Genomic DNA, 111,320 nt, shown 5'->3' with positions numbered 1-111,320 from the left:
ATCACCGTGCGTCGGCCGAGCGGCTCCGGGAAGAGCCAGTCCTGTTCCGAAGCCTTGTCGTCGTGGTACCGCAGCGCGCCGTCCGTGAACCGCACCCGACGGCCCGCCCGGCGCTCGTGGGACACCTGCCCGGCCGTCCGGGTGCCCGCGGTGGGGTGCCAGCCGCTCAGTCCGTACGCGACCTGCACCTCGTCCGCCGCGGTCCACCCGCCCATCGCCGCGGTCACCAGCAGGTCGCCCAGCCCACCGTAGAAGGCCATGGCCGGCACCACGGGCGTGCCCGCCCTCCGGGCCGCTTCCGCGTAGTCGGCGAACATCGCCGCATTGGCCTCGATCTCCGCCGCGACATCGACGTACGGGACCCCCGCGCGCAGGGCCGCCTCGACGACCGGGCCGCCCGTCACCGCGAACGGTCCGGCGCAGTTGACGACAGCCGCCGCACCGGCGAGGGCCCGGTCCAGGGAGCTCGCGTCGTCCACGGTCGCGGGCCGCACGTCCACGCCCGCCCACTCGGCCGCCAGCACCTCCAACCGGGCCGCGTCACGGCCGGAGATGATGACGGCGAAGCCGCGCCTTCGCAGTTCGGCGACGATGAACCGACCCGTGTGCCCCGTCGCCCCGTAGACCACCACTGCCGCTGTCGTACGCATCGTTCCCCCGTCTCGATGTGCTGATGGGGTCAGTCTTGCCGCAGGCGGTACCCAGCGGTGATGGTCGGGAACGACATCATGCGTACACTTTCGGACATGCCAACTGTCGCACTGCTGACCGCCGGTCACCTGCTGCACTTCGAACTGGCAGTGGCCTACGAGATCTTCGGCAATCCCCCGCGTGAGGCCACGGACGGCTGGTACGACGTACTGCTCTGCGGGCCCGGACCGGTGCGGGTCGGCCCGTTCATGGTCGAGCCCGACCACGGGCTGGAACGTCTGGCAGGTGCCGACACCGTGATCGTGCCCGCGTGCGCCGACATCGACGAGCCGCCGCCGGCGGAGCTGATCGAGGCCGTGCGGGCGGCCCACGACGGGGGTGCCCGGGTCGCCTCGCTCTGCACCGGGGCGTTCGTGCTCGGCGCCGCGGGTCTGCTGGACGGCCGACGGGCCACCACCCACTGGGCTCATGCCGCGGAGCTGAGCGCACGTCATCCGCGGGCGGTGGTCGACCCGGACGTGCTGTACACGGACAACGGCAGCGTGCTCACGGCCGCGGGCAAGGCCGCCGCCGTGGATCTCTGCCTCCACCTGATCCACCTCGACCACGGCGCCGCCATCGCCAACTCCGTGGCCCGCCGCTTGGTCATGCCGCCGCATCGGCCCGGCGGTCAGGCCCAGTTCGTGTCCACGCCCGTGCAGGTGACCGGCGACCACGTACTCGCCCAGCTGCTGGCCTGGGTCCAGCAGCGGCTGGACCAGCCGCTGACGGTGACCGACATGGCGCGACGGGCGAACACGAGCCCGCGTCATCTCGGTCGGCAGTTCCGGTCGGTGACCGGGCAGACGCCGCTCCAGTGGCTCCTGACCCAGCGGGTACGCCGCGCCCAGGAACTGCTGGAGGCCACCGACGAGAGCGTCGAGGCGGTTGCCCTCGCCACCGGCATGGGTACGGCCACGACACTCCGGCGCCAGTTCAAACGGATCGTCGGGGTCCCGCCCGACAGCTACCGGCGCGCGTTCCGCAGCGCGAACCCTGCCTGACCGTCACGGGTGTCCGCTCCCCCCGGGAGACGGACCGGCTTCGGCGATCGGGCCTCCACAGCGGTCCGGGACCACTGCCGGGAGGACACGGCGGGGTCCGGGACGAGCGTGGAGCCGAGTGGGCGGGCCGATCTGTGCGGCGCGGAGGCGTCAGACGTTGTACGGGACGGTCTCGTTGCGCTTGGTGGACCAGTTGGTGACGATGGGCTTGTCCACGGTGGCCATGTCGGGGAGTTCGAGCTCGGCGGGGTTGGGGTCGTCCTCGGTGGTGGAGACGATGACGAAGCCGAACTCCTTGCCGCCTTCGCCGTCCGTGGTCTTGGGGTTGATACCGGCGTACGCGACGGCGGAGCCGGAGAGCTTGATGGGGTCTTCGCCGCCCTGCCCGACGGGGGAGGCGACGCCGTCGGCGTCGGAGCCGAAGGAGACGCTGGGGGTGTTGACGTCCAGGTAGCAGGTGATGCCGGACTTGGCCTTGGCGGTGACGAGGTAGTAGCTGATCGGCTGGGCTTCCCATGTGACCGTGAAGTCCAGGTCGTTGGTGCCGCAGGACTGCCCGTAACCGCTCTTCTCGCCGCTGTCGGAGGCACTGACCTGCTCGGTGGAACCGCCGGTGGTGGAACCGCTGGAACCGGAGCCGCCGGACCCGGAGGCGTGGGAACCGGAGCCGCCGGTGGTGGAGGGGCTGTCGCCGGATGAGCTGTTGTTCCCGCCGCTGCCGGCGGACGCGGCGGCGGGGGCGGGCGCCGCGGAGCTACCGGCGTTCGTGATGTCCTCGGGGTTGCAGGCGGTGGTGGTGGCGGCGAGGGCTGTCACGGCCGCGGCGGCCAGGACGAGGCGGGCGGAACGGGCGGCGAGACGCGAGCGCATCATGATCTCCAGCGGCTGTCGTGTGCGGTGTTTCCTGCTGACACCGATGACATTAGGGCCGGGTCGATCCTCAAATGATCCTGTGCATGTCCGGGTTCTGTCTCAGCAACTTCCGTTCCAAAAAGCGGCGTTGGATCGGACCTGCCCCAGCTCAAGGGGCCTGCCCGGGGCGTTGGGACACGTGCCTGTTCCTGATTGCGGGCACGGTGGCCCGAGGTCTTCGGACGTCGAAAGGCTCGGTCAAATGATCCAGACCGAACGGCTCTTGCTGCGTCCCCTGCGGGTCGAGGACGTCCACGCATTCGCATTCGTCGCGCTTCACGCAGACGTACGTGTGAACCGATTCGTCGGCGCCTGCTCCCACGAGCAGGCGTCGGAACGGCTGGCATCGATCGAGCGCCAGTGGGCCGATCGTGGTCATGGTCTGTGCGCTGTCGACTTGAAGTCCAGCGGTGAGTTCATCGGGCGCTGCGGGCTGAACTACTGGGAAGCCTTCGACGAGGTCGAACTCGGCTGGACACTGAGGGCCGGATCATGGGGCCACTGCTATGCGACCGAGGCCGCTCAGGCCTGCCTGCAATGGGGGTTCGCAACCCTGGACGTGGACTGCTTCACCGCCATGATCCGTCCCGGAAACACGCCCTCGGTGCGCGTCGCCGACAGGCTCGGGTTCTCCCCCCTCCGCGAGGACATCCTGGCCAGGGCGGTCCAGGCGCCTCCGCCTTGCCGGTGGCGAGCAACACTTTTGCAAGCGCCTGCTTGCAATAGTTAGCAAAGGTGTTGCACTATCGAGTCATGGCATCACTCAACGTCGGCAATCTCGGTGAGTACCTGCGCGAGCAGCGACGCGCCGCGCAGCTCTCGCTGCGGCAGCTCGCCGACGCCGCCGGGGTGTCCAATCCCTACCTCAGCCAGATCGAGCGCGGCCTGCGCAAGCCCAGTGCGGAGGTTCTGCAGCAGGTCGCCAAGGCATTGAGGATCTCGGCCGAGACGCTGTACGTGCGGGCCGGGATTCTCGACGAGCGGGAGCGGGAGGAGCTGGAGACGCGGGCGGTCATCCTGGCCGATCCGTCGATCAACGAGCGGCAGAAGAACGTGCTGCTCCAGATCTACGACTCCTTCCGCAAGGAGAACGGGTTCGAGCCCGGGCCCGAGCCCGATGCCGGTTCCGACGCAGTCACACACCCTCACAGCTAGTTCTGATGATCCGGGAGGACCACAAGTCATGGCCATCACCGATGACCTGCGCAAGACCCTCACCGACCCCACCCCCCTCTACTTCGCCGCGGGTACGGCCGACCTGGCCGTGCAGCAGGCGCGCAAGGTCCCGGCGCTGATCGAGCAGCTGCGGGCCGAGGCGCCCGAGCGGATCGAGGCCGTACGCAACACCGACCCCAAGGCCGTGCAGGAGAAGGTGACCACGCAGGCCAAGGAGGCCCAGGCCACCGTGCAGGCGAAGGTCACCGAGGTGTTCGGGTCGTTCGACACCGATCTGAAGAAGCTGGGCGAGAACGCTCAGGACCTGGCTCTGCGCAGCCTGGGCGTGGCCGCCGAGTACGCGGTCAGGGCCCGTGAGACGTACGAGAAGGTCGCCGAGCGCGGCGAGCAGAGCGTGCGGACCTGGCGGGGCGGGACGGCCGACGAGATCGTCGAGATCGCCGCCGTGGTGGAGGCCGAGCCCAAGGCGAAGCCCGCACCCGCCGCGAAGAGCGAGCCGAGGGCCGCCCGTGCCGGGACCGCCGCTCCGGCGAAGCCCGCCGCGGCTGAGGCCAAGCCCGCTCCTGCCAAGCCCGCTCCCGCGAAGCCCGCAGCGGCTCAGCCCAAGCCCGCTCCCGCCGAGCCCGCAGCGGCTGAGGCCAAGGCCGCGCCCGTCAGGAAGACGCCTGCCCCGCGCAAGCCCGCGGCGAAGAAGACCACCCCGCCCGCCGGAAAGTGAACCCGGGCGGTTCCGGCGCTGTCGGCCGAGTGGCCGGGGCGCGGGCCGGGCACCTTTACCGGTGGCCGGTTCGTTCTCCCGGTAGCTTGGCCGCAGGGCGCCCATCCACTCACTAGGCGGTAGACACCATGTTGCTCACAGGTTTCGGCACACTCATCGGGCTGCTCTATCTGGCCATGCTGGTGCTGGCCGTGATCGCCCTGTTCTTCGCGGTGACGGCCCGCGAGGACGCCTACCGTGCGGCGGACAAGCAGAAGAAGTCGTTCTGGCTGATCATTCTCGGCATCACCGTGGCCGTGAACCTCTTCGTGCCCATGCTGTTCCTCCAGCTCGCGGGCGCGGTCGCGTCGATCGTCTTCATGGTGGACGTACGGCCCGCGATCAAGGCGGTCTCGGGCGGTGGCGGTGGCCGTCGCGGCGGCGGGTCCAGCAGCGACGGGCCGTACGGGCCCTACAACGGCGGGCGCTGAGCGTTCGCCGTCCGGGTCGGCGCCGGTACGGGGCGGGAGCGCGGTGCGCTCCCGCCCCGTCGGCGTATCCGCTCCTGGTCGCGGTCGAGCAGCAGGACCGCCACGTCGTCGGTCAACTCCCCGCCGTTCAGCTCCCGCACGTGGGTGACCGCCGCCTCCAGCAGCTCCTCGCCGCCGAGTCCCCGGTCCAGCTGGGCGTTGATCATCGCGACCATGCCGTCCTGGCCGAGCCGCTGGGTGCCCGTCGGCCCGATCCGGCCCTCGATCAGCCCGTCCGTGTACATCATCAGGCTCCAGGAGCCGCCCAGTTCGACCTGGCGGCGCGGCCACCGGGCGCGCGGCAGCAGACCCAGGGCCGGTCCGCCGTCCTCGTACGGGAGCAGCTGCGCCGGCTGTCCTCGGCGGGCGATCAGCGGTGCGGGGTGGCCCGCCAGGCAGAGTCCGGCGCGGCGGCCGTCGGGGGCGATGTCGACCGTGCAGAGCGTCGCGAAGATCTCCTCGCTCTCCCGTTCGTGCTCCAGGACCTGCTGAAGCGTGGAGAGCAGTTGGTCCCCGCACAGCCCGGCCAGCGTCAACGCCCGCCAGGCGATGCGCAGTTCGACGCCGAGCGCCGCCTCGTCCGGGCCGTGCCCGCAGACGTCGCCGATCATCGCGTGGACCGTGCCGTCGGGGGTGCGGACCGTGTCGTAGAAGTCCCCGCCGAGCAGGGCGCGGCTGCGGCCGGGGCGGTAACGGGCGGCGAAGGTCAGGTCGGAGCCGTCCAGGAGGGGGGTGGGCAGCAGCCCGCGTTCCAGCCGGGCGTTCTCCTGGGCGCGGAGCCGGGACTCGGTCAGCTGGTGCTGGGCGATGTCCGCGCGCTTGCGTTCCACGGCGTACCGGATGGCGCGGCTCAGCAGCCGTGCGTCGAGCTCGCCCCGGAAGAGGTAGTCCTGGGCCCCGACCCGTACCGCCTCGGCGGCCAGCTCCGCGTCGTCCTCCGCCGTGAGCACGAGGACGGCGTGCCGGGGCGCGATCCGCAGGACATGGGTGAGGGCGGCCAGCTCGTCCGCGCGCCCGGAGAGGGTTTCCGGTGGTGTCCCGGTGGTCGCGGGCCGCGTTTCGGCGCCCGGCGGCAGGGCCAGGTCCAGCAGGATGCAGTCGACGTCGTCGGTGAGGAGCCGGCCCGCCTCGGTGAGATTGCGGGCGGTACGGATACGGACCCGGGTCCCGGCGGCGGCCGACAGTTCGGGTACGGCGATGGTGCCCGTCGGGTCGTCCTCGATCACCAGGAGGGTGAGGTCGGCGCCGTGGGTGGTCTCCGCAGCGGGAACGGCACGTTGCTGCGGTACGGGTACGGGCATCGGTTCGGGTTTCCTTCCCTCCCCCGAGGGCACGGCGGGACGACGATCGACGACCCGCCAGACGGGGACCATAGCGGTCCGTGGCAGGCGAACGGAATGGCGCACGGGGATCGGCCGCTGTCATATGCGCAGCCATAAGCCGCGTCCCGTCACGGATCCGGCGAGATGCACCGCCCGGAGCCGGGGCGGAGGCCATGACAAACATCACGCGCCGCCGTCACGGCGGCGTGGCCCCGCTCATGTGACCCGGTTCACCCGGTTCACGCGGTCCCGGCGGGCCGGTCCGCCAGGGGATGCCGCCCCGGCCGGTGCGGGGCGGGGGTGCCGGCCGGGGCCTGCCGACCGGCGGTGTCCGCCTGCCGGTCGGCGAGTGCCGCTGGCGGGACCGGTGCCACCCGGCTGCCGGTGCCCGCTCTCCTTATTGCTGTTGCCTGCGTTCTCGCCTGCGCGCCTGCGCGCCTACTTGTCCGGGCGGACCACTCCGAGGATCTGCATCGACCCCGCGCCCGCCAGCGTCACGTTCCGGCCGGGGCGCGGCGCGTGCACGATGGCGCCGTCGCCGACGTACATCCCGACGTGGCTGGCGTCGCTGTGGTAGATGATCAGGTCGCCGGGGCGCATGTCCTTGATGTCGATGCGCGGCAGTTGGCGCCACTGCTCCTGCGAGGTGCGCGGGATCGGACGCTTCGCCGCCGCCCACGCCTGCGAGGTCAGCCCCGAGCAGTCGTACGAATCAGGGCCCTCGGCGCCCCAGACGTACGGCTTGCCGATCTTCCCCGTCGCGAAGGCCACCGCCTTCTTGCCGCTCGCGGTCGCCTCGCGGTTGATGTCCTCGAGCGCACCGGAGGAGAGCCACGCGGTCTGCGCCGTGTACGCGGCCTCCTGCTCCAGCTTGAGGAGCCGGGCCCGTTCCTTCTTCTCCAGCTGCGATTCGAGCTTCTTCGCCGCCGCGATCCGGGAGTTGATCGTCTTCTTGGCCTTGGCCTGCTTGAGACGGTTGGATTCGAGCTTCTGCCAGTTGAGGCTCGCGTCCTGGGTGTACGTCTCCAGGTCCTCCTGGGTCCTGTTCAGTTCCGCCAGGACCGCTTTGGACGCCTGCTGGCCCTGACGGACCTGGTTCACCCCGTCCAGGAAGAGCTGGGGGTCGTCGCTGAGGACCAGCTGCGCGCCCGGCGGCAGCCCGCCGTTGCGGTACTGCTCGCGGGCCTGGGCGCCCGCCTGGTTCTTCAGCTCGGCGATCCTCGCCTGGCCGTCGACGATCGCCTTGGCCAGCTTCACGATCTCGCCGGACTGCTTCTCGGTCTGTTCCTCGGCGAGGTTGTACGCGTCCGTCGCCGCCCCGGCCTTGCGGTAGAGGCTGTCGATCTCCTGACGCACCTCTTCGAGACTCTTCTTCCCCGGAGCCGCGGGAGCGGTGGGGGAGGGCTGTATCGGTGCGGCCATGGCCTGGACCGGCGCGGCCAGTACGGCCAGCGCGCAGACCAGAGTGATCGCCGCAGCTGCACAGTGGCGTCGGTTCACGAGCTCCCCCTCCGGGCAAATGCAACAAAAGCCAGATATCGCGTATATGACTTACCGTCAGTAACTTCTCGGCAACGTCGCGATCGTGCCATGCCGCCCCGTAAAGCAACAGAGGCCAACCGCACCTGCCGTGTCACACGCGAGGCGCGACGGGCCACCGTACCCCCGGTACGACGCGGACCACCGTCCCCGCACGACGCGGACCACCGTCCCGCCCGAACGGCAGACCGCCGTCCCCCGTACGGCAGAGCGCGATCCCCTCTACGTACGGGACGAATGATGCCCGTACGGCGTTCCCCGGGGCGGCGACTTCTGGGCGCGCGGCGCGTTGTTCAGCCGCTGTTGGGCCGCAGGGCGGACCACGGCACGGTGACTTCGCCCTGCCGCCACCGCCGTACCCCGTCCGCCGTCGGCCAGTCGGCGGACAGCGCGCGCACGGCGGCGATCCAGCGCTGCCGTGCGCCCAGCGAGGCGTACGGGGCGGCAGCCGCCCAGGCGCGGTCGAAGTCGCGGAGGAAGGCGTGGACCGGTTCGCCGGGCACGTTGCGGTGGATCAGCGCCTTGGGCAGGCGTTCTGCGAGATCGGAGGGGCGCTCCAGCGATCCGAGCCGGGTCGCGAACGTGACCGTGCGCGGACCCTCCGGGCCCAGGGCCACCCACACATGCCGGCGCCCGATCTCGTCGCAGGTGCCCTCGACGAGCAGTCCGTCGGGGGCGAGCCGTGCGCACAGCCGCTCCCAGACCTCGGCGACCCGGTCCTCTTCGTACTGGCGCAGCACGTTCGCCGCCCGGATCAGGTGCGGGCGCCGCGCGAGCGGGATCTCGAAGCCGCCGTGGAGGAAGGTGAGCCCCTCCCGCTCGTACGGCTTCGCCGCGGCGACCCGGTCCGGGTCGATCTCGATACCGGCCACCGCGGTGCGCGGCTCGACGGTGCGCAGGCGCGTCAGCAGCTCCACGGCGGTCCAGGGGGCGGCTCCGTACCCGAGGTCGACGGCGACGGGGGCGTCGGCGCGGCGCAGGACCGGGCCGTGCACTGCGGCGATCCAGCGGTCCATGCGGCGCAGCCGGTTGGGGTTGGTGGTCCCGCGGGTCGCGGTGCCGATGGGGCGCTGGCGCATGCGGCGAGCGTATGCGACGGACGGAGCGCGGGCTGAAGGGGTGAAGGGGAGGGGGCGAAGTAGGGGAGGGGCTCAGCGCGAAAGGGGAGGGAGCCTCCGCGGCGGCGGGCTCCGGGCGTGACACCCCCGATCGCTTCCGGCCATACATACGTAATGATTTGGCAAAGCGGAAATGAAAGCCAAGATTCCGCTGTTCTCGCCCTTCGGAGGGCCCCTGTGCCCCTTCGAAGGCATGCCCTGATCGAGGAGGACCGGACGACGTGAGTCAGTACGTCTCTCGGCTCGGCTCCGCACGTGTGGCGCCGCGCATCAGGTTTCCCGGCGGCTTCAACGGATCACCTCGCAAGCCGCGCCGTATCGCGATGCTCTCCGTGCACACGTCCCCCCTCCACCAGCCCGGCACCGGCGACGCGGGCGGTATGAACGTCTACATCGTGGAGCTGGCCAAACGCCTCGCCGCGATCAATATCGACGTCGAGATCTTCACCCGGGCCACCACCGGCTCGCTGCCCCCCGCCGTCGAGCTGGCGCCCGGTGTCCTGGTCCGGCATGTCGACGCGGGGCCGTACGAGGGTCTGGCCAAGGAGGACCTGCCCGCCCAGCTCTGCGCCTTCACGCACGGCGTGATGCAGGCGTGGGCCGGTCAGCGCCCCGGCTACTACGACCTCGTCCACTCCCACTACTGGCTTTCGGGCCAGGTCGGCTGGCTCGCGGCGCAGCGCTGGGGCGTCCCGCTCGTCCACGCCATGCACACCATGGCGAAGGTCAAGAACGCCGCGCTCGCCGAGGGCGACACCCCCGAGCCCCCCGCCCGGGTCATCGGCGAGACCCAGATCGTCCACGCCTCGGACCGGCTGATCGCGAACACCGCGGAGGAGGCCGACGAGCTCGTCCGCTTCTACGAGGCCGACCCGGCGGCCGTCGCCGTTGTGCACCCCGGGGTCAACCTGGAGCGCTTCCGCCCCGCGGACGGCCGCGCCGCCGCCCGCGCCCGCCTCGGACTGCCGCAGGACGCCCTGATCCCGCTCTTCGCGGGCCGCATCCAGCCGCTCAAGGCCCCCGATGTGCTGCTGCGTGCGGTGGCCGAGCTCCTGGACCGCGAGCCCTCGCTGCGCACCCGGATGGTGGTGCCCGTCGTCGGCGGTCCCAGCGGCAGCGGGCTCGCCAAGCCGGAGGGCCTGCAGAAGCTGGCCGCGCGCCTGGGCATCGCGGATGTCGTACGGTTCCACCCGCCGGTCGGGCAGGACCAGCTCGCCGACTGGTTCCGGGCCGCGTCCGTACTGGTCATGCCCTCGTACAGCGAGTCCTTCGGCCTGGTCGCCATAGAGGCCCAGGCGGCCGGTACGCCGGTCGTCGCGGCGGCCGTGGGCGGCCTCCCGGTGGCGGTGCGGGACGAGGTCAGCGGCTTTCTGATCGCGGGGCACGACCCGAAGGCGTACGCACGGGCGATCGGCCGGTTCGCGGAGGCGCCCGAGCTGGTGGAGCGGATGGGCGCGGCGGCCGCCACGCACGCGCAGTCGTTCGGCTGGGACACGGCGGCGGCGGCGACCGCGGATGTGTACACGGCGGCGATGTGTGATCACCGGCGCCGCGCCCGCACCCACCACGGCTGAGCGCGCCCGCGAGGAGCCCGGCGCGTGGACGCGGCGCCGCTGTCCGTCCGATGGGCGAGGCGGGAGCCCGGTGCCGCTGTCGTACGGCGCCTGATGGCCTGATGCGGGGGCCCTGCGTGGCTGTCGTACGGCGGGCGACGTGGGGCCCGGCGTGGCGGTCGTACAGCGCCCGGCGTCGCTGCTGCCCGGCGGCCGATGCGTGGGGGCGGCGCCCCTGTCGTACGCTCGGCCCATGGCTGACGTACCCGACGAAACCGCAGCGGCGCAGGTCATCGAGGCGACCCTGAGCGAGGCCGGGCTCGAATGGGAGAGCCCGGAGCCCGGCGCCTACGTGGTGACGCTGCCCGGCACCCGCAAGCTGTCCACCACCTGTTCCCTGATCGTCGGGAAGCACTCCCTCTCCCTCAACGCGTTCGTCGTCCGGCACCCGGACGAGAACGACGCCGCGGTCCACCGCTGGCTGCTGGAGCGCAATCTGCGCCTCTTCGGCGTGAGTTACGCGATCGACTCGCTGGGCGACATCTATCTGGTCGGCAAGCTTCCGCTCTCCGTGATCACGCCGGACGAGCTGGACCGGCTGCTGGGTACCGTCCTCGAAGCGGCGGACGGTTCGTTCAACACGCTTCTGGAACTGGGCTTCGCCCGTGCGATCCGCAAGGAGCACGCGTGGCGGGTGTCGCGCGGCGAGTCCACGCGGAACCTCGACGCGTTCAGTCATCTGATTCAACGCCCGGCCGACAGCTGACACTTCCGGCGCTCCGGCCCGGGGGAATCCCCGAATTCCGGCGGTGCAGCGGTCTTTCGCCGTGCCGTCGCGCCATGCCATGCTCGCCGCCGACGCAGACATGAACGTCATTCACATGTATGAAAGGCGGTCGGGATCGTGGCGAGCATGGGGAACATCGGCAGACGCGGACTGCTCGGCAGCGCGGTGGCGGTCGCGGCCGCCGCGATGACCGGAGCGCTCGGCACCGGAAGGGCGCGGGCGGCGACCACCACCGCACCGGCAACGACCACCACCGCACCGGCAACGACCATCACCGGCCGCGCAACGACCACCACCGCACCGGCGGGAAGCGCCCCCGCCTCCGCGGCGGCGACCGAGCGTCCCGGAGGCCCGGTCCTCTGGCGGGAGTTCACCGCGGCCCCCTTCACCCACCCCCAGATCCCGTTCATCGGCCGGGCCGGCTACCGCGCGGGCTCGGACCTCCCCCGCCGCACCGCCCACGGCTTCGTCGCCGATGTCCGCCACTACGGAGCCCGGCCGGACGGCTCGGCCGACGCCGCACCCGCGATCAACCGTGCCATCGCCGCTGCCGGAGAGCGTGGCGGTGGCACGGTGCTCATCCCCGCCGGGACGTACCGCATCGACGACCTCATCCGTATCGGCCACAGCAATGTGGTGGTGCGCGGCGCGGGCAGTGGCCGCACCACGCTGCACGCCACCAGGAACCTCACCGAACTGATCGGTGTCTACGGCAGCCGCTACGGCGGCGACAAGTCCAGCTGGTCCTGGGCGGGCGGCCTCATCTGGCTCTGCCCCGAGGACCGTTGGACCGCGCTCACCGACGCGATCAGGGCCGCGGACTGGCCGTTCGAGGGCTGGACCGGCAACCGGCGGGACGAGTGGCGCACCCTGGCCACGGTCGCCCCCGCCCGCCGCGGCGACCGGATGATCACCGTCCACGACGCCCGCGGGCTCGGGCGCGGCGCGCTGGTCCTGCTCCGCCTCGCCGACGACCCCGCGCACACGCTGCTGGAACACATGGCGGGCGACGGCGCGGGCCCGGCGGCGTACCACTGGGACGACAAGACCAAGCTGACGTCGTACGTCCCCTACGAGTGGCCGGTCCGCGTCACCGCCGTACGCGGCCGCGAGATCACGCTGGAGCGCCCGCTCCCGCTCGATGTGCGCCCCGAGTGGGACCCCCGGCTGACCACCCTCGTCACCCCGCTCACCGGATCGGGCGTCGAGGGGCTCACGCTCGAAGCCGTGGAGACCGCGCAGTCGCCGCACCTGCTCGACAAGGGGTACAACGGCGTCGCCTTCCAGTGCGCGTACGACTGCTGGGCCGACGACATCACCGTCCGCCACGTCGACAACGGCTTCGGGCTGATCGGCGCGTCCGCCTGCACCCTGCGCCGTACGAGGGTGGAGGGCCGCGGCGCCCACCACCCCTACTACTGCCGCGAGGGCTCGCACGACAACCTGATCGAGGACTTCGCCATCGAGCGGCGCACGGTCCCCGCACCCGCGGGCACCCAACTGCACGGCATCAACGTCGAGGGCCTGTCCAGCTACAACGTCTGGTCCCGCGGGCGGATGGCGATGGGCACGTTCGACTCCCACCGGGGGATGCCGTTCGCCAATGTCCGTACGGACATCACCGTGAACAACAACGGGCGGCACGGCGGCGACGCCAGTGCCGGACCGCTCTTCGGCGCCAGGTTCACCCACTGGAACATCCGGGTGACCAACGGCAGGGCCGGGCTGGTGCGGATCGACGGCCTCGCCCCGTACAGCGCGACGGTCGGCATCAGCGAGGTGTCGGAGTTCGACCAGATCGACGTCCCCGACTTCACGGGCGACCTGCACACGCGGCTGGAGGGTTACGGGGGGCCGGAGTCGGTGCGCCCGCGCAATCTGTACGAGGCGCAGCGGCACCTGACGGGCTGAACCCGGAACGTACCGTGGTGCGGCCCTCACGGCGTCTGCACATGTTGATCACAGCAAAATTACGATCACGGCCGGTGGGCGGCCGATCCGCGATTCGGACAGGTGTCCGATCGTAGGCTGTGGCGTACTGCGGCGGTCTGTCCCGGTGCGCGTCGAACTGCCGCATCGGGCAGGGTCCGCTGCTCCATGAGACGGAGAGATGAACCCATGCGCGCCACTGCCGTACGCCGTACCGCCCTCGCCGCTTCCGTGGCGTCCCTGACGCTGCTGGCCACGGCGTGCGGCGGCTCGTCCGACTCCGACGGCAAGGGCGGCGCGAGCGGGGCCGGGTCCGGGTCCGGGTCCGGGGACAAGGGCAGTGCCGCGCCGAAGCCCGCCGTGAAGACGCTGACCGCCGCCGAGCTGGAGAAGGCATCGCTGGTCCAGGGCGATGTCAAGGGCAACAAGATCGCCAAGGCCGGCCCGGACGACCAGGTGAAGGCGGAAGGCGTCAAGGTCGACAAGAAGGAGTGCGAGCCCTTCGCCCATGCCTACCTCGGCGTGGAGCAGGGCGAGCCGGTCGCGCGCACCCAGCGCACCGCCGTCAGCGAGCCCAGGAAGACCGACAAGGGCACGTCGCTCGAAGACCTCGCGGAGATGCCGGAGGGCGATGCCGAGGACGCGTTCGCCGCGGCCTTCGACCTGACGTCCACGCTGGTCTCGCTCTCCTCCTACGAGGCTCAGGGCGCGCCCGAAACCCTGGCGGGCGTACGGGAGTCCGCGGCCGAGTGCGCCGGTGGATTCACCATCACGATGGACGGGGACACGCAGAAGATCGCCAAGCTCGTCGAGGAGAAGGTGACCGGCGGCGACGAGGCCATCGGCTGGACGGTGGTGAGCGAGAGCGACGGCAAGCAGGTCCCGTTCAAGCTGGTGGCGCTGCGGCAGTCGGGAACGTTCGCGACGTTCGTCTCCTTCAACCTCGCCGCGACCGGCGGCAGGGCCGAGGGCTTCGGGCTGCCGACCGCGATCGTGGCCGCGCAGGCGACGAAACTCTCCTGACCCGTGGCGCGTTCCCCTGCCCGGCTCCGGTTCAGGGCAGGGGGACGAGGCGGACGACGGTGACGGTCAGGACGGAACCGGACACGTAGTAGAGGACGATGGCGCCGAAGACCGTGGCCTCGCGCCGGTCGTGCTCGCGCTTGACGGCGGACGACCCGTGTCCGTACGGATCACTTCCCAGGGTGCGGGCCATCTCGTCCCGGAAGGACTCGCCGTCCCGCATCTTGGCCAGGGAGTCGTCGGCGGGCGGTGCGTAGGAGATGCGGAAGCTCAAGCGACGCTCCGCCTCTCGGCCTCGTCCTGCGCCAGCCGGTCCAGGATCTGTTCGGCCTCGGGATCGGGGACGGCCTCCAGCATCCAGTGCCGCATCACGGCCTGGATCTCGTGCACACCCGCCTCGTTGATGGCGCGGTCGAACTCCTCGCGTCTCTCCTCGGGCAGCGTGGCCCGGATGGCCGGAATGCTGTTGGGCACCTCGACTTCGGTGCCACCGACGAAGGTCTTCAGAGACTCGCCCATGATCGCTCTCCCCGATCTCCTTGCCCTTGACGCCTGGTTGGCCGCTCCCGCGCTGCGCGAACGTGAGGTGGGACACGCTATCGGTTGGGTGCGACATCCGGCCGAACGGCGGGGAAGCGTGTATGGCCGAGTGCTGCCTGCCGTTCGCCGACGGGCCCGACTGTCAGTGCCGGCCCGTAGGTTCGCCCCATGGCTGAGAAACCTAGTGACCTCTGGCGCCGACGTCTGGCCGAGGAGGCGACCGGAATCGCGACCGGCACCCTGGCTCCGGAACACGCGTACACGACGCAGCTCTTCCCCGAATCCCTCGTGACCGCCACGGGCACGACGCTGGACTCCTTCGAGACCGGCATACGCACCCTCAGCGCCCCCTCGGACGACGAGATCCTCGCAGCGGTCGAACGCGTGGTGCTCGCGCTGAACGCGGTCAACGAGGCTCATGGCGGCGCGGGTTACGAGACGGTGGAGCGCGAAATGCTCTGCGAGTACATCGACCTGACCCTCACCGAGAACGGCGTGGACGTCGCGGCCCTGGCCGAACGGAACGGGCTGGAACGGTACGAGATCACGGACGAGTGGCGCGACTGGTAGGCGACTCCTGACAGCACCTCACCCGCGTGGTCGCACCGCTACAGCGACACGGTGGCCCTGGCGCGCCGGTGGGGCAACCCGCGCCAGACCACCCAGAGGCTGACCAGTACCAGGACGGCTCCGCCCATGGGCCAGCCCAGGGAAGCACCGTCGCGGTAGTCCCTGATACCGATCGCCAGAAGAGCGAGGGACAGGGGCAGCCCCGCCCAGTCGAGTGCTCTGCTCAACCTCGTAGAAATCGAAGGCTCGTTCACGGCTTGATCCTGACAGGTGCTCACGCTCTCCACCACGGCCGGGGGCAGTGTCTGTCCGGGTCGGCCGTCAGCCGAACTCGACATCGGGCGCACCGGTCGAGGACGCGAGGGGAGGGTCACCACTCATCCCCACATGGCCATGCACGGAACGGTGTCCGGCAAACGCAACGAGCCCCCCACCCACGGATTCACGCGGGTGGGGGGCTCGTGAGCTGAAGGAGGTGCTGCGGGCTACTTCTTCTTGCCCTGGTTCTTCACGGCCTCGATGGCGGCCTTCGCCGCGTCCGGGTCGAGGTAGGTGCCGCCCGGGTTCAGCGGGCGGAAGTCGGCGTCGAGCTCGTAGGAGAGCGGGATGCCGGTCGGGATGTTGAGGCCCGAGATGTCCTCGTCGGAAATGCCGTCCAGGTGCTTGACCAGAGCGCGGAGGCTGTTGCCGTGGGCGGCGACCAGGACGGTCTTGCCGTCGAGGAGGTCCGGGACGATGCCGTCGTACCAGTACGGCAGCATGCGGACGACGACGTCCTTGAGGCACTCGGTGCGCGGGCGCAGCTCCGGCGGGATCGTCGCGTAGCGCGGGTCGTCGCTCTGCGAGAACTCGGTGCCGTCCTCAAGGGCGGGCGGCGGGGTGTCGTACGAGCGGCGCCAGAGCATGAACTGCTCCTCGCCGAACTCGGCGAGCGTCTGCGCCTTGTCCTTGCCCTGGAGGGCGCCGTAGTGGCGCTCGTTCAGCCGCCAGGAGCGGTGGACCGGGATCCAGAGGCGGTCCGCGGAGTCCAGGGCGAGCTGGGCGGTGCGGATCGCGCGGCGCTGGAGGGAGGTGTGCAGGACATCGGGGAGCAGACCGGCGTCCTTGAGCAGCTCACCGCCGCGGACTGCCTCCTTCTCGCCCTTTTCGGTGAGGTTGACGTCCACCCAACCGGTGAACAGGTTCTTCGCGTTCCATTCGCTCTCGCCGTGGCGGAGGAGGATCAGCTTGTACGGTGCGTCGGCCATGAGTCCGAGCGTAATCGAACCCTCCCGGCCTCCGCGCGCCCGGCCACAGGACGGACACGGGGGCGGAAACGGGGCCGGTCGCGGGTTGGAAACCGGGGCGGAACCGAGGCGGCGGCGGGGTGGTCGCGGCTGTCGGCCGAGGCGGCCTGAGCGGCCGGGCGCTGTGACGTTTGACGGTCGGCGTCAATCGAGTGGCGGCCCGGAACCCGCTCTTCGTAATGTTTGGATCGCCGCCGGGACTCTTACCGGTGACGCCCGTTCCGTACGTCCCCGGGGGGAACCCGCATGTCTGTCGCCGGTCTCAGAAGAGCCGCACACGAGAGCGTGTCCGGGCTGCCCAGGGAGTTCTGGTGGCTGTGGGTCAGCACGCTGGTCAACCGGCTAGGGGCGTTCGTCGCCACGTTCATGGCGCTGTACCTGACGCTGGACCGGGGCTACTCGGCCTCGTACGCCGGGCTCGTCGCCGCGCTGCACGGGCTCGGCGGGGTCGTCTCCTCGCTCGGTGCCGGGGTGATGACGGACCGGCTCGGGCGGCGGCCCACGATGCTGATCGCGCAGACCTCGACCGCCGTGTCCGTGGCGGTGCTCGGGTTCATGGAGCACCCGTTCGCCATCGCCGGTGTCGCCTTCCTGGTCGGTATGGCGAGCAACGCCTCGCGCCCGGCCGTTCAGGCGATGATGGCCGACATCGTCCGGCCCGAGGACCGGGTGCGGGCCTTCTCGCTCAACTACTGGGCCATCAACCTGGGCTTCGCGGTCTCCTCCGCCGGGGCCGGGTTCATCGCCGAGTACAGCTATCTGGCGGGCTTCGTCGGCGAGGCCGCGATGACCCTGTTCTGCGCCGTCGTGGTGTTCCTGAAGGTGCCGGAATCCCGGCCGGAGCGGGCACCCGCGACGAGCGGGGGAAAGCCGGGGACGGACGACGGCGTGCGGCTGGGGACCGTCCTGCGCGACGGGCGGTTCATGGGCGTCGTCGGGCTGTCGTTCCTGGTGTCGCTGATCTTCCAGCAGGGGTACGTGGGCCTGCCGGTGGCGATGGGCACGGACGGGCTCTCCAGCTCCGACTTCGGCACGGCCATCGCCGTCAACGGTGTGCTGATCGTGGTGCTCCAGATCCCCGTCACGCGCTTCATCGAGCACCGTGACCCGCGTCGCCTGCTGATCATCTCCTCGCTTCTCGCGGGGTACGGATTCGGGCTGACCGCGTTCGCCGGATCGGTCGCGGTGTACGCGCTGACGGTCTGCGTCTGGACCCTCGCGGAGATCGTCAACGCCCCGATCCAGACCGGCCTGGTCGTGCAGCTGTCGCCGGCTCAGGGGCGCGGTCGCTACCAGGGCATGTACACGATGTCGTGGTCGGTGGCCGCCCTCATCGCCCCGCTGATGTCCGGCATCGTGATCGACCACTACGGCGCCGCCTGGCTGTGGGGGACCTGCGCGGTGCTGGGCACGGTGGCGGCGCTCGGCTACTGGCTGCTGATGCGGAACCTGCCGCAGTCAGGAGCGGGGGAGGTCCCCACGGGCTCCGCCGCGCCGGTGCCGACGCCTGTGCCCGTGGCGGAGGCGGCCGTCCCGCCGGTGCCGGTGGGGGAGGCCGCCGCCGGGGGAGCGGCGAAGGATCTGGCCGCCGAGCAGACCGCCTGACGGCTTCGAGGCCCTCCGCCGGGCCTCCCGGACCTGCCCGCCCGGACCTGCCCGACCGGCCCGGACGCCCCGCCGCGGATGCCTCCGCCGCGGGGCGCCGTCCGTGTCCGGGACTCAGCCGGAGCAGCCACCGCACTGGCACGGGCCGCCGGACTGGCAGCCGCACCCGCAGCCCGAGCCGCAGCCGCAGGCGCCGAGCACGGTCAGGCGCACCACTTCGGTCGGTGTCTCCTGCTGGGGTTCGGTCGTGGGGGAATCGGCCATGGTCCCTCCTCAGGTCGTACGGCTGGGCGGCGTACGACAGGTACGCCGCCGCCGGTGACGTACGACAGGTGCGCACGCCGGGGACGTACGACATGGCGTGGCGCCCCCACCCCATTGCATGCCCACCCCGGCGGGCGCATCAACGGCGCACGCGCGCAGGACAAACGTGCGACGACCGCACTCCGGAGGCGCCCCGCACGCCCCGTCTCCGTATGGGACGGTCCGACAGGCCCCGTCCGTACGGGATGCTCCGACAGGCCCCATCCGTACGGGACGGTCCTACACGCCCTCCACCGGGGCCGCCGCCTGGATCTCGTCCGCGTGCTCACCCGTCACCAGGTAGACCACGCGCTTGGCGACCGACACCGCGTGGTCGGCGAAGCGCTCGTAGTAGCGGCCGAGCAGCGTCACGTCGACGGCCGTCTCGATGCCGTGCTTCCAGCGGTCGTCCATCAGGTGCTGGAACAGGGTGCGGTGCAGCAGGTCCATCTCGTCGTCGTCCTGCTCCAGTTGCATCGCCAGATCGACGTCCTTGGTGATGATGACCTCGGCGGCCTTGGCCATCAGCCGCTGGGCGAGCTGGCCCATCTCCAGGATCGTGGCGTGCAGGTCGTGCGGTACCGCGGAGTGCGGGAAGCGCAGCCGGGCCAGCTTGGCGACGTGCTGGGCGAGGTCGCCCGAACGCTCCAGGTCGGCGCTCATCCGCAGCGACGTGACCACGATCCGCAGATCGGTCGCCACGGGCTGCTGGCGGGCGAGCAGCGCGATGGCACGTGCCTCCAGGTCGTGCTGGAGGTCGTCGACCTTCTGGTCGGCGGCGATCACGGTCTCCGCGAGCTTGAGGTCGGCGTCGAGCATGGACGTGGTGGCGCGTCCGATCGCCGACCCGACGAGCCGGGCCATCTCGACCAGGCCCTCGCCGATCGAATCGAGTTCCTCGTGGTAAGCGTCGCGCATGAGAAATGTCTCCAGTTTCTTGGACCGTCCTGGGGCCGGGCTCTGGGCCGGCCCCCACGCTCCCACGGTGCGTGCGCAACGCGTCCTGATCCGGCCCCCGAAGTGAACCGGTCCTTGCTCCTCGGTGAACTCTGGGCGACGAGTGTTCGAGATGGCACCCGGATGGCTGGGAGAGTGTCGTCGCGCCCGCATAACCTTGAAGCATGGACGTGAACGCGGCGGTCGCCGCAGCTGCAGCGATCGCCGGGCTGTGTACCGGTGTGATCGCCATGCTGGCGTTCCGCTGGAGCGAGCGCGACCTGAAACGGCCCACGCGAACGTCCCTGCGGCCCGACGGCAATGCCGCACTGCCCCCGGGAGTGGACACGGTCCTCTCCGTGCTCAGTTCCTCCGCCGTCGTGCTCGACGAGAGCGACAGCGTCGTCAAGGCCAGCTCCGCCGCGTATGCGCTGGGCCTGGTAAGGGGCGGGCGCCTCGCCGTCGAGCCGATGCTCCACATGGCCAGGGACGCCCGGCGCGACGGCGAGATACGGCAGGTCGAGCTGGACCTGCCCCGGCGCGGGACGGGCCGGGGCGAGGCGCTCGCCGTCTCCGCCCGGGTCGCCCCGCTGGGCTCCCGGCTGGTGCTGCTGCTGGTGGAGGACCTCACCGAGGCCCGCCGCATAGAGGCGGTACGGCGCGACTTCGTCGCCAACGTCAGCCATGAGCTCAAGACGCCGACCGGGGCGCTCTCGCTGCTCTCCGAGGCCGTCATGGACGCCTCGGACGACCCGGAGGCGGTCGAGCGGTTCGCCGGGCGGATGCAGATCGAGGCGACCCGGCTGACCAACCTCGTCCAGGAACTGATCGACCTCTCCCGGGTGCAGAACGACGACCCGCTGGAGGACGCCGAACCGGTCCGGGTGGACGAGCTCGTCGCCGAGGCCATCGACCGCTGCCGCCAGCAGGCGGGCTCGAAGCAGATCACCATGGCCTCGGGCGGCACCGCGGACCTGTTCATATGGGGGAACCGCGGCCAGCTCGCGGCGGCGCTCGGCAACCTCGTCGAGAACGCCGTCAACTACAGTCCCGCCCGCACCCGCGTCGGTATCGCCGCCCGCCGCATCGCCGCACCCGGCGGGGATCTGATCGAGATAGCCGTGACCGACCAGGGCATCGGCATCTCCGAGAAGGACCGCGAGCGGGTCTTCGAGCGGTTCTACCGCGTCGACCCGGCCCGCTCCCGGGCCACCGGTGGCACCGGTCTCGGCCTCGCCATCGTCAAGCACGTGGCCGCCTCGCACGGCGGGGAGGTCACCGTCTGGAGCTCCGAGGGACAGGGCTCCACCTTCACCCTGCGGCTGCCCGAATCGGGCGTCGTACGGGAGCGCACCACCGGCGGACCGCTTATCGTCAATGGTGACGACGAGGGCCCGTACGAGACCGACACCTTTGAACCATTCCCCGCCCCGGAGGCTCTTCCGTGACCCGAGTGCTTGTCGTCGAGGATGAGGAATCCTTCAGCGACGCCCTGTCCTACATGCTGCGCAAGGAAGGCTTCGAGGTGGCCGTGGCGGCCACCGGCCCCGACGGTCTCGACGAGTTCGAGCGCAACGGCGCCGACCTCGTCCTGCTCGACCTGATGCTGCCGGGTCTGCCCGGCACCGAGGTGTGCCGCCAGCTGCGCGGTCGCTCCAACGTCCCGGTGATCATGGTCACCGCCAAGGACAGCGAGATCGACAAGGTCGTCGGGCTGGAAATAGGAGCCGACGACTATGTGACCAAGCCCTTCTCCTCGCGGGAGCTGGTCGCCCGCATCCGCGCCGTCCTGCGTCGCCGCGGCGAGCCGGAGGAGGTCGCCCCGGCCGCTCTGGAGGCCGGCCCGGTCCGGATGGACGTGGACCGCCACGTCGTCACGGTCTCCGGCGGCAAGGTCGACCTCCCGCTCAAGGAGTTCGACCTCCTGGAGATGCTGCTGCGCAACGCGGGCCGCGTACTGACCCGCATGCAGCTGATCGACCGCGTCTGGGGCGCGGACTACGTGGGCGACACCAAGACCCTCGACGTCCATGTGAAGCGCCTCCGCGCCAAGATCGAGCCCGACCCGGGTGCGCCGCGCTACCTGGTGACGGTGCGGGGCCTGGGGTACAAGTTCGAGCCGTAAACCGGCACCTGACACGTGTGATGTGTGAAGGGGCGCCTCCCGGCCGGGAGGCGCCCCTTCACGTGTACGCGGCTGCGTGGGTCAGTGACCCGTGGTCTGCGAGGTGGAGGCGGTGTCGCCGGGGGTGCCCGCACCGGTCGCGCCGTCCGACGGCGTGCCGGAGGTCGCGGAGCCCGTCGGCTCTCCCGGGGCCCGGGAGGTCCCGTCGGAGGCCGTCCGCGTCGGCTTCGGCGACGGCGTCGCGGGCAGCGAGCTCGGGCCGAATCCCTCGAAGAAGGTGGTCGCCGGGACGACGCTGGCGCCGAGCCCGATGTCGCCGGTCCGGCTGAGCTTGAAGACGACCTGCTGGACGTCGCCGTTCCGGGCGGCCTCGCGGCCGTTCTCGATCACGGCGGCGGCGTTGCCCTGGCCACCGATGACGACCCGGCCGCCGGCCGGGACCACGATCGGGCCCTTGCCCTCGGCGGCGTGCAGCTTCACCTCGGCGTTGGAGCCCGGCAGCGTGATGGTCTCCAGGACCTCGCGCTTGGTGGAGTCGTTGAAGAGTGTCGCCGCGACCACGGCCGGACCCTCGGCGTTGTGCTCGGGCTGCGTGATGACGTTGACGTTCTGGATCTTGATGGTGCCGACCGAGGTGGCCGCGTTGTCGGGCCTGATCTGGAGCGTCTGCGCGTCGTTGCCCGCGCTGCAGGCGGACATCGAGGCGATCGAGAACACGAGGGCAGTGGCGGCGAGAGCGCCGTGTCGAAGGCTGCGGCTCACGGCGGCGGCAACTCCTTGAACGTTCGGTCTGCGGGCTTCGGACTCTGCGGACGGCAAGGACGGGCGACGTAAAGCCGCCCTAAGTGTGTGTCAGCGAGGTCAGGCTACCGAGCCGCCGCTCCCGCCCCGCACCCGACCCGCCCCCTGGGGCTCACTGCCTCATGCCGCGACCCGTCCGGCACCGCTCCGACCTGCCCGCGCACCCCCGCGACCCGCCGACGCGGATTCGTAGTTCGTTCACATTACGGGGGTGATCAATTTCCCGGACCTTGGCGTATTCCTTACGCATAATCCGTGAGCGGGAGGGGTCGTTGATCGAATTCATTGGCCCTCGGCTCTTACCTCCGTACGGGTGATCGATCTCCGAACGGAGTACGGAAAGTTCACCATCTGGAATCCGGCAAAACGGGACGTTCGGCCCCTTCTGGAGGGGTTGCGGCGTGTGTAACGCGCGCGTTTCACCGTGGCCGCACAGTGGCTCCGACCTGCGAATACCGGCTTCCGGAAGCCTTCCGCAGCACGTTCGTGTTGCTGTTGTCAAGCCCCGAGATATGCCCTGACCTGCGAAAACGCCATTCAGGAGATGCTGTTCTCGTGTTACTCTGGATAGCCACGGAAGGGGTACCTGTCACATGACGTTCAAGGTTGGCGACACCGTGGTCTATCCCCATCACGGGGCCGCGCTGATCGAGGCTATCGAAACTCGCCAGATCAAAGGCGTGGACAAGACCTACTTGGTGCTCAAGGTCGCCCAGGGCGACTTGACGGTTCGTGTGCCGGCGGACAATGCGGAGTTCGTGGGCGTGCGCGACGTGGTCGGGCAGGACGGGCTGGACCGGGTCTTCGAGGTGCTGCGCGCACCGTATGCCGAAGAGCCGACGAACTGGTCCCGTCGCTACAAGGCAAATCTCGAGAAGCTCGCCTCCGGCGATGTCATCAAGGTCGCCGAAGTGGTGCGTGACCTGTGGCGCCGTGAGCGTGAGCGCGGTCTCTCCGCAGGTGAAAAGCGCATGCTCGCCAAGGCCCGCCAGATTCTGGTGAGCGAGCTCGCACTCGCGGAGAACACGAACGAGGACAAGGCCGAGGCCCTTCTCGACGAGGTCCTCGCGTCCTGAATCGGCTCGGGCCGGAACGGCTCGGATCGAAACGGTCGGACCGGATCGTCCCGGACTGAACCGGATCGGGTCATACCGATCGTAAGAATGTGTCGCGGTGCCCGTTGACCAGCCGTATATACGCTGTGTCGTCGGGCCCTGCGGCATGTTCGGACGCGGTTACCCGGAGGGGTGTGGCGACCGGACGGACGCGGTTACCGGTGCGTATTCCGGAACGAGCCGTTCACGGGGCCGACGGTCTGCGCGGAACACCTGATGCCGCCCGTGCCGGACGGTCATGAAGGTGCGCGACTTCCCTTTTCGGCCAAACCGCTACCACTCAATTCGGCCATGTCATGGGCAAAGCCTGCGCTGGTCCGCCCCCGCCGGTTGTTCCCGGCTACCGTCCCCCAGTAGCCGACCCCGAGCCGTACGGCGACCGACTCGACCGGGTGTCACGGAAGGGGCCCGGATCAAGTCAGGTCGTCACGCCCGGCTCGCTGGGGCCATACCCATGTCGGCCGTGGAAACAAACCTGCCGAAGCTTCGGAGTGCAACCGATGTCACCGATGTCACCGCTGCCTGATGAATCGCGTCCGCACCGCACCGCCGCGGTGATTCCCGCGGCCGGCCGGGGCGTGCGGCTCGGCCCGGGGGCGCCCAAGGCGCTCCGCGCGCTCAGCGGTACACCCATGCTGATCCACGCGGTCCGGGCGATGGCCGCCTCCCGTGCCGTCTCCCTGGTCGTCGTCGTCGCGCCGCCCGACGGCGCGCCCGAGGTCAAGAACCTGCTCGACGAACACGCCCTGCCCGAGCGCACCGACTACCTGGTGGTGCCGGGCGGCGACACCCGGCAGCAGTCCGTGGGGCTCGGCCTCGCCGCGCTGCCCGAGGACATCTCCGTCGTCCTGGTCCATGACGCGGCCCGGCCGCTGGTCCCGGTCGACACGGTCGACACGGTCATCGAGGCCGTACGCGACGGGGCGCCCGCCGTCGTCCCCGCGCTGCCGCTCGCCGACACCGTGAAGGAGGTCGAGCCCGGAGCGCCGGGGGAGCCGGAGCCGGTGCTCTCGACCCCCGTACGCGCCAGGCTGCGTGCCGTGCAGACGCCGCAGGGCTTCGACCGGGACACGCTGGTGCGGGCGCACGCGACGGTCGCCGTCGACGGCGAGGGCGCGACCGACGACGCGGGCATGGTGGAACAGCTCGGGGCGCCGGTCGTCGTCGTCCCCGGGCACGAAGAGGCGTTCAAGGTGACCCGGCCGCTCGATCTGCTGCTGGCCGAGGCGGTACTCGCACGCCGGAGGGCGAACGATGGCTTCTGAGAACCCCGCGGGTGCGCCCGCGGCCCCCGTGATCCCGCGCGTCGGGATCGGGACCGACATCCACGCCTTCGAAGAGGGCCGCGAGCTGTGGTGCGCGGGCCTGAAGTGGGAGGGCGAGGGCCCCGGCCTCGCCGGGCACTCCGACGCCGACGTCGTCGCGCACGCCGCCTGCAACGCGCTCTTCTCGGCCGCCGGCCTCGGTGACCTCGGGCAGCACTTCGGCACCGGTCGCCCCGAGTGGTCCGGCGCCTCCGGTGTCACGCTGCTCACCGAGGCGGCCCGGATCGTCCGGTCCGAGGGCTTCGAGATCGGCAATGTGGCCGTCCAGGTCGTCGGCGTACGGCCGAAGATCGGCAAACGGCGCGACGAGGCGCAGAAGGTGCTGTCCGCCGCCGCGGGCGCCCCCGTCTCGCTCTCCGCCGCGACCTCCGACGGGCTCGGGTTCACCGGGCGCGGCGAAGGCATCGCCGGGATCGCCACCGCCCTGGTCTACCGGGTGGGATGACCCGTCCGCCCGGCCGGGACCCGTGCACGCGCCGCTCACCACCCGCCTGACCTGCCGGTCCTCCCGGGCCCGCCCCTTGTTGCACATCGCTTGCACGTACGCTGGTACGGCAAGCGATGTGTACGGCGGCGATGTGCCGTACGAGGTGAGAGTGAGGGCCCGGTGGTGAGCACGACCACGGTGACGGCCGGTACGCCGACGACCGACGTGGACGGCTATGTCCTGCGGACCGCGCTGGTCCGCGCACCGGATCGCCCCGCGCACCGCGCTCGTCGCCGGGCTGGGGACCGTCGCCGCGGGATTCGCCGCCGTGCCGCTGACGCCGGGCGGGCCCGCCGGACTGCTGCCCGGTGCCGTACTGGTCGTCCTGCTCACCCTCGGGCCAGATGCTGCTGGTGCCCGCCGCCCGCGGGCTGGTCCCCGATCTCGTCGACGACCGGCGGCTCGGCCTCGCCACCGGGGCGCTGTCCTCCGTCTCCGGGCTCGCGGTCCTCGGCGGCAGCGCGGCCACGGGGGCGCTCCTCGGCGCCCCCGGCCCCGTCCTGTGGACGGTCCTCGCCGCCGTCCCGCTGATCGGTGCCGCACTGGCATTCACCCTTCCGGCGGGCCGGATCGGGAAGCAGCGGGGCTGACGCGTGGTTGGCGGGTAGGAGCGAATCCGACAGCCCGCCGGTACACAGGAGGACGTACGTCATGACCGCCGCACTCTCCGAGAACCTCAAGAACGTGCTCGACACGCCCGTTTTCGTCACCATCGCCACGATCCAGCCCGACGGCAGCCCGCAGGTTTCTCCCGTCTGGGTGAAGCGGGACGGCGACGACGTGCTGATCTCGACCACCGTGGACCGCCGCAAGGAGCAGAACCTGCGCCGCGACCCGCGCGTCACCGTGGTCGTGCAGCCCGCCGACAACCCGTACGCGTACGCGGAGATCCGCGGCACCGCGACCCTGACCACCGAGGGCGGCCAGGAACTGATCGACGAGCTGGCGTTGAAGTACAGCGGCAAGAAGTACGCGGAGTTCAACCCGAGCTCGGCCGACGACGCCGCCCGCGTGGTCGTGCGGATCACCCCGCGCAAGGTCGTCGGGCGCCTCTGAGACAGGGGCCGACGGCCTCCGCGACCCCGGTCCGGTCGCCTCCGGGCCCCGCTCGGGCCGGCTCCGGGACCCGGCCCGACGGCCTCCGCGGCACCGTTCCGACGGCCTCCGCGGCCCCGGTCCCGTACCTCGCGCGACCCGGAACCGCACATCCCAATATCAGAAAGTTGTCCCCGCGATCCCCAAGGGGTCGCGGGGCACTGGTGTTGGCCTACTACCCTTGAGGCGTGACTATTCGCCTGTATGACACCAGCGCCCGGCAGATCCGTGACTTCGTCCCGCTCACAGCGGGCTGTGTCTCGATCTACCTCTGTGGCGCCACTGTCCAGGCCGCCCCGCACATCGGGCACATCCGGTCCGGTCTGAACTTCGACATCATGCGCCGCTGGTTCGCCTACCGCGGCTACGACGTCACGTTCATCCGGAACGTCACCGACATCGACGACAAGATCATCAACAAGTCGGCCGAACAGGGCCGCCCCTGGTGGTCGATCGGCTACGAGAACGAGCGCGCGTTCAACGACGGCTACGACGCGCTCGGCTGCCTGCCGCCCACGTACGAACCGCGCGCCACCGGCCACATCACCGAAATGGTCGAGATGATGCGCGGCCTCATCGAGCGCGGCCACGCCTACGCGGCGGACGGCAACGTCTACTTCGACGTGCGGTCCTTCCCCGGCTATCTGGAGCTGTCCAACCAGGAGCTGGACGACCTGCGCCAGCCCACCGGCGACGGGGAGACCGGCAAGCGCGACCAGCGCGACTTCGCCATGTGGAAGGCCGTCAAGCCGGGCGAGCCCAGCTGGCCGACCCCGTGGGGCCGCGGCCGTCCCGGCTGGCACCTGGAGTGCTCCGCCATGGCGCACAAGTACCTCGGCACCGCCTTCGACATCCACGGCGGCGGCATCGACCTGATCTTCCCGCACCACGAGAACGAGATCGCCCAGGCCAAGGCCTTCGGCGACGAGTTCGCGAAGTACTGGGTGCACAACGGCTGGGTCACCATGTCCGGCGAGAAGATGTCGAAGTCGCTCGGCAACTCCGTGCTGGTCAGCGAGATGGTCAAGGCATGGCGCCCCATCGTGCTGCGCTACTACCTCGGCACCCCGCACTACCGGTCGATGATCGAGTACAGCGAGGAGGCACTGCGCGAGGCGGAGTCCGCGTTCGCGCGGATCGAGGGCTTCGCGCAGCGCGTCACCGAGAAGGCGGGGGAGACCGTACCCGCCGCCGCCGAGGTGCCGCCCGCCTTCGCCGAGGCGATGGACGACGACCTGGGCGTCCCGCAGGCCCTCGCGATCGTCCACACCACGGTCCGGCAGGGCAATTCCGCCCTCGCCGCCGACGACAAGGAAGCCGCCGTCGCCCGTCTGGCCGAGGTCCGGGCCATGCTCGGCGTCCTCGGCCTCGACCCGCTCGACCCGCACTGGGCGGGCGAGACCGACCGCGGCGAGGACCTGCACGGTGTCGTCGACACGCTCGTACGCCTCGTCCTCGACCAGCGCCAGTCGGCGCGCGCCCGCAAGGACTGGGCCGCCGCCGACGCCATCCGCGACCAGCTCAACCAGTCCGGCCTCGTCATCGAGGACAGCCCCAGCGGCCCCCGATGGACGCTCGGACCGCGCTGAACACCACCTCTTGGCACCGGCCTGACCGGCGCAAATGTGCCGCCCGGCCGTCCGGGCGGCACACTTTCATTACGTACGTACTTCTGAAGCAACGAAACAGGTAGGTCATGGCCGGGAACAGCCAGCGCAGGAACCGCCGCACGTCCAACAAGAAGGGCATGCAGGTCGGCAGCGGTGGCCAGCGACGCCGTGGTCTCGAAGGCAAGGGACCCACGCCGCCCGCCTCCGTCCGCAAGGGACACAAGAAGAACCGGGTCGCCAACGCCCAGGCCAAGCACGCCGCGGCCCGCCGCCCCGCGCCCCGGCGCGGTGGCGCCAAGGGCACCTCGGAGATGGTGGTCGGCCGTAACCCGGTCTACGAGGCCCTGCGCGACGGTGTGCCCGCGGTCACCCTGTACGTCCAGCAGTACATCGACAACGACGAGCGGGTCCGCGACTGCCTCAAGCTCGCGGGCGAGCGCGGCAACATCAACCTGATGGAGGCCCCGCGCCCCGAGCTCGACCGGATGACGAACGGCCTGAACCACCAGGGCATCGTCCTCCAGGTCCCGCCGTACGAGTACGCGCACCCGGAGGACCTCACCGCGGCCGCGTACGACAACAACGAGGACCCGCTGATCGTCGCCCTCGACGGCGTCACCGACCCGCGCAACCTCGGTGCGATCGTCCGCTCCGTCTCCGCGTTCGGCGGCCACGGTGTGGTCGTCCCCGAGCGCCGTGCGGCCGGGATGACCGCCGGTGCGTGGAAGTCCTCGGCCGGCACGGCCGCCCGTACGCCGGTCTCCCGCGTCACCAACCTGACCCGTGCCCTGGAGGGCTACCAGAAGGCCGGCCTCACCGTCGTGGGCCTGGCGGCGGACGGCGAGCACACGGTCGAGGACCTGGAGCAGCTGGCCGGTCCGGTCGTCATCGTCATCGGCAGCGAGGGCAAGGGCCTGGGCCGTCTCGTCGGCGAGACCTGCGACTACCGGGTCCGGATCTCGATGCCGGGCGGCGCCGAGTCGCTGAACGCCGGTGTCGCGGCCGGCATCGTGTTGTACGAGGTGGCGCGCCGCCGCGCGTAAGCCTCGGGTGCGCCGCCCGCGCTCTCCATGCGCCTCGTGCGCCCCGCTCGTTCCGTGCGCCCCGCGCTCCCCCCTCGCCGGAGGAGCGCGGGGCGCACGGAACGAGCGTGCGGCAGGGGCGAGCGGCGTTCGCGCGGGTGGTAACGGCTGTGACCTCCGGGTCAGTTGACGTGCGAGCGCCGAACACAGTTCCTAGATGCCCGAGTTTGGCCGGATCTTGACGGGTCTCGGACACATCGGGCCCGTCAAAGCAGTGTCCTATCCACACGTCACTCGGTTAGATGAGTGTGGACACCAGAACGCCTCGGTTCGACGAGCAACCCGCCCTGAGCATGACCAAGGTGGACAGCGACCCCGCGCAGGTCATCGTCAACCACGCCAGCTTCCGGGTGCAGCTCGCCCCGGGCCAGCGCGCACGGCTGCGCGGTGCCCCCGCGGGCACGGCCCGCGTCCCCGCCATGAGCGGCTCCGGCGGCCGCAGGCGGGCGCCCGTCGTCTGGAGCGGCAGATCGGCCCCCGGTGACCCGGGCGCGACCGGCCTCCTCCAGGCCGTACGCAACTCCACCGCCGGACAGCTCGACGTCGGCCCCGGCGGGCACGGCGGCCTCGGTGGGGAGTACGAGGACGGCCGCGGAGCCGTCGGGACGCAGGTCATCCCGCGCCTCGACGAGACCCAGCCCAACCCCGTACTGACCGCACCGCACCAGCCCGGACGCGGCAACGGGCCGCTGCTCCCGCCCATGCGGCAGGCCGTCGGGGCGTACGACCCGGTCGACATCGGGCCCGACGGGCCCGGAGGCGACGACGAGGAGTACGACGAGAGCCCCGCCGCCCGGGACCGCCGCCACGGCAACGACCCGGTCAAGCACGCCTATTACCCCGGCCGCCGGATGAACCTGGGGGTCGTGCTGCTCCCCATGCGCGTCCTGCTCGGCTTCATCTCCATCTACGCCGGCATGGGCAAGCTGTGCGACCCCGTCTACTTCGACGGCGGCGAGCGCGGCTCCATGGTCAAGTGGCTGACCTCGCTGCACCCCTGGGCGCTGGCCGAGCCCCTGCGCGACTTCGCCCTCTCCCACCCCGTCGGCGCCGGTCTGACCGTCGCCTTCCTCCAGGTCGTCGTCGGCGTCCTCACCGTCCTCGGCCTCTGGCAGCGCGTCGCCGCCTCCGTGGGCGCGCTGCTCTCCGCGGCTCTCCTGGTCACGGTCAGCTGGCGCACCGTCGCCGTCTACGACGCACCCGACATCATCATGCTGGCCACCTGGAGCCCCCTGATCATCGCGGGCGCGCCCGTCTACTCCGTGGACGCGCGCCTCGCCGGAGAGGCCTGGCGCCGGCTCGGCCCGCGCTCCGAGATCTGGGACCTGCGCCGCCGTGTGCTGCGGCGCGGCACCGTGGTCGCCACCGTGGTCGTCGGTCTCACGCTGCTGATCGGCTCCATGCTCGGCGGCGCCGTCCGCTCCACCGAGGTCGTCACGGTCCCGGGCCCGCACGACAACCCGACCAACCAGCTCCCCGGCATGCCGCTCCCCGGCGAATCCACCGGCGAGCGAAAGGCGTCCCGCACCCCGGACGGCCGGCGCCCCGAGCCCTCCAGTTCCGGCGCCGCCACGACCCCGTCCAGCAAGGAGTCCACGCCCGGCACGGACACCGTCCGCGAATCCGGGAGCGCCTCGGGGGCGGGCACCCAGCCCAGCCAGACCCAGGGCACGGGCCAGCGGCCCCCGCAGCAGACGACCCCGCAGCAGCCCCCGTCCACCAGCGCGGGTCCGACGTCCTCCGGCGGCACCGGCGGCGGCGGCTCCACGGGCGGCGGCTCGGACAGCGGCGGCGGCGGTTCGACCGGCGGCGACACCGGCGGCGGCTCCGGCGGGGCCGGCCGGAACCCGATCGGCGGCCTGCTCGGCTGAGCCGACCGGGAGAACGGACCGTACGTACGTCGGAGGGGCGGGCACCGATTCCGGTGCCCGCCCCTCCGAGGTGCTGCCTCCGCTTCCGGGGGCCTCGGTCCGCGCGGGCTCCTCGGGTCCGCGCCGTCCGCGTGCACCCGGACCGGGGCCGGTCCGCTCCCCGCTCCCTCTCAGCGGCTCCCTCAGCGGCTCCCTCAGCCCGCCTGAGCGCCCAGTTCCTTCGCCGCCTCGGTGAGGTCCTTCGCCGTGTCGATCGCCCGCCAGTAGGCCCCGTGCGGCAGGGGGTACCCGGCGAGGCTGCGCTCCCGGGCCAGCCGCGGGAACGTCGTCCGCTCATGGTCGCCCCGGTCGGGCAGCAGCCGCGTGAACGCGGGCGAGAACACGTACACACCGGCGTTGATCAGATACGGCGAGGGCGGCGACTCGATGAAGTCGGTGATGTGCCCGAACGCGTCCGTCTCCACGGCGCCCCAGGGAATCCGGGGCCGGGCCAGCGCCAGGGTCGCGGTGGCGTCGCGCTCGGCATGGAACGCGGCCATCTCGCGCAGGGAGAAGCGCGTCCAGATGTCGCCGTTGGTGGCGTACCAGGGCTGCTCCGGATCGGGCAGCCGGGCCGCCGCGTACTTCAGGCCACCGCCGCGGCCGAGCGGCTCCGTCTCGACGACGGTCGTGACGCGCAACGGCAGATCGGCCGAGGCCAGCCACTCCTGGAGCACCTCGGCGAGGTGGCCGCACGAGACCACGGCGTCGGTGACGCCCTCGGCGGCCAGCCAGGAAAGCTGATGGCCGATGATCGGGGTCCCGGTTCCCGGGATCTCGACCATCGGCTTGGGGCGGTCATCGGTGTACGGGCGCAGCCGCGAGCCCTGGCCACCCGCCAGGATCACCGCCTGCGTCGGATACGTATGCATGGCAGGCACGATATGCGGTGCCTGCCATGTCCCGCTCAGCTGAACTGTGCGACGCCGGACGCGAACGAGGTGTCGCAGACCGGGCGGGAGAAGCGGTGGGCGCGCGTCGGGCCGTACTGTTCGACGGCTGCCTTCCCGAGCGCCTTGGCGATCGACATGCAGTGCTGGGCGAGCGAGGGGCGCGCTTCGACGGCGCGCTGGAGGTCCGTGAGGGCCGCCGCAGGGTCCTTCTCCTGGAGTTCCACGAGCAGCTTGTCGCGCAGTACGTCCTGCGCGGCGCGCGGCTTGGCGCGCTTGGAGACGGTCTCCGATGCGGCGGCCAGCAACGGGGATTCGTTGTTCTGCGCCGCCCAGGGAACGCGGGTCACCGCGAGGGTTCCGGAGAGAACCATGACGACGGGCAGGACGAGAGCGAGAGTTCGGCCGATTCGGCGCGCGGTGTGGGTCACGCAGGCGAGCGTAGCGGGCGGTGATGAATTGACGACATTCCGTCACCCTCGCGGGGGATGGTTCGACGTGGTCATTCGAATCACCGGTTGACGGGAAGGGTTGAAATGTCCTGTCTGGCGCGGTATTCGGTGACGTCCATGATCGAAACGCAAAACATGTGCCGCGCCATGCAAACGGCCCCGCACCCTCGAAGGATGCGGGGCCGTGCGTACGGCGGGGCGATCAGCCGGTGAGGCGCTCACCGGTCGAGGTCGCGAAGACGTGCAGCTCGTCCGGGCGCGGGACGACGTGCAGCTTGGTGCCCTTCTCCGGGACGGCGCGGCCACCGACGCGGACGACCAGGTCCTTGTGCTCGCCACCGACCTGGGCGGCACCGTAGACGAAGCCGTCGGCGCCGAGCTCCTCGACGACGTTGACCGAGACGGCCAGGCCGGCCGGGGCGTCCGAGGAGTCCTTGGTGAGGGTCTTCGCGGCGGCGCCACCGTGCTCGACGATGTCGAAGTGCTCGGGGCGGATACCGACCGTGACGGTCGTGTCGCCGCGGTCCGCGGCGGCGGTGAGCGCCTCACGGGAGACCGGGACGACGCTGTTGCCGAACTTCACGCCACCGTCGGTGATCGGGACCTCGATCAGGTTCATGGCGGGGGAGCCGATGAAGCCGGCCACGAAGAGGTTCGCCGGGCGGTCGTACATGTTGCGCGGCGAGTCGACCTGCTGGAGCAGCCCGTCCTTGAGGACCGCGACCCGGTCGCCCATGGTGAGGGCCTCGACCTGGTCGTGGGTGACGTACACGGTGGTGATGCCGAGGCGGCGCTGGAGCGACGCGATCTGCGTACGGGTCGAGACACGGAGCTTGGCGTCGAGGTTCGACAGCGGCTCGTCCATGAGGAAGACCTGCGGCTCACGCACGATGGCGCGGCCCATCGCGACACGCTGACGCTGACCACCGGAGAGCGCCTTCGGCTTGCGGTCCAGGTAGTCGGTGAGGTCCAGCATCTTGGCGGCCTCTTCGACCTTCGCCCGGATGTCGGTCTTGTTCACACCGGCGATCTTGAGCGCGAAGCCCATGTTGTCCGCGACGGACATGTGCGGGTACAGCGCGTAGTTCTGGAACACCATGGCGATGTCCCGGTCCTTCGGCGGCAGGTGTGTGACGTCGCGGTCACCGATGCGGATCGCACCGCCGTTGACGTCCTCAAGACCCGCGAGCATGCGCAGGGAGGTCGACTTGCCACAACCGGAGGGACCGACGAGGACGAGGAACTCACCGTCCGCGATGTCGATCTCAAGCTGGTCCACGGCCGGCTTCGTGGAGCCGGGGTAGACGCGGGACGCCTTGTCGAACGTGACACTGGCCATGCTGGATCTTCTCCTCCACCGGCAGGAACGTGCCGGACGGTCCGAGTAAGGGAGTGGTTTGGTCCACTTGAGTGAACCTGATGTGACGCTACCTGGCGTTTTCGGATCTGTCAGTAGTCCAAGGCGCCGGGAATATCTCGTCCGGTCACCACGCCGGGTTGGTTACACTGCTCCGGCACGCCTCCTTAGCTCAGTTGGCCAGAGCAACGCACTTGTAATGCGTAGGTCGTCGGTTCGAATCCGACAGGGGGCTCACGGGAAGCCCAGGTCAGACAGTGTCTGACCTGGGCTTTTGTGTTTTTCAAGATCAATTCACGACGGTGAGGCACCCTTTTCGAGGCACCATGATCGCCCCCGGTGGACAACCGGTGGACAGGCGTGCAGCGAGCGTGCGGAGCGGTGGACGAGCTGGTGGTTGCCGACAGGCGATGAAAGGTCGGTAGCCGGGGCACGTCCGCGCTTCACCGAGGGCACGTGGCCCGGGAGCGCTCTTGGGGGGGTTTCATAAACCGGGCGACCTCTGGCGGCGGCTGATGGAGAATCGGCAGGCCGGACATCGCTATGGAGGAACCAGTCGTGAACGTGATGCGCTTCGACGCGGAGGCTGGGGAGTTCGCCCTCGGAGTCCGGGAGGAGAGCGTGCAGCTTCTCAGGGGCATGGGAACGATCTGCCTCCAGATGGGTCTGGAGGTGAAGGCTCCAGTGGCCTCGAAGGCCGGCAGGTTCCTGGCGCTGCAGGCCGACCTCTACGCCATCCGGAACCCGTACGAGCGGACACTGGTCGGGCGGGTGACGGAGATGCTCCCGTTCACCCCCGAGACCGGCGTCGAGCGCCCGGTCCTGAAGTTCCTCATCACCTCGGCCCAGCTCCATGCCATAAACGAGGCGCGCGACGGAGACCTCCGGATGGAGCTGGAGGCCACCGGCACGCTTCCCCAGGCCCCCGGCTACCCCGGTAGCACGACGGAGGTGCTGCACTTCAGCGTCGCCAAGAGCCGCTGGATCGACCAGGTCAACGCACTCGGCCCCTCCGTCGTCTTCGAGATGCAGGTCCCGTTCCCGCTGGAGGACGACCCCCGCGCCGAACCCGCCCAGCACTTGCGCTCCGCGCAACGTCGGCTCCTCGACAACGACATCGACGGCGCGATCCTGGAAGCCCGCCGAGCCCTGGAGTGGGTCAAGCTCCACAGCGGGTGGACCTGGCCCCTCAACAAGGATCCCCGCCGGCGCGGGCAGGACGAGCGATGGGCGGCGATTCGCACGGCCGTGGAGGATCAGGCCAGCGGATCGGTGCATGCGGACGCGGTCACATCGACGTTCACGTACAGCCGGGACGAGGCCAATGCGCTGATCGCCATCGCCGCAGCGCTGCTGACGGTCGTGGGCCCGCCCATCTGAGCCCTGCGGCCCAGGGCGACACCAGGATCGGTCCCAGTACAGCCGGAACCCCGGTCAGCTTCCCTCTGACCGGGGCTCCTTCCCGCCTGCCGTCAGGCGGAACGTTTTTGCTTCGTCGCGTCATCCTTGCGTGGCGGCACCATCCTCGGCCGCCGACGAGTCGTGTTCGACTTCGGCTCGTCGTGGACAGCTGCCAGCGGCTTGCGGGCGTGCGGTACGAGCTGCACGACCTTCTCGGCGGCGTCGCGAGCGAGGTCGTCGAGGACGGACTGGTAGGTGTCCCGCGTGATCCGGGTGTCGGAGTGGCCAAGGGTCTCGGAGACGACTTTGATATCGACCCCGGCCGCGAGCATCAGCGTTGCGGCGACGTGGCGAAGGTCATGGAGACGGATGGGCGGCAGGCCAGCAGCCTCGGTGAGGCGTTCGAAGAGGTCGCTGACCTTGCCGGGGTGGAGAAGGGAGCCGTCCTCCTGGGTAAAGATGCGCCCGGTGTCCTGCCAGCCCGCGCCCCACGCCTCGCGCTCCCGCTGCTGGCTGGCCTTGTGGGTGAGGAAGCCGTCGTTGGTGTCGTCGTCGAGGGCGATCAGGCGGATGCCGCTGTCGGTCTTGGGGGCACCCTCGTGGACGTCCCAGCCGTCTTGGACGAGCTGGGTGGCGATGGACAGGGAGCGAGCTTTCCCCGAGTGGTCCTCCCAGCGGACACCGCAGGCTTCCCCTCGGCGGGTACCTCGGAAGGCGATGAGCCGCCAGAGCATGTACAGCCGGTCCGCCGCGACGAAGTCGAGGAATTCGGCGGTCTGCTCCGGGGTCCAGACCATGACCGGAGAGGGCCTCTCGCCGGTCTCCTGCCATCGGGCGATGCGCTCGTCGGTCCAGATCAGCGCCTTCGGCTTCGTTCCCGGCAGTAGCTCAACGTGGGCGGCAGGGTTGAAGGCGGGCATCACCTGCTGGGCTATGGCGACGTTCAACGCAGCCCGGAGCGTGTCGCGAATATGGGGCTGGGTGTTCAGACCGGTGATCCGGCGGAACAGCGGCATCGCGTCGAGCTGAGCGCGGAGCCACCTCCGCCGCGCTCGATTCTCGGCCCCCTTGTTGGGGGTCGCTTTCAGCTCGGCGGCGACCGCCCGCCGCTGAGCATTCTGCTCCTGGATCTCAATGTTCCGCTCGTTGATGGCGTCGAACATCGTGTCGATGTGGTGGACCCGGAGCTTGTCGAGGCGAAGGTGCCCGAGGTGGGGCTTGAGGTGGATGCGGATATCGCACTCGTAGCGCGCCGTTCCGCCCCTGCGCAGTCGCTTACGTCCGGCCAGCCAGGTGTCCAACCACTCCCCGACGGTGACCTTGGAGTTCAGCGCCTGCCCGGTCTGGAACCGGCGGCGGGTCTCGTCGTAGTCCGGTAGCGGGGACTTTTCCTTGACGCAGTTCTCCAGCAGGTCGCCGATCTGCGTCTTGCCCCAGGCGTCGTCCTCCTCTGGGATGGCCATGAGGGCACGGACCTTGTCCAGCTCCTCCTTGGCCTTGGTGGAGGTCTCGAAGCCGCCGCGACGGAACCGTCGCCGACGGCCGTCCTGAGCGGGGTCCAGCTCCTGGAAGACCCCGTAGGTCCCATGCCGTCGCGACTGGAGTTTCGGACACGACGCTCCGAGGTCCTTTCCGGTCTCGGGGTCAGTGCACCGACACCGCCGGGTTACGGTGCCGCTCTTCACTCGATCTCCCCTCCTGCGTCGTCGGGTGTGTCGGGCTGGTCGACAAAGGCGAGTCCGTCGGGAAGGGACGGAGGAGCGAGCCCGCGCCGGCGCATCCGCTCCCGGTGCGTGCGCAGCTCCTGGGCGTCTTCGAAGGCGTGCTCCTCGTAGCCCTCGGCGCGCTGTAGAAGGGTGGCTCTGCGGGTCCGGTCCAGGGTGGTGCTGGCTGCCCGTCGCCTTTCCCTGGCCAGGGCGTAGGAGGACATCGCGGCGGCCACGAGGTCACCGTGCTGACGGAAGACATCGAGGACGTCCCGGGCGGAGCCTTCGGGGGCGGGCTCGTCCAATGGCGACTCGCCGGTGAACCACGCGACCGCGTCCCAGGCGGACACCTCGCGGCCCGGGAGGACCTCGACCGTGGGCGAGGACCCGAGCGGGAAGAGGAGAGTCACTGGCGGGACGCCTAGGACGGCAGCCAGCACGACGAAGTCCGCGACGTTGATGCTCGTCTTGCGCCCGGACTCCAGATTCTTCATGGAGTGCTCGGTGAACTCCGACAGGCCGAGGCCAGCACAGCCCTGGGCGACTTCGGCCATGGTGAGGTCGGCGGCTTTGCGCGAGTCTCGCACGCGCTGGGCGATCCGACCGGTGAACGCTGTCGACCATCGATCAGGTGTCATGGTGGCACTTTAAGCACCTAAAAGGTGCTGCCGCAATGTCGTGGTACATCTAATTCGTCACTGCAACGCTAGATATCTCACGGAGGGCACCATGGTGGCATCCAATTCGTCTCGTGAGGTGCGAGGGCTGACGGGCGAGGAGCTGCTTGCACTCCCTGCTGTGATCGACCTCGACACCTCGAACCGAGCGTTGATGATCGGACGGTCCACGGGATATGGACTCGCCAAGCAGGGGGAGTACCCGGTCAAAGTGCTGCGCCTCGGTAACGCCTATCGGGTGGTGACGGCTGACCTGCTGAAGTTGCTGGGGCTGGAGCGTCAGCAGGCAGACCGAGACGAGGGCGACGGCAGATGCGAGCGGCACAGCCTCGCCGCCTAGGGTCCGCCTCTCCGGTCATGAGCGGAGAGATATGAGGAGTGCGGCGGCGGTAACGGTGCCGGGGAAGCGGGGCGCCGGTTGAGGGCGTCCGGGCGGGTTGCCTGAATGAGGCGGCACGTTGGCGACCGGGCCTCGCCCTGCGGTCCGGGGCGCTGCACCCAGAACACCGCACCGCCCGAACCTGTGGTGATCCACTGTCCTGTGACACAAGGTCTTTGCACGTCGTGCAAACCCTCTGTGCGGCTCCGCCGGCTGCCCGTACGGTGAGAGCCCGGTCGTGCGGCGTGGGAGGGGGCCTGTGCCCGGAGACCCATGGAACAGTGCCCAGGTGCGCGGGTTAGTCGCGCAGCGGCGCCCCGGCGCACTCATTCGTCTCGGCCGCGAACACCGCGCTTGGACACTCGCCGCCCTCGGTGACCGGCTTGGGTGTTCACCGGCCACGGTGTCCCGGCTGGAGCGCCGCAACAGAGTGGTGGACTTGGTCCTGGTGCACCGCGCCGCGCTCGAAGTCGGCGTCCCACGACACATCTTGGTGCATTCCCTGGCGCCACCCGCCCCGACCGTGTCGGCGGCCACTAGAGTAACGGCCAGTCCGCACGCCGAGGAGGACCTGATGCGCCGCCGTACGCTGCTCGCCGCCACGGCGGTCGCCGGACCGGCCGCCTTGCTGATGGGGTTGGACGAGGCACTGGCCGACACCCCCAACCCGACCGGCGGCGGGTCGCTGGACGCCCGGCTGGCCACCGCACGCGAGTTGTACGACAAAGGTGCGCACGGCCGTCTGCTCGCCGCGCTGCCCGGCCTCATCGGTGATGGGCACGCTGCCGCGTCGTCGCGCCGGGAACTCGATCAGGCTCGGCTTTCCGCCGTCTACAGCCTGGCTGCCACGGTGCTGAGCAAGCTCGGGTCCTACGATCAGGCCCGGCTCACCGCGGACCGCGCCCGCACCTGGGCCGAGGTGTCCGGCTCGCCCCTCGCGTCCGCAGCCGCCGCCCGTGAGCTGGCGATCGTGCTGCGCCACCAGGACCGCACCGAAGAAGCCCAACGCCTCATGACGGCAGCAGCTTCCAGGGTGGAGGCTACGGGCCTGCGCACCGACGCTTCGGCGTCCGCGTACGCGCAGATGCTGTGCACCCTGGCCTACACCGCCGCCCGCGGCGGCCACCGCACGGATGCCTTGGCGATGACCGAGGAAGCCCGCCGCGCCGCCCGCCGACTGCCGCCGAGTGCCCCGGCCGGGCGCCTGTTCCCCATCACCTCGGCCGCCGTCGACCTGTACGCCGTCGGCGTGCACTGGGCGCTCGGCGACGCGGGGGCCGCACTGGAAGCCGGGAAGGACCTGCGGCCCGAGCAGTTCCCGACTGCCGAGCGGAAGGCGCGGTTGGGCACCGACATGGCGAGGGCCTGGTGGGCATGGCAGCGTCCTGAGCAGACCGCCCAGGCGTTGCTGTCCGCGTACCGCTCCAGTCCGGGGGAAGTCCGGGACCGACCCGCCATCCGGCACATCGTTGCCGAGTTGGCGGAGCGGCACCCCCGCACCGTCGGCGTCCAGGAGTTGCGGTCCGCTGTTCGCCTGCGGTCGCTTTAGTCAGCGTTGCATGGGTGTATCGGCGGTGCTCGTGTACGTCCCGGAGCGCGTGATTACGGAGTCTTCCTGCTGACGATCACGTGGGGGTACGCTCCACTAACCCATGGGTACTGCTGTATGAGAGTGGCCCGTCTCCCCCCGTTATGGGCGGGGGGAGACGGGCCACTCTCATACCGGGTGTCAGGTCAGAGCAGGTCGAACTCGTTCCTGCTCACAGCCGCGATGAAGCCGCTGAACGCCTCGGGGGCGAACAGTAGCGCGGGCCCGTCAGGGTTCTTCGAGTCGCGAACGGCGATGCCGGAGTGGGGCCGGGTTACGTCAGCGCACTCAACGCACTGTCCTTCGCTGCCTCCGCTGCGGGAAGACTTCTTCCAGACGGCGCCCTCAAACTCTGGGGCCATGCAGGCACGTCCGTGCTTCGTGGTCACTGGTGCAGTCCTTCCAGGTACTCGTTGAGTAGATCCCGTGACTTGTCGACGGGAAGTGCGATCCCAGCAATGGCCTCGAACTCCTTCTCCAAGAAGCTGACCTGTTGGGTGTCGTCGGTGTGGTTGCCGCCCATGGGGTTGTCGACGCTGGCCACCTTCGCCCACGGGTGCTTGTGGGAAAGCAAGGTGATGGCGCCGTTCGAGCCGTACGTCGGATGCGTAGTGAGTGGGATGAGCTGAAATTCGACGTTCGGCATTTCCGAGACGTCAAGGAGCCTGCGGATCTGGTCCCGCATGATCGCAGGGCCCGACTCGAACTTGGCGTGCAGGGCCGACTCGGGGACAAGGGCATGGAGTTTGGCAGCCTTGCTCAGGACGGCCTGCCGAGCCAGCCGGATCGACACCAGCATCTCGGCATGCGCCGGCGACACTGCGGTTGGCGCACGAGTGATCATCTCGCGCACGTATCCCGGCGACTGGAGCAGACCAGGGATGATCACCGGGTGCTGGATCTGGAGTGACTCGGCGTCGCCCTCCAACTCGATGAAGTCGAGGTAGTTCTGGCCGATGCGACCTGCGTAAGCCGCCCACCACCCCTCGCCCAACGGTTCCTCGGCAACCCGCGCCACCTCTTCGACGCCGGCCAGGTCGTCCACGCCCAACCTGTCAGAGAGTGATCGCACCTCGTCGCCTGAGATTCGGTACGTGCCCCTCTCGATCCGGCTGAGACGAGTGGTGTCCCAGCCCATGAGCTTGGCAGCATCGCCGGACTTCATGGAGCCGCGCCAGCGACGCAACTGACCGCCAACTCTGCGCCGCTTGATAGTCGGCGTCGCTCGCTTCTGCGTCATGGACGCAGTCTGACACGTCGTCGACTCGCGCAGCTATGGGCACATCCATGCGGTCTTTTTGGCAATCCGGGTGACACTATTGCGCACCGACCGCCAAAAGGAGCATGCTGAAATCCCAACGGGACGTGACTGTGCGTCAGTCCATGGCTGTTTTGCCACGCACAGTTACCCCCCGCTGGTTGTACGGATCGAAGCCTCCCCGCCCGAATGGACGGCTGCTCGCATCCCCGTCGCAGGCAGCCGTCTATCTCCCCCAATCGACGAAGCCGAGGCCAGCAATGCGCCAGAGCACCGCCCGCAGCACTCAGAACTGGATGGACAGGGAACGCGCCGACCGGGCGCGGCTGTACCCCGATGAGGTCCGTGTCGCCGCCGACCTGTACGGGTCGATAGCGGCTGGACGGCGCGAGAACCTTGAGCGGGTTGTCGCGCAGGCCCGTGCCAGAGGCAGGGAGCCGCAGGTGTGCCTGTACGCGCTCTCCATCGACGGGCAGGTGCCTCGGGCCTCGCTGGACGCGGCGGCGAACTACGCGGAGCGCCAGTCCTGGCATGTGGGGCCGAAGCAGTCCTACACGGACCCCAACGGTGCGACCGCACCCAAGGGCCGGCCGGGCTGGGGCCTGCTACGGGAGCAGATCCGTGCCGGCTTCGCGGAGGGCGTCGTGGTGATCACCGCCGCTGTCGTCAGCTGCCGGATCGACGATTACCGGCGAGAGCTGGGCTGGTTCGAGGAGCACCGCAGGTTCGTTGCCTTGGTGGCTTCCGAGATCATCAGGGGGCGGGCATGAGTGCCGCGGCGCCCGGCGCGGGGCGTGCACCGATGAGTCCTGCCCCCATCCTCGAACGGTCCTCCGGGGCGGTACGGCCACAGACGGATTTCGTCTTCGAGGTGGCCATCGCTCCGGAGCCGGTCCGCGTCGCCCAGTTACGGCGGATCACCAAGGCGCTCATGCGGTTGCGGGCCGTGCCTGCCCCGCTGGCGCAGGACGTGGTGACGGTCGTCTCAGAGCTGGTCACCAACGCGATCGAGCACGGCCGTGGAACGGTCAGCCTGCGGTTGCGGCACACAGGCAGGGACCTCTTCGTCGAGGCCACCGACTGCAACCCCGCTCCTGCCCGGTTACGCCCCCCTACGGCCGATGGCGAGCGGGGCCGCGGACTGCTCCTCGTCGAATCCTTCTCGCGGGACTGGGGCGTCAGCGACGACGGCCGGACAACCTGGGCCTCCTTCCGCACCCCGGCGGGGAGGTCGTGATGCGGGTGGATGAAGTGGCCGTTGCCGGGCCGCCGGCCGTGCCGGTCACCCCCGATGACGAGATGAAGCGCAGGGTCGCCTTCCTCCTGACCCGCTCGCTCGTCGCCGAGGGGATCAGTTACGACCTGATCGTCACCCTCGAAGAAGTCTTGGGCGACCGGCCGGACCCCGCGCCTCGCACCCCGCGACTCGACAAGCTGTTCGTCCGCTGCGGCTTACCTCTGCGCCCACAGCGGGTCCCCGGAGTCGCACTGCTGAGCGAGCGGGATGCGGCGCGGATCACCGACCGTTTCCGCCGGGCCACCCAACTGCTCATGCAGGTCGCCCCGTACCGCGTCGCGATGTACCCCACCGAGGAGCTGTCCCTCCTGGTCGCCCTGCGCGCCGCAGAGGCGCCCCACGGCGAGGCGCTGCCATACCTGCGCCGGTACGCACTGGCGATTCTCGCCGTCCTCGAACTGATGGGAGACGACGCATGACGCGCGCTCCCCTCACAGTCGTCGGGTCACCTCCCCCCGGGGCCCGACTACCCGCCCGGCGCTGGGCAAACGTGGCTTCTCTCCTCCTCCCCGAGGAACTGAAGCTCCCCAGCGCCGGGCGGAACCCCCGACGAGGAGTTGAACAGTGACAACCACCATCACGATCAGTACCACCCCCGGAATCCAGAGCAGCGAACCCGGGGACGAGCCGACCTTCAGTCAACTGCTGCTGATCCTGGCGGAGTTCGAGACGGCGACTGCGGCTTTCAACGTGTTCACCGATCAGGCGGACGACCGCGAGACCATCTGGCGGCTCGTCCTGCCGTGGCTGCCGCTGGCCGAGAAACGGCTCAGCGAAGCAGGCGGTTCACTGGCTGACCAGGCGCGTTGGCAGGAGATTGTCACGGGCGTTCAGCGGCCGGACGTCGATGCGGAGATCATCCCGGACGTCGGAACGCTGATCCATGCCGCATGGCGGTTGCTGTGCGCCCTGTTGGCGGCCTCGCGGCAAGGCCCGGGTGTCCGGGAGATCGCGGAGCGGATTCGAGAGTCGGTTGCCAACGGTTCGTACCCCCCGGGCAGCCTGCTGGCCGTCGGGCGGATCGCTGCCGAGGTGGGATGTCCGCTGGTATCCGTCGGACGCGTACGCCTCGCGGTCCGTGACCTGGAGGCCGAGGGGTTGATCACCTTCTCCTCCGCCGACCGTATCCATGTCGGCTACCGGAGTGAAGCCGTCGATCAGCCCGACCAGATTGCTGCCTGGCTGTGCGTGCTGATCCAGGCGGGTGTCTACCCGCCGGGCTCGAAGCTGCCGACGCGGCTGGCGCTCGGCCGCGCGCTGGTGTCCTCGCAGTCGTTCGTCGCCGACGGGCTGCAGTTGCTGCACGGACAGAATGTCGTCACCAACCGCAACGGGGTACGAACCGTCGTACGGCCCACGCTGCCCTTCCCCGTCGTTCCCCCTCCCGACGTGGACAGCCTGCTGCCCCGGCTGCGGGACATGGCGCTGCCTGGCATGGACCTCAGCCCCACCGGCATCCGGGCAGTGTGTCACCGGGCCCACACCTGGTGGCGGAGCCGCCTCACCCCGCACCCCGAGACCCTGCACCACACGCTCCGGACTCTGGCTGCCGCTGCCGAGCACCTGCTTCCGTTGGCCGTCGGCCAGCACCCGAACAACCCGGACGTGCACGCCACCCTGCGACGCACCGCGGTCACCGCGCTCGCCGCCGGCCCGTCGAACTCCGACGGGCAGATATGGCGTGCCGCGTGTCTGGGCGCGGCCGTCCGCGAAGTCCTCGACCTCGCAGGTGATGCCGCGTGAGCCCCGACCGCCGAACGCCCGGCACGAAGCGGAGCATCGTGGTCTCCGAAACGCACCGCCCGGACCTCGCACAGGAGCTGATCAACCGTGCGGCGAAGGCCAGCGAGCACTGGCGGTACCTGACGTGCGGGCAGCTCTCCGCCGAGGACATCGACCGGGGCTGCCTTGCCGATCAGGCCAACGCCGTCGTCGTGCAACGGATCATCGCTGACCACGGCTGGCCCGGGTGGAGCCGCGTCGGTAAGGAAGGAGCGACCGCTGCGTGGCTGGTCGCCCTCCGCGCGGATCACGACCTCCCGTTCCAGCGGCACGCCGCACGCCTGATGCACCAGGCCGTGCGCTCGGGCGAGGCGTCCCAGCTCCAGTGGGTGTCCCTGCACGACCGGTGCCTCATCACCTCCGGGGACAGGCAGCAGTACGGCACCCAGTACCGCCTCGGACCCAACGGCCCGGAGCGGCTGGCCGTGCGCGACCCGCTGACGCTCGACGAGCGCCGCGCGACGGTAGGGCTCCCCCCGGCCACCGTGTCCCTGGAAGCCCTGCGCCGTCGAAGGGCGAGCGAGCCCCGACCTGACGCAGCCGCCGAGATACCCGACGACAAGTCGACGGCCGAACTGGTGAGCACGGCGTGATCGCGGCAACGATCGACAGGGTGCTCGCCTGGGACCTGGCGGGCGCAGACCTACCACCCGCCGATGTCGCACTGGGCCTGCTCAGCCAGCTCACCCATCACGGCCAGACCGTCGCCACAGACCTCAGCACCCTGTGCCTGTCTCTCCCCCCGGACTCGCAGGCCGGGCACACCGCGAAGGCCACTCTCGGGGAAGCGTCCCGCCGGCTCAGCCTCTCAGCCCCGGCCGGCACACCGCAGGCAGCCGCACACCGGACACAGAACACCGCCCGCCTCCTCCGAGCCCTGCTCCGCGCAGTCGAAGCGGTCGCAGAAGAGGCGCAGATCCCACGCCGGTAACCGCAGCACACCACACCGAAAGGCACCGCCCGATGAAGACCTCGCACGCGCTCCTTGCCATCGCGGCCGTCGGAACCGCCCACCTCGTGGCAAGGGAACGGCAGCACCGGCAGCAGAAGGTTGTGGCCGTCGCCCGCATGCACGACCAGTGGCTGACCCTCCTGACCACCAACCTCGACCTCGCGGAGCAGTGGGCGCCCGAGGGCATGGACGTCAAGGAGTACGTGACCCTGCTGAACGCCAACCAGCAGCTCTGTGCCCTCGCCTTGCGATACCGGCTGGGCCTCATCAGCAAGGACCGGCTGCGCTTCGTCGTCCAGGCGGTCATGGAGCGGGAATCCGTCCGCCAGTACTGGGAGAAGTTCGGGGCCTTCCGTGCGGAGGAGTCGCTCGACAACAAGGCCGACGCGGACTTCAACGACATCGTGGGGGACGTGTACGACGCCCGCCGGGCGATGCAGACCGCAGGCGCCTGACCCGTACACCTGCCCGCGCGCCGGTCGTGGCGCGCGGTGCTGAGACCTGGGGCTTCCTCTCGGCTTCGTCGATCTGCACGCCCGTGCGCGGTGGTCCATAGCCAGCCCGGGGGAGGAAGTGGCGCCTGACCGCGCCCCGGCCCGCACACCGTGGGGGTGTCGTAGCCGGCCCGCTCAAACGCCCACCGACCGGTGCATGTGAGGGTCCCGGACGGTGGGCGGGTGCACCACCCGGTGCCGGGCCTGGAACAAGGCCCGGCACCGGACGACACGCGTCCCGACCTATCTGACAAGGACGACCCGATGACGTACCCCATGGCCACAGCCGGCAAAGCCGCAGCGCTCGCTGTGGTGGAGGCCACCCGCGCCCTGGAGCTGGCCCTGCATTACGCTGGCAGTTCCTGCGACCTGGAGCAGAGCATCGAGCCCGGCGGCTGCCGCCTGCGACTGACGCCCGCCCCCGCCCTCCCCTGGTTGCTCGGAGACGTGCAGGGCAACCTGCTCTCCGACAGGATCATCGCCGCGGTGACGAGGATCGAGCAGCCGCTGCCCTGCCCCGGCCCGGATCTCGTCATCGAGCCAGCATCGACGCAGGACATCCGGGCCCTCGGGCGCCTGGTCGAGTCCAGTCTCACCGAGGTACAGAAAGCCGCGTTGCAACTGCACCGTGCTTTCGCTCGTAGCGGGTTCGAGCGGCGCGTCGGGGTACAGAACGACGTGATCGAGGCCGGCGTGATCGAGGCCAGCACGTTCGACACGGAAGACGCCACCCACCTGTACCGCATCCTCGGCGGAGACGAACTGGCCCTGTGTGACCTGGACCTGAGCGACTGGCGCGACCATGAGCGGTTCGCCACCCACCTGCAGAAGACGATGCACACCGCGACCGGCAGGCCGCTGCTCGTGGAGTCCCGGCCGACATGTGGGCACTGCCGGGACCAGCACGGCGGGAACCGGATTCGGATCGACTTCCTGGACACCGATGACGCCCTCGCGCTGGCTGCCGCACTGAAAGCGCCGAACGCGCCGGTGGGCCCGATCCTGACCCAGGGAGTCTGATCAGCATGCTCAAGGGTGACTGGCGTGCGGAGCACAACCGGAACATTGTGCAGTACGGCACGGCCTGGGCCCCGGCGACCCCCGTCCGACGCCATCGGGAGGACTGGGCAACGGTTCACGCTGGCGCGAGGCTGTACGAGGCGCTGCTAGGCGGCTCGGACCACTACGCCGCCGACAGGGACGTGCTCTCAGGAATGGACGGCAAGGACTTCATCCGGCTCCGCTTGGCCGCACGGATCAATCTGCAGCACAACGCTCTGGTCGCCCGCTACCTGGCCCAGCAGGGCTTCGACCAATTCCTCGACCTCGGGTGCGGCCTCCCCTCGCCTATGCAGCACTCCCGCAACTCGCGGGTCATTCCCGACGTGCACACCGCGGTCTTCGGCGTGCAGCCGGACGCCCGGGTGATCTACGTGGACGTCGACCACGTGGTCATTGGCCGCCGAAGGATGGCGACTGAGGAGACAGGCGCCGCCCTCGTCCAGGGCGACCTGCGCGACATGGGCACGCTGCTGGCCTCCGACCAGGTGTGCGGACGGCTGGACCTCACACGGCCCGTCGCCGTCCTCATGCACGACGTCCTGCCCTGGGTCGCCGACCCGGATGCCACGGAGGCGGTACGTGTCCTGCGTGACTGGGCACCTTCCGGCAGCGCCTTGTCGATCACTCATGCCGCCGATCTCGGGTCCACCGTGCCGTCCAAGCTCACGCCGCTCCTGGGCGAAGTAGCAGACCTCACGTACAGCCCCCGCGAAGCACACCGTATCGAGGAGTTCTTCGGTGCCTGGCGGCTGCTGGACCCCGGCCTCGTGCCCACACACCAGTGGCACCCCAAACACTCGCGCCGTGCGGAGGAACCGCAGCTGGCCGGCGCGTACGCGGGCGTCGGCATCAAAGAGGACCGGGCCGCCGCGTGAACGGCCTGGCACCGCCGCACGCTTCCAGCCGATCTCCGAAGAGCGCCTCCCACCGCCCCAACCAGAACAGGGCGCACGTCATGCGTCCTTCCGTTCCCACCGGCGGCTGAACGCTTTCGCTCGCCTGACTGCAGATGGCAGCCGTACTCGCAACCTCATGTGCAGACCCTGCAAACCGAGTGCACGACCTGACTGCCGATCACCACCGGCAACGGCCAGGTGGTGCCCTCGTACAAGTCGACCAGAACAAGGTGGACCTGATGTCCCACTCATCATCCGCTGACGTGGGTGCCGTATCGGGACAGCCGTAGCAGCACTCGACCACGGACTCCGGGTTTCCCCTCAGATGCGGGCGCCCGATGACCGCTCTCTCACCGCTGCCGGGCCCGCGTGCCAAAGGGGGCGTTCCAGCTCTTCCAGCGGGCAAGCCCGGTGCACCACCGACCTGTGTATCTCAGCCGTCGCTGTTCGTCACGAGCACCACCCGACCTGTTCTGGAGGAATCGTGCACAACCGCTCCGTCTTCGCTGAATTGAACGGTGCCACGGTCTTGGTGACCGGTGGCGCAGGGCTCATTGGTTCCCGGATCGCGTCACGGCTGAAGCAGCTGGGCGCCCGCCCGATCGCGTTGTGCACCATGAGCGCCTACCCCGAGTACGTCTACTCCGGCCTCTTCGGTGTCGACATCTCCGACCCGGACATGGTGGTCGGCGACATCCGGGACACCGCTTTGGTGCGGAAGCTCGTCGCGGAATCCGACTACGTCATCCACGCCGCAGCGCTCGCGGATGTCGCCGCGTGCACTCGGGAACCGTCGGCCGCGATCGACGTCAACATCGCTGGCACGCAGACCGTCCTTGACGCCGTGGCAGCGAGCGACCGGGTACGCCGCATGGTGTTTGTGTCCTCCGCCAGCGTCTACGGGGACGGTGAGCCGCCGCAGGTCCGCGACCCGGAACTGGTCGTCCTAAGAAATCTCCTGGAGTCCGTGCACGGCCGCATCCCCCGCCAGTTCCACGAGACCGACCCGCTGCTGCCGGTCTCGGTCTACGGCACCACGAAGGTGTGGGGCGAACAGCAGACCGGTGTCGTGCTCGGCCAGGTCGGCACCTCCTATGCGATCGTCCGCTACTTCTCCGTTTACGGGGAACCCCAGACGATCAAGCCCAACAGCCACTCCTGGGTGGTGGCCTGGTTCGCCGCCCGAGCCTCGCTCGGCCTGCCCCTGCACCTGAACGGCGGAGGCCAGCAGGTCCGCGACCTCACCCACGTCGATGACATCGCCGAAGGAACCCTGCACGCGCTGACCAGTCCGAGGGCTCACAACGAGACGATCAACATCGGCACCGGCGTGGCCACCAGCATCCGGGACGTCGCCGAGGCCGTCCGGGACCACTTCCCCAACACTGACTTCCTGGCGATGCCCCTCCCGGCAGGCGATCCGCTCGGAGGGTACGCCTCGATCCGCCGCATGGAAGCTGTTCTGGGCTGGACGCCGACAGTGACCGTCACGGACGGGGTGGAGCGCTACGTGCAATGGCTCCGCCGCACGCCGCAGGCCGCCCCGACCTGGCTGGCCCAGACCACACCCCTGTGAACCCGATCGGCACCTCCGCCGCCCCGGCGCGACCGGGGCGGCGCCCCTCGACGGCCAGTTCATCCACGAAAGGCCCGGACGCGATGCAACCTCTCCTGCTCGGCACCTACATCACCGCGCCCACCGACGAACAGCTCGCCGCCACCCCGTACGGACGCCTGCACACCTACGACCTGGCCGACTTCCTCGCCCAGTGGCCGGACCTCCACCGAGAAGCACTCAGCCTGCTCGGCGACAGCCGTATCCACCCAACCGCGTTCATTCACCCGCAGGCCATCATCGGGGAAGACGTCATCATCGGCCCGCACGCCAAAATCTACGAGTTCTCCACGGTACGCAAGGGCAGTGTGGTGTGCGCCGGGGCCTCGGTCGGTTTCAACTGCGAGGTGACCGCGGCATTCGTCGGCGAAGGTGCGGTGCTCGGCCACCGGATCGGCATCAACCGCACGATCGTCGGCACCGGAGCCCACCTGTCGGCCGCAGTGACGGTGGCTGCCATCACGATGAGCCCTCACATGGCCTCACCACAGCGCGAGATCGTCATGCGAACCGAGGCTGGCGCCGCTTACCGATGCGGCACCACGCAGTTCGGAGCGGTCATCGGCGACGGGACGCAGACCGGCAACATGATCAGTCTCGGCCCCGGTGTCGTCGTCGGTCGCGACAGCCAGATCAACAGCGGTGTCACCCTCGCAATCCGGGCGGTCCCCGCCCGTTCGGTCATCTCGGCTCCCCACACCGCACAGACCCAGGTCCGCAGCCAGCGTCCGGCCGCCACGGCAGGGACCCGTCCGTGAACGGTCCCGGCCGCTTGGCCCCCTTGCGTCTGGCCATCGGTTCCGACCGCGCCGGCCAGGACTACAAAGACGCACTGGCCGACCATCTTCACGCACACGGCCTCGTCGCGTCCGTGCTCGACGTCGGTGTCCATGCTCACACCGAAGGCGCGTACCCGCAGATCGCCGAGGCGGCAGCCCGATGCGTGACCCAGTCCCAGGCGGACCGGGCGCTCCTCATCTGCCACACCGGCCTCGGAGTCGCCATCGCTGCGAACAAGGTGCCCGGCATCCGGGCCGTCACCGCACACGACTCCCTGTCGGTACGGGCCTCCGTCCTCTCCAACAATGCGCAGGTTCTGACGTTCGGTTCCGGAGTCATCGGCCTCGACCTCGCCAAGGACCTCGCCGCGCAATGGCTGACTCACCGCTTCGACCCCGACAGTTCGGCCGCCCGCAAGGTTCGCATGATCACGGACCTCGAACGCACCGGCCGGAGCATCCCCCCGCCCACTCATTGACCGGAAGGTGGCCCATGCCGACCAACCCAAGCACCGTCCCCCGCGTCACGGCAGATCTGAAGGTCCCGAACGAACCTGCCCAAGGGGGCTGGTACACCGGAGCAGAGCACGACGCGATCCGCATGACCCTGTCCGGATCGGAAAGCTGGCGTACCGGATGGAGGGGTTCCGAGTACGTCACCAGCTTCGAACGCGCCTTCGCCAGCTACACCGGGGCGGCTCAGGCGGTGGCTTTCAACTCGGGCGGCACCGCACTGGAGATGGTGCTCCGCGCACTGAAACTGCACCGCGGTGACGAGGTGATCTCGTGCGCGATCAACTTCGTCGGACCGCACCTCGCCGTTATCGGCCAAGGCGGACGGTTGGTCTTGGCCGAACCGGACCCGGTCACGCTCAACCTCGACCTGGAGGACGCCGAGCGCCGCATCGGCCCCCGAACCCGGGCGATCCTGATCACCCACTGGAATGGCGCCACCGCCGACATCGGCCGCTTCGTTGAGCTGGCGGAGCAGCACCCTCACCCCGTATACGGGCCGCCGGTTGTGATCGTGGACGCGGCACGCGCCTGCGGTGCCCGGACCCCGGACGGAGCCCGCGTCGGGTCCGAGGGCTGGGCCACGGTGTTCTCGTTCGAGTCGAAGAAGCTCATGACGACGTGCGGGCAGGGCGGCATGGTCACCACCGACGACAGTTACCTGGCCGACAAGCTGTACGGGCTGCGGACCTACGGCGGACTCACGAGCTGGGGCACCAACCAGCTGCTCACCAAGATCCAGGCCGCCGTCGGCCTCATCCAGCTCGCACGACTGGACGAAATGAACGCCGCCCGCGTCACCCGCGCCCGCGAGCGGTCCGCCGCCCTCTCCGACATCCCCGAGCTGACCCTCCCGCCCACGGCCGACCAGGACCAGCACGTGTACTACCGGCACAACCTCTTGGTCCCCAAAGAGTGGGCAGGCCTCGTCCGCGACGAGCTGATGAACATGCTCGCCGCCGAATACGGCATCGGCAGCATCATCTCCGACCCCGTCACCTACCTCGGTCACGACGTCATCCGCGCCCACACCGCCGGCCAGCGCTGCCCCCGCGCCGAACAGCTCGCCGCACGCCTCCTCTGCCCCTGCCTCCACCCGCAGATGAGCCCCGCCGAAGAGGACCTGGTTCGCGACGCCGTCCGCCGGGCCACCGCCGACGTTGCCCGGCTCCACCCCGCCATCGCAAAGGAGAACCACTGATGTCGCAGCTCCAGCACGAAATCGGCGCCATCCGGTCCCGGGAGATCCACCTGGTCGACCCGTACGGACCGAAAGACACCGACGGGCTCCTGCGGATGGTTTTCATGATCCCCTACGGGCACGCCTTCAGCCTGATGGGCAACGGCCCGATGAGTCTCCACGACCTCATCAACCGTTCGCAGGACATCCCCGCCGTGGCCGAGCGCGCCCTGCACTACGACTGCCTGATCCGCGACGGAAACCGGCTGAGCACGCCGGACGGCGAGCCCTACCGCAGCATCGAATCGGCGTTACCGGTCGCCACCGCCGACGTGATCGGCGTGTCCGTCATCAACTCCGGAAGCCTGCACTCCGTCTTTCAGCAGCTCGATCTCGCCGGAGTACCGAGACGCAGCGCCGACCGGATCCCCGGTCACCACCCGATCATCGTCGGCGGCAACTCGGGCCTGGCCGACCCCGAACCGATGGCTGACTACCTCGACATCATCGCCCTGGGAGAAGCCGAGGAATCCCTTCCGGAGCTACTGCGCGTCGTCCACGCCCACCACAGTCAGCCCGACGCCGGAGTCTCCCTGCACGAGAAGCTGGCGCGCATCCCTGGCCTGTACGTGCCGTCGCTGTACACCTGCGAGTACCTGCCCGGAGGCGGAGTCAGCACGGTGACCCCGAAGAAGCTCACCGTCCCCGCCAAAGCCCACACCGCCTACATCCCCGTCAAAGACCTTCCCCCCGCCCACTGGGTCTACCCGAAGAGCGACGGGACGGCCGCGGGCATCCACCCCACCATCGGCTGCCGGCATGCCTGCGACTTTTGCAACCTGGGGGTCCCTCCATTCCGGCACGCGCCCCTCGACATGCTCACGGACTACATCGACCGTCTCGAAACCCACAAGATCCGCCGGATCATCATCAGCTCGCCCACGTTCACCCAGTACCGCTACCGCAGCGAGCTGCTCGACCACATCAGCGCCTACGCCCGCCGCGCCTCCGCCATCGGGGAGACGGTCACCACGATCATCGGGTCTATCCGGGCCGACGAACTCACTCAGGACTACCTGGAGTCCGTCACCGAACTCGGGGAGTTCGGGCACCTCTTCACCGAACTGCAACTGGACCAGGCCCGGGGCATCATCACCATCGCACCCGAATGGGCGTCCCCCGACCTCGTGGCCATGTGGGGCAAGACCCAGCGCCGCGAGCGCGTGGACAACGCGATTGACCTGTGCCGCCGGAGCAACGACATCAACACGGTCATGCTGTATTTCATCGTGGGTGCCCCCGGCGAACGGGAGTCAGACCGGCTCGCCATCGCCGACTATGCGCGCGACGTACTGGACCGGCTCGGTCATCCGGACGGCACGGTGATCGTGAAGCTGACCCAGTTCATGCCCAAACCCGGCACTGCGAGCCAACGGATGCGCATGGCCGACCCGGACCTCGTCCACACCTACACCTCGGCGATCGAGGCCCGTCTGCGCCACCTCGTCGGCGACGAGGAGTTCCAACAGCACTTCCGCATCCTCGACCTCGGCGCCAGCCACATGCACCTCGAAGTCATCTCCTTACGGGGGGACCGCCGCATCGGCCTGGTCCTGGAAGAGCTCTACGACGCGGGCATCGACCTGCACGATGTCACCAAGGACCAGCTCGTTGCCTCTCTCGCCCGGCACGGGCTGGACTACGACCGTCATCTGCGGCACATGGATGAGCCCGTCCTGCCCTGGCACACGCTCAACCACGTGAACCCCGCCGCCGAACAGCAACTCGCTGTCGCCCTCTACGAGCGCGAAAGCACGCCCAGGTGAACGACTACCCCCTCCACCCGGGGAAGCACGCTCTGCTGGCCGTCCCTGACCCCGCCGAACACGCCGCCTATGTCCGCCTCGGCGATCCGGAGGCGGACCTCTCCACCATTGACGGCGCTGTACTCCTCTACCAGGGGTGGCTGCTGGAGCACGCCCACCGGAACTACCGGACCTGCCCCCGCCCGGGGTGGGTGCGCGGCGGCCTGCACCTGGCCTACCACCAGGGCCGCAGCTTTGCCCTGTGCGCTGGCTTCGGCCTCGGCGCCCCGGCTGCCGCACTCGTGGTTGAGCAACTGGTTGCCCTCGGCGTCCGGCGCATCATCACGGTCGGGACCGCCGCGTCTCTCCAGCACAATCTCCAGCCCGGTGCCCTCATCGTGTGCACGAGCGCGCTGCGCGACGAAGGGCTCTCCCACCACTACCTGCCCCCCGGCCACACGGTCTGTCCCTCGCCCGCACTCACCTGGCACCTGAGCGAAGCACTCACCGCGACCGGCGCACCGGTGACCCGGGGGCCGGTCTGGACCACGGATGCCCCCTACCGGGAAACGACAGCAGAAGTCGCCCGGTACCAGAAAGACGGCATTCTCGCCGCCGACATGGAGTCCGCCGCCGTCTTCGCCGTCGGTGGATACCGGTCTGTCGCCACCGCTACCGTCGTGGCCGTCGCGGACTCGCTCGTTGACCGGCGCCCACGCCAACGTTCACGCGACACCGAGCATGCTCTCCACGCCTCGCTGACGGCAGCGGCACAGGCCCTCAGCAGCTCCGCCACGTCACAGAAGGCCACGGACGAACACTAGGGTTGAACTCCCTGCGAACAGACGGCGAAAGGCACCTTTGTGAGTAGCGGCGCGGCGCGTCCCACGGTCGGCGCGGTCGTCCTGACCATGAACGACCGGCCCGACGAGTTCCCCCGGGCCATGGCCTCGCTCCTCGCGCAGGAAGGCATCGACCTCGATGTCATCGTGGTGGGCAACGGATGCAAGCCCGAGCAGGTCCCCGACGACGTCCGGACCGTCGAACTGCCTGCGAACGTCGGCATCCCCGAAGGCCGCAACGTCGGAGCCGCGGCCGTCGAGGGGGACTATCTGTTCTTCTTCGACAACGACGCTCACCTGCCCGACACCGGCACGCTCGCCCGCCTCGTGGCCGAACTCCGCCGCGACCCGCACCTCGCTTATGTACAGCCCCGGATCAGCGACCCCGTAACCGGGGCGACCCTGCGCCGTTGGGTGCCGCGCCTTCGCGCCTCGGACCCCACCCGCCCCGGGGTCGTGACGGTCATGGCCGAAGGCGTTGTGATGATCCGCCGAGACGCCTATGACCGGGCCGGAGGCTGGCCCGGCCACTTCTTCCTCTTCCACGAGGGCGTCGAGCTGGCATGGCGCCTGTGGAACCTGGGGTGCACCGGCCGGTACGTCCCCGACATCGTCGTCCACCACCCCGCCACCGACCCGGCGCGGCACGACACTTTCTATCGGCTCAACGCCCGCAACCGCGTCTGGGTCGCCCGCCGCAACCTCCCACTCCCGCTCATCCCGCTCAACCTGGCCACCTGGTGCCTGATCACCCTGTGGCGCATCCGGGATCGCCAGGCCCTCCGCGTCACGCTCGCCGGGTTCCGAGAAGGGCTGGCCGGCGGGCACGGACTGAGAAGTCCCATGTCGTGGCGGACGGTCATCCGCCTCACAAAGTCGGGAAGGCCGCCCATCTTCTGACAGGTGAGCGACCATCTGGAACTCTCCCTGTCGCCGCCTCATGAGGTCGAACAGGGCCGGATATTCGTACGTGGGTCGCCGCGGCCGATGGCTGGTTGTTTACCGATCGGCTACGTCAGGATGGGAAGCGATGCCAGACCACGAACGAGGCGGGTGGGCCGCCAGTCCAGCTGATCAGGCGGCGTGGCAAGACGGATTTCGGGGAACCGCATCAGTACCGCTCGTAGCGCGATGGACGCCTCGGCTTTGGCCAGGGGGGCGCCGACACAGCGGTGGATGCCGTGGCCGAAGCTGAGATGAGCAGCGGCGTCCCGGTCCAGGTCGAGTAGGTCGGGCGACGGGAACCGCGCCGGGTCGCGGTTGGCGGCGCCGAGGGCGACCAATACCGGGACACCGGCCGGGATTTCATTACCGCCGAGCGCAACGGCCTCCGTCGTGAACCGGAAGGTGGCCGTACTGACAGGGGAATCGAACCGAAGCAGCTCGTCCAGCACGGCTGGAACGTCGTCCGGATTCCTCCGAAGGCGGTCCAGCTCGGCAGGGCGCTGGAGTAGCGCCAGGGTGGCGTTGCCGAGGAAGTGGGTGGTGGTCTCGTGCCCGGCCACGAGAAGAAGCACTGCCAGAGAGACCAGCTCCTGTTCGCTCAAGCGGTCGTCTCCGTCGCGAGCCGAGATGAGCCGGTCAAGAAGAGAGCCACCGGGGCACAGGCGCTTGGCTGCGATGAGGCCCGTCATGTAATCGGCCATAGAATGCGAAGCGGCGTCGATGACGTCGGGCTTCCCCGCCGCGAACAGTTCTTCGGACCAGCACTGGACGTCGGGCCGGTCGCCCTCCGGGACTCCGAGCAGCTCGCAGATCACGATGACCGGCAGAGGTACCGCCAGACCGGCCATGAAGTCGAACCGCTCGCCGACGGGCCACTGCTCCAGCAGCTCGTCGGTGACCCGGGCAATGAACGGACGCAGCTCGGTGACGGCCCCCGTCGTGAACGCGTTGGTTACCAGCTTGCGCAGCCGGGTGTGCTGGGGTGGGTTGCTCGCCAGCATGTTGTGCGCCACCGCAGGGTGAAGGTGGCGACGCGACCCCTTGCCCTCGAAGAAGGCGGCTGTGTCCTTCGAGAGCCGAGCGTCGCCGAGAGCTTCCCTGGCTTCCGCGTAACCGGTGACCACGTAGTTGGTGTGCCCACTGGACCCGGTGGGCACGGACTGAACCGGGCACCTGGACCGCATGGCCGCATAAGTGGGGTACGGGTCCTGCAGGAAGCGGCGGTCCTGAGTCGGGTCGGTCATGCCTTCAGGCTCCAACCAGCTCCGGCCGGCCGTCGTCGGCGACACGCCCAACACGGAGTGCGTAGGCGTCGGCCACCAGGAGAAGCCACTCCGTGTCCGCACGGAGATCCTTGCGGGAGGCGGCCTCTGTCGACGGCGGGGCAACCTCATCGGCGAACCGGCCGGCCTTCGAAGCGGCCAGCGCTGCCTTCACGACAGCCGCCTCGACCGCTGCGGCTCCTCCCTCCGTTCCAGCGCCGAAAGCGCCCTGGGCCATCTCCTGCACTCGGCGGGACCTGTACGGCCGAAGGGCGAGGATGCCGTCGCTGATCTCGATGACTCGCCGTTGGAGCAAGAAGTCCGAGTTGTTCGAGGCGTCCTCGGCGAAGTCCGCAGATGGCAGGACGATCTCTGGCATCGCGGCTGACAGGTCCTGCCAGAGGGAACCGAGTGCTTCGAAGGACTGCGTCTCCCAGCGGTGTCGGCGGGCCTGGCTGATCGGGTAGACCACGGCAGGCAACGTGAGGCCGAGACAGATCAGCAGGACGGCGAGCGCCGGAGACGTCACGCTGAAGACGCACGGCGCGGCAACGAGCGACGAGCACTGTGAGTGGTCGGGTATGAGGTGGAAGCCCAAGCCCAGGGAGATAAGCACCGTCAGCTTGTACAGGGTGTAGACCAGCGCGAAGACACAGCCTGCTGCCGCCATCCGCAGACCTATCCGGACGCTGCTGCGACGAGTCGACTTCGACTGACGCATTGCCTGCAGCAGGAAGTCGACGATGGCGAAGCCGAGATAGGAAACGAAGAGGAGCAGGTAGAGCGCGTACACCTGCGGAGAGCGGTGCGTCATCTGTTCGACGGTGAACAGTGCGGCCATTCCGAAGACGGCGGTGGTGAAGAGGACAAGGCGCAGGCGGATTCGACGCTCTGCTTCTGCGGGCTCCAGGTTGAGCTGGAACGAGACGGCCAGGACCGCAGTCGCAGCGGCCAGCGAAGCGCAGTTGCTCAGCAGCCGGGCCACATGCGGCACGACTGCTTCGACCGCGTCCTCGAACAGCGGCGCGTAGGAGGCGAAGGACAGGGCGAACGAGCCAAGGAGCGCGCCCATGGCCCACGTCCCCGTCGGACGGGGCGTCCCTCGACCGAGAACCCAGTAGCTGGCTGCCGCTGCGAGCAGGCATGCCATGCCAAGAAAAACGGCATTCATCGTGAGCGGAACCGACCTTTCTTAATCGGCTGAGCGAAGAGCGCGTCCCAGCTGTCCGACCCTTTTTCCGGCTGACGGGAAGGGGATTCACGTTCGCGATAGATGCGCTGGCGGATAACCGTTGCCATCATCTCCGCTTCGCGTTCGTCGGCCGTCGAGTAGCTCGTGCGTCCCGACATGCGCATCACCAGCGTGGGATTCACCCCGAGGGATTGGGCCGTATCTGCGTCGACCTCCAGACTGCCGGAGTGGTCGCAGTACACATGGCAAAGCTCATGGGCCAGAATGTGCCGCTGGTGATGGACAGAGGTGCCCTCCTCGTAGTAGAGAAGTTCGGCTTCCGGTGTCTCCAGGCGTATGCCGCACGGCGCATCAATCGCACCCAGTGTCCCTAGAGGTTTCAGAAGGATGGGCTTCCCGCGACGTGCGGATATCGCCTCGCGCAATTCGCGCGTATTGAAGCGGTGCGGCAAGCGCAGGAGATCCACCTGCTTCTCGCACGATTTACGCAAGCGTCTCTCATCGTTATCGGGCAAGGACACGGAAATCCCCCCTCGGCCTGGGCCGTGCATCAAATCGCTAGTGCGTGCGGGCAAGAGGATGCCAAGAAGTAGGAGGAAGCCACGCTTCCTGGAACTGAGAGTTCCGATTACGGATGGTGACCCGATCCGAGAGAGGTGCGCGACGGTGGTGCGGAGTGACCTCTTTTTCGATCTTGGCCAACAGGGTGTGGCGCCAGCGATCCCAAGGCTGCCTCGTGGGTGACGTGAATGGTTGAGCGATCGACTACCCGTTATGTCTGACTACGCTGAATGACTGTTCCATGATCCTCTGATGGTGATTCAGGGTGTGTTGTGTCGCACCTCACCTGATCATGGGATCTAATCTCAGGCCCATGGACTCCCGGGGTGGGCAGGTCGAGGGCGCTGAACCCGGCGACGAGTCCTTACCTGAGCTGCTGCGATCGTGGCGGAGCCGCACGAACCCCCGAGTGGTCCCGGGCCTGGCGGCCTCGGGCCGCCGGAGTGCAGGGCTGACGCAGCGTGATGTGGCTCGCATGACTGGGGTGAGTGAGCGTTGGTACGGCGCACTGGAGCGCGGCCAGAAAGCTGGATACTCCGCTGACTTCCTCGATCGGCTCTCGTCAGCGTTAGGGCTGAGCCGTGCGGAGCGTCACGCGCTGTACTTGAGGGCGCTCGGCCGTCCGCCGGCACTTGCCGCCGTTCCGGAAGCCGACGCGGCAGCGGAGAAGGACGAGGTGCTCCAGCAGTTCCTGGACGACCAGGCACCCAACCCCGCCTTCGCGACGGACCTTGCGTGGAATGTGATCGGCTACAACGGTCCGCTGCTGGACTGGTTCCCGTGGGCCGCCTACCAGGCCAACCAGATGCGATGGGCATTTCTGAGCCCGGAGGCACGCGAGCAACTCGTGAACTGGGAGCAAGACTGGGCTCGCCCCTATTTAGGGCAGATCCGGTATGAGCGGGCCCACCATCCGAAGAACGAGGCCCTGCGGCAACTGGAGCGCGACATCCTCGTGGCATCCCCGGCCGCTCGGAAGATGTGGGATCGCCGAGAGGTGGTCGAGCACGCCGACGGTGACCTGCGTCGGCTCAGGCTCCCGTATCACCAGGGCCGGGAGGTCGCTGTTCGCATCGTCGCCTTGCGGCCCATGCGCAGCGACCGCCTCCGAGTGATCGTGTTAATGGAAGATCACCAAGAGGCTGGCGGCGTCTGATCGAGCCAAGAGGCTGGTGTGTGCGCGCCCGCGGTTCCGCCGGGAACGAACTCATTCGTCGTCGAGCAGCCCGGAGTCGTCCGACTCGTCTGGCATCCCCTCCAGTCGACGAGCCTGGTCGATCACGGTGTTCAGCATGTGCAGGCTCGACGTGCTGAGCCCGTTGGCGCGCAAGGCGACTCGGCGCACGCCCTGGTCGCGCATGGCAGCAACAACCTGAATCTCCGCACGCTGCCGTTCGGCCTCCGCCTCGTCGAAGAAGTAGCCCGGGTTCACGCCGAAGAACCCGGCCAGTGCGCGGATGGTCTGCATCTTAGGGTTCGTGTTGGTCCCGGTGCGGAGCTGCTGGATGGCGCTTGCGGAGATGGCCACGCCGGACGTGTCGCGGATGCCCTGTGAGACCTCCGCGTACGTGTACGGGCCGCGCCCCTTCGGGCGCACCTCCCGGAACAGATAGTCGAGCAGCTCCGCAAAGGTGCGCTCGTTCTTCTCGGTCATCTCCAGCCCTTCGCCATGACCGCCATTCTATCCACTCCAGTGGTGATAACGCCCGCCATTGCCCCGAGTGTCGACATTGCAGTTGACGCGAGAGCGTAACTGCGGTGTACGTTGACCATCAATTCCGTCCAGTGCAGTGTTCCGCGCCTGGTCGGAGTGGGTGCGAAGAGGCTGGACTTGCCCCCGGGGTCGCCATATGGTTCTGGTCCCCACACAAACGGACCATCGGCCGGGGCAGGCCAGGAGGGGAGGGGCGATGTACACACGCGGGCCATGACGCCCGCAGGGGCAAAGGAGACCGGCGCCCGGGAGCTACCAACTCCCAAGCGCCGGGCCGGCACCCCTGAGGGGCGCCGATTCACATCTCGCGAGCGGCGGGGCTTTTGCACGAGAACCGCCGCACCGCACTCCTACGAACAACGGAGTATCGCATGCTCGCCATGCCGAGCGGCACCCCGGCCTGCCCGGACACTGACCGCCAGCACCGCCTCGCCTCCCAGCTTGCCGACATGATTCCGGGCGCGGCCACCATCCGGGTCAGCCTCAACGACCCGAGGCAGGCGTGGCCCCACCCGCACGCCATCGTCAAGGACGAGGCTGGGGAGACGATGGAGCTGGGCCGGACGACCGCAAGGGTCGCAGCCCGCTGGATCCTGCGGGTCTGGCCGGAGGCGGACTGGACACGACCGCACACCTTCGACCTTGCCCACGCCACCCTCACCCGCAGCGACCTGATCGCCGCCGGTCGGGGCTGCTGACGTGGCGCGGATACGAACGATCAAACCGGAGGCGTTCGTCTCCGAGTCGCTCGCCGAAGTGAGCGTCGAGGCCGAGCGCACCTTCTTCGGCCTGCTCACCCAGGCCGACGACCACGGCCGCCACCGCGACAACGCGGCAATCATCGCCGGGCTCCTCTGGCCCCTGCGCGCTGAGCGCACCTCGGTCCACGTCGAAGACGACCTCCACCAGCTCGCGAACGCTGACCTGATCTGCCGGTACACCGGCTGCGACGGCCGCCGCTACCTCCACATCGTGACCTGGTCCGACCACCAGAAGATCGACAAGCCGAGCCAGTCCCGACTGCCCTCCTGCCCGCAGCACCAGATGGCCGACCGCTGCGCCCCCTGCAAGGGGACCTGCACGAAGCGGGCCGAGGAGTCGCCCGCCCCTCCCCGAGGGCTCGCCGAGACTTCGCCGAACGCTCCCCGAGCCCTCGATCTGCCCACGCGGCCCGCCGCGACGCCTCATGACCACACAGGCCAGGCCCCAGTCACCCAGCAGGACGCCTTCGACGGCATGGCCGACACCCCTAGCCACGCGGACACGAAAAGCGCAGGTAAGGACGCATTCGCCAAGGGCTCCCCGAACCTTCCCCGAAGCCTCGGAGAGGGCTCGGCGCCTGGATCTAGGACCTTGGATCCTGGATCTTCTTTCCCTACGGGGCGCACAGCGCCCGCAGCCACCGTCTCGGCCAACCAGCTCGTCGGCGAGTACATCGCTGCCTGCGACGAGCGCCCGCCCAGTGACGTGATCGGCCACCTCGGGCGGATCGTCAAGAAACTCCTGGGCGAGGGCATCGCCCAGGAGCACATCCGGGGCGGGCTGCAGAACTTCGCCGCCAACCCCAAGCACCCGAGCGTGCTGACCAGCATGGTCAACGAGGCCATGAACGCACGCTCCGGCGGTTTGGCGCGGCCGGGAATCCGGCCTAACGTGCCCGCCCACCAGGCGTGGACCAACCCCGCCAACGCTGCCGCCGCCTACGCCGAGGAGCTGTGATGCGCACCCGTAACCGCGAACCGCAGACCCTCGGCGAGGGCACCCTGGACCGGATGGCCCGGATCCTGGCCGCTCGCAACATCGCCCCGGCCGCCGTCGCCGCACTGGTCGACGAGCCCGAGCCGTTCTCCCCGCTGGCCGCCCTGTCGGCAGGGATGCCCCCGCGCTACCAGGCTGCCGTAGCCGACCACCCCCAGGTCCTGGCCTGGGCCCGGGAGGTCGTCGAGGCGGCCGTCGCCCCCAGCCGGGGAGCCCGGCGACAGGTCACGACAGGGCCGAGCCTGCTGATGGCCGGGGTCGTCGGCGCGGGCAAGACGCACCAGGCGTACGGCGCGGTCAGGCAACTGGTGCAGAGCGGAGTCGGCGTGCGCTGGCGCGCGACCACCGCCGCCGACCTGTACGCCGGCCTGCGCCCCCGGCCCGGGGGCGACAGTGAGCGGGAGCTGGCGGCCGTCAGCCGCTGCCCACTGCTGATCATCGACGACCTCGGCGCGGCCAAAGCGTCCGAGTGGGTCGAGGAAGTGACGTACCGGCTGATCAACCGCCGGTACAACCACATGCTCCCGACCCTGATCACCACCAACCTGGCGATCAAGGACCTCCGGGCCTACCTCGGCGACCGCGTGACCTCCCGTCTCGCGCAGATGACCACTCGGGTCGAGTTCGAGCCGGTCGACCGCAGACGCCACCGCGCCGCAGCCTGACCCACCGCAGGCCGCCACACCGGGCCGTGCGCCACGCGCCGCCCGTGCACCTCACCGACCCAGCGCACCTCTCCGCCGACGCCCCTGCGCGCGGAGAGCGATCGGAGCAACCCGCATGACCACCACGACGATCAGCCCTGCCCGCCATCGGTCGCTCGGCGACCAGACCTGGCAGGACCAGGCCGTCTGCCAGAGCACCGAATACAACCCGGTGGACCCCGACATCTTCTTCCCGGAGCCCGACGAGACCAGCAAGATCGCCGCCGCGAAGGCGCTGTGTGGCCAGTGCCCGGTCCGCCGCACCTGCCTGGACGCCGCGCTGGAAGGCGGCACCACCGACGGCATCCGGGGCGGGCTGACCGAGGAGGAGCGCGGTCCCCTGCACGAGAAGCTCGCCCACCGCCTCGACTACAGCCGTGTCAACGACACGATCGCGGGGCGCGATGTCCACCTCACCAAGGCGGAGCGCCGCGCGGTCGTCTACGCCGCCTTCCGCCACGGGTTGACCGAGCAGCGTCTGGCCTGGCTCCTGAAGATCTCCGAGGAGCATGCCCAGAAGTTGTACCGCGAGACCCGCCGTGCCCTCGTGCACCGTGACCTGGAGCCGGCCACGAAGACCACCGCGCCTCCCGAGGCCGACGGTGAGCGCCTGGGCCGCGACGACTTTGGGACGGCGGCGTGAGTACCGCGAGCATGCCGAAGGCGGCGCACATCACCGGCTGGGACCGCGCGGTCGTCATCGCCCTGGGCGGCGCGGGGTGCGCGCTGTCGTACGACGCCCTCCAGCAGATGGCCGTCGCCGTCCACGTCCGCGGTTTCCTCACTTACCTCTTCCCCCTGGTGATCGACGGGTTCATCGCCTACGGCATCCGGGCACTCCTGGTTCTCCGCGACGCGCCCCTGCGTGCCCGGCTCTACGTCTGGACCCTCTTCGGCACGGCCACCGCTGCCAGCATCTGGGCCAACGCCCTTCACGCGGTCCGGCTCAACGTGGATGCGGCTGCCGACACCGGCCTCCGCCTCGGGGACATGGTGGTCGCGGTGCTGTCCACCATCGCTCCGCTCGCGCTGGCCGGAGCGGTCCACCTCTACATCCTCATAGCCCGGGGCCCGGTCAAGGGCAGCGACCGCGATGTCCTCGATCGGGCCGGTCACCTCGGTCAGGCGGACCGCGGTGAGGGCATCCCGGTCACCCGGACTGACCGGGGCGGTCAGCAGCAGCCGCAGGTCGGTCAGGTCAGCGCCGTGCCACCGGTCACTGCCCTGACTGACCGCCCGGGACTGTCCCTGGACAAGCAGACCCCGAGCCCTCGGCCACTGACCGGGGACAGTGCCCCGGCGGACAGCAGCGACCAGGTCACCGGTTACCACGATCAGCCGTACGAGGCCGCTGACCGGCCCGGACAGCCAGACACCGCGCCGCCGGACACCGGCCGTCAGGACAGCCTCGCACCGGTAACTTACAGGCCGGTCACTTCGCAGCCGGTCACTGACCGGGACACCCGGACAACCAGTGACCGGCGGTCGGACCCGGACACCGAGGAACTGCTGAAGATCGCCCGGTCGGCGGTCAGGGCCGAGGACAAGCTGACCCGCAAGGTGGTCGCCCAGGCGATCCGAGGTCAGCAGATCCCGCTGTCCAGCGACACACTGACCGCCCTGATGGCCCAGCTCCGCGAGCAGCACGGACAGCCGGTCACCTCTGCCCAGAACTGACCGGGCACCACGGAGCGGGTGGCCGAGCCGGACACCCGGCTGGTCACCCGCTCCCGAACACGCGCCCCACTTCCTTCCGAAGCGATCCGGAGAGCACGTCATGCGCACCCACCCGGCCACACCTGTCGAGGTCCATTCCTGGCTGACCGTCCTGCACCAGCGCGGCCACCTTCACCGTGTGCAATCCGGCTCTGACAACACCTGGACCGTGCAACGAGAACGGCACAGTCGCCCCTGGACCCTGCACCACCCGGTCCTGGCCATGGACTGGATCGAGGAACTCGTCCGCGAAATCCAGCAGCAGAATCCGGAGACGAGCCGGTGACCGCCAACGACCCGGCGGTCACCACGGCCGGACAGCAGCGTGCCCCCACGACGGCTCCTGGCGGAGCAAGTTGTCGCATACGACGGTCCTACGGCCCGTCGCACGCACTTGCCCCCGCCCAGGAGGGCGGGGAAAGTCCGGCTGGTCCCCGAGCGAGGGCGCTCGGGAACCAACCGGACGCCCGGCACCAGGGGGTGCCGGACGCGGGGGGAGAAGCAGACCGCCACAGCGACCGCGAGCAACCGAGCCCGAGCGCGTCCCCCTTCCCCGACCGCAAGCCGCGCCGCCGCACCCGCAACCCGACCGAGCGCACCCGCAAGACGACCACCCGCCTCTCCGACACAGAGAAAGCCGAGATCGTCGCCGCCGCCGCGCAGCGCAGCGTCACCGTCGCGCGCTTCCTCGCCGCCGCCGGCCTCGCCGCCGCCCGCGGTTCCACCACCCTGCACACCAACGAACAGCTCGACGACGCCATCGACGAGCTGGCCGCCTTGCGCACCGCCCTCTCCCGGGTCGGCAACAACATCAACCAGATCGCCTACGTCCACAACGCCGGGGGGCAGCCCAGGCCCGGCGAACTCGAACACGCCCTCACCACCCTGACCCGACTCTTGGCCCGTATTGACGACGTGGCCGACACCCTGGTGAAGAAGCGACTCTGATGGTCCCCAAGATCCGACGCGGCTCACGAACCCACGGCCTTCTCGTCTACCTGTACGGCCCCGGCAAACGCGACGAACACACTGACGCGCACCTCGTCGGGAGCTGGGACGGCTTCGCCCCCGACCCCGGACGAGACACCAGCCCCGACCCCGACCCCAAGGTCACCCTCGCCCGCCTGTCCGCAGCGCTGGACCTGCGGGTCAAGCAGGCCGGCACCACGGCACCGGCCCAGCACGTCTGGCACTGCTCGGTCCGCACCGACCCCGGCGACCGACGCCTGACCGACGCCGAATGGAACACCGTCGCCCGCCGCTTGGTCCACGCCGTCAACCTCGCCCCTGAAGGCGATCCGGACGGCTGCCGTTGGGTCGCCGTACGGCACGCCGACGACCACATCCACATCTTGGCCACCATGGTCCGAGGCGACCTGCGCCGTCCGAGGATGAACTACGACTTCAAGAAGGCCCAGGCCGAGTGCCGTCGCATTGAGAAGGAGATGGGTCTGCGCCAGCTCAGGCCCGGCGACGGCACTGGAGCAAAGTCCCCCACCAGCGCAGAGCGTTTCAAGGCCGAGCGAACCGGGCGGCCCGAGGCTCCTCGCGAGACTCTCCGCGAAGCCGTGCGCCAAGCCCTTGCGGGGACGGCCACCGAAAAGGAGTTCTTCAGCAGGCTCCGCGAGGCGGGCCTCCGTGTGAAGATCCGAAACGCCCCGTCCGGCGACGCCATCGGCTACAACGTCGCGCTTCCCGGCGACCGCAACTGCGAGGGCAAACCGATCTGGTACCCCGGATCCAAGCTGGCCCCTGACCTCTCACTCCCCAAGATCCGCCGTCGCCTGGCCGACGGAACTGCTGACCAGACGACGCAGCCGGCGGCCACCAGCGGCCGACCGGGCTGGTCCCCGCCCGCCCGGGAACGACGCAACGCCACCGGCATCGTCGAGCGCGCTGCCGTCCTGCTCGACAGCGACGACGACGAAGCCGCAGCTCAACTGGTAGGGCTCGGTGAACTCCTGGATGCGGTGACACAGACCTCCCCAGCCGCCACCCGCGCCGAGCTGGGTGCCGCCGCCCGTGCCTTCGAGCGTGCCACCCGCAGCCACGTCCGAGCGGAGTATGCCGACACCCGGGCGATCCGCTCGGCGGCCCGGGGCATCATCCAGGCCGGCGGCGCCCTCGGCCGTGGCGAGGACGGGGGCACCACCGCCATGCTCCTCTCCACCCTGGTCCTGGTGGCTCTAGCCGCCGCACGCTGGCACTCCGCCCGTGGCCATGCCCAGCAGGCCCACGCCTCCCGACAGACCGCCGAACATCTACGAGCCGCCTACCGACAGACTGCCGCCACTGCCATGCAGGCACTGAGTGACCTAGGTCGCGCGCTACCCGAAGCCACTCGCCGAACCCACGAGGCCAACATCCGTGCTGCCCTGCAGGAAGAGGGGCTGCGAACAGACAGCTCGGCAACGAAGACCGACGCCCTGGCCGCCACCCTTGCCCAGACCGAGCAAGCAGGCCGTGATCCGAAGGCCCTTCTGCAGGAAGCCATCGGCATGCGCGAACTCGACACCGCCGAGGATGTGAACGACGTCCTGGTCTGGCGGCTGCGCCGTCTCGCCCAGCTTCCCGCCTCCCCGGGGGAAGCGACCCATCGTCAGCAGGCGGGTGTCAGCCAGCCCAAGTCCTCGGCCAACCACACCAGCAACCGGACGGCGCCGGCGGTCGAAGTTCGCCCCGCTGCCTCCGACCCGCGCAACCGCCCACCGCGCCGCTGACGAGCGTCCGGCGGGCCGGTTACCGGCCCGCCGGACTCCGAGAAACCCCTGGACAACCGGTTGCACCGGCTGTTACGGATGGAAATAGAAGGACCTTGAACGGGAGATGACGCTCGTGCTCAGAACCACCGACCGACCCGCAGAGCCGACACTCGTGCCGCCCGTCCTCCCCGCCAGCACCGATCCCCTGCTGCAACTCGAGTACGAGACGCAGCCGCCCAGCGGCCCCGGCGCGACGCGCTGCCTCAGCCACCCCCGTGAACTGGTCCTTCGCGGAATTCCGGTCATGTGCACGGCCTGCCGTGCCCGGCGCGACTGGCTGCTCATCAACCATGGACGAAACGTCTGGGTCTGCTGCCGCTGCAGCAACCAGTGGCTCGAACCCGAGATCAGCCGGGCCGACTTCGACGGCCTGATCGCCATCCCGGACGGGACGACCTACCCGAGTGTTGAGCAGGGGCTCGCCGCGCTCGGCTTCGATGGGGCCTTCACCGGAACCTACCTGGACTAGGCACCACAGAAACAAGCTCCAGCGGGCGATATCCGCTCACGCATGGGGCGGCTGGCGGATGACGCTCCCACACCCGCTGGTCGGTGGGCGACTGCCGTGCTCGTGTGAAGCCTGCTATCCGTTGGAGTCTGTCTGACGCACCAGGCCGGAGTTCTTGTTCTCAGGTGCACTTGCACGCCCGGCGGAAAGATGAACTAACTTCTTCACTCTTCTGGGTGATCGGTGTCGCGGAGTTGAAGGGTTCATCGCTGGCCGCCAGGGCTTCCAGTTCGGCTTTCATTTCGCTTTCCGTTCCGGATTGACCGGAATGTGATCGAAAATTTGGCGAATCCGCCTTGTTGATCGTCGGGCTGCCGTCCTGAACGATGCAAGATCATTCCGCTTTCACGGACTTTCTCGGAGTGGTGCCGACTATCCCTGGCTGACTACGTTGTGGTTCAGGGAAACGTTAAAGGGCTTCGAGGCAGGCGGTGAACCCCTCGAAGCCCTTACGCGTCCGCCCGGTCCCGACAAGAGAAAGAGAACAGAGTGATCGAACGCGCCGGCCAGAAGCCTGTCAGCGGCTTTCTGGTGTGTCCCGAGATTACCATTCCGGCTTTTAGTGCCGGCCAAACCCCGCTGGTGAGCGTTTTCGGCTTCACATTGCGGTGGAGTTCCGTACTGCTCGGCGCTCTGGTGACCGCCGTCGTCCTGAAGGGAGAACCGCCGTCGTACGAGGCCCTGGCAGTCCTTGGCCCCGTGGTGTGGGCGGACCGGACTGCTCTCTCCTGTTTCCGGATCCGGCGCCACTAGTCGACGGAGGGGCGGGCCTCTCTGGGGCCCGCCCCGGGCGGTACTTGCCGCTGGAAGGGAGTTGCGGGGTGACCGAGCGGGCGGGAGAAGCAGTGATGGACAGCAGGGGTGAGAAACGACGCACCGGTCGGGCGGTCTACAAAGACTGCGCATTCCAGGGGTGCGGGCGGCGGTTTCGTCAGCGGCAGGGTGTGGGCAGGCCGCCGATCTACTGCCATGTGGCCTGCCGGCGACGCGCGCAGTACCAGCGCGACCTCGCCGCTGCGGGGGACGGCCCCCGTCGTCCCGGCCCGAAGCGCCCGCGAGGCGTCCGCGGAGGCATGAGGGCGCAGGACGGTCGACGGCTGTTCGGGCGGACGCTGCGGAATCTGTTGTGGTTCAGCGGGCTGACCGTCCGAGAGGTCGCCGACCTCGCCTGGATCGCTCCTGTCCGAGTGAAGGCAATTCTCGAAGGGGACGTGGTGCCGACCTGGCCGACGACCTTCATGATCGTCAGTGTGATGCGCGGCTCACCCGATGACGTTCGCTGGCTGTGGGAATGGGCCCGGGGGCAGCGACCGCGGTACCCGGCATCCCACCCCGGGGCGACGGACCGATTCCAGGCTGCGCTCAGAGGACTTCGGCTCGCCTCGACGCCCGGCACCGCAGCCCGGGGTGAAACCGAGGCGTGCCTCCTCCTGGACCAGCAGGGCCTGCCCGGCGTCCTGGAGGACTGGGAACAGGCACGGGGTCTGATCGAAGGCTTCGGCGCCAGTGCTGAACGGTTTCAGCCATTGTGGGAGCAGGCCCGCCGTGCCGCTTTGAGCACCCCTGAATTCCTCTCCCGTGATGAGGACGGCGATGGCGCAGAAGTGGAGTGAAATCCGGGGTGCGGTGTGCGCCTGGCGCACCCAGCCCGCGTACGGCGTACCGGGGTGGTGCGGTGAGGAAGTCCGCCTGCGCGGTCTGCCGTTCGTGGCCCCGCCTCACGGGGCGGCGCTGGAGCTTCGGATGCCCGTCACGTTCACCGCGTTCTGCACGCTCCGGCTGGCCGCCTACGTACGGTTCGCCACAGCCTGTACCGGGTGCCCGCGTACGGGCAGAGAGCTGGCGCAGGATGCCCTTGGGGATCTCGCGACCGTCTGGGAGAGGGCTTTGCGCAGCGCGTCGCCAGCGGCACTGTCCTGGGACCTGATCAGCGAGAGGGGCAGCGCCCGCGCCCGGTTGCGGCCCGGCGGCTCGGTGTACTGCGTTCTGCCACGCCTGTGTGCCGACGCCGTCGTGCTGCGCTACCGCCTGGGCATCGGACTGGCGGAAACCGCAGATCTCATGGGCATTGACGAGCTGGAGGTCAGGGGAATGCTGCGGTATGCGACCAGGAAGGCCGCCGAGTGTGGCATATGCGCACAGCATAAATAGGACTGTGGCGCGGCCTCTCCAGGGCCGGCAAAGGCGTTGACTCGGTGACTTAAAGTAGCGCGTTCGAGTCGTTTCGTCCCTCGGAGTAGTGAAGCGGCTGGCCCTGGTGGAGAGAAACTCCTAACATGGACCCCTACCCGAAAGGGATCTGACGCCGCACGGGGTGCTGCGGCGCGGACGGGCTGCGGGGAGGCAGTGCCATCCAACCTGACTTTAGTATGCCCAGCTTTGCGAGGATGTACGACTATTTAATCGGCGGCCGTGACAATTATCCGGCCGACCGGGAAGCCTGTGCGGAGCTCTTGCGGATAGCTCCCAGCACGCGTGATTTGGCACTGGTGAATCGCGCTTTTCTCATCCGTGCGGTCCGGTACTTGGCTGAAGAGTGCGGCATCACGCAGTATATCGATCATGGCTCCGGTCTTCCCGCGCCGCCGAATGTTCACCAAGTCGTCCAAGGAATTCATCCTGACGCACGCGTGGTGTACGTCGACAATGATCCGATCGTTCTCGGTCACGGGAAGATGATGCTGGAGGAGGACACGGCGACCACCGCGGTGATACTCCAGGATCTGCGGCGGACCGACGCCATCTTCGAGAGCGACGAAGTCCGTCGGCTGATCGACCAGAACAAGCCGATCGCGTGCCTCTTCGTCTCGGTCCTGCACTGCGTACGCGAAGAGGACGACCCGTGGACCCTGGTCCGGGACGTTGCTCGCCGGCTGCCGTCGGGAAGCTACCTGGTGATCTCCCACCTCGCGAGCGACGACGCGCAACTGCGCGCCGACATCACGCGGTTCATGCGTGCCGCCACGGGAGGGAACTGGGGTGAGGTCCGCTCCCTGGCCGAAGTGAAACGGTTCTTCGACGGGTTGGAACTGGTGCAGGCGCAGGCGCCGTGCGAGGTGTCGCTCTGGCGGCCGGACGGTGAACTCGGACCCCGGCAGGCGACGAAGGAATGGGTCGAGTTCGGAGGTGTGGCCCGCGTTCCCTAGCGCTTGCCGACGAGCCGCTGGATGTGCTCGTCGATGATGGCCATCGTCGCCTCCTTGCGGGCGGCACCCATGAACAGAGTGGTGAGCCGCTGACGGTGCAGCTCGACGTCCTTCGCGTCGCTCAGGTACGTCCCGCCCACATTGCTGGACTCGAGGTAGACGAGGTCGTCGCCGTGTCCTGGCCGCATCGTCAGCAGCGTGACAGAGCTGTGCGTGGGCACCAGGTCCGCGGACGCGTCGAACGGCAGAACCCGGATGCTGATCCGCCGGCTGTTCTCCGCGACGCTCAGCAGGTGGCGGAGCTGAGCACGCATGACGGGAATGCTGCACTTCGTGCGCCGCAGTACGTTCTCGTCCAGCACAGCGTAGAAGTCCGGTGCGCCCGGCAGGGACAGGTGCATCTGGCGTTCCAGGCGGAAGGCCATGCGGCGGCGGAGCGCTGCGATATCCGGCTCGTGGAGCACACCATTGGGGTCCGCCGCAGCCTCCGTCATGATTGCCTGCGCGTACTCCGGCGTTTGCAGCAGGCCCGGCACGTGGCGGGCCTCGAATGCACGGATCTCGCGGGCGTCGCGCTCCTGGCTGAACAACCGGTTGCCGTGGTCGGGGATGACGTCCCGGTACTCGGCGAACCATTCTTTAGCGCTTGCTTCCCTGGCCATGGCGACGCAGGCTTCCAGGTCGCCCGGGTCGCCATGGGTGTACAGGTGTACGAGGCGGCGGACTTGGCCCTCCTGGACAGAGACCTTGCCCCCCTCGTACTTGCTGAGCATCGACGTCGAGCCGATCGCCCCGGCTGCTACCACATCCTTCTGCAGCATCCGGGCCTCCTCGCGAAGCCGTCGCAGATGCCTTCCCAGAAGGTCAGCTGCGACGGCCGGCGACCTGCCGCCACCACCGTCCGGAACGGCACTCAAATCCCCGTCGGACATCATCACTCCTCAACTCACACCGGCCAGGCGGCCAGTATTCCAGAGTAAGGAGTCAACGATGACGGGGCGGTGGACGGCTATCCCCTTTTCAGACAGTCATGCCGTCGAACTCGCCGTCCTTCGCGCTCTGCAGGAAAGCATTCCACTCCCCGGAGGTGTACACCAGTGCGGGTCCACTGGTGTCTCGGGAGTTGCGAAGCGCGACGTGGCCTTCCGTGAGCCGCGCAATTTCAACGCAGTTGCCGCCGATGCCGTCGCTCAACGAGGACTTTACCCACGTAACGCCCGTGATTGCATCCGCTGAAACGCCGTTGTTGTACATGCGTGTCACCTGCTCTTTCGGTCCTGACCTGCCGAGATGGAGAGGGGGCGGGCTATGCTCGCGCGGCGAGCACATCCGACCGATACCCGCTTTCATGCGCCCTTGAAAGTTCATGGGCGGTGGGGGGCGATGGTGATCCTATCCCTGCAATAGGGGCTCGCGGCGTCCCTCGAAAGAGTGTTCCTGCGGGGTGACAATATGCACTGGTGGGCAAACTCGGGATCTGCTCATGCCAAGAAGTTGGTGGACAGGAAAGATTGGCCGACTTGAGTGCCGTGGCGAACACTGGCTAAGCATGGCGGATTCTGGCAGATGGCTATTTGCGAATTCAATCACTCAGGTAGTTGGGAGTGGGGATCGGCTATGACTTTGCCTTGGGTGGCGCTCGCTCAAGTGAGGTGGCTGACGCCTGCGCATGCGGTGAGCGAGATGCGCTCGGCTGCAGGGGTCTGGGTGCCGCGGGTGGGCAGCGCTGTGAACCGGCGTGCTGGGACCGTCAGCTGACGGCAGCAGCCGGCCTTGTTGCACAGCGTGTGCGCCGGGGAATTCTGTACGGAGCGGGAGCCAGACCCGCCCCTCTCCGTAATTGCCCCTGCGTGCCCAAACGGGGCCAGGGGCGACAGCCGACCGCTTCTAGGCGAGCGAAGCGCCGAACGCAGAGGAGCGCCACCGACGTGCAGGTGGCGCTCCTCGGCGTTGCGGGATAGTCAACCGCGGTTGCCGTTCTTCGGCAGCCCACCCCGGAAGTCGCAGCCGGGGCACTCGTCCTCGCCCTGGATGTGGCCCTCGTACCACCCGTGGACAGCCGCGTGCAAGATCGCTTCCTCCACTGAGGCTTCGTCGTTGCGGACTGACGCGACGGCGTTGCCGACGATCACTCGGAGCACGGCGCTGTCTGGCGAGGGAAACGGTGGCGACGGCATCCGCGACTCGGTCATGGCTTGAGTCTAGGGACCAACGAGCCGTCATCTCAGTGGAATCGTCGGGGCAAGCTCGCCGGAACTAGTCAGGCGGTGGATGCAGCGCTGGGCTGCGGCATGGCGAAGCCCAAGTTCGTGTGCGAGGCATCGACAGGCTGTTGGGGCGATTCTCGTAGCCAGTGAAGGACCGCGCGGTCCTTCGCGGCATCCTGAGATCGACGGGTCAGCTAGGCGTGTGTCGTCGGGATCCGGCAGAGTGCCTCGGCTCTTGCGGTTACGGGCAGCTCCGACGCTGATGCCCAAGTGGGCGGCGACCTCCGGATACCCCCAGAGTTTCTGGTCATCGGCCATCGGGTCCTTCTGTTTCGTCGGTGATGAGCGTACGCAACACGCGGCTGGGCGTACGGCAAGGCCGCCCCTGGTTGATCGGAGCGGGGCGGCCTTCTGCGGTTTTGGTCAGACCTGGGCGAGGCGATTCGAGAGGTCGAGGGCGGCGGTCGCGACCGCGAGGGCGGCGCAGAGGCCGAGCACCTCGTGGATGGTCGGGTGGACCAGGCGCGGCCAGTCGTCAGGGGCGGCAGGCCAAGAGGCGAGATGTACCTCGCTGGTGGCAAGGCCCAGGTGGGCGGTGACGTCCCAGCCTGAGAGGGAGGCGGGCTCCCAGTGCAGGCGAATTCGGCCAAGAGGGAGTCTCGGGGTTTCGGCGGAGAGCCAGGTGATGTCGAGCGGTCCGTCGGGCAGGGCGGAGACGCGCTGGACCAGCGCGCCGCGTACGTCGCTCGGCATGGGGCGCATGGCGAGGCCGTGCAGCGGAAGGGCGTGCGAAGGGTGGGATCGCGACGAAATAGGAGCCTCCGGGGTGTGTCGGTGGTACTGGTCAGGCCCAGGCGAGGGCGTCGCTGACCGCCGCCGGGAGGTAGCCCTCCTGGCCGTCTTCGGCGATGAACGCCTTGCCGTCCCGGAGGACGACCTTGACTCCCAAGTAGTGGGTGAACGGGAAGTCGGGGTTGATGGCGAGGCGGATCGGCAGGTTGGGGTCAAGGTCCTGGAGCTGGCGGAGCAGGTGGCCGACGGTCAGGTAGTGGGGCACGGGAACCTCCGAGATCGGTACGGGATGGCAGACCGGGATGGGCGGTGGAGCGTCAGGAGCCATCGACTCGAAGCTGGTCGGGAAGGACCTTCGGCCCCTGGGCGTGACTGGCGAGGTGCCGCTTACGGCTCTCGTTGACGTAGCCCTTGCCGGATTCCTTCATCCCCCAGCCGCCACAGGCGCAGATGGCCTCCGTGAACGCGCGGCCGGGGCAGCCGGGGTGGAGCGGCTTACCGGAGCTGGTGTGCTTGTGGTCCGTCAGGCAGAGAGTGTCGTCGGCGTGGTAGTTCGTCAGTGGGGCGCGGAAAGGCACGGTGGATTCCTCGCGAGCAGGGGCGGCAACCGGTCGGTCCGTTCGGCGGATATCAGGGTGAGCGGGGTCATTCGGCGAGGTCTCGCTGCCACCGGCGTTGTTCGGCACGACGGGCGGTGCGGCGGCGGACGGTCTTGGTGCGGCGGCCGTACTGACCGGGTAGGTAGAAGCAGGTGCAGCGTCGGGCGTAGGCGCACTTACGGCGGTAGCCGGGGCGGGTGGCCAGGAGCATGCGCACGGTCGGAATCTCCTGTTGGTTGGTGCCGTTTGGAACAGGTGTTGTGGAGGCGCGGTCAGCGGTGGGCGACGAGCGCGGTGAGGAAACCGGCAACGCTCTCGGAGGGGGTGTAGTGGCCGAACTCCTGGACCCACGGGTCACCCTCGGTGGGCTGTACCCGGACCTGCCAGACGATGCCGCGCTTCCAGGCGGCGGGGTCTTCGGGGAGCCAGCCGACGTAGACACGGCCGTCCGGGCTTGTCGCGTGGACGTTGGCCTCCGGGGTGTCGACGACTGACCAGCCAAGGGCGTCGAGGAGGTCGAGCACCGGGCCTGCGCAGTGGTCGGAGGAGAGCCAGCAGCGGTCTTCCATGGCGGGGCGGACGACGGCGGGCAGGAGGGCGGCGGAGGCGTTCACGGTTGGACGATCCCTTCGTTGACCTGCGGTTTTTCCCAACACCCGTACGTTGACATGCAGTGTGCCGAAGTACGTAGTCCCTTCCCGGGAAGCGGCGTCTGCCGTGGGCGAACTGGCTGCCGTCAGCAGATGGCTGGTGGCCCGGGAATGGATCGGCGGACACGGTTGTCTTAACTGGGTTGCGGCATCGGGCTGCACGGGACCGAAGGGGGAGCAGGGGTGACAGAGCCGAGCAGACACGGGGACGGAGCGGGGCTGGAGCGCAAGATCCGCGCTGCTGGGCGGCCGTGGACGGTGGGCGACATCGCGATGGTCGCCGACGGCCAGTGGGCTGTCGGTGCGCAGCCCGACGGACGGCGAGACGAGGGCGCGGTGGTGGAGGACCGGATCGCGGATGGGCGTCGCGTCGAGTTGACGTTGGAGGAGCTGGCCGTCGCGGTTGGCTCCCCCATCGGGGATGCCGACCGCGACGAGGACCTCGCCTGACGATCAGCGACGTGGCCCCGGGCCGGACACCGACGGGCCGACAGCGGCCGAAGGAGCGGGCTGATCGGGCGCCTGGCTCCGGGCGGGTGGAGCGTGCCCGGAGCGGGCGACAGCGGCCTGGGCCAGCCGGGCCGTTGGGGCCCGGTCCGCGGTCGCGGCGGCTTCACGCGCTTCGACCACGCGCCTGATCGCCTGCAGGTACGTACGGCTCTCCGCCTGGGCGACGCGAAGGTCGGTCGCCGAGCTGGTGATTCGTTCCAGGTCGTAGAAGGCCGGCACGTGGCCGGGCTGCGTAAGGGCGTGCAGACGGTCCTGGTGCACGGCCACGGCGCTGTCGGTGATGACCAGGGCCGATCGGATGTGCATGGCCGCGCGCAGGAGCGGGTCGTCGCTCGCACGGCGGACCGCGAGGGACTCCAGAGCTTCGATGGGGCGGCTCCAGGCTTTCTCGATCATGGCTGTGGCCTGGTCGAGTGCGGTGGCGTCGGGCATGTCGGAACTCCCGGCATTCGGAGGTGCTGCTTCTGTCAGAGCTGATGCCCCGGAAGGCCCGGAGCCGGGCGGTCAGCGGCTCCGGCGCGGGGCCGTCGGGCTGGCCAGCGGCCGGGCCCCGAGATCGCGCGCGGGATTGCTCGATCGGTTCTGTACCGAAGTCGCCGTGCGACTACGGGCGGCCATGACCCGGAGGCCGGCGGCTGTCTGCGGGAAACGCTCGGCGCGGTGGACGGCCTGGGTGACAGCAGTGCGGCGCACGTCGAGTGGGGTCGGAGCCCGAGGAACCCGGGGGGCGGTCGGGCCGATGGGAGTGAGCGTGACCAGGTTCTCCATGGTGCGATCGAGCTGGTGCCGCTCACGCACCACCGGGGCTGGATCGGTCATGACGGCTGCCGTCGCCGCGATCAAGTGGGACGGGGTGCGGGCTGTGAAGACCGCCTCCGCGCGAGTTCCCCAGCCCGGTGGACCGGCCCACAACGTGACGGCTTCGTCGTCCCAGTCGGAGAGACGTTTGTCGATCAGGACGCCTGCTTGTCCGTCAGGAGCGATGATCTCGACGGTGCCGCGCTCGGCGGCCTCACGACGCCAGCCGGCATCGATCAGTGGCCGGACGGCGTCGGCCCAGTACAACGACGGGCTCGCTAGAAAGTGCCCGTTGCCGTCGTAGGCATCGGCTTCGGCGTAGTCATGAGCCAGAGCGGTGGTGAGACCGGCGACCATCTCGGCCGGGGTGACATGGTTGAAGGTTGCCATCCAGCGGGGTGCGGAGACGGCCTCCTCGGCTGCGGTGATCTTCCACAGCTCGAAGTCGTCGCCGAACCAGCCGATACGAATCCTCTGGTCGGGCGAGGTAACAAGGAGCTGGCAGGGGCCCTCGTCGAGGTAGTGGTGCGGCCAGTGAGCGACGGGGGCGAAGCCAGCCTCCCCGGTCCCGTTGGAGCCGGCCAGGTACATGGGGCTGATTAGTACCTCTTGGTAGGGATCCTGGTCGTAGGGCTGCTGGGTGCTCATCGTCGAGGCTCCGGGGCGTAGGAGGGGAACGCGCCCGCGTGTGCAGCGGAACGGGCTGCTCGACTGCACGCGGGCGCCGTGGCAACGGGGTGACGCGGCTGGCTCTCAGCGGCACCCGGATCACCGACCCCGACCCGCGACCGACTGAGCGGTCACGGCCGCTGGCACCTGCGGTTGCGGCTGTGGTGCATGGCTGAAGAGGGTGTTCGGCGCGGTGGTGCTCCGGCGCAGGGCCGCCGCGGTTCGGACGCTGTCCGCCCCCAGCGGGATGCCGGTGTGGGTCCGCGTGGCCACCGCGACGTGGACCGGAGGTGAGGAGTCCCTCCGTGTGGTGACGGGGTTACTCCAGTGCTCGATGGCCGCATAGACGGCGCCCAGCGCCCGACCGGTATCGGTCAGGACGTAGGGGTCACCGTGGCGCGGGCCTGTGCGGGCGACCAGGCCGTCGGCCTGAAGTCGGTTGAGTCGATGCCGGGTGTAGCCATTGTCCAGACCGGCCTCCTCGGCGATGTGGCCGAACCGCATGGGGCCGCCCGCGTCAAGGACCTGGATCACGGCAGTCGAATGCCGAAGGTGCAGACGCCGCGCGGCGTCCTCGACGCGTTCGGCTCCGGCCACCTTGCCGAGTGACAGGGTGGCCTGGGACCAGTCCGACAAGGCACGGTGCACCGGGGACAGCGATTCGCCGAATGCGCTGAGCTGGTACGGAGCCCCGTGACGGTCGTCGGCACGGGTCACCAGCCCGTCAGCGTGCATCGTGGCCAGCCGCTTGCCGACGAGTTGCTCGCTGATGAAGGGCAGCCTGGCGGCGACGTCGCGCACACGCATGGGGTGACCCTGCTGTGCCAGGGTCTGCGCCGACCAGGTGGTCCACCTCGGTGCTATCAGGGAAAGTGCGTCCTCGACACGCTGGGCATCGACCGTGCCGATGGACAAGGCGGGGGGTTGTACGGGGATGGACATGGAACAACTCCGTTGGGGGAAGGCCGGTTCCGAGCCGTGGGGCGCGGCCGACAAGCAGGTGGCAGGCGCGTTCGGCACGGAGGCTCTGGAGCTCTCGACCAGGCGACGGGTATAGATCGCGGTGGACACGGAAGGCTTCCTCCTGCGGATACTCAGCGGACGCGAGATGGCTTGACCGCCGTGCCGGAGAGAGATTGCGGAGGGGCGCCCGCGTCGGCACACCCTGGGAGAGGAATGGTCCGGCTGCGCTGGAGGGCGGCGGTAACCCGTGATGTCGCGTCTTGGCCGTCCCGGAGAGCGGCTTCGCCCTCGGGCGCGGGCGAAGATTCAGACGCCGTGAGCTGCTGACGGCCACCAGCGATGGCCAAGTCGGTTTGCTGTGCCTCCCGTCCAGCCTTCGTGCCCTGGTTCAGTTCTGGCTCCATACCAAGATCGGGGGCCTCTGACGGCTGCACAGCTTCGGTGTCGTGCAGGATGCGGCGGTACGACGACATAGCCCGGGTGAGTTGCTCATAGGCGGCTGTCCGGCGCGCAATGAGCAACTCGATCCGGTTGGCCGAGGAGCCGAGGAGCCCGTTCGGGCTGCGCAGGCTGGCGTGATCGCCCTGGCCAACGGGTTCAAGGATCTGGATCGCGGCTTGGGCAGCACGGGTTAGTTCGCGGTGGAGCGAATCGACGTCGCGGGCGGTTGCGGCGACTAGCCGACCGACGATATCGAGCGGGTGATGGCGCGGCAGGTTGTCGGCCAGGGCCCAAGGGTCATCGACCCCGAACTCCACAGCGACCCAGTGGGCGCCGGGCCGCTTGGCCGGGTCGTGCGGATTCACTGGGCCACATCCATCCGAGCCAACAGCGAGCGGACGATGGTGGGCAGGCTGTCCGGGCCGTCGCCGGTCCAGACATGGTCGGTCGCTTCGCCGAGGACGTACGCGGCGTCTTCGAGGAGGCCGTTGGAGATCTCCATACAGGCGTCAGTGATCCGGGAGGCGGCGAGCAGGGACTGGGAGAGGACCTCGACGTAGTCACCGGGCGGAAGGCCGGCGGCCTCGGCGGCGGTGCGGATCGCCGCCAGCTCCAGGGCACTGAAAGCGAAGTCGAACTCGCTGTCCTGCTCTGCGATGGCGGGTGTGGTGAGAGCCGGGTCCGGTGGCTCCGCGGGGATGCCTACGCGTGTGCAGATCCGGTCGACCGATGTGGTCAGCTCCGCGAGTGACTCGGTGAGCCATCCCAGCGCGGAGGCGTAGGAGGCCAGCGTGAACAGACCTGCTGGCGTGGCGGGAAGTGGTTCGTCGACCAAGAACCGTTCGAGCTGGTCGTTCAACTCGCAGACCACCCCGGGTCCGGCTGACAGCGCCCCCAGCACTGGGTGCAGGTAGGAGCGGCTGGCGGGCGTCGGGTACTCGGCGGTGAGGATCGCGGAGACGTTCTGCGCGGCATCGGTGAGGAGGCCCGCCAGTTCGGTACGGGCCAGGGGGGTGCGGTTGGCGGTCATCGCTGGGGAGCCTTTCGGGAGGCGAGGGCAGCGGGCTGGGCAGGTGCTGGAGCGGTTGCCGGGACAGCCGTCGGATAGTCGACCGCGTGGGGTGAGCGGGACTGAGCGGCATGCACGCGCGCCTCGGCGGCGGAGGCTGTCTCGACGTCCTGGTGCGCGCCGGTGCGGAGGTGGGCCGTGCGGTAGACCGCGTAGTCCTTCCGGCTACCGGCGGCGACGAGATAGATCTCGCGCTTGTGGTTCGAGGTGGGCGGTGCTGGGCGGAACTGGATGACCATGCGGTAGGAGACGGACGGGTCGACGTAGACCTTGTGGAAGCCCGCGAGGCGGCCTTTCAGCGGCAGGCAGTCGTCGCTTCCGTGGACCAGGTTCTGAAGCTCCAGCAGCGCCAAGGCGCGTATTTCGTCGGGAAGTTCCCGCAGATCCGCGATGGCGTCCGGGTGCGCGGCGAAGGCGAAGCGGGCGCGGCTCACGTCGACCTCCCAGCGCTCGGTCGCTGGGCCGGTCCTGCCGACGGCGCGCTGTGGCCATCGAGGCCGGCCTTCGGTATCGCGGAGGCACCGGACGACCGGGTGAGGGCAGCGTGGGTCCGGAGTGCGGTGGTGTCACCGCAGTATTCCGGTGGCTGCGGCAACGGGCTGCTGCGGTCGTCCAGCCAGTGCCGGGCGGCGTCCTCGTCGGTGAAGGCGCCCTCGCGCATCGTGTAGGTGTGGGCGCCGAAGTCCCCTTCTTCGAGGAAGACACGAATTGGCGCCTGAGCAGCGCTGGAGTCGCGGGTCAACGTCCACGTCTCACACGGGTCGTAGTCCGAGGTCTGGCTGTCGAGGACTTCGTACCGAGTGCCTGCCTCGCGGATCTGCTGTTCGATCCGGGCAGTGAGATCGTCGGCGGGCTTCATGAGGTCCCCGCCGGTCTGGGTGATCCGCTCGGGTGGGCAGCCGTGTTCGATCAACCAGTTCTGGGCGAAGGCCATGTTGGCGTGATACGTCAACTCGAAGGTGAACGTGTTCAGGCTGAGGTCTCGCGCGACCTTGATCGCGGCTACCTGCGGTTGGCCTGGAACTCCCCAGGTCACCGAGCCGTCGTGGGCGACGACATAGCTGTGGGATCCGTTGGGAGTCGCGTTGTGTTCAGCCAGGATCGTCAGGTCACCGGCCCAGAACTGCCGCTCTGCGTATTCGGAGTCCGCATTGGCAGGACCGAGATCGTCAAGGTGGAAGTCGAGTACGTCACTCATGCCGCCAGCTCCATCTGCTCGGGCGCAGGGGTGGCCAGCACGCGATGGTTGGGCCGGGTCGGGCTTGTCGTACACGCGGCGAAGGGGCCGTCAGGAGCACGGAGGTGAACAAGTGCCTGGTCCATGTGGTCGCGGTGCCACGTCGAAGGACCGGACAGGCCGGCCTCGGCATCGGTGAGCTGCTGCCACGCGAGCCAGAGGGCGTGCAGCCGGGCGACGGCCTCGGGGTGTTCGTGCCACTGCGGGCACCACGGGCGAGTCGTACTGATCTCTCGGCCGTACACCGGGAGGAAGAGGTAGTTCACCCAGTTGCTGAGGGCGGCGAGTTCGACGGCGTACGCCTCACCGCCCAAGGCGAGGATGAACACCGAGGTGGGGCCATCCTCCTGCCCGGAGTCGGCCCCCTCTGGGGCTGGAACGTCGTCAGTCGGCTGGAGTGCGGCGGAGGCGGGAGCGGGCTCGGAGCCCAGGCGGTCGAGGATCACTCCGTGCTGCCTTACCTCGGCCATGGTCTTGGCGAGGGTGCTGGCGAGGTCGTCAAGGTCCCCGTCGGGGACGCGGAACGGCTCGGGGCCGGGGGCGGTCGTGCTGGTGTCGGACATGGGGGCGTGCTCCATCTGTGGGACGGCGACATGGGCAAGAGGATCCGGAGGAACCGCGATTTGGCCCGGCCGGAGAATCCCGGTAGTGAGGCGCTATGCCGCCGTGCAGCGAGGGCAACGGGGGAAGGGCGGAGTCAACAACTGCAGTGCTCGAGTCGCTTGTTGTGGAACGACGCCGTTGCCGAGCGCGGTGAGCTGCGCCGGTCGTCCGAGCCCCGGAGTGGCAGTGACCCAGCCGGGCTCCAGGCCCTGCATCCACTCCACAAAGTCGGCACGGAGCCGTCCGGCCGCATCGGTGGGCGGCGGCGCGGGGCGGGTGAGCATCTCCCATCGGGTGATGGCGGCCGTGTATGCGCCCCATCGCCGGCCTGCTCCCCGGCTTCCGGAGTCGATTCCGTCCAGAGCGGCAGAACCACTGCTGACGAGGGAGGACGCCATCCCTTGCCCGGTCGGCGTCCCGGGGTGCCCGTGTCGCTGGCCCGCGGTGTGGGCAGCAGCGAGGCCGCCGCACTCGGCAGGGTCATGTCCCCATTGCCGTGACGCTGGTTGGGCGAGCCCTTGGTCCCGTCCGACGCCTTCGGGGTCGGCAGGAGGAGCCACTCCACCTCGTCGGCCAGGTTCGGGCCGTGGCCCCCGCTCTTCCTCTTGGCGGGGTGCTGCGAGCCGCCATTCTTCGCGATGTTGCTGGTCGGCGTCTTGAGCAGGGTGTTCAGCGGGCCAGGCGGCGAGGAAGGTCCGCTCGCGGCGGTGCGGTGCTCCGATATCGGAGGCGCGAAGCACGAGCCACCTTGCGTCGTACCGGAGGTCGGCCAAGGATCCGAGTACGGCACCGAGTGCCCGCAGAGGAGGCTGGCCTGGGGCGTCTCCCAGACACCACGGGCAGAATTCCACGTCGCCAGGGGAACCGGCGGGTGAGGTGAGAAGTCCGCGCACATTCTCGATCACAACCAGGCAGGGTCGGAGGGCCTCGACTGCACGGGCCACGTGCAGCCACAGCCCGGAGCGGGTCTGGGAGTTGAGTCCGGCCCGTCGGCCGGCGACCGAGACGTCTTTGACAGGGGAAGCCCGCCGTCAGGACGCACACCGAGGGGACGGTGGACCAGTCGACGGTCGTGATGTCACCGAGGTTGGGCACCCCGGGCCAGTGCCGGGCCAGGATGCGCGAGGCGTCCGGATTGACCTCTGCGTGCCAGGCCAGCGTGCCGCCGAGGGCAGACCGCACTCCGAGGTCCAGCCCGCCGTACCCCGAGCAGAGCGAGCCGATCAGCGGAGGACGCGCGATGGTGGTCTGCATGTCACCGAACCCGCGCGATCCGGGTCGGGGGAGCTGCTGCTGTCGGGGCGGTAGCGAGAGGTGGAGCGGGAGAGGAAGCTGCGGTCGTGGACCGGCTGCGGGCGGCCTGGAGCCGGACGGGCGGAGGCGAAACCGTCGCCGACGCGGCGTGAAGGGAGTCGGCGGCTTCACGCAGCGCCGTGTCCGCCATATCGAGCGTGTCGATTACTACCAGGGTGGCCGCTTCTCGCACATCCAGGGCGTCGGGCTGGTCACGGAGGTGATCGGTCTGGTCCAGGAAGGAGAGCTGGTGGGCCACCGATCCGAGGGCGGATGCCGCCTCGCCGGCGGGTCCTACAGCGGCGGCGAAGCTGGTGATGACCCTGGCCGTGTGGGCATCCCGGTCCTGAGCGGCGGTACGGAAGAGAACCTCGTCCCCCAGGGCAGTGATCATTTTGCCGAGTTCGGAGATCTGCCTGGCGACGGTGACGCTGTCAGGTGCGCGGTGAGGGTCTCCGGGGACCGGGAGTTTGCCGCGCTGGGCATCGAAGGCTGAGGCCGTGGCACGCAGAGCCAGGGCGTTGGAGATCGGGGTGTTGTTCACGGTGAATCCCAACGGAGAGGACGAGCGACGGGCAGGGGAAGGGTTCAGCCATGTCCGCGAGAGGGCGGTCGCGCGGCGGCCGGGATGGGCGCAGAGCCGGGCCGGGCCGGGGGCGGCGGCGAGGTTGGGCGCGGCGTGCTGCGGGCGAGGGCGGCGTGCACCTGCGCGGGGGGAGGCCCGTTCGGCGAAGGGGCTGGGGCTGTCGGTGTCGGAGCGGGGCGGCCGTTCGCGGACTGCCAGCGGGTACGTACGTCGTCGAGTGGGCCGAGCGCGTGCAGGGCGTGATTGATGAGCTGCCCGGGGGCCAGAGTCTCGTCCTCCGCCAGGGCTCGGATGGCACGCGCAGAGGTTGCCGCTGTGCGGGTGACCGAGGAGCGCATCACCAGCTCGCCGAGCCATTCGGCGCTGCCTGGACCCACGCCGTCGCAGATGGCGGTGAGCTGGTCGCTAGACAGCGTGCCGTCGGCCAGCAGGCCGCGCCGCTGGGCTTCCCAGAGCAGGGTGATCCGATCGATGGGCTCGCCCCGGTGGTGCAACGCGCCGAGGCACCGGTAGAGCTGTCCGTGGGCTGGGTCGGCGAAATCGCCCGGCCGCAGCCAGCCCACCACCTCAGCCATGGCCCTCGGCCGCTCGCCAAGGACGGCAAGAAGGAACCGCTCGTCCTCGGCGACCTGGTCGGCCCGAACCGGTGGCGGGGCGGCCGGGGCGGTGGCCGGTGGAGTAGCAGGCGCGACCGGGCGCGGTTCGGTTCCCCAACGCTGTGCGAGATCGCTGAGTACCCCGGTCAGAACATCCGCGTAGTGCAGGGCCTCCGCGACCTCGCCTTGCAAGGCGTCGGCGCGGGCAACTTGGTGAAGACGGATCGCGTGTGCAGTGATGCTGCGATGGATCGCGCCTTCCAGCACCATGCGGCCGTACACCGGAGCGTGCGCGGGACGCGGGCAGGACTGGATCAGGGTGTGGGCGTACACTGCGATCAGCCCCCGTACGTGGAGGCTGGCCTCGTCGACCGCATCGGTCACCCATGACAGCGGTACGGACTTCTCGGCCAACGCGGGGTGGCCGTCGTTTCCGAGCTTGCGCAGCGCGGCGAACAGCGCCTGGTGGACCGGTCGGTAGAAGTGGTCCGGCGAGAGCCAGTCAAGATGCCGGAGCTGGCCCGGATCGAGCAGCACGGAGCCGAGCACCGCCTGCTCGGCAGCCAGCAGCGGGTTCACCGCTCACCTCCTGCATCGGGAGTGGGCGGCTCGCTCTGCCGGGCACGGAGGTCGGCGACCGCCTGGTCGGCGGCGGCCATCGCCTGGGCGAAGCCGTCCAGCATGCTGGTGAACGTGGGATCAGTGGCGAGAATCGGGCCTGCCCCGCTGACCAGCCACCACTGGCCGTCGAGCAGAACGACCGGCGAGCGTACGGACCGCCCGAGACGCGGCGTGGGCGCGCTCATGCCGACAGCCCGAAGTCGTTGCGGCCGTGGGTCTTCGCGCGGGCCCGCTCGGTGATGGCCTTCGTCGCGCGGGCGGAGGCCGGGCCGACCACCTTGGCGGAGGGCTCCTCGTACCAGGGGCGGAGGTCGAGCATGGCGACCCGGATGCCGGTGGCCAGGAGCAGTGCCTTGCCCTTGGGCAGGGCGCGGATCGCATCGGGCGGCAGGATCCGCTCGGTACGCATGCTCACCGAGGTGGACTTGCCGCTGTCGCTGGTTGAGACCGAGGTGGTCTGGACGTCGTGGTCACCGACCTGCCTGCTGAGGCGGTCGGCGAAGTCGGCGTCATCGATGCCGCTTCCGATGATTTTGACGGTGGCGGCGGACCAGAGGGCGTCCATTCCAGCCTCGCCCCAGCACCGCTGGCCCTGCCGGTAGGACTGCAGGATCGTCATCGGGATGACGCCCCGGCTGCCCAAGTGGCTGTACAGGTCGGGGAGATCCGAGATTTTGCAGACGTTCGCGGCTTCGTCGAGGACGCACAGGGCGGGCGGGTCGAGCCGTCCGCCGGAGCGCTCGGCGACGACCACGGCCGCGCGCATCACGGCGTCGGCCGCTGCGGCGATGATCGCGGACGCGCTGCCGCCGCCGTCCTTGCTGAGGAGGTACAAGGTGTCGCGGGAGGTGGCGAAGGCGAAGGGCTTGAACTCGGGGAGGTCCTTGGCGGGAGTGACCCAGGCCGCGATGTCGGGGTCGAGCAGACAGCTCGCGTACTGCCTCGCCGTTTCAAAAATGCCATCGCGGGTCTCGGTCGCACCGGAGACGGTGCCCTGGAGCTGGGCGGCGACCGCGTCGTGACCGGCATCGGTGAGCAGGTCGACCGGCGTCCGGTCGGCGGGGGAGGCGAGCCAGGCCAGGACATCAGTGATCGGCCGTCGACGGCTGGCAGCAGCGAGGAACAGCGCGCCGAGCGTGTTACTCGCGGCGGTGGACCAGAAATCGGAGCCGTTCGACTCGTCCACGCTGGCGGCGACGAAGTGTCCGGCCAGACGTTTCGCCCCGGCGAGGTCGCGGGCATCGGCCAGGATGTCCCACCACATCTCGCGCGGGTGGTGGGCGATCTGCTGAGGGTCGAGGGCCCAGATCGTGCCGACCTCGGCGCGAGCGTCCACCGTCGCGGTGAAGGCATCGTTCGCGGCCTTGTTGCTGGTGAGCAGAACCGGGCCGGGTGCCGCGAGAATCGCGGGGATCGCGAGTCCCGAGGTCTTACCGCTTCGCGGAGCCATGATCGCGACGATCACGTCCTCCCAGGACGCGCGGACACTGGCCCGCCCCGGGGAGAAAGTGCCGAGCAGGATGCCGCGGTCAGCAGGGGCGACCTCTTTACACTCCCGGCCGCCGCTCAGGGACGGCCGCAAGCTCCTGGCCTTGGCGGTGATCTCCTTGTCCAGCAGCGGAGCGAGGTCGGCCTTCCGGGCGAGGCCGTTCTGCGCGCCGCCGCGCAGGCGCATCCATAGCACCAGGCCGAGGACGGCGAGGCAGACGGACAGCAGGCCAGGGATGATCCGCGCACCGACCAGCAGGGCCGTGGGGCTCAGATGCGGCCACAGCACATCAGGGTGAAGAAGCGCGTCGGTGGCACTGAACGGAGACCAAGGCCCGCTGCCGAAGAGGGAATTGGTGAGATTGCCGTTCAGCCAGGCCAACGAACCGAAGGCGAGCGTGATGCCGAGTATGCCGAAGTGGAGGTAGAGGAGCGCGTCCGAGCCGGTGGTGGTCGACGGCGCGCTGGTACGCGGTGCGGGCATGGTGGTCCTGGGAGTGAGCGCAGGCGAGTGATGGGCGGGGCGCGCGGTGCTCTTCTGCTGGTCATCGAGGCAGCTCCTGTTCGGGAAGGGAGTTGGCGGTCGGGACTATCGGGTGTGGGAGGGGCGGGGCAACGGAGAGCTCGCCCTGCTGGATTTCGGGGCTGGGTGGGGCCTGCGGCAGACGTGCTCCCCACCCGGGATGGACGGACTTCGGGTCCGGAGGCCGGTCTTGTGGCGGAAGAAGGCACCGGCAGGTTCACGGTGTGACTGACAGGGTCAGACGGTCGGCGAGGGACGAGAGCCAGTCCCGAGTTGCATCGGGACTATCGGCGGAGACGATGAGGAAGCCGACTCGGCTGGTGTCGAGGTCGCCCGTAGGCGGCAGTACGACGCGCTCTCCGACATCGCGGAGCCAGGTCACCTCGTACAGCCACGGGTACTCCGGACCAGGGACGATCGCCAGGTTCCGAGTGGAGAGGATGCCGGTGGCCGGGGGATAGAGGATCTTGATCGCAGCGGTGGTGTGCGCCGTGGGCGTCAGGTCGGGAATCTGCCCGCAGGCGATGTCGGCAGCGATCCGGGGCAGGTCGAGGCCGGTGGCAAGGCGGACGAGCTTGCCGATCAGGTCGCCGCCGATCCGGGAGTTGACCTCGATGATCCGCGGACCGGACGCGGTGAGGCGCATCTCCACGTGCTGGACGCCGTCGGTGACGCCCAGCGCCCGGACGGCCTGGAGGGCGACGGGGGTGACCTCGGGCAGGAGCGGGTCGTCGGCATCGACGGTGTGGCCGACCTCTTCGAAGTACGGAGGGAAGGCGACCTCCTTGCGGGTGACGGCCAGCGCGGTGGTGACGCCGTTCTGGGTGACGCACTCCACCGATATCTCCGGGCCGGACAGGTACTCCTCGACCAGCACACCGCTGCCTTCCGGGCCCTGCTCACCGGCTCCAGCGGCAGCGAACTCCCAGGCGGTGGGCAGTCCCTCGGGCGTATCGACGCGGACCACGCCGATGCTGGCCGCGTGGGAGGAAGGCTTGAGAACGACCGGGAAGCCGGTGCGGAGCGCGGCGTCGGTCGCCTCGGCCAGAGTATCGACGCGGGTGGACGTGGCCGAGGGCACGCTGTGCTCGGCGAACAGGCGGCGACTGGTCGCCTTGTCCCGGCAGGCGGTCATCGCCGCCGCGCTGTTGCCGGGCACGCCGAGCCGGGCAGCGAGTTCAGCGGTCGGCACGAGCGTGTACTCGTCCCAGGTGACGACTCCGGCGATGGGATGCCGAGCGGCCAGGGCCAAGCCGGCAGCGACCACGGCCTCCGGGTCGTGGGTGTCGGCGACCTCGTGGTCGACCATCAGGTGCTGCTGCCAGGACGGCTGCTTGGTGTCGATCAGCGCGATCGGGTACGCGGCGGCGGCCCGCTCGACGCAGTAGCCGCGATAGACGGGATCGGTTCCGCCGACGACGATCAGCAGCGGGCGAGTGGATCGGGACATGGGAAAGCCTCCGTGGGGCGGTGGTGGGCAGGGGAGGAGAAGAGGCAGGGTGCACCGGGCCGTCCAACGCCCCTTCACAGGGCATCCGCTGCTGGGGCGGGCTCCTTGTGATGTGCAGGAACTTGCGGATGGGGCAGTTCGCAGGCAGTCCGGTGACGCCGCAGACCGGCGAAGCAGGCACTCAGCACCAGGCCCTGGACAACGGCGCACGCCAGCAGCAGTCGCGGAATCTCAGCGGTGGAGACGATCGCGATCAGGGCTCCGGCCAGCGGAAGCGGCAGCAGCACCAGGATGATCGTCACTGCCAGGGTGGAGCCGAACGCCTGCACCGGGATGAGGCGGGACCGCAGCGTGCGCAGGACGACGATCATCACGCCTTCGCCAGCCATGACCACCGCCACCGCCGCGGTGTACGCGGTGAAATTCGGAGCCAGGGCGGTCGCCAGGCATGCCGCGGTTGAGACAGCGGCTGCCACCGCGCCGACCGACCAGATGCCGAAGCGGTCGATCGCACGGCGGCTGGCCCACACGGCAATCAGAGAGGCAACGGCTGCCGCGCTCCAGACCGAACCCACAGCGGCGGTGGAGTAGTGGAAGTGGTGGATAACCGTGATCGGGGCGGCGGCCTGCAAGACGCCGGTGGCCAAGTTGGAGGCGGCCAGGCCACCGATCAACCAGGCAAGAGCTGGGGTACGGCGAAGGGTTGCCCAACCTGTCATAAGGCTGCTGGGCACCGGGCGGTGTTCCGTGGCGGCCACATCGCCAGATGTGGTCGCGGCAGCGGTCAAGGCCAACAGTGCGACCACGGCCAGCAGCACGGTGGGGCCGGCCAGCAGCAGCAGGCCGCCCAGGAGCGGACCGACGAGCATCGCGCCCTGGTCGATCCCGGTCTGCACGGCCTGCACACGGTGAGCCGCACTGCCCAACCGGCGGCTCGAATCAGCTCCGAGAGTCTCCACCGCGACGAAGGAGACCTCGGTGAGCAGCCCGGAGACAGCGCCGAAGGTCAGGACAACACAAGTGGTCATCGTCCCGGCGCTGGGCAGGGCGAGCAGCACCGCACCGGTCAGGACGACCACGACGGTTCGGACCAGGTTGGATATCCGGAAGACACGGCCGGCACTCCACCGGTCGACCAGCGATCCGGCGAAGGCGAAGGAAGCCAGACGAGGCGACCATTCGAGGAGGAACGCAAGGCCGGTCAGGGCGGTGGAACCGGTGGTTACCAGGACCAGGAGCGGGATGGCGTAGGTAGTCGTCGCGCTGGCCAGAGCGTCGGCGGCCCGCATGAGATAGGTGCGCGGCAGACCGGCGGTGGGAGCGTGTGAAGAGATCATCTGGGTCACCGCGTCCGAGGGCCGGGTGCCTGCGACGGACGTATGGCCGCGCTGGCGTCCGCTGCCCCGGCACCGAGGGGCGAGGCGACCTTGGCCTTGGCCGCCGCAGGCGATGTGGCGAGAGCGGCGCTTCGGGGGTCGGGGAACCTCGGAGAGCGCGTCCGCGTCTCGGCCGGGGACTGCGGCACGTGGCCGAAGCGGTGCAACTCGATCTCCCAGTCGACGAGTTCCGACTGCGCCGAGCTGACGAACTCCGCAGCGGAGCCGAACCGGTCGGCGAGCTGGTACGCCTCGTCGTCGAGGTCGGTGATCTGCTCGCCTGCCGCCTCCAGCGCTTCCTGGACACCTTCCAGTGCTTCCCGGACACGCTCCAGCGCGCCGTGCTCGGGATGAAGGAGGTGGTCGACCGTCCGCCGAAGGTCCTCACTGTTCTCGGCGGACCTGATCTGGTCGGTGAGTCGGAGGAGTTCCGCTCCGGCTGTGTAGGGCCCGAGCGGGTTTGCCGGGGTGGTCACCCGGCCGGTGTCGAGGGATGGGTCGAGGTCGACACCGTAGCGGGCGGCGCGGAGCATCTCGGCCGCGTAGGTGGCGGTGGCGGCGCGAATGGGGGGCGGGGTGGTGGTGGGAAGGCGATGGCGTCGGCCGTACCAGTCCTCGATCTGCTGGAAGCCGGCGTGCTTGAGGAGCGTGGCGGAAAGGTCGTCGCTGGCACCCTTCGCCGAGACGCTGCCGCTGGGCTCGGTGGTGATGGTGATGGAGGGGGCAAGCACGTGGGTCTCCTGGGTGCGGGGGATCGGGTGTGGAGCGGTGGGCCCGTGACCCAGCTCGGCGGCGAGGCGATGGCACTCGGTTTGGAGGCGGAACGCGTCGCGGTAGGCGTTGTGGAGGCTGCCGTCCTCACGAGCGAGGGTGGCCACGACGTGCACCTGCCGGGGCTGGTTGCGCAGGGCGATCCACCGGCAGGCATCCGGATCGCCGTCCGGGGCGATACCGGTGGCGGCCACCAGGCGGCGGGCGACGGTGGCCCACTGCGAGTCGGTGAGGTCCGGCCGACGCGGGTCGGAACGGACCGAGCAGATCCATACCGGCCGTTCGGGTGCGCGGGCCCCGAGGCGTTCGAGGGGAGCGTCGAGGGCGTGGGCCAAGTAGGGCAGCGAGCCAGACTCGGCGAGCAGCTCGATCGGGGCTCCGTGGCCGTCGCCCGCGATCAGCCGGGGACTGGTGTGGTTACCGCGTTCGCCCGGCCCGTACAGGTACGAGAGCAGGTCAGCGGTGTTGCTGGCGCGCTGCAGGTGGGCGATCACGGCGTCTACCTCGAACGGGAGTAGCGAGAAGGACCCGAGTGCTCGGGTCGGCAGAGAGAGAATCCGCAGAATCCGCGATTTGGCCCGGCCGGAAAACGCTGGTATATGCCCCGATTCGTCAGGACGGGGAGTAGTTCGAGGGGGAGTGCCGCCCACCTGTCTCCAAGAGACCCGCACCCGGTGCCCGAGGTATCGGCCTTGACCAGACCACCACGCACCTTGCCTGATCTGCGTGGCTCTGCGGCATTGTGGTGAACTCGCCCCGCATACCGTCAGGGACGGGCTTCCCGGGGTGAACTGCTCAACCGGGCGAGATGCCTTGGCCGGGGACCGCAGCCAGCGCGTGGGCTGGCCGTCCGTCGTCTGTGCTCGTTCCAACCCGGTTCAATGCTCCGCCATGGGGTCGAGCTACGCGGGCTGAACTTCCGGGAGATCAGACGAAAGCACTCCGCGCCCCGCCCCGCTCTTCTAGGGTCTTCCCTGGCAATGGCTTTGTGTCAGCACTACGCCACCCCCGGTGCTCACAACGTAGTTAGGCACTATCGCAAGGGGGGCGTCATGGGGCGCAGAGGTGTTCGCCGCAGGAAAGAGGACTCGGACTGGAACCGAGCCACCTTCTTCGCAACGCTTGGTCGGCTTCTTCTCGAAGCGATCGACAAGGCGCGCGAATGGTGGCGTGACTGACAGCCCGAGTCCCCTTTCTGACTGTGTTGCAACAGTCGTGCGCCAGTAGGCGCACTACGTCACGGTGTTAGCCGCACCGCGACGTGACGGGCCGCGGTGTTAACGCACCGCGGCCCGCGTTTCTGGGCTCAGCGCCGTTGGCGGGCGACGCACAAGCGACAGTAAGGACGGAAAGGGTAGACCCCTCCAAGTTAACCTCTCGCAATTTCGAGGTCTGGCGGCTGCCTCTTCTTGTCTTCGGATCCATCCCCGCATGCGCGGGGGGTACTTTCACCTGATGACAGTCTCAGCATCAGACCGGCGAACGCCCTGATCTGACCGTCGAGACTGTCATCAGCTAAGAGTGCTCCCCGCGCATGCGGGGATGGACCCACAGGTGAGAGTAACGGGACCACCCCCGCACGCGCGGGGAAAGCAGCGAAGTGATTTGTGCAGCGGCTTCAGGCCGGTGTCCCACTGCAGCGGGACACCGGGCGGTCAGAAGTGAGGGTTCTCGGTCGGCCGGTCGGCCTCGGTGGCTGCCTGGACCAGTTCGGTGAGGTCGTCCGACTCGGAGGAGCGCTGGTCGATCCACCACCCGGCGCGGGTGATGGTGCGGGCGGCCTCCTCGATTTCCTCCCACTCCGCCTCGCTGGTCTCGCCTTCGAGGACCAGGGCGGTGTAGGCGGCGGCCAGGACCTGGTGGCGGCAGCGCACACCCCAGGCGATGGCACGCTCGGTTCCCTCCAGGGGCGGCAGACGGTACTGCTTGGACCAGGTTTCGGATTCGGCCTGCTCTTCGGCCCGCTTGGCTTCCAGCCAGGCGGCTTTGTCCCGCTCGTTGCCGTCCTTGGCGGCCCGCCAGCAGTCGGTGCATTCCTGTTTGGCGAGCCATTCGGCGAAGCCCGCGCGGCGGGCTGCCGGCCGGTCGGAGAGGTCACGCTCGGTCTGGTGGCCGCATGAGTGGGTGATCGGCCAGACGGTTTTCACGGCCATGGTTGCTGTTCCTTATGGAGGTGGGTCAGCGGTTGCGGGAGAACGCGATGCGCGGGTCGACCGGCCGGGCCGCCGTGGCGGAGGCGGCGGGTGAGGGGACGGGCGCCTTGTCCGGGAGGCTGCTGCGGGCCGGGCTGGTGGCGAGTGCGGCGGCGCCGACGGGGAGCTTGCGAGTGGTGGCTCCCTGGTCGTGCTCGTGGCGTGCGGCAGCCGCGGTTTCAGGATGGCGCCGCGCTGTTATGTCCTGGGCGAGACGGGGGCGTACCGCGACCTGGAGGTCGGACTGGTGCATCGACACCGTGGCTTCGGCGACCTTCGTCAGGGCTTGGTCGCGGCTGGTGGTGCCGGGCAGCATGTAGATGTCCAGGATTGGGACATGGCGCCAGCCGTGTTCTTCCAGGATGAGCCGGCCGCCGAGTGCGGAGGAGCGGTCGTCGGTGGCTGCGATGACGCCGAGCTGGGGGTGCTCGGCGAACGCGACGTCGGGGGCCATGCGTGGGGGCCGGTCGCGGGTGGGAGACGTGCCGGAGGCCAGGGAGAGGTCGAACGCGGCGTCCACGTCGACCTGGTATCCGGCCTCGCGCAGGACCGCGACGGCTCGGGTGGTGCGGCCCTGTCCGTCGCGTTGCTGATTGGCCAGCGCGTAGAGCGTTGGCTGGTCCGGGACGGGGTGGAAGTCGAGGCGCTTCAACGCCCATTCACTGGAGGCGAGTTGCTTCGGGTTCGCGGCGACGATGCCGTAGTGGGGGTGGTGGCCGAATGCGACATCGGGAAGCGAGTCGTAGGGGGTGGGCATGGCTGATCCATCCGGTGCGGGCTCGGGGTGCGGGGCGGTCGGGGGCCGGGACGGATCTGCTGGTGCGGGGCATGACGTTCTCCGACGAGTGGAGCGGTCAGCGACCGGGGACGGGCAAGGGGCTGGCGGGCGGCAGGGCGGGGCGTGTGGCCGGGGCCGCCGGCGGTGGTGCTGGGGTCGTGCGCTGGGCAGTGGGTGAGCGTGCGAGGGCAGCGCTCACGCGTGGTGAGGCGGAGGCTGGCCGTGGAGGTGCGCCGAGCTGGTCCAGGCGTGTGTCGATGGAGGCGAGCAGGTTCGGGACATCGCCGCCGTGCCGGGCATGGGGGCCGCCGGGCTCCGAGTCGTAGATCACTTCGTGAACGGTGGAGTCGTCGGGATGCCCGCGGGTCACCAGCCAGCTCTCGGGATGCCCGGGTGGGTGGTCCGTCGCTGGCTCCTGGGGCGGTGAGATGGTCAGCGCGCTTCCGTCGGGGAGCACGGCGCGGACGGTGTAGTCGCTGAGGCCGTACTCGACGGTGCACTCCAGGCCGCGCTGCCGGAGGGGGCCGGTGAGATGGCCGTACCCGTGCTCGTGTCCGCGTGGACCTTCTCCGTGGCCGGGTGCGTCAGCGACCGGCGATGGAACGTGGGGCTGGTAGCCGGTGAGGCGTTCCATGGGGGTCCGGTTGCCGGTCATCGAGAACGGTGCGGGGGCGTCGGGTTCGGCGCGGGCGGTGCGGGAGGTGGCGCGGGCGGTGTCCGGCGACCGTCGGACGTTGACCGGGCGAGGGCCACGTGCACACGGTCAGCCTGCGAGGGCTGATCGGTATCGGGCCGGTTGGCCAGGTAGTCGGCAGCCCGGACGAGGGCGGGGCCTTGGGAGGACAGCTCGTCCGCGTAGTGCCAGCCTTCGGAGTTGCGGATCTCGCGCGCCCGGTCTTCGTACAGCTTCCGCGAGCCGGGGAGTGAGACATCCATGAGGGAAATGACCTGGTTCCACTCGTGCTGGAGCTGGGCTGCTCGGTTCAGGGAGATGTCGATTCCGCGCAGCCGCCGGAGGTCCTCGACGATGGGCTCCTCGACGTAGTCCGTTCCGTTGGCGGTGGCACGGACACCGGCCAGGACCTCGGGCCCGTGGGCGAGGAACACCTCGACGTGGTTCCACGCCTCGGCGTCGCGCTTCACCTTGCCGTCCGCATAGCCCTCCTCGTCGATGGGCCAGCCGTCCTCGTCGCAGAAGGAGTCCGAGACCGCGTCCCAGGCATCGGACGCCTGCCTGATACCGGCGGCGGCGGACGCCAGCGCAGGTATGTGCCGTCGCCACGCCACGTGATCGTCGGCCGCTGACAGTGGTTCTTCGCCGGGCGTAGGAGAGCAGGAAGAAGTAATCACGTCTGGTCCTCGTGTTGGTACTGGCGCCCAGTGCGCACGCGGCAACGAGCGACGAACGTGGTCTGCGGCGCTACGGTCGGATCCACAGCGGTCATCGGTGGCGCACCGCCGCAGGCGCAGCCGTTGGGACAACGCGTGCACTATTGGGCTGGGCGGCTGTGGGCTTGGCGGTGGGTGTGGTCGGAGACGGCCGAAGGGCGACCTGTGCCCGACGCTCGTCCAGGTACCGCCAGCCAGACTCGACCGCCAGCGACTCCGGAAGGACCCGGACGTCGTCGATCAGCTCTTCTAAGCGGTGTGCCCACGAATCCAGTTGGTCTGCGGAGTCGAGTGCGCCGCAGTCTCGGCACCAGTTGGCTGCGCTTTCCAGGAAAAGGTGCGCCTGGGCGAAGGCTCCGTGACCTTCGTCGACGGTGTGGTCGAACACCTCGGTGAACTTCGCTATATCGGGGGCGGCTTGGAGGGCATCCGTCGCGGCGCGGACGGAGACGCCGGAGTCGGGCGGCTGCACGTACGGCTCAGGCTGGGCCGTGACTGACGGGGGCGGTGCCGCTTCGTGCAGCCAGGGCGTGTGGGATTCCTGGACGGCTGGTTTGGGCAGCCATCGGCCCACGCGGCGCGTGCCTTCGTACTTCCAGTAGTCCGGCTGAGGAACAAGGCTCATGTGTGACTCCATTGATGGGGGTCTGTCGGCTAGGCCGACATGCGGGCGTCGGTGTCGAACAGCTCGCGCTCGGTCGGGTGCAGGATGTGCTGGGTGATGAAGCTCCGGCCTGCGACTTTCCATAGGCCCCGGCCTTTGGTCAGGGCGGACACCGCTTGGGTTTCGACGCCGGTCAGGCCGAGCAGCGAAGCGGCAGCAGCGAGCTGGTCGGGCTCCTGGCGGTAGATGATGCGCGTGGAGCAGTCGGCCAGGAGGCCCTCGGCCAATACCCGGCCGCGCGAGCCGGCATCGCCCGCGCTGAGCAGGTCGCTGAGGCGGTGGATGACCATGAGATTGGCGATGCCGAGCCCACGAGAGAGCTTCCACTGCGACTGCATGCGCTCCAGGAGGCCGACGTGCCGCATGACGCGCCACGCTTCGTCGTAGATCACCCAGCGTCGGCCGCCGTCGGGGTCGGCGAGCGCCGATTCCATCCACGCACTCGCGCAGGTCATCGCGAGGACCAGCGCGGTGTCGTCGCCGGAGCCGCCGAGGCGGGAGAGGTCGATGGACAGCATCGGTGTGGTCGGGTCGAATGCCACGGTGCTCGGGGCGTCGAACATGCCGCTCAAGTCGCCGTGCACCAGTCGGCGCAGGGCGTGAGCGAGGTCCTGCGCAGCCGTCCCCATGCGGCCGGACTGATTGCCGAGGGCTCGATCGAGGCGCTCGGGCGCGCCGAGGGCGTACGCGATCTCGCCGAGCAATGGCACCGTGCCGCTCGCGTCGGCTTCGGCGACGACCAGGTCGAGTGCGAGGTCCAGGGCTGTGTGCTCCATGGGCAGGAGATCGCGCTTCAGTACGGTGCGAGCCAGGCCCGCCAGGAGCAGGAGGCGGCGCTTTCGGACCTCGGTCGACCAGTCGGATTCGCTTACCGAGGTGGGCCGGGCCGGAGCATCCAGGGGGTTCAGCCTGCCGGGGAGCCCAGGCCCCAGGGCGATGCTGTATCCGCCGAGGGCCTGTGCGACGGCCGTCCACTCCCCCTTGGGATCGCAGGGAACGTAGACCCGGTATCCGTGGGCAATCGCCCGGGTGGCTATCGACTTGGCCAGCGCACTCTTGCCCATGCCGATGATCCCGGCCAGGACGGCGTTCGGGTTCGTGAAACCCTCGATCCGGCCGCTGCTGTACAGCGAGAAGGGGTCGTAGCAGAAGGCGGCTTCCGCGTGGACATCCCGACCGATGAAGATGCCTTCCGCGCCCAGGCCGCCCTCCGCGAGAAACGGATAGGCGCCGCTGACGGTGGCTGTGGTCATGCGGTGGACGGGCAGGCTGAGCTTGCCGCCCCGGGCCGAGGAGGAACCGGGGCGCCCGGACGGCGGGTAGGCCGGCCGCATTTCCGGGGCGAGGGTTTCCTCGGCACGGCGCTTCGGCGGGGCTCCGGCGATGCGGGCCTGGCGGCGGGCCTCGGTGAAACCGGCTCGGGCGGCTCGCTGCTCGGCGCGTGATGCCTTGCGGGGGACGAAAAGGTGGGAGGCGCTGGCGCGGGTGCGGGGCATGAACGTTTCTCCAGACGGAAGGCAGGTCAGCGGCGGACTAGGCCGGTGAACGGCGCGTGCAGGTCGGCCGGGGTGGCGCGGCGGCGCACCAGATGCGCGGTGCGCTGGTGGCGCTGGCAGATGGTCAGCTCTGGTGCCCCTTCGGGCAGGCCGGGCTGGCACGCTTCGCGTTCGGGTACCTCGCCGGAGTCCGGCCGAGGGGCCGCGTGGTACGCGGCGTGGATGTGGTCGGCGGCCTGCCAGATCCGCGTGCGGGCGGCGCGGAGCTGGTCGCCCTCGGCAGGGACGAGGTGTCCGGTGCGGGCGGTATGGGCGTCGAGCAGGCCGTGCAGCGAGACGAGGTGGGCGTGCAGGGCGTCCAGCTCGGCGCGGGTGGTGACGAGAGGCCCGCCCGGAAGGTTGAGCGCGCGGTGGAAGTCGAGCGCTGCGGTGGCGAAGGGCACGAAGTCCTGCGCGGTCGGGCTGGCGGTGCGGGACATGGGGGTGCTCTTTCGGAGAGGGTGAAGGCTGGCATCAGGCGGCGAGGGCGAGAGGCATGGCGGCGACGGTGAACGCTTCTGCCTGCTGCCAGGTGAGCGGCCGGAGGTCGAGCTGGGCGCCGACGGCCGCGGTCTCCACGACCGCGCAGGCGGAACGGAGTTCCTCCTCGGAGTCGGCCGAGACGGTCAGCAGGCCGGTCAGGGCGACATCCGCGTGGCCCGCGATGAGCTGGCGCTCACGTGACTTGATGTCCTGGTACTCGATCGAGTCTGCTTCGGAGTCGACCTGGCCGCGCCGGGTTCGCTCGGCGGCATCCGCGATCACGCTGGCCTTCTTGCGCTGGACGTCGCGCAGGGCGGCGTCCAGTCCCTTCGGCTCGTATGACAGCGACAGCGTGCGCCGGACCCCGGCGGTGAACAGGAGCTGGTGCAGAAAGCCCGCTGACGTCTCGGTCCTGGGCCAGTTCTCGACCCAGTACGTGGAGTGGACGGCCGAGTCGGTCGCGATGTGGTCCGACTTCTCGACGACCACAACGGGGCCGGCAGCGGCGGGCTCAGCCTCGGGACTCCCCACGGTGGACCAACGGTCCAGCATCGCAAGGGCCTTGGGGTCGTACGCCGTCCGCACGACGGCCGCGATTTCGCGGGCGGTGAGCCAGCCGGTGAGGTTGAGCCCGGCGGTCCGCGCAGCTTGATCGAAGGTCGAGGTCAGCTGCGACAGGACACTGAAGGATCCGGTCAGGCCGCCCCCGGCCTGGTTGATCAGACGTCGCGCGGCCTTGGCATCCAGCGACACCGCGACGTACGCCTCGTGCGGAGCCGCCGCCGGGCCCGCACTCTGGATCAGCTCGCTGTAGATCGCGCCGGCCACGGGGGCATGGGGCTGGCCGTGCTCCTCCCAGTACCGGCGCAGCGCGTCGCCGGAGTCCGGGACGGTGCGCTCGATCACCTGGATCCGGGCGACCTGGCCGGTGCGGGCGAGCGCGGCCAGCGCGCGTCCCCAGCCGCTGACGTTGGTGTTCTGGGTGCCCGGGTCGAGCAGCGCGTAAGCGCGGGAAGAGACCTTGACGACGGCGGTCAGTGTGCCGGTGTGGGGGTTGTGGACCGCACCGTATCGACGGTCGGGGGCGGTGACCACCCGCAGGCTGGCGGCGGTACCGGGAAGGTGGAGCAGTCCTTCGCGTACCGGGCGGCGGGAGAGCCGGGCGAGCCAGATCAGCTGGCCCCGCATCCGACGCAGGACGTACCGGGTGACGATCGGAGCCCAGTCGGCCAGGGCACGTCCTCGGTGGCGGACGAAGACGAGGAGGGCGATGGCGGCCCAGAGGGGGATGAGTTCGAGAGCGCCGACCACGCCACGGGTGAGGATCACGGCGAGCAGGAGAAGTCCGGTGAGACTGGCGACGATCAATTGCGGGGCAGTCAGGCCGAGCAGGATGCCGCGCCTGCTGCGGTGCGGAAACTTCACGCTGGCCGTGGTGGCTTCGGCATGGGGCTTGTCGGACATGGTGGATCCAGACGGTGGGAGCGGGCGGGGGGAGAGGCGCGCGGCGCTCTTCTGGAGGTCATGACAGGGCTCCGTTTCAGGTGATCGGCCGTGCGTGGGAGGGGGTATGGGGGCGGGCTGTGGGATGCAGCCCGCCCCCGGTTGTGGCTGGTCAGGACCCCGAAGACGGCTGGGTGGGGTACACCCAGCTTGTCGGCGTCGGGGTACCGGTTGCCGATGGTCCCGTGGAGGGCGGCGGCGGTGCGGCAGGGCTGCTTGTGCCCCCGGGGGCGGGGCCGCCGGAGGGCGCGGCACCAGCGCGGGTCATGCTGCCGCCCGGAGCCGAAGCGCCAGCGAGGTGGCCACCCGGGGCGCCTCCTTCGGAACCCCCCGTTTCGCCCTCGCCGGGCCGGTTGATGAGCGGCGGGATACCGGGGCGCTGGATCAGGGCTTGCCCCTTGTCGCCGGAGGCGTTCGGGTCTTCGCCGTACCGGAAGCGGGTCTGCGGCTTGGGCGGTCCGGAGTCGATGCCCTCCTTGCTGAGGTTGCCCCCGGAGGGGCTGATGCCGGAGGCGACACCGTCGCCGCCCGCGCCGGGGACCTCGCTGGGACCCTGCGGCGCAGGTGCGCCGGTACCGGCCTGCATCGCCAGGCTGCCTGCGGTCTTCGCCGCCCCTGCAGCGACCGCCATGCCAGCAACACCGGTGCGATGCAGGTCATCGTGGCCCCCACCGTCGGCGGCCCAGTGGACGAACTTATAGGTGGCGTAGGGGCACAACAGGACCAGCACCATCACGACGATGCCTGCCATCGCGTCGGACAGCGCGGCCATGCCGTCGTTGGCATCCGACTTGCCCATCGCCGAGATGCCGATCAGGAAGACGATGGTCATCAGCAGTTTCGAGACGACCAGAGTGGCTGTGGCCTCGATCCACCCGCGCCGCCATCGCTTCGCGACCTCCCAGCCACCGCCGGACCCGGCGAAGACAGCGAGGGCGACCATGATCAGGACACCGACCTTACGAGCGACCATCACCCCCCAGTACATGAACGCGCCGATCGCGCATCCGAGGGCGACCAAGGATGGGACTCCCCAGCCCAGGCCGAACATTGCCCCCAGTTCGTTGACCTTCACCACACGGCGGATCGCGTCGTCGACTGAGCTGTTGGCTGCTGTGAACAGGCCGTTGGACAAGGCGTCGACCACGGTGATGGCGACGGAGGTGAAGGCGACGGCGCAGAAGCTGAAGAGAACACCGGTCATGGTGCCGATCGCAGCTTGAGCCAGGGCGCGTTCGTCCCGTCGCCAGGCCGCGAACATCAACTGGATGCAGAACGTGCCGACGGTCAGCGCGAGCCCGATGGGCAACAGGAGTTCGTAGTTGTCCCGGAACCACACGGCGTTGAGATCGATGGCGGTGGTCTCGTTGACGGCCTTCGCGGCGAGATCCGCAGCGCTGGCGGCCAGTTCGCCGGTCGACTTCGCGATCCATGCTCCGATGCCGTCGGTGACGGCCCCGGCCGGGTTGCTTGCGAAGTCAACAGCACCGCACACCTTGTCCATCAGCGGAAGGTCGCAGACTCCCATGGCGATACCTCCTTTCTGGATTGAGGGTCAGGGCGCGACGGACGGCATGACACCGGCCAGGGCGCAGGGATGTGAGGGGCGACACTGGACCGCGAGCGTGGTCACACGGTTCTCCGCACCACCGGCGGGCGAGCCGTTCCAGGCGATCGACTGCTTGCCGGAGACGGTCACGGCGTAGACGTACGCCTGCGTGATCGTTCCGGGATTCGCCTGAAGTGCCTGGGTGAACGAGTCCGGGAAGTGCCCCTCGTTCACCTTGGCGGTGGCGAACTGGCCGTTCGCGGCCATCTCCTTCCACAGCACAGGTGAAGGAACGACCGCGTCGACCGAGGCGGAGTCGGCGTACTTGATCTCGGTGGTCAGCCACCCGTGCAGGGCGGTCAGCAGCTTTGCCTGGGAGTACGCGCGGGTGTCGTAGGACCACAGCGCTGCCGCCGCTGCCTTCCCGAACGCGATCGGATCGTGGGTGTTCGGGAGGACAGGGAGGGCGTGAGAGCGTGCGCTCGGTGAGGGCGACCCGGACGGCGAAGCGGCTGAGGAGGAGGGGGAGGCCGAACTCGCTCGCGGTGCAGCAGTTTTGGAGGGCTCCCTGCCGTCGCGAGTGAGGTAGGCGGCCAGGCCGGCGAGGGCGACGAGCACCACCAGGACAGCGGTGCCGAGCAGCGCCCGGCGGCGCACGCGAGATGCGCCGCCGGGGTTCGAGGAGCGGGAAGGCATCAGTGGACCTGCGTCCCCAGCGTGCTGAAGAACGCGACCACGCCGTTCGCGGCACCCAACAGGAGAGCCGCGCCAGCGCTGACCAGCACACCCTTCTTACCGCTGGCCTCGGCCTGATGGCCGCCGGAGTGGTGCCCCCAGGCCCACACGCCCGCGCTGACGGCGAGCGCGCCGACCACCGCGATGATCCCGAACAGGTTGATCGAGCCCATCACCTGCTTGAGGACGGACAGGCCCGGCAACCCGCCCTCGTTCGGCTTGATCCCGGGATCGTAGGCGAGCTGGACGACCTTGTCGGCGAGATACATTTAAGAACTCCAGTTCGATTTATCGCACGCCAAAGCCCGAGAGGGCGGAGCGGCGGTGCGAGAAGTGGGGGAGGTGGAAGCGCCGGTCAGACGACTCGGCGGGCCGCGAGAAACTGCGATTTCCAGGACGCGAGAGTCGCGATACGAACCACGTCACCAGTGCGCGGGGCGTTGATGATCAGACCCTGACCGATGAACATGCCGACGTGCTCAGGGACTTCGGCCGTCCCCTGGGTGAAGACAAGGTCGCCCGGCTGGAGAGCGCCGACCGATACAGGCTTGCCCTCCTTGACCTGCGTGTACGTCGTCCGCGTCAGGGAGACCCCGGCGGCCTTGTAAGCCTGCTGCATCAGGGAGGAACAGTCGCAGCGGCCCATGGGGTCGTCCCCGTGGGAGTCGGTGCAGCTCCCGCCCCACTGGTACGGCGTATCGAGCTGGCCGAGTGCCCATCGAATCGCCGTCTGGACCTTCGGCGGAGCATCGGCGGGGATCTTGTATCCGGCCGGCACCGCGCCGGGCGGGATGGTTCCGAAGTCGGTTCCGTCCCCGCCGGTCGTGCAACCTCCCGCGGTAGTGGGAGGGGGGCTGTCGGTGCCAGCCATGCCGGACGGGGAGGGGCTCGGTGACGCGCCGCCGGTCTTCGACAGCAGGGGCTCGATGGCCTGCTGCAAGGCGGTGGCCAGCGGCTCCCACTTGGCGTAAGCCTCCGGGAAGCCTGACCTCTGCACCGCCTGGGCGGCCTGGGTGACAGACAGGGACTGCCAGCCCGAGACCTTCTTCAGCCCCTCGTAGAACTTGGTCGAGGAGTGCACCGGATTGAGGATCTCGTTCGCCGTGCCCCATCCCTGTGACGGACGCTGCTGGAACAGGCCCAGCGAGTCACGGTCGCCGTAGGTCAGATTCCGCAGGCCGCTCTCCTGCAGGGCTGTCGCCAGGGCCACGATCTGCCCCCGGGCCGGGATGTTCATCGCGACGCCGGTTGCCTGAATCGTCTTGGCGTAGGGCACTTGCTCGGCCGCAGCGTCCAGTCCCGGCACGGACACCGTCCCCTTGGCGCCGCCATCCAGGATCGCCTTCACCTGAGAGGCAACGGCTGAAGTATCCACAGCCTGTGCACCGCCGGTCGAGCAGGAGGCCGAAGCGGTCCCGGCACTGATGGCGAGGACCGGCACGGCCAGCAGCAGCGGACCGGACGCGAAGAGACCGACGACGGCTCCGGTGGTCTTCTTCATCGCCGCCGCAGTTCACCGAGGCGGCGGTGCCAACCGGACAGCGGTGTTGGGTCGGGGCGCGGGGGTGTCAGGGCATGCTGCATCGCAGCGGCTCCTCGTGGTTCGTAGGAGGCGCGGTGCCGACTTCTCGTGCAAAGCCGTCGGCACCGCGCCGATGTGAATCCGCCTCTCAGGGCGGGCCCGGGTCAGAGGAGTTGATAGCTCCCGGACGCCGGTCTCGGGTCACGCGCGGCAGCCGGCCGCGCTCGTAATCTCAGGCGGGACACCGGGTCTCCTCCACGGCTTGGGGAACGAGGGGCCAACGGGCCTGCCGCGCTGCTCTTTCGGTCGAGACAACACGGATAATCACAGGTCAACGGGGGTGGAGCGAGGCTCCGTTCCGGTGACATGGCGAGACAGTAGACCGGGATTCCGGCCGCACCAAACGGCTCCCGGACCCGGCCCCGGACCACGAAACGGTTCCTTAGGTGCGGCCGGAATTCGCGGCTAACCTCCGGCGCAACCTCGCTCGAAACGAATGCTGTTGAGCGCCGCCTGGCGTGGGTCCAGTCCCGCCGTGCCCTGAAAGAAGCCCCGCATATGAGCTACACGCTGCATCGAGGCGACGCCCTCACCGTGCTGAAGGCCCTCCCGGACGAGAGCGTCAACGCCGTCATCACCGACCCGCCGTACAACTCCGGCGGACGTACCAGCTCGGACCGCACCGGCCGAACCGCGCGAGCCAAGTACGTCACCAGCAACAGTGCGCACGATCTGCAGAACTTCCCCGGAGAGAACCGCGACCAGAGGAGCTATCGAAGCTGGCTGACCGCCCTGCTCACCGAGGCGTACCGGGCCTCCACCGAGCACTCGGTCGCTGTCGTCTTCTCGGACTGGCGCCAGGAGCCGACCACGTCCGACGCCCTACAGATGGCGGGCTGGACCTGGAGCGGCACGATTCCGTGGATCAAGCCCGCCAGCCGGCCTCGCAAGGGCGGGTTCAAACAGTCGGCCGAGTTCATCACCTGGGGCGTCAAGGGCAGTCTGGCGAAGGACCGGGACCTGTACCTGCCCGGCCACTTCATCGCCTCCCAGCCGCGCAAGGACCGGGTCCACATCACCCAGAAGCCGGTCGAGATCATGCAGCAACTCGTACAGATCTGCCCCAAAGGCGGCACCGTCCTCGACCCGTTCACGGGCAGCGGCTCGACGGGCGTCGCGGCTCTTCGCGAGGGCCGGCGGTTCGTGGGGGTCGAGCTGTCGGCGCACTACGCCGCGGTCGCTGAGCGAAGGCTCCGGGCAGAGCTGACTCAGGACGACTTCGTCCTGGCAGGACCAGAGCAGTGAGCATGAGACCAGCAGACCGACCCGGCAGTCCACATGCCGTTGGGCGGCCGGAGCATCGAACCCAGTGATGCTCCGGCCGCCCATCAGCGTACTTACGCCGCGCAGGTGCTAGAAGCGACTCAGGGACTCCGGTGAGGAGACGCTGCATGCAGAAGGCCGAGGCACGTGACTGATTGGCGGCGTCTCGTCAATGGGCCCTCCGCTGACGGCGATCAAGCTCCTTCATACGTCCCTCGGCCACCCGCTGCAGGTATCCGACTGTGTCGTGAAGGCGGTGGCAGGTCGGGGCACAGTCTGCGGTCATGCCCGGTGGATTGCCCGTCACCCGTGTGATCTGGCTGCTCGGACTACCGGTGAAGGCGAGTGCCTGGTTGTACTCGGCGACCTCACAGTCCGGACCGGCCTCAACCATCTGCAAGTCGAGCCGCCCGGGTGCGCGTTCGGGCCCGTCGAACCAGAGGCGACAGCCCTTCCCTCCATAGGCACAAGAGCAGGTGCGCATATCCTCCTTGAGTGCGATTCCGCAGAGCGGGTCGGTGAGGTGCTTGACGAGCACATCGTGGTCCGTCCAGCGCGCTCCTGCGAAGGTCAGCCGAAACCCGTAGGTGTTGGTGTGCTTGATGAAGCCGGCCATGTCGAGCCAGTCGGCTCCCGAACGGAAGATCAGCAGGCGACGCAGCAGGGCGCTGCCGAAAGCTGCTGTCTCCCGCCACCTCTGCGTGAACCATCCGTGGTCGTATGCGAAGGCCCGCTCGCCCGGCGTCAGACCACGGTGCCTGCACGGCGACTGCTCGCCGTGCTCGGCCGCGGTCAGGTACCGAATCTTCTCGGCCCGTACCCAGGCTCGATCTGGTACGCCCTCAAGCCGAAGGCGTGCATCGGTTCCATGAAGCCCTACATCGAGCCTGTCATGGCCGGCTTCGGTCACACGTAGACCGCTGATCCCACCCAGGTTGTGCTTGCCTCCGGACGAGAAGAGCCCCCAGGCGATCAGGTCGGCCAGTCCATCGGGGTCGGAGTCGGCCGCGAAGCGGATGACAGGACGACGCTCGTCGGGGATGACGCGCAGAATGCGCAGGGGGTGGGTGGTGTACGTGGTGGGGTGCTCCAGCAAGGCCCGAAGCACCTGGCTTTCAAGGAACGCCTGCTCGCCTCGGGCGGCAGGGATGAGCGGGCTTCCCTCCGGCAACCGCTCGAAGCGCTCCTTTGCGCCGGACCACGTCTCCCCGGTGTAACGGCGGCACAAGTCGATCAATTCGTTTTTTGGCACGGCAGCTTTCTTCCGTCATGCGCTGCCGGATCCCCAGCGCGGAATGAGCCACTGCTTGCGAGAACGATGGTCGTACGAGGTGCAGCAGTACAGAGAGGGCACCTGGGGCTTTCGACACGCTGCGCGATCGATCCGGAGGCGCACGACGAGGGGTCCCTCAACCCGGTCCAGAACGTAGTCGGCCTGTTGCGGATATGGCAAGTACCGGCGACCGTCTGGATGAACGACGCGCCTGAATTCGCCAAAGGTGTAAAAGTCGGGCATGAGTCCTGCTAACTTTCCAGTGCGGCTGACCACCGCTCCCCGGAGACGTATCGGCCCTGTGTCTCCAGGCTCGGGTGAACCGGTCTCTAGACGCCTTCCACGCATCCATCCGGATCTCGACTTCCGCACGTCCTGGGCCGAGGCGTTCAGGAGAGACCCATGAGCACGATGCGACGAGACATCTCCTTGCTCCGCTGCCGCTACACAGGCGAGAGCCTCCAACAAGCCCGCCGCGCGATCGACCTGCTTGAGCCTGAAGTGCCGCCCATCCCCGCAGCCGCTTCGGGTGATCAGCAGTATCTGGAGGCACGTGTGCTCGTCAGCCTCCTGGAATCGCGAAACTGCTACACCCGCTACCCCCTCGGCATTGCTGCGGTGTACCCGGAGCCGGAGGGCATCGCCCTTCGCGTGGAGAGCGAAGAGCTGGCATCCGAGATCCTCTTCAACCTGCTGCCCACGTACGTCTCAGACCACGAGGTCCACGGCGTGCCTGGCCTGCGCATCACACAACGTGACCGAACGGCAGTTGAATTGCGCGTACTCGGCACGCCCACCCGGCTGCGCCTGACTGGCTTGCCAGCGACTCTCTGGCGCAACGCTGTCGCAGGGATGCTCGACAAGTGGATCGACCCGAATCCCACACTCCTGTGCTGGCAGTCATCACCGAGGGTGTGGACTGACGCGGAGCGCGCACATCATGCCAGTTGGGAGGACGTGAACGATGATTTCACGCAGGTGCAGAGGCGCGGTGGGTGGCTGGGCAGTGGGCTGCTACGCCGAGCCGGCCTCCTGCACATGGTGTCCAACACCTTCTTCGTCGACGGCTACCACGGCGGCGGTGACACCGCACGGCTGGTCCTGCGTTCCTCTCACGTTCGTGGGCAATGGCCAGGGCCGCACAACATTGTCGCTGCACTTGCCCACCCCGCGTTCGGACTTCCCCTCTACCTCAAGCGGTTTCGTAGCGATACCGATGAATGCTGCGGCAGGGACCAGCAGTTCGTGCTCGGAGACCACGGCAAGACGGCCATCCTCGATCTCCGGACCTCATCAGAGCAGCCTGGCTCCAGACTGAAGCCAGAACTCTGGCAGGCGATCCTCCGCCGCCTTCCCGGATCGGGATTCACGGCAAGTCTGTCTCCAAGCGTCCTCGCTGGCCTCTGTGACCCCAACGCGGCGTAGATGCACCGCTCCGGAACATGGCGTTCACCACAGACCAGCGAGGCGGCATCGCTCAGCTTCGGCGGGACGACTCCATTGGAGCCTGGCACAGCCAGTAATGCGTCAGGCCGTTTCGAATGCCTGCCGGAGCAGCGGGCCCGCCCTCTCCAAGTCAGCCGCCGAGGAGATGCGTACCTCCAGGTCACCGGTCCCGAGGTGGCCGATGCCGCGCATGTCCCGGGTGAAGCTTTCCTCCAGCATGACGGCGCTTGGGTCGAGTCTGAGGTAGACCAAGATCGCTTCGTGCTTCGGACGGAAGATCACCGACGCCACGTTCACCAGCCGCCGGTAGGCGATGTAGTGCCGAAGGGGCGCCACCTCGACCTCCCCCCACGCCGTGAGAGCGTCCTCCAGCTCCGCGTACAGGTCTCGAAGGCAGTCCGGGACGAGGTTAGGCCCGGCCGATGCGGGAACCACCGGAGCCGCCGGCACGCTGTCGGCCGCTGTCTCCCGCTCCCTGTTCCGCCGAGACGAAGCAGCGCTCGGCGAACCGGGCGAGGAGTCCACGAGCAGCAAACTCAGCAGGCCCCCCTCGAAGATGCGATAGCGCACCAGATCGATCCGCTCGGGCAGCCGCTGCACGGCCACTCGGTCGTGACGGGAGAAACTGGCCGCGATGCAGACCATCCGCGGGTGATGCCAGTCGATGGACTCGGCAGCCTCCGCGCCCAACACCTTCCGGACGAGCGCCTCGACCTCATGGTGTGCCGACTCCAACCAGGACAGGTAGGAGACGGCCTGCGACAGCACGCCGCTGTCGGAGCCCTTCTTGTACTCGATCACCACCGGGCTGCCGTTCTCGTCCAACCCCAAGGTGTCGATCCGGCCCCGGTGCCACGGACCGGTCGGGTACTCCGACGCCAGGAACCGGATGCCGAGCATCTGCTCCAGGCCAGCCTCGACCCGCCGCTGCAGCTCCACCTCCAGCGCCACCGTCGAGCCGGGCAACTCGACGTCCTGCCCGTTCGCGTCTCGCCGGAACAGCATCAGCTCGGCCACCAGCGTCCCCCTCCTGTGATCGGTACAAGAGAGGCAATCGCAACGGCCGGCGAAGTATTCCAGACAGAGGGGAGCCGTCTGCCCTTGGGATGGTGCCACCGCACTGGCGCTCCATGACGCACGGTGATGAGAGCCCCGGCGTCGATCTAGTAGGGCTTGGTCATGTTGATGCGGGGTCTGGCATGTTGCGGTGACAGGTGGGGCAGGCGCCGGTCCAGATCGCGAGGAGTATCTGCAGTTCGCGGACGACTCGGTAGAGGCTCAGGCCGGCGCCGTCTCTTTTGGGGATCGGCTCAGTCGCTGCAGGGTGCAGAAGGCGTGGGCGACCGAGACGAGGGTGACGTGGTGGTGCCGGCCTGGCCAGGTCCGGCCTTCGAAGTGGGCTAGGCCGAGGGCCTGTTTCATCTCGCGGTAGTCGTTCTCGATGCGCCGGCGGAGCTTCGCGGTGCGCACGAGGACGGGCAGCGGGGTGGTCCCGGGCAGGTTGGAGAGCCAGAACTGCACGGGCTCGTCCTGGTCGGCGGGCCATTCGGCCAGCAGCCAGCGGACCGGAAGCCCGGTGCCTGCTGTGGCCTTGCGGACCTCACGTCCGGCGGGCCGGATCCGCAGGGCCACGAAGCGCGAGTACATGCGCTTGTGCCCGCTGCGGCCACTGCCCGGCCGTGATCCCTCCCTCCACTGCACCGGCCGCGCGGAGGATTTACCGGCCGCGATGACCAGGCTCTTCACCCTCTGGGCCGACTCGGGGTATGCAGGAACCGGCCGCCACCCCCGGCCGGGGTGGGGCGGGGTGCAGGGCTGTGCGTCCTCGGGTTGCGCGGTGGTCGTGGTCGAGATGCCCACCACGTAGTGGAGACCGCGTTCTTCCAGGCAGAGCCGGAACGCGGCGGTGTCCCCGTAGCCGCCGTCGGCGATGACCTGGGGCACCTCGATGCCCCAGGACCGCGTCTCGTCGATCATGTCGAGGGCCAGCTGCCACTTCTCGACATGGCCCACCCGGGCAGGAATGGCGCACTTGTCGCGACGGGCCACCTTGACCGGAACGGCCTTCGGTGAGGCGGGATCCCGGCTCCCAGGCAGGGACAGACGCCAGTTCACTGCCGCCGAGGCGCCGTGGGAAGCCAGGTGCAGCGAAACCCCGGCCTGGCAGTTGGTGACCTTCCCCGCGGTGCCGGCGTACTGCCGGGTCACGCACGCCGACGCATCCCCGTCCTTGAGGAACCCGGTGTCATCGATGACCAGCGCGGTGGGCTTGATGACCGGCTGCATGCGCCAGGCCAGCCGGGCCCGCACATGAGCCGCGTCCCACGGGCTGGAGGTCACGAAGTGGGCCAGGGCCTGCCGGTTCCCGTCCTCGCCCAGGCGGGTGGCCATCGGCTCCACCGACTTGCGCCCGCCCTCCAGCAACAGGCCCCGCAGATAGACCCCGCCCCACCGACGCTGATCCGCCCGCGCGAACGGCTCGAACATCTCCGCCGCGAAGTCCTCCAGCTCACACCGGACCGCAGCCAACTCCCCACTCAGCACACACGGTCAACGACACGACCGATCAAGAAGACACGCCGTCACAGACCGCACATGACCAAGCCCTACTAGCGGTGGTTTGTTAAACCGGGCAGTAGAGATCAAGTGGGTGGCCTGCGCCGACGGCGTTGAGCAGTGCTTGGAGTTCGGGCGGTGGGGGTTCGTTGGTCCAGGCTCGCCAGCATCGCTGGAGGGTGGTCCAGGGGGCGAGCCACGCCCGGACGGCGCGGATTGCCTGCGGCCAGCTGGCTTGGTGGGGCTGGTGGGGTCTGTCTGGGCCCCCTCTCAGCCGGTCCCACCGGCGTGGCCGTCGGCGGGCTTCCGCTTCGGAGGTTGAGCGAACCAGGTGTCCCAGCAGAACGAGAACGCGCAGGTGACCAGGGTCTGGTGGCGGCGGATCGCGGTGTCGGAGCGGACTTGGAAGTCGGCCCAGCCGAGTTCGTCCTTGATTTGCTTGTAGCTCTGCTCGATCCAGTGCCTGATGCCGTAGATCCGCACGACCTCTGCCAGGTCGGCGGCGGCTTCTGGGCTGTCGGCTTCGCGGGGGCTGCCGGGGCGGGGCAGGTGGGTGGCCAGGTACCAGGTGGACTGCGCGGGCAGGGTGACCGGGTCGGTGGTGGCCACGACCAGGCGGACGTTTCCGTCGGGGCCCCACCAGCCGAGGCGGGCGTCGGCGGCCCACCACGTCTCGGTGTGCCCGTCCCGGAAGGTCCGCTCGACCGGGGTCCAGTCGCCGGGATGTTCAGGGTCTGTCCAGGTCAGGGCGCGGGCGGCATGGAGGGGGGTGTAGGCGTCCTTGCCGTAGACCCAGGTGCCGTGGCTCGGCTTGAGGGCCATGACGAACGGCAGCCCCGCCGCGTAGAGGTCTCGGCGGAAGGCGTCCTGGTCGCCGTAGGCGCAGTCGGCGGACACCGCCCGGAAGGTCACTCCGGCGGCCTTGGCGGTGCGGGCGAGTTCGGCGGCGATCTGCAGTTTCGTGCGGAAGCCGGGGTCGCTTTTGCCNGTCGCTCGGCTTGAGGGCGATGACGAACGGCCGCCCCGCCGCGTAGCGGTCTCGGCGGAAGGCGTCCTGGTCGCCGTAGGCGCAGTCGGCGGACACCGCCCGGAAGGTCACTCCGGCGGCCTGGGCGGTGCGGGCGAGTTCGGCGGCGATCTGCAGTTTCGTGCGGAAGCCGGGGTCGCTTTTGCCGGCGGGGAAGTGACGGGCGGGACTGTAGGGAACGGCGTGGAGCGGGTAGTAGAGGTTCTCATCGGCCCAACAGGTCGTCACGGTGACGATGCCGTTGTCGGTCTTGCCCAGCCGACCCAGCCACTGCCGGCCGACGTGCGTGGTCGCGGTCCCGTCCTTGCGGTCACCCGAGTCGTTGATCACCAGTACCCCGCCCGCGTGCGGCGCGGTCACCGGGTCGGCCCGCCGCAGTTCCACCCGGCGGGCGTTGACCTGCTCGTGGTCCCACGTCGACTCGGAGAGGAAGAACTGCAGCCGCTGCACCGCCGGGTGCTGGGCCTCGGCCACGGGCTCGGCGTCGGCCAGTCAGGTCAGCGTCTTGTTGCGGTCCCGCGGCAGCAGCAGGCCCGCGAGGTACTCGCGGAACCCGCGGCGCTGTGCCAGTGTGGAGAAGAGGTCATCGAAGCGTGCGGCGTAGGCTTCCAGCGGGCCCGGAGCGGGCGGAAATTGCAGACGACGGGTCATCACAAGCTCCCAGGTGGCGAGGCAACGTTCCTCGCTACCGGCCTACTACGGTTCTGATCCGCCGTCAACAAACCACCGCTAGCGCCGTCCAAGGCCAGCCGGTCGTCCGGCTTGCGGCAGGGTCAACGCCCTCCCGGGCGGGGCCGCCACGGTGCCGGCCGCCGGGTTCCGCTCAGAAGCGGAGTGAGAGGTAGTAGTCGCCGACCTCGGAGAGGTAGTCACGGTCGGCTGTCTCGCTGTCGGTAGTGAAGCGGGGAGCAGCTTTGATCTCCTCCCGGGACGGTGCGACCTTCACCGTCTGCGCCTGGGTGTCGATGGCGGTGACAGCACCGGCCGGGATCAGCACGCTCCTGCCGAACTTCCACACGCCGGTATCGACGACCAGGTGTTGCATGCCGGGCTGGTCCTGCTGGCGGTCCACGTGCCCGATGCCTCCGTCAGCGGCCTCCACGGTGAAGCCCACCAGCGACTGCCGGGACATGTAGCCACTGTCCTGCCCGTACATCCACACTCTGCTCACAGCCGTCTCCTCACCTTCGGCAACCGAAGCCGGTGGCCTCAACCGCTCATGTCCTGTGACTGCTTCCCCGGTACCTGTCCGACAATCCCAGGCCGGTCACCCAGATCAGGAAGGAACGGAACGGGGACGAGGCGCGGCGGCGTCCAGGCACCCGAGGAGCGCAGGACAACGCCTCCCCCGGCGCCCCGAGTCAATCCGACGGTGGCCTGTCGGGTGCCACCAACAGCCGTTCCGGGCTCCTGCGTCGCCAGCGCCGCCAACGGAGTCCGCGCGGCGAAGCCTGAGGCCGGGTCGGCCTGGAGGCATTCCCCGGGGCAAGGGCTAGGAGCCTGCGTGTCTGCGCCCCCGGCGGCACGGCACCTGGACTCGGGTCTCGGCGGGGGCGAGTCACCTGCACCGTCCTACGGCGGCGCGCGTCTGCCGGCCGGCTCGCGGTGCACAGCGGCCCGGCTGCGTACGACAGCCGCAGCAGGCGCCGAGCGGACCCGCGGCGGCATTTTGCTCGGCCGCATGCGAACCCGTACCCGCAGTGGGGTAGCTTGCCTTTCCGTGCTCGCCAGAAGTCGTTTCACCGGGTGCGTACCTGGACGGGTACTGGAACGGGCTCGAAGGCAGGAAGGGCGCTCCCATGCGGGACAGCGGAACGGACGGGCTGGGTGAGGCGCTGGC

Annotated in this window: 117 protein-coding genes, 1 tRNA gene and 6 pseudogenes (1 of these 124 running past the window's edge); 58 read left to right on the top strand and 66 right to left on the bottom strand. The window is 69.3% G+C overall.

Annotated features, from left to right (window positions below):
- A protein-coding gene (locus tag A6A29_RS14350) for a saccharopine dehydrogenase family protein (protein ID WP_073720456.1) crosses the window boundary here: on the bottom strand, positions 1 to 650 show its 5' portion. Its footprint begins 382 nt before the window's first position; only the first 650 of its 1,032 coding nucleotides appear in the window; its start codon is at positions 648 to 650; its stop codon lies off the left edge, out of view.
- Positions 651 to 746: 96 nt separating this feature from the next.
- On the opposite strand from A6A29_RS14350, the gene A6A29_RS14345 reads away from it, so the two are divergent.
- Positions 747 to 1,694 (top strand): helix-turn-helix domain-containing protein, encoded by a 948-nt coding sequence (locus A6A29_RS14345; protein ID WP_073720538.1) that lies wholly within the window; start codon positions 747 to 749, stop codon positions 1,692 to 1,694.
- Positions 1,695 to 1,844: 150 nt separating this feature from the next.
- Here the strand turns inward: A6A29_RS14345 and A6A29_RS14340 are convergent, their stop codons facing one another.
- Positions 1,845 to 2,564, bottom strand: a complete 720-nt coding sequence (locus A6A29_RS14340; RefSeq protein WP_073720537.1) for a DUF4232 domain-containing protein — start codon at positions 2,562 to 2,564, stop codon at positions 1,845 to 1,847.
- A gap of 244 nt (positions 2,565 to 2,808) precedes the next feature.
- Here A6A29_RS14340 and A6A29_RS14335 point away from each other — a divergent pair, with 244 nt between their 5' ends.
- From A6A29_RS14335 to A6A29_RS14320, 4 genes and pseudogenes are all read left to right on the top strand, one after another.
- Positions 2,809 to 3,336, top strand: a complete 528-nt coding sequence (locus A6A29_RS14335) for a GNAT family N-acetyltransferase (RefSeq protein WP_079182743.1) — start codon at positions 2,809 to 2,811, stop codon at positions 3,334 to 3,336.
- Positions 3,337 to 3,359: 23 nt separating this feature from the next.
- A pseudogene (locus tag A6A29_RS14330) lies at positions 3,360 to 3,737 on the top strand (helix-turn-helix domain-containing protein); the annotation flags it as partial.
- Between the two features lie 52 nt (positions 3,738 to 3,789).
- Entirely contained in the window at positions 3,790 to 4,500 is a 711-nt protein-coding gene (locus tag A6A29_RS14325; RefSeq protein WP_073720454.1) for a hypothetical protein, read from the top strand.
- A 128-nt stretch (positions 4,501 to 4,628) separates the two neighbouring features.
- Positions 4,629 to 4,970 carry a DUF2516 family protein gene (locus A6A29_RS14320; protein WP_073720453.1) on the top strand — a complete coding sequence of 114 codons (342 nt, stop codon included), beginning with the start codon at positions 4,629 to 4,631 and terminating at the stop codon, positions 4,968 to 4,970.
- Here A6A29_RS14320 and A6A29_RS14315 read toward each other — a convergent pair.
- From A6A29_RS14315 to A6A29_RS14305, 3 genes are all read right to left on the bottom strand, one after another.
- Complete coding sequence (locus A6A29_RS14315; protein ID WP_073720452.1) at positions 4,952 to 6,310, bottom strand: PP2C family protein-serine/threonine phosphatase; 1,359 nt, start codon at positions 6,308 to 6,310, stop codon at positions 4,952 to 4,954. The genes A6A29_RS14320 and A6A29_RS14315 overlap by 19 nt on opposite strands.
- A gap of 459 nt (positions 6,311 to 6,769) precedes the next feature.
- Positions 6,770 to 7,831, bottom strand: coding sequence for a C40 family peptidase (locus A6A29_RS14310; RefSeq protein ID WP_073720451.1), 1,062 nt, complete (start codon positions 7,829 to 7,831; stop codon positions 6,770 to 6,772).
- A gap of 332 nt (positions 7,832 to 8,163) precedes the next feature.
- Positions 8,164 to 8,949 carry an SAM-dependent methyltransferase gene (locus A6A29_RS14305; protein WP_073720450.1) on the bottom strand — a complete coding sequence of 262 codons (786 nt, stop codon included), beginning with the start codon at positions 8,947 to 8,949 and terminating at the stop codon, positions 8,164 to 8,166.
- A gap of 260 nt (positions 8,950 to 9,209) precedes the next feature.
- Here A6A29_RS14305 and mshA point away from each other — a divergent pair, with 260 nt between their 5' ends.
- From mshA to A6A29_RS14285, 4 genes are all read left to right on the top strand, one after another.
- A complete protein-coding gene (gene mshA / locus A6A29_RS14300) occupies positions 9,210 to 10,562 on the top strand; it encodes a D-inositol-3-phosphate glycosyltransferase (RefSeq protein ID WP_073720449.1) in 1,353 nt (450 codons plus the stop codon).
- Between the two features lie 232 nt (positions 10,563 to 10,794).
- The gene (locus A6A29_RS14295) at positions 10,795 to 11,307 is read left to right on the top strand and encodes a YbjN domain-containing protein (protein ID WP_073720448.1); all 513 of its coding nucleotides are present in this window, start codon (positions 10,795 to 10,797) and stop codon (positions 11,305 to 11,307) included.
- 147 nt (positions 11,308 to 11,454) lie between these two features.
- Entirely contained in the window at positions 11,455 to 13,239 is a 1,785-nt protein-coding gene (locus A6A29_RS14290) for a glycoside hydrolase family 55 protein (protein ID WP_241838468.1), read from the top strand.
- Between the two features lie 207 nt (positions 13,240 to 13,446).
- Positions 13,447 to 14,280, top strand: a complete 834-nt coding sequence (locus A6A29_RS14285) for a hypothetical protein (protein WP_073720447.1) — start codon at positions 13,447 to 13,449, stop codon at positions 14,278 to 14,280.
- Between the two features lie 31 nt (positions 14,281 to 14,311).
- Here the strand turns inward: A6A29_RS14285 and A6A29_RS14280 are convergent, their stop codons facing one another.
- Positions 14,312 to 14,554, bottom strand: coding sequence for a hypothetical protein (locus A6A29_RS14280; RefSeq protein ID WP_073720446.1), 243 nt, complete (start codon positions 14,552 to 14,554; stop codon positions 14,312 to 14,314).
- Positions 14,551 to 14,799: a hypothetical protein gene (locus A6A29_RS14275; protein WP_073720445.1), complete on the bottom strand. Its 249-nt coding sequence runs from the start codon at positions 14,797 to 14,799 to the stop codon at positions 14,551 to 14,553. Before A6A29_RS14275 ends, A6A29_RS14280 begins: the two co-directional genes overlap by 4 nt.
- A gap of 189 nt (positions 14,800 to 14,988) precedes the next feature.
- Between A6A29_RS14275 and A6A29_RS14270 the strand changes: the two genes are divergently transcribed.
- Positions 14,989 to 15,390, top strand: a complete 402-nt coding sequence (locus tag A6A29_RS14270; RefSeq protein WP_073720444.1) for a hypothetical protein — start codon at positions 14,989 to 14,991, stop codon at positions 15,388 to 15,390.
- A 38-nt stretch (positions 15,391 to 15,428) separates the two neighbouring features.
- Here the strand turns inward: A6A29_RS14270 and A6A29_RS14265 are convergent, their stop codons facing one another.
- Together A6A29_RS14265 and A6A29_RS14260 are read right to left on the bottom strand one after the other, a co-directional pair.
- A complete protein-coding gene (locus A6A29_RS14265; protein ID WP_241838464.1) occupies positions 15,429 to 15,617 on the bottom strand; it encodes a hypothetical protein in 189 nt (62 codons plus the stop codon).
- 258 nt (positions 15,618 to 15,875) lie between these two features.
- Positions 15,876 to 16,637 (bottom strand): phosphoglyceromutase, encoded by a 762-nt coding sequence (locus A6A29_RS14260; protein ID WP_073720442.1) that lies wholly within the window; start codon positions 16,635 to 16,637, stop codon positions 15,876 to 15,878.
- A 285-nt stretch (positions 16,638 to 16,922) separates the two neighbouring features.
- On the opposite strand from A6A29_RS14260, the gene A6A29_RS14255 reads away from it, so the two are divergent.
- On the top strand, positions 16,923 to 18,281 hold the full coding sequence (locus A6A29_RS14255; protein WP_073720441.1) for an MDR family MFS transporter: 1,359 nt from the start codon (positions 16,923 to 16,925) through the stop codon (positions 18,279 to 18,281).
- A gap of 114 nt (positions 18,282 to 18,395) precedes the next feature.
- Here A6A29_RS14255 and A6A29_RS45795 read toward each other — a convergent pair whose 3' ends face one another.
- Both A6A29_RS45795 and phoU read right to left on the bottom strand, forming a co-directional pair.
- Positions 18,396 to 18,545, bottom strand: a complete 150-nt coding sequence (locus A6A29_RS45795) for a hypothetical protein (protein ID WP_198953066.1) — start codon at positions 18,543 to 18,545, stop codon at positions 18,396 to 18,398.
- Positions 18,546 to 18,824: 279 nt separating this feature from the next.
- Positions 18,825 to 19,502: a phosphate signaling complex protein PhoU gene (gene phoU / locus A6A29_RS14250; RefSeq protein ID WP_073720440.1), complete on the bottom strand. Its 678-nt coding sequence runs from the start codon at positions 19,500 to 19,502 to the stop codon at positions 18,825 to 18,827.
- 203 nt (positions 19,503 to 19,705) lie between these two features.
- On the opposite strand from phoU, the gene A6A29_RS14245 reads away from it, so the two are divergent.
- Positions 19,706 to 20,968: a sensor histidine kinase gene (locus A6A29_RS14245; protein WP_073720439.1), complete on the top strand. Its 1,263-nt coding sequence runs from the start codon at positions 19,706 to 19,708 to the stop codon at positions 20,966 to 20,968.
- Entirely contained in the window at positions 20,965 to 21,645 is a 681-nt protein-coding gene (locus A6A29_RS14240) for a response regulator transcription factor (RefSeq protein ID WP_073720438.1), read from the top strand. The genes A6A29_RS14245 and A6A29_RS14240 overlap by 4 nt, the downstream gene beginning before the upstream one ends.
- Before the next feature lie 81 nt (positions 21,646 to 21,726).
- Here A6A29_RS14240 and A6A29_RS14235 read toward each other — a convergent pair whose 3' ends face one another.
- Positions 21,727 to 22,407 (bottom strand): DUF461 domain-containing protein, encoded by a 681-nt coding sequence (locus A6A29_RS14235; protein ID WP_073720437.1) that lies wholly within the window; start codon positions 22,405 to 22,407, stop codon positions 21,727 to 21,729.
- A gap of 632 nt (positions 22,408 to 23,039) precedes the next feature.
- On the opposite strand from A6A29_RS14235, the gene A6A29_RS14225 reads away from it, so the two are divergent.
- The 8 genes and pseudogenes from A6A29_RS14225 (at position 23,040) to A6A29_RS14190 (ending at position 31,031) form a co-directional block, all read left to right on the top strand.
- Positions 23,040 to 23,522 (top strand): CarD family transcriptional regulator, encoded by a 483-nt coding sequence (locus A6A29_RS14225; protein WP_003953493.1) that lies wholly within the window; start codon positions 23,040 to 23,042, stop codon positions 23,520 to 23,522.
- Positions 23,523 to 24,061: 539 nt separating this feature from the next.
- A complete protein-coding gene (gene ispD, locus A6A29_RS14220; protein ID WP_198953065.1) occupies positions 24,062 to 24,826 on the top strand; it encodes a 2-C-methyl-D-erythritol 4-phosphate cytidylyltransferase in 765 nt (254 codons plus the stop codon).
- Entirely contained in the window at positions 24,816 to 25,331 is a 516-nt protein-coding gene (ispF, locus tag A6A29_RS14215; protein ID WP_073720435.1) for a 2-C-methyl-D-erythritol 2,4-cyclodiphosphate synthase, read from the top strand. The genes ispD and ispF overlap by 11 nt, the downstream gene beginning before the upstream one ends.
- Positions 25,332 to 25,563: 232 nt before the next feature.
- Positions 25,564 to 25,963: pseudogene (locus A6A29_RS14210) on the top strand (MFS transporter); the annotation flags it as partial.
- A gap of 61 nt (positions 25,964 to 26,024) precedes the next feature.
- Positions 26,025 to 26,429, top strand: coding sequence for a PPOX class F420-dependent oxidoreductase (locus A6A29_RS14205; RefSeq protein ID WP_073720434.1), 405 nt, complete (start codon positions 26,025 to 26,027; stop codon positions 26,427 to 26,429).
- A gap of 227 nt (positions 26,430 to 26,656) precedes the next feature.
- Positions 26,657 to 28,057 (top strand): cysteine--tRNA ligase, encoded by a 1,401-nt coding sequence (gene cysS, locus A6A29_RS14200; protein ID WP_073720433.1) that lies wholly within the window; start codon positions 26,657 to 26,659, stop codon positions 28,055 to 28,057.
- A gap of 107 nt (positions 28,058 to 28,164) precedes the next feature.
- The gene (gene rlmB, locus A6A29_RS14195) at positions 28,165 to 29,121 is read left to right on the top strand and encodes a 23S rRNA (guanosine(2251)-2'-O)-methyltransferase RlmB (RefSeq protein WP_073720432.1); all 957 of its coding nucleotides are present in this window, start codon (positions 28,165 to 28,167) and stop codon (positions 29,119 to 29,121) included.
- Positions 29,122 to 29,402: 281 nt separating this feature from the next.
- Positions 29,403 to 31,031, top strand: a complete 1,629-nt coding sequence (locus A6A29_RS14190; RefSeq protein ID WP_241838463.1) for a DoxX family membrane protein — start codon at positions 29,403 to 29,405, stop codon at positions 31,029 to 31,031.
- Positions 31,032 to 31,225: 194 nt separating this feature from the next.
- Here A6A29_RS14190 and A6A29_RS14185 read toward each other — a convergent pair whose 3' ends face one another.
- The 3 genes from A6A29_RS14185 to A6A29_RS14175 form a co-directional block, all read right to left on the bottom strand.
- A complete protein-coding gene (locus tag A6A29_RS14185; protein WP_073720430.1) occupies positions 31,226 to 31,942 on the bottom strand; it encodes a nucleotidyltransferase family protein in 717 nt (238 codons plus the stop codon).
- Positions 31,943 to 31,977: 35 nt separating this feature from the next.
- Positions 31,978 to 32,391, bottom strand: coding sequence for a hypothetical protein (locus tag A6A29_RS14180; protein WP_073720429.1), 414 nt, complete (start codon positions 32,389 to 32,391; stop codon positions 31,978 to 31,980).
- Positions 32,392 to 32,614: 223 nt separating this feature from the next.
- Positions 32,615 to 33,751: an ABC transporter ATP-binding protein gene (locus A6A29_RS14175; protein ID WP_073720428.1), complete on the bottom strand. Its 1,137-nt coding sequence runs from the start codon at positions 33,749 to 33,751 to the stop codon at positions 32,615 to 32,617.
- 179 nt (positions 33,752 to 33,930) lie between these two features.
- On the opposite strand from A6A29_RS14175, the gene A6A29_RS14170 reads away from it, so the two are divergent.
- Positions 33,931 to 34,004 (top strand) — tRNA-Thr (locus A6A29_RS14170).
- A gap of 323 nt (positions 34,005 to 34,327) precedes the next feature.
- On the top strand, positions 34,328 to 35,149 hold the full coding sequence (locus A6A29_RS14165) for a hypothetical protein (protein WP_073720427.1): 822 nt from the start codon (positions 34,328 to 34,330) through the stop codon (positions 35,147 to 35,149).
- Between the two features lie 92 nt (positions 35,150 to 35,241).
- Here A6A29_RS14165 and A6A29_RS14160 read toward each other — a convergent pair whose 3' ends face one another.
- Together A6A29_RS14160 and A6A29_RS14155 are read right to left on the bottom strand one after the other, a co-directional pair.
- Positions 35,242 to 36,855, bottom strand: coding sequence for a site-specific integrase (locus tag A6A29_RS14160; RefSeq protein WP_073720426.1), 1,614 nt, complete (start codon positions 36,853 to 36,855; stop codon positions 35,242 to 35,244).
- On the bottom strand, positions 36,852 to 37,514 hold the full coding sequence (locus A6A29_RS14155) for a helix-turn-helix domain-containing protein (RefSeq protein WP_073720425.1): 663 nt from the start codon (positions 37,512 to 37,514) through the stop codon (positions 36,852 to 36,854). The genes A6A29_RS14160 and A6A29_RS14155 overlap by 4 nt, the downstream gene beginning before the upstream one ends.
- Before the next feature lie 91 nt (positions 37,515 to 37,605).
- Between A6A29_RS14155 and A6A29_RS14150 the strand changes: the two genes are divergently transcribed.
- Both A6A29_RS14150 and A6A29_RS14145 read left to right on the top strand, forming a co-directional pair.
- Positions 37,606 to 37,893: a hypothetical protein gene (locus tag A6A29_RS14150; RefSeq protein WP_073720424.1), complete on the top strand. Its 288-nt coding sequence runs from the start codon at positions 37,606 to 37,608 to the stop codon at positions 37,891 to 37,893.
- A gap of 298 nt (positions 37,894 to 38,191) precedes the next feature.
- Complete coding sequence (locus A6A29_RS14145; protein ID WP_073720423.1) at positions 38,192 to 39,481, top strand: helix-turn-helix domain-containing protein; 1,290 nt, start codon at positions 38,192 to 38,194, stop codon at positions 39,479 to 39,481.
- Between the two features lie 185 nt (positions 39,482 to 39,666).
- On the opposite strand, the gene A6A29_RS14140 is transcribed toward A6A29_RS14145, so the two are convergent.
- Positions 39,667 to 39,909 (bottom strand): DUF397 domain-containing protein, encoded by a 243-nt coding sequence (locus tag A6A29_RS14140; protein ID WP_338012872.1) that lies wholly within the window; start codon positions 39,907 to 39,909, stop codon positions 39,667 to 39,669.
- Positions 39,906 to 40,760 carry a helix-turn-helix domain-containing protein gene (locus A6A29_RS14135; protein WP_073720422.1) on the bottom strand — a complete coding sequence of 285 codons (855 nt, stop codon included), beginning with the start codon at positions 40,758 to 40,760 and terminating at the stop codon, positions 39,906 to 39,908. Before A6A29_RS14135 ends, A6A29_RS14140 begins: the two co-directional genes overlap by 4 nt.
- 314 nt (positions 40,761 to 41,074) lie before the next feature.
- On the opposite strand from A6A29_RS14135, the gene A6A29_RS14130 reads away from it, so the two are divergent.
- The 16 genes from A6A29_RS14130 (at position 41,075) to A6A29_RS14055 (ending at position 54,895) form a co-directional block, all read left to right on the top strand.
- Positions 41,075 to 41,548 (top strand): hypothetical protein, encoded by a 474-nt coding sequence (locus A6A29_RS14130; protein ID WP_241838462.1) that lies wholly within the window; start codon positions 41,075 to 41,077, stop codon positions 41,546 to 41,548.
- A 32-nt stretch (positions 41,549 to 41,580) separates the two neighbouring features.
- Positions 41,581 to 42,015: an ATP-binding protein gene (locus A6A29_RS14125; RefSeq protein WP_073720420.1), complete on the top strand. Its 435-nt coding sequence runs from the start codon at positions 41,581 to 41,583 to the stop codon at positions 42,013 to 42,015.
- Positions 42,015 to 42,494, top strand: coding sequence for a hypothetical protein (locus A6A29_RS14120; RefSeq protein WP_073720419.1), 480 nt, complete (start codon positions 42,015 to 42,017; stop codon positions 42,492 to 42,494). The genes A6A29_RS14125 and A6A29_RS14120 overlap by 1 nt, the downstream gene beginning before the upstream one ends.
- A gap of 145 nt (positions 42,495 to 42,639) precedes the next feature.
- Entirely contained in the window at positions 42,640 to 43,818 is a 1,179-nt protein-coding gene (locus tag A6A29_RS14115) for a GntR family transcriptional regulator (RefSeq protein WP_073720418.1), read from the top strand.
- Positions 43,815 to 44,450, top strand: coding sequence for a DUF6624 domain-containing protein (locus A6A29_RS14110; RefSeq protein WP_241838461.1), 636 nt, complete (start codon positions 43,815 to 43,817; stop codon positions 44,448 to 44,450). Before A6A29_RS14115 ends, A6A29_RS14110 begins: the two co-directional genes overlap by 4 nt.
- Positions 44,447 to 44,788, top strand: coding sequence for a DUF6415 family natural product biosynthesis protein (locus A6A29_RS14105; RefSeq protein WP_073720417.1), 342 nt, complete (start codon positions 44,447 to 44,449; stop codon positions 44,786 to 44,788). The genes A6A29_RS14110 and A6A29_RS14105 overlap by 4 nt, the downstream gene beginning before the upstream one ends.
- A 32-nt stretch (positions 44,789 to 44,820) precedes the next feature.
- Positions 44,821 to 45,264 carry a DUF6082 family protein gene (locus A6A29_RS14100; protein ID WP_073720416.1) on the top strand — a complete coding sequence of 148 codons (444 nt, stop codon included), beginning with the start codon at positions 44,821 to 44,823 and terminating at the stop codon, positions 45,262 to 45,264.
- A 303-nt stretch (positions 45,265 to 45,567) separates the two neighbouring features.
- Positions 45,568 to 46,323, top strand: a complete 756-nt coding sequence (locus A6A29_RS14095) for a hypothetical protein (RefSeq protein ID WP_241838460.1) — start codon at positions 45,568 to 45,570, stop codon at positions 46,321 to 46,323.
- A gap of 5 nt (positions 46,324 to 46,328) precedes the next feature.
- A complete protein-coding gene (locus A6A29_RS14090; RefSeq protein ID WP_073720415.1) occupies positions 46,329 to 47,240 on the top strand; it encodes an SAM-dependent methyltransferase in 912 nt (303 codons plus the stop codon).
- 505 nt (positions 47,241 to 47,745) lie between these two features.
- Positions 47,746 to 48,837, top strand: a complete 1,092-nt coding sequence (locus tag A6A29_RS14085; protein WP_073720414.1) for an NAD-dependent epimerase/dehydratase family protein — start codon at positions 47,746 to 47,748, stop codon at positions 48,835 to 48,837.
- 83 nt (positions 48,838 to 48,920) lie between these two features.
- On the top strand, positions 48,921 to 49,634 hold the full coding sequence (locus A6A29_RS14080; protein WP_073720413.1) for a transferase: 714 nt from the start codon (positions 48,921 to 48,923) through the stop codon (positions 49,632 to 49,634).
- A 14-nt stretch (positions 49,635 to 49,648) separates the two neighbouring features.
- Positions 49,649 to 50,134: an RpiB/LacA/LacB family sugar-phosphate isomerase gene (locus tag A6A29_RS14075; RefSeq protein WP_107468216.1), complete on the top strand. Its 486-nt coding sequence runs from the start codon at positions 49,649 to 49,651 to the stop codon at positions 50,132 to 50,134.
- Positions 50,135 to 50,148: 14 nt separating this feature from the next.
- Positions 50,149 to 51,369: an aminotransferase class I/II-fold pyridoxal phosphate-dependent enzyme gene (locus A6A29_RS14070; RefSeq protein ID WP_073720411.1), complete on the top strand. Its 1,221-nt coding sequence runs from the start codon at positions 50,149 to 50,151 to the stop codon at positions 51,367 to 51,369.
- Positions 51,369 to 53,174: a B12-binding domain-containing radical SAM protein gene (locus tag A6A29_RS14065; protein ID WP_073720410.1), complete on the top strand. Its 1,806-nt coding sequence runs from the start codon at positions 51,369 to 51,371 to the stop codon at positions 53,172 to 53,174. Before A6A29_RS14070 ends, A6A29_RS14065 begins: the two co-directional genes overlap by 1 nt.
- Complete coding sequence (locus tag A6A29_RS14060) at positions 53,171 to 53,977, top strand: nucleoside phosphorylase (protein WP_073720409.1); 807 nt, start codon at positions 53,171 to 53,173, stop codon at positions 53,975 to 53,977. Before A6A29_RS14065 ends, A6A29_RS14060 begins: the two co-directional genes overlap by 4 nt.
- 39 nt (positions 53,978 to 54,016) lie before the next feature.
- Complete coding sequence (locus A6A29_RS14055; protein WP_073720408.1) at positions 54,017 to 54,895, top strand: glycosyltransferase family 2 protein; 879 nt, start codon at positions 54,017 to 54,019, stop codon at positions 54,893 to 54,895.
- A 110-nt stretch (positions 54,896 to 55,005) separates the two neighbouring features.
- On the opposite strand, the gene A6A29_RS14050 is transcribed toward A6A29_RS14055, so the two are convergent.
- From A6A29_RS14050 to A6A29_RS45790, 3 genes are read right to left on the bottom strand one after another with little or no spacing between them, the layout of a single operon-like run.
- Positions 55,006 to 56,184 (bottom strand): cytochrome P450 family protein, encoded by a 1,179-nt coding sequence (locus A6A29_RS14050; RefSeq protein WP_073720530.1) that lies wholly within the window; start codon positions 56,182 to 56,184, stop codon positions 55,006 to 55,008.
- Positions 56,185 to 56,188: 4 nt separating this feature from the next.
- Positions 56,189 to 57,352 carry an MAB_1171c family putative transporter gene (locus A6A29_RS14045; RefSeq protein WP_338012871.1) on the bottom strand — a complete coding sequence of 388 codons (1,164 nt, stop codon included), beginning with the start codon at positions 57,350 to 57,352 and terminating at the stop codon, positions 56,189 to 56,191.
- Positions 57,353 to 57,369: 17 nt separating this feature from the next.
- Positions 57,370 to 57,915 carry a regulator component gene (locus tag A6A29_RS45790; RefSeq protein ID WP_241838458.1) on the bottom strand — a complete coding sequence of 182 codons (546 nt, stop codon included), beginning with the start codon at positions 57,913 to 57,915 and terminating at the stop codon, positions 57,370 to 57,372.
- Between the two features lie 332 nt (positions 57,916 to 58,247).
- Between A6A29_RS45790 and A6A29_RS14035 the strand changes: the two genes are divergently transcribed.
- On the top strand, positions 58,248 to 59,111 hold the full coding sequence (locus tag A6A29_RS14035; RefSeq protein ID WP_338012870.1) for a helix-turn-helix domain-containing protein: 864 nt from the start codon (positions 58,248 to 58,250) through the stop codon (positions 59,109 to 59,111).
- Between the two features lie 51 nt (positions 59,112 to 59,162).
- Here A6A29_RS14035 and A6A29_RS14030 read toward each other — a convergent pair whose 3' ends face one another.
- On the bottom strand, positions 59,163 to 59,609 hold the full coding sequence (locus A6A29_RS14030; protein ID WP_073720405.1) for a Secondary metabolite protein: 447 nt from the start codon (positions 59,607 to 59,609) through the stop codon (positions 59,163 to 59,165).
- A 431-nt stretch (positions 59,610 to 60,040) separates the two neighbouring features.
- On the opposite strand from A6A29_RS14030, the gene A6A29_RS14025 reads away from it, so the two are divergent.
- The 13 genes from A6A29_RS14025 (at position 60,041) to A6A29_RS13965 (ending at position 70,263) form a co-directional block, all read left to right on the top strand.
- On the top strand, positions 60,041 to 60,367 hold the full coding sequence (locus A6A29_RS14025; RefSeq protein ID WP_073720404.1) for a transcriptional regulator: 327 nt from the start codon (positions 60,041 to 60,043) through the stop codon (positions 60,365 to 60,367).
- Position 60,368: 1 nt separating this feature from the next.
- On the top strand, positions 60,369 to 61,388 hold the full coding sequence (locus A6A29_RS14020) for a hypothetical protein (protein WP_073720403.1): 1,020 nt from the start codon (positions 60,369 to 60,371) through the stop codon (positions 61,386 to 61,388).
- Complete coding sequence (locus tag A6A29_RS14015; protein WP_073720402.1) at positions 61,388 to 62,092, top strand: ATP-binding protein; 705 nt, start codon at positions 61,388 to 61,390, stop codon at positions 62,090 to 62,092. The genes A6A29_RS14020 and A6A29_RS14015 overlap by 1 nt, the downstream gene beginning before the upstream one ends.
- Before the next feature lie 115 nt (positions 62,093 to 62,207).
- The gene (locus A6A29_RS14010) at positions 62,208 to 62,774 is read left to right on the top strand and encodes a WhiB family transcriptional regulator (protein WP_073720401.1); all 567 of its coding nucleotides are present in this window, start codon (positions 62,208 to 62,210) and stop codon (positions 62,772 to 62,774) included.
- On the top strand, positions 62,771 to 63,808 hold the full coding sequence (locus A6A29_RS14005) for a DUF2637 domain-containing protein (RefSeq protein WP_073720400.1): 1,038 nt from the start codon (positions 62,771 to 62,773) through the stop codon (positions 63,806 to 63,808). The genes A6A29_RS14010 and A6A29_RS14005 overlap by 4 nt, the downstream gene beginning before the upstream one ends.
- Before the next feature lie 100 nt (positions 63,809 to 63,908).
- A complete protein-coding gene (locus tag A6A29_RS14000; RefSeq protein ID WP_073720399.1) occupies positions 63,909 to 64,133 on the top strand; it encodes a hypothetical protein in 225 nt (74 codons plus the stop codon).
- Between the two features lie 194 nt (positions 64,134 to 64,327).
- Entirely contained in the window at positions 64,328 to 64,795 is a 468-nt protein-coding gene (locus A6A29_RS13995) for a MobC family plasmid mobilization relaxosome protein (RefSeq protein WP_241838457.1), read from the top strand.
- The gene (locus tag A6A29_RS13990; protein ID WP_073720397.1) at positions 64,795 to 66,567 is read left to right on the top strand and encodes a relaxase/mobilization nuclease domain-containing protein; all 1,773 of its coding nucleotides are present in this window, start codon (positions 64,795 to 64,797) and stop codon (positions 66,565 to 66,567) included. Before A6A29_RS13995 ends, A6A29_RS13990 begins: the two co-directional genes overlap by 1 nt.
- Before the next feature lie 106 nt (positions 66,568 to 66,673).
- Entirely contained in the window at positions 66,674 to 67,078 is a 405-nt protein-coding gene (locus A6A29_RS13985) for a hypothetical protein (protein WP_073720396.1), read from the top strand.
- 528 nt (positions 67,079 to 67,606) lie between these two features.
- On the top strand, positions 67,607 to 67,870 hold the full coding sequence (locus A6A29_RS13980) for a hypothetical protein (protein ID WP_073720395.1): 264 nt from the start codon (positions 67,607 to 67,609) through the stop codon (positions 67,868 to 67,870).
- A gap of 68 nt (positions 67,871 to 67,938) precedes the next feature.
- A complete protein-coding gene (locus A6A29_RS13975) occupies positions 67,939 to 68,730 on the top strand; it encodes a hypothetical protein (protein ID WP_143196987.1) in 792 nt (263 codons plus the stop codon).
- Positions 68,711 to 69,268 carry a hypothetical protein gene (locus A6A29_RS13970; protein ID WP_241838456.1) on the top strand — a complete coding sequence of 186 codons (558 nt, stop codon included), beginning with the start codon at positions 68,711 to 68,713 and terminating at the stop codon, positions 69,266 to 69,268. The genes A6A29_RS13975 and A6A29_RS13970 overlap by 20 nt, the downstream gene beginning before the upstream one ends.
- Positions 69,269 to 69,486: 218 nt before the next feature.
- Complete coding sequence (locus A6A29_RS13965) at positions 69,487 to 70,263, top strand: SAM-dependent methyltransferase (protein WP_073720393.1); 777 nt, start codon at positions 69,487 to 69,489, stop codon at positions 70,261 to 70,263.
- On the opposite strand, the gene A6A29_RS13960 is transcribed toward A6A29_RS13965, so the two are convergent.
- The 8 genes from A6A29_RS13960 to A6A29_RS13925 all read right to left on the bottom strand — a co-directional run bounded on the left by A6A29_RS13960 (position 70,260) and on the right by A6A29_RS13925 (position 74,475).
- Positions 70,260 to 71,195: a DUF5753 domain-containing protein gene (locus tag A6A29_RS13960; protein ID WP_079182754.1), complete on the bottom strand. Its 936-nt coding sequence runs from the start codon at positions 71,193 to 71,195 to the stop codon at positions 70,260 to 70,262. The two genes, A6A29_RS13965 and A6A29_RS13960, sit on opposite strands and share 4 nt — an antisense overlap.
- Positions 71,196 to 71,283: 88 nt before the next feature.
- Positions 71,284 to 71,517 carry a DUF397 domain-containing protein gene (locus tag A6A29_RS13955; RefSeq protein WP_079182739.1) on the bottom strand — a complete coding sequence of 78 codons (234 nt, stop codon included), beginning with the start codon at positions 71,515 to 71,517 and terminating at the stop codon, positions 71,284 to 71,286.
- A gap of 707 nt (positions 71,518 to 72,224) precedes the next feature.
- Positions 72,225 to 72,455 (bottom strand): hypothetical protein, encoded by a 231-nt coding sequence (locus A6A29_RS13950; protein ID WP_073720390.1) that lies wholly within the window; start codon positions 72,453 to 72,455, stop codon positions 72,225 to 72,227.
- Positions 72,456 to 72,893: 438 nt separating this feature from the next.
- The gene (locus A6A29_RS13940; RefSeq protein ID WP_073720389.1) at positions 72,894 to 73,223 is read right to left on the bottom strand and encodes an esterase; all 330 of its coding nucleotides are present in this window, start codon (positions 73,221 to 73,223) and stop codon (positions 72,894 to 72,896) included.
- A gap of 91 nt (positions 73,224 to 73,314) precedes the next feature.
- A complete protein-coding gene (locus A6A29_RS13935) occupies positions 73,315 to 73,527 on the bottom strand; it encodes a hypothetical protein (RefSeq protein WP_073720388.1) in 213 nt (70 codons plus the stop codon).
- A 52-nt stretch (positions 73,528 to 73,579) separates the two neighbouring features.
- Positions 73,580 to 73,840, bottom strand: coding sequence for a hypothetical protein (locus A6A29_RS13930; protein WP_073720387.1), 261 nt, complete (start codon positions 73,838 to 73,840; stop codon positions 73,580 to 73,582).
- A gap of 67 nt (positions 73,841 to 73,907) precedes the next feature.
- Entirely contained in the window at positions 73,908 to 74,078 is a 171-nt protein-coding gene (locus A6A29_RS45235) for a hypothetical protein (protein ID WP_158074395.1), read from the bottom strand.
- 55 nt (positions 74,079 to 74,133) lie between these two features.
- A complete protein-coding gene (locus tag A6A29_RS13925; protein WP_073720386.1) occupies positions 74,134 to 74,475 on the bottom strand; it encodes a DUF317 domain-containing protein in 342 nt (113 codons plus the stop codon).
- A 219-nt stretch (positions 74,476 to 74,694) separates the two neighbouring features.
- Here A6A29_RS13925 and A6A29_RS13920 point away from each other — a divergent pair, with 219 nt between their 5' ends.
- Positions 74,695 to 74,961, top strand: a complete 267-nt coding sequence (locus A6A29_RS13920) for a hypothetical protein (protein ID WP_073720385.1) — start codon at positions 74,695 to 74,697, stop codon at positions 74,959 to 74,961.
- Between the two features lie 3 nt (positions 74,962 to 74,964).
- Here A6A29_RS13920 and A6A29_RS13915 read toward each other — a convergent pair whose 3' ends face one another.
- From A6A29_RS13915 to A6A29_RS13785, 29 genes and pseudogenes are all read right to left on the bottom strand, one after another.
- Positions 74,965 to 75,453: a hypothetical protein gene (locus tag A6A29_RS13915; protein WP_073720384.1), complete on the bottom strand. Its 489-nt coding sequence runs from the start codon at positions 75,451 to 75,453 to the stop codon at positions 74,965 to 74,967.
- A 72-nt stretch (positions 75,454 to 75,525) separates the two neighbouring features.
- Positions 75,526 to 76,467, bottom strand: coding sequence for a DUF317 domain-containing protein (locus A6A29_RS13910; protein WP_073720383.1), 942 nt, complete (start codon positions 76,465 to 76,467; stop codon positions 75,526 to 75,528).
- A 120-nt stretch (positions 76,468 to 76,587) separates the two neighbouring features.
- On the bottom strand, positions 76,588 to 77,430 hold the full coding sequence (locus tag A6A29_RS13905; RefSeq protein ID WP_073720382.1) for a winged helix-turn-helix transcriptional regulator: 843 nt from the start codon (positions 77,428 to 77,430) through the stop codon (positions 76,588 to 76,590).
- 152 nt (positions 77,431 to 77,582) lie between these two features.
- Positions 77,583 to 78,257 (bottom strand): hypothetical protein, encoded by a 675-nt coding sequence (locus tag A6A29_RS13900; protein ID WP_073720381.1) that lies wholly within the window; start codon positions 78,255 to 78,257, stop codon positions 77,583 to 77,585.
- On the bottom strand, positions 78,254 to 78,922 hold the full coding sequence (locus A6A29_RS13895) for a hypothetical protein (RefSeq protein ID WP_073720380.1): 669 nt from the start codon (positions 78,920 to 78,922) through the stop codon (positions 78,254 to 78,256). The genes A6A29_RS13900 and A6A29_RS13895 overlap by 4 nt, the downstream gene beginning before the upstream one ends.
- Positions 78,919 to 79,395 (bottom strand): hypothetical protein, encoded by a 477-nt coding sequence (locus A6A29_RS13890; protein WP_073720379.1) that lies wholly within the window; start codon positions 79,393 to 79,395, stop codon positions 78,919 to 78,921. Before A6A29_RS13890 ends, A6A29_RS13895 begins: the two co-directional genes overlap by 4 nt.
- Complete coding sequence (locus A6A29_RS13885) at positions 79,392 to 80,159, bottom strand: glycosyl hydrolase (protein ID WP_073720378.1); 768 nt, start codon at positions 80,157 to 80,159, stop codon at positions 79,392 to 79,394. The genes A6A29_RS13890 and A6A29_RS13885 overlap by 4 nt, the downstream gene beginning before the upstream one ends.
- Positions 80,156 to 80,761, bottom strand: a complete 606-nt coding sequence (locus A6A29_RS13880) for a DUF4913 domain-containing protein (protein ID WP_073720529.1) — start codon at positions 80,759 to 80,761, stop codon at positions 80,156 to 80,158. The genes A6A29_RS13885 and A6A29_RS13880 overlap by 4 nt, the downstream gene beginning before the upstream one ends.
- A 93-nt stretch (positions 80,762 to 80,854) precedes the next feature.
- Positions 80,855 to 81,760, bottom strand: a pseudogene (locus tag A6A29_RS13875) (DNA cytosine methyltransferase); the annotation flags it as partial.
- A 121-nt stretch (positions 81,761 to 81,881) separates the two neighbouring features.
- A pseudogene (locus tag A6A29_RS47510) lies at positions 81,882 to 82,055 on the bottom strand (DNA cytosine methyltransferase); the annotation flags it as partial.
- Position 82,056: 1 nt separating this feature from the next.
- Positions 82,057 to 82,638 (bottom strand): hypothetical protein, encoded by a 582-nt coding sequence (locus A6A29_RS13870; protein ID WP_073720528.1) that lies wholly within the window; start codon positions 82,636 to 82,638, stop codon positions 82,057 to 82,059.
- A 44-nt stretch (positions 82,639 to 82,682) separates the two neighbouring features.
- The gene (locus A6A29_RS13865) at positions 82,683 to 83,855 is read right to left on the bottom strand and encodes a DnaB-like helicase N-terminal domain-containing protein (RefSeq protein ID WP_073720377.1); all 1,173 of its coding nucleotides are present in this window, start codon (positions 83,853 to 83,855) and stop codon (positions 82,683 to 82,685) included.
- Positions 83,852 to 84,082, bottom strand: a complete 231-nt coding sequence (locus A6A29_RS13860) for a hypothetical protein (protein ID WP_073720376.1) — start codon at positions 84,080 to 84,082, stop codon at positions 83,852 to 83,854. Before A6A29_RS13860 ends, A6A29_RS13865 begins: the two co-directional genes overlap by 4 nt.
- The gene (locus A6A29_RS13855) at positions 84,079 to 85,869 is read right to left on the bottom strand and encodes a type IV secretory system conjugative DNA transfer family protein (protein WP_073720375.1); all 1,791 of its coding nucleotides are present in this window, start codon (positions 85,867 to 85,869) and stop codon (positions 84,079 to 84,081) included. Before A6A29_RS13855 ends, A6A29_RS13860 begins: the two co-directional genes overlap by 4 nt.
- A gap of 256 nt (positions 85,870 to 86,125) precedes the next feature.
- Entirely contained in the window at positions 86,126 to 87,358 is a 1,233-nt protein-coding gene (locus A6A29_RS13850; protein WP_079182738.1) for an ATP-grasp domain-containing protein, read from the bottom strand.
- A 74-nt stretch (positions 87,359 to 87,432) separates the two neighbouring features.
- On the bottom strand, positions 87,433 to 88,695 hold the full coding sequence (locus A6A29_RS13845; protein WP_073720525.1) for an MFS transporter: 1,263 nt from the start codon (positions 88,693 to 88,695) through the stop codon (positions 87,433 to 87,435).
- Positions 88,696 to 88,700: 5 nt separating this feature from the next.
- Entirely contained in the window at positions 88,701 to 89,999 is a 1,299-nt protein-coding gene (locus tag A6A29_RS46455; protein ID WP_241838454.1) for a hypothetical protein, read from the bottom strand.
- Positions 90,000 to 91,160: 1,161 nt separating this feature from the next.
- Positions 91,161 to 91,658: a hypothetical protein gene (locus A6A29_RS13835; protein ID WP_073720374.1), complete on the bottom strand. Its 498-nt coding sequence runs from the start codon at positions 91,656 to 91,658 to the stop codon at positions 91,161 to 91,163.
- A 25-nt stretch (positions 91,659 to 91,683) separates the two neighbouring features.
- A complete protein-coding gene (locus tag A6A29_RS13830; RefSeq protein WP_073720373.1) occupies positions 91,684 to 92,454 on the bottom strand; it encodes a hypothetical protein in 771 nt (256 codons plus the stop codon).
- A 97-nt stretch (positions 92,455 to 92,551) separates the two neighbouring features.
- Positions 92,552 to 93,130: a hypothetical protein gene (locus A6A29_RS13825; RefSeq protein ID WP_241838453.1), complete on the bottom strand. Its 579-nt coding sequence runs from the start codon at positions 93,128 to 93,130 to the stop codon at positions 92,552 to 92,554.
- Entirely contained in the window at positions 93,127 to 93,762 is a 636-nt protein-coding gene (locus A6A29_RS13820) for a hypothetical protein (RefSeq protein WP_073720372.1), read from the bottom strand. The genes A6A29_RS13825 and A6A29_RS13820 overlap by 4 nt, the downstream gene beginning before the upstream one ends.
- 154 nt (positions 93,763 to 93,916) lie before the next feature.
- Entirely contained in the window at positions 93,917 to 94,489 is a 573-nt protein-coding gene (locus A6A29_RS44760) for a hypothetical protein (protein ID WP_143196986.1), read from the bottom strand.
- A 29-nt stretch (positions 94,490 to 94,518) separates the two neighbouring features.
- Positions 94,519 to 96,024, bottom strand: a complete 1,506-nt coding sequence (locus A6A29_RS13815) for an ATP-binding protein (RefSeq protein ID WP_073720371.1) — start codon at positions 96,022 to 96,024, stop codon at positions 94,519 to 94,521.
- Between the two features lie 26 nt (positions 96,025 to 96,050).
- On the bottom strand, positions 96,051 to 96,503 hold the full coding sequence (locus tag A6A29_RS13810; protein WP_073720370.1) for a DUF6238 family protein: 453 nt from the start codon (positions 96,501 to 96,503) through the stop codon (positions 96,051 to 96,053).
- 34 nt (positions 96,504 to 96,537) lie between these two features.
- Positions 96,538 to 98,010, bottom strand: coding sequence for an SCO6880 family protein (locus A6A29_RS13805; RefSeq protein ID WP_073720369.1), 1,473 nt, complete (start codon positions 98,008 to 98,010; stop codon positions 96,538 to 96,540).
- Between the two features lie 151 nt (positions 98,011 to 98,161).
- A complete protein-coding gene (locus tag A6A29_RS13800) occupies positions 98,162 to 99,577 on the bottom strand; it encodes an SCO6881 family protein (RefSeq protein ID WP_073720368.1) in 1,416 nt (471 codons plus the stop codon).
- Positions 99,578 to 99,604: 27 nt separating this feature from the next.
- A complete protein-coding gene (locus tag A6A29_RS13795) occupies positions 99,605 to 100,294 on the bottom strand; it encodes a hypothetical protein (RefSeq protein WP_073720367.1) in 690 nt (229 codons plus the stop codon).
- The gene (locus A6A29_RS13790) at positions 100,294 to 100,602 is read right to left on the bottom strand and encodes a DUF6112 family protein (RefSeq protein ID WP_055522607.1); all 309 of its coding nucleotides are present in this window, start codon (positions 100,600 to 100,602) and stop codon (positions 100,294 to 100,296) included. The genes A6A29_RS13795 and A6A29_RS13790 overlap by 1 nt, the downstream gene beginning before the upstream one ends.
- Before the next feature lie 86 nt (positions 100,603 to 100,688).
- Entirely contained in the window at positions 100,689 to 101,834 is a 1,146-nt protein-coding gene (locus A6A29_RS13785; protein WP_073720366.1) for a C40 family peptidase, read from the bottom strand.
- 579 nt (positions 101,835 to 102,413) lie between these two features.
- Here A6A29_RS13785 and A6A29_RS13780 point away from each other — a divergent pair.
- A complete protein-coding gene (locus A6A29_RS13780; RefSeq protein ID WP_073720365.1) occupies positions 102,414 to 103,160 on the top strand; it encodes a DNA-methyltransferase in 747 nt (248 codons plus the stop codon).
- 187 nt (positions 103,161 to 103,347) lie between these two features.
- On the opposite strand, the gene A6A29_RS13775 is transcribed toward A6A29_RS13780, so the two are convergent.
- Complete coding sequence (locus A6A29_RS13775; RefSeq protein WP_143196985.1) at positions 103,348 to 104,430, bottom strand: hypothetical protein; 1,083 nt, start codon at positions 104,428 to 104,430, stop codon at positions 103,348 to 103,350.
- Between the two features lie 423 nt (positions 104,431 to 104,853).
- Between A6A29_RS13775 and A6A29_RS13770 the strand changes: the two genes are divergently transcribed.
- Positions 104,854 to 105,876 carry a hypothetical protein gene (locus tag A6A29_RS13770; protein WP_073720363.1) on the top strand — a complete coding sequence of 341 codons (1,023 nt, stop codon included), beginning with the start codon at positions 104,854 to 104,856 and terminating at the stop codon, positions 105,874 to 105,876.
- A 102-nt stretch (positions 105,877 to 105,978) separates the two neighbouring features.
- Here A6A29_RS13770 and A6A29_RS13765 read toward each other — a convergent pair whose 3' ends face one another.
- The 5 genes and pseudogenes from A6A29_RS13765 to A6A29_RS13740 all read right to left on the bottom strand — a co-directional run bounded on the left by A6A29_RS13765 (position 105,979) and on the right by A6A29_RS13740 (position 110,636).
- Complete coding sequence (locus tag A6A29_RS13765) at positions 105,979 to 106,914, bottom strand: DUF5655 domain-containing protein (RefSeq protein ID WP_073720362.1); 936 nt, start codon at positions 106,912 to 106,914, stop codon at positions 105,979 to 105,981.
- A gap of 261 nt (positions 106,915 to 107,175) precedes the next feature.
- On the bottom strand, positions 107,176 to 108,441 hold the full coding sequence (locus tag A6A29_RS13755; RefSeq protein ID WP_073720361.1) for an IS701 family transposase: 1,266 nt from the start codon (positions 108,439 to 108,441) through the stop codon (positions 107,176 to 107,178).
- A 98-nt stretch (positions 108,442 to 108,539) separates the two neighbouring features.
- A pseudogene (locus tag A6A29_RS43950) lies at positions 108,540 to 109,440 on the bottom strand (IS701 family transposase); the annotation flags it as partial.
- A gap of 1 nt (position 109,441) precedes the next feature.
- Positions 109,442 to 110,131 (bottom strand): annotated as a pseudogene (locus A6A29_RS13745) (IS701 family transposase); the annotation flags it as partial.
- A 172-nt stretch (positions 110,132 to 110,303) separates the two neighbouring features.
- A complete protein-coding gene (locus A6A29_RS13740) occupies positions 110,304 to 110,636 on the bottom strand; it encodes a hypothetical protein (RefSeq protein ID WP_073720360.1) in 333 nt (110 codons plus the stop codon).
- Positions 110,637 to 111,320: the final 684 nt, after the last annotated feature.

It is taken from the genome of Streptomyces sp. TSRI0281, from assembly GCF_001905125.1.
In the GTDB taxonomy this organism is placed as follows: Bacteria; Actinomycetota; Actinomycetes; order Streptomycetales; family Streptomycetaceae; genus Streptomyces.
This window is presented reverse-complemented; position numbering and strand designations above follow the sequence as displayed.

Coding starts and splice junctions, on each gene's coding strand:
- A6A29_RS13785 (WP_073720366.1), bottom strand. CDS start 101,834: ATGAAGAAGACCACCGGAGCCGTCGTCGGTCTCTTCGCGTCCGGTCCG.
- A6A29_RS13810 (WP_073720370.1), bottom strand. CDS start 96,503: ATGTCCCGCACCGCCAGCCCGACCGCGCAGGACTTCGTGCCCTTCGCC.
- A6A29_RS13955 (WP_079182739.1), bottom strand. CDS start 71,517: ATGTACAACAACGGCGTTTCAGCGGATGCAATCACGGGCGTTACGTGG.
- ispD (WP_198953065.1), top strand. CDS start 24,062: ATGTCACCGATGTCACCGCTGCCTGATGAATCGCGTCCGCACCGCACC.
- A6A29_RS14130 (WP_241838462.1), top strand. CDS start 41,075: ATGGACAGGGAACGCGCCGACCGGGCGCGGCTGTACCCCGATGAGGTC.
- A6A29_RS14285 (WP_073720447.1), top strand. CDS start 13,447: ATGCGCGCCACTGCCGTACGCCGTACCGCCCTCGCCGCTTCCGTGGCG.
- A6A29_RS13845 (WP_073720525.1), bottom strand. CDS start 88,695: ATGATCTCTTCACACGCTCCCACCGCCGGTCTGCCGCGCACCTATCTC.
- A6A29_RS13815 (WP_073720371.1), bottom strand. CDS start 96,024: ATGCCCCGCACCCGCGCCAGCGCCTCCCACCTTTTCGTCCCCCGCAAG.
- A6A29_RS13985 (WP_073720396.1), top strand. CDS start 66,674: ATGACGCTCGTGCTCAGAACCACCGACCGACCCGCAGAGCCGACACTC.
- A6A29_RS13885 (WP_073720378.1), bottom strand. CDS start 80,159: ATGAGTGACGTACTCGACTTCCACCTTGACGATCTCGGTCCTGCCAAT.
- A6A29_RS13790 (WP_055522607.1), bottom strand. CDS start 100,602: ATGTATCTCGCCGACAAGGTCGTCCAGCTCGCCTACGATCCCGGGATC.
- A6A29_RS14100 (WP_073720416.1), top strand. CDS start 44,821: ATGAAGACCTCGCACGCGCTCCTTGCCATCGCGGCCGTCGGAACCGCC.
- phoU (WP_073720440.1), bottom strand. CDS start 19,502: ATGCGCGACGCTTACCACGAGGAACTCGATTCGATCGGCGAGGGCCTG.
- A6A29_RS14325 (WP_073720454.1), top strand. CDS start 3,790: ATGGCCATCACCGATGACCTGCGCAAGACCCTCACCGACCCCACCCCC.
- A6A29_RS14000 (WP_073720399.1), top strand. CDS start 63,909: ATGCGCACCCACCCGGCCACACCTGTCGAGGTCCATTCCTGGCTGACC.
- A6A29_RS13990 (WP_073720397.1), top strand. CDS start 64,795: ATGGTCCCCAAGATCCGACGCGGCTCACGAACCCACGGCCTTCTCGTC.
- A6A29_RS14190 (WP_241838463.1), top strand. CDS start 29,403: ATGAGTGTGGACACCAGAACGCCTCGGTTCGACGAGCAACCCGCCCTG.
- A6A29_RS13770 (WP_073720363.1), top strand. CDS start 104,854: ATGAGCACGATGCGACGAGACATCTCCTTGCTCCGCTGCCGCTACACA.
- A6A29_RS14025 (WP_073720404.1), top strand. CDS start 60,041: ATGCTCGCCATGCCGAGCGGCACCCCGGCCTGCCCGGACACTGACCGC.
- A6A29_RS13940 (WP_073720389.1), bottom strand. CDS start 73,223: ATGCCGAGCGACGTACGCGGCGCGCTGGTCCAGCGCGTCTCCGCCCTG.
- A6A29_RS13880 (WP_073720529.1), bottom strand. CDS start 80,761: ATGTCCGACACCAGCACGACCGCCCCCGGCCCCGAGCCGTTCCGCGTC.
- A6A29_RS14095 (WP_241838460.1), top strand. CDS start 45,568: ATGACGTACCCCATGGCCACAGCCGGCAAAGCCGCAGCGCTCGCTGTG.
- A6A29_RS14155 (WP_073720425.1), bottom strand. CDS start 37,514: ATGACACCTGATCGATGGTCGACAGCGTTCACCGGTCGGATCGCCCAG.
- A6A29_RS13835 (WP_073720374.1), bottom strand. CDS start 91,658: ATGGCCGTGAAAACCGTCTGGCCGATCACCCACTCATGCGGCCACCAG.
- A6A29_RS13895 (WP_073720380.1), bottom strand. CDS start 78,922: ATGACCGCCAACCGCACCCCCCTGGCCCGTACCGAACTGGCGGGCCTC.
- A6A29_RS13830 (WP_073720373.1), bottom strand. CDS start 92,454: ATGCCCACCCCCTACGACTCGCTTCCCGATGTCGCATTCGGCCACCAC.
- A6A29_RS45795 (WP_198953066.1), bottom strand. CDS start 18,545: ATGGCCGATTCCCCCACGACCGAACCCCAGCAGGAGACACCGACCGAA.
- A6A29_RS13860 (WP_073720376.1), bottom strand. CDS start 84,082: ATGAGCGCGCCCACGCCGCGTCTCGGGCGGTCCGTACGCTCGCCGGTC.
- A6A29_RS14125 (WP_073720420.1), top strand. CDS start 41,581: ATGAGTCCTGCCCCCATCCTCGAACGGTCCTCCGGGGCGGTACGGCCA.
- rlmB (WP_073720432.1), top strand. CDS start 28,165: ATGGCCGGGAACAGCCAGCGCAGGAACCGCCGCACGTCCAACAAGAAG.
- A6A29_RS14080 (WP_073720413.1), top strand. CDS start 48,921: ATGCAACCTCTCCTGCTCGGCACCTACATCACCGCGCCCACCGACGAA.
- A6A29_RS14255 (WP_073720441.1), top strand. CDS start 16,923: ATGTCTGTCGCCGGTCTCAGAAGAGCCGCACACGAGAGCGTGTCCGGG.
- A6A29_RS14135 (WP_073720422.1), bottom strand. CDS start 40,760: ATGACGCAGAAGCGAGCGACGCCGACTATCAAGCGGCGCAGAGTTGGC.
- A6A29_RS13850 (WP_079182738.1), bottom strand. CDS start 87,358: ATGTCCCGATCCACTCGCCCGCTGCTGATCGTCGTCGGCGGAACCGAT.
- A6A29_RS44760 (WP_143196986.1), bottom strand. CDS start 94,489: ATGAGCCTTGTTCCTCAGCCGGACTACTGGAAGTACGAAGGCACGCGC.
- A6A29_RS14035 (WP_338012870.1), top strand. CDS start 58,248: ATGGGATCTAATCTCAGGCCCATGGACTCCCGGGGTGGGCAGGTCGAG.
- A6A29_RS14150 (WP_073720424.1), top strand. CDS start 37,606: ATGGTGGCATCCAATTCGTCTCGTGAGGTGCGAGGGCTGACGGGCGAG.
- A6A29_RS13800 (WP_073720368.1), bottom strand. CDS start 99,577: ATGGGAGTCTGCGACCTTCCGCTGATGGACAAGGTGTGCGGTGCTGTT.
- A6A29_RS13910 (WP_073720383.1), bottom strand. CDS start 76,467: ATGAGCACCCAGCAGCCCTACGACCAGGATCCCTACCAAGAGGTACTA.
- A6A29_RS14065 (WP_073720410.1), top strand. CDS start 51,369: ATGTCGCAGCTCCAGCACGAAATCGGCGCCATCCGGTCCCGGGAGATC.
- A6A29_RS14290 (WP_241838468.1), top strand. CDS start 11,455: ATGGGGAACATCGGCAGACGCGGACTGCTCGGCAGCGCGGTGGCGGTC.
- A6A29_RS14345 (WP_073720538.1), top strand. CDS start 747: ATGCCAACTGTCGCACTGCTGACCGCCGGTCACCTGCTGCACTTCGAA.
- A6A29_RS14270 (WP_073720444.1), top strand. CDS start 14,989: ATGGCTGAGAAACCTAGTGACCTCTGGCGCCGACGTCTGGCCGAGGAG.
- A6A29_RS13905 (WP_073720382.1), bottom strand. CDS start 77,430: ATGTCCATCCCCGTACAACCCCCCGCCTTGTCCATCGGCACGGTCGAT.
- A6A29_RS14175 (WP_073720428.1), bottom strand. CDS start 33,751: ATGGCCAGTGTCACGTTCGACAAGGCGTCCCGCGTCTACCCCGGCTCC.
- ispF (WP_073720435.1), top strand. CDS start 24,816: ATGGCTTCTGAGAACCCCGCGGGTGCGCCCGCGGCCCCCGTGATCCCG.
- A6A29_RS13960 (WP_079182754.1), bottom strand. CDS start 71,195: ATGTCCGACGGGGATTTGAGTGCCGTTCCGGACGGTGGTGGCGGCAGG.
- A6A29_RS14050 (WP_073720530.1), bottom strand. CDS start 56,184: ATGACCGACCCGACTCAGGACCGCCGCTTCCTGCAGGACCCGTACCCC.
- A6A29_RS14295 (WP_073720448.1), top strand. CDS start 10,795: ATGGCTGACGTACCCGACGAAACCGCAGCGGCGCAGGTCATCGAGGCG.
- A6A29_RS14120 (WP_073720419.1), top strand. CDS start 42,015: ATGCGGGTGGATGAAGTGGCCGTTGCCGGGCCGCCGGCCGTGCCGGTC.
- A6A29_RS13970 (WP_241838456.1), top strand. CDS start 68,711: ATGGCGCAGAAGTGGAGTGAAATCCGGGGTGCGGTGTGCGCCTGGCGC.
- A6A29_RS14225 (WP_003953493.1), top strand. CDS start 23,040: ATGACGTTCAAGGTTGGCGACACCGTGGTCTATCCCCATCACGGGGCC.
- A6A29_RS13780 (WP_073720365.1), top strand. CDS start 102,414: ATGAGCTACACGCTGCATCGAGGCGACGCCCTCACCGTGCTGAAGGCC.
- A6A29_RS14315 (WP_073720452.1), bottom strand. CDS start 6,310: ATGCCCGTACCCGTACCGCAGCAACGTGCCGTTCCCGCTGCGGAGACC.
- A6A29_RS14305 (WP_073720450.1), bottom strand. CDS start 8,949: ATGCGCCAGCGCCCCATCGGCACCGCGACCCGCGGGACCACCAACCCC.
- A6A29_RS14275 (WP_073720445.1), bottom strand. CDS start 14,799: ATGGGCGAGTCTCTGAAGACCTTCGTCGGTGGCACCGAAGTCGAGGTG.
- A6A29_RS14340 (WP_073720537.1), bottom strand. CDS start 2,564: ATGCGCTCGCGTCTCGCCGCCCGTTCCGCCCGCCTCGTCCTGGCCGCC.
- A6A29_RS13805 (WP_073720369.1), bottom strand. CDS start 98,010: ATGTCCGACAAGCCCCATGCCGAAGCCACCACGGCCAGCGTGAAGTTT.
- A6A29_RS14045 (WP_338012871.1), bottom strand. CDS start 57,352: ATGGCATGCCTGCTCGCAGCGGCAGCCAGCTACTGGGTTCTCGGTCGA.
- A6A29_RS14015 (WP_073720402.1), top strand. CDS start 61,388: ATGCGCACCCGTAACCGCGAACCGCAGACCCTCGGCGAGGGCACCCTG.
- A6A29_RS14205 (WP_073720434.1), top strand. CDS start 26,025: ATGACCGCCGCACTCTCCGAGAACCTCAAGAACGTGCTCGACACGCCC.
- A6A29_RS14070 (WP_073720411.1), top strand. CDS start 50,149: ATGCCGACCAACCCAAGCACCGTCCCCCGCGTCACGGCAGATCTGAAG.
- A6A29_RS14335 (WP_079182743.1), top strand. CDS start 2,809: ATGATCCAGACCGAACGGCTCTTGCTGCGTCCCCTGCGGGTCGAGGAC.
- A6A29_RS13855 (WP_073720375.1), bottom strand. CDS start 85,869: ATGCCCGCACCGCGTACCAGCGCGCCGTCGACCACCACCGGCTCGGAC.
- A6A29_RS14010 (WP_073720401.1), top strand. CDS start 62,208: ATGACCACCACGACGATCAGCCCTGCCCGCCATCGGTCGCTCGGCGAC.
- A6A29_RS14185 (WP_073720430.1), bottom strand. CDS start 31,942: ATGCATACGTATCCGACGCAGGCGGTGATCCTGGCGGGTGGCCAGGGC.
- A6A29_RS14260 (WP_073720442.1), bottom strand. CDS start 16,637: ATGGCCGACGCACCGTACAAGCTGATCCTCCTCCGCCACGGCGAGAGC.
- A6A29_RS13825 (WP_241838453.1), bottom strand. CDS start 93,130: ATGACCGGCAACCGGACCCCCATGGAACGCCTCACCGGCTACCAGCCC.
- A6A29_RS13965 (WP_073720393.1), top strand. CDS start 69,487: ATGCCCAGCTTTGCGAGGATGTACGACTATTTAATCGGCGGCCGTGAC.
- A6A29_RS14090 (WP_073720415.1), top strand. CDS start 46,329: ATGCTCAAGGGTGACTGGCGTGCGGAGCACAACCGGAACATTGTGCAG.
- A6A29_RS13740 (WP_073720360.1), bottom strand. CDS start 110,636: ATGTACGGGCAGGACAGTGGCTACATGTCCCGGCAGTCGCTGGTGGGC.
- A6A29_RS13950 (WP_073720390.1), bottom strand. CDS start 72,455: ATGACCGAGTCGCGGATGCCGTCGCCACCGTTTCCCTCGCCAGACAGC.
- A6A29_RS13795 (WP_073720367.1), bottom strand. CDS start 100,294: ATGCCTTCCCGCTCCTCGAACCCCGGCGGCGCATCTCGCGTGCGCCGC.
- A6A29_RS14245 (WP_073720439.1), top strand. CDS start 19,706: ATGGACGTGAACGCGGCGGTCGCCGCAGCTGCAGCGATCGCCGGGCTG.
- A6A29_RS14320 (WP_073720453.1), top strand. CDS start 4,629: ATGTTGCTCACAGGTTTCGGCACACTCATCGGGCTGCTCTATCTGGCC.
- A6A29_RS14030 (WP_073720405.1), bottom strand. CDS start 59,609: ATGACCGAGAAGAACGAGCGCACCTTTGCGGAGCTGCTCGACTATCTG.
- A6A29_RS13915 (WP_073720384.1), bottom strand. CDS start 75,453: ATGCCCGACGCCACCGCACTCGACCAGGCCACAGCCATGATCGAGAAA.